Below are 114757 nucleotides of genomic sequence, written 5' to 3' on the forward strand. Positions count from 1 at the left end.
TTGACCACGAGTTCCCTTGCGAGGACCGGCAGTTCGGTGGCGTCGGCGGACACGAGCACATCCCCGCGGCCGACATCGATGTCGTCGGCGAGTTCGACGGACACCGACAGCGGTGCCACCGCGATGTCGCGGGTGTCGTCGAGGGTGTCCAGGGCGGTCACCGTGCTCTGCGTGCCCGCGGGCAGGACAGCGACGCGATCACCGACGGACAGTGTTCCGGCAGACAGTCGTCCGGTGTACCGCCGACGCTCCTCTGCGCTCGGACGCGAAACCCATTGGATGGGCAGACGCAGCTCGTCGACAGCGGCGTGCGGAGCCTTGAGGTCGATGTCCTCGAGGTGACCGAGCAGGGTCGGGCCGTCATACCACGGCGTCCGCGTCGAACGGTGCACGACGTTGTCGCCGTCGCGGGCTGCCACCGGGACCACGGTGAGGTCGGATACCCCGAGTCGGTGTGCCAGAGCGTGCAATTCGGATTCGAGCTCCCGGAAGCGCGCCTCGTCGTAGTCGACGAGATCGATCTTGTTCACCGCGGCGACGAGGTGCGGAACCCCGAGCAGGGAGGCGATTCGAGCATGCCTGCGGGTCTGGCGCAACACTCCGGCTCGCGCGTCCACGAGCAGGACGGCGACGTGGGCGTTGGATGCGCCGGTGAACATGTTGCGGGTGTAGCGCTCATGGCCCGGGGTGTCGGCGAGGATGTAGTTGCGCGACGGGGTGGAGAAGAAACGATAGGCGACATCGATCGTGATGCCCTGTTCCCGCTCGGCCCGCAAACCATCGGACAGTGCTGCGAGATCGACGCCGCCACCGACGTCGGTCACCGACTCGAGATGGTCGAGCGGCAGGCTGTCGGTGTCCAGGAGGAGCCGCCCGATCAGGGTGCTCTTGCCGTCGTCGACAGATCCGGCGGTGGCCAGCCGCAGTAGCTGGCGCGGGGGATGGTCGGTGAGATCTGCTGTGATCTCGGGTGTTTCACTCAGCTCGGTTGTCTCGCTCATCAGAAGTATCCCTCACGTTTGCGGTCTTCCATGGCTGCCTCGGAGGTACGGTCATCGGCCCGGGTCTCGCCGCGCTCGGACACCACCGCCGCGGAGATCTCGTCGATGACCTGACTGATCTCGGTCGCGGTGGATCGGACGGCACCGGTGATGGTGAGATCACCGACGGTGCGGTACCGGACCCACTCGGTCTTCGCTGCCTCGTGCTCGGCGGGCTGGGTGAACTCGGATGTCGCCAACAGGATCCCGTCGCGTTCGAACACCTCACGCTCGTGTGCGAAGTAGATCGACGGCAGGTCGAGTTCCTCGAGTTCGATGTATCGCCAGATGTCGAGTTCGGTCCAGTTGCTCAGGGGGAACACCCGCACCTGCTCACCGCGGCGGATGCGGCCGTTGTACAGCGACCACGGCTCGGGTCGCTGGGCTCGCGGATCCCACTGGCCGAACTCGTCGCGAAAGCTCAGGACCCGTTCCTTGGCGCGGGCGCGTTCTTCGTCGCGGCGGGCGCCGCCGAAGGCCGCATCGAAACGTCCGGCGTCGAGCGCGTCGAGAAGTGTTCTGGTCTGCAAGCGATTCCGGGAACCGCTGGACCCGCCGATCTCAGTACTCCGACCGCTGTCGATCGCTTCTTGCACCGATCCGACGATCAACCTGTGGCCGCCTTCGGCGAGCCTGCGGTCTCGGAACTCGATGACCTCTGGGAAGTTGTGGCCGGTGTCGACGTGGAGGATGGGGAACGGTACGGGACTCGGCCGAAAGGCTTTCTCCGCCAGTCGGAGCAAGACGATGGAGTCCTTGCCGGCCGAAAACAACAGGACGGGTCTCTCGAGTTCGGCGACCACCTCGCGGATGATGTGCACGGATTCGGCTTCGAGTGCGCGTAGTTCCTCGACCCTGCTGATGTGGGCGGGAAGAGTCTCGGTTGTGCTCACAGCGGCAGACCTCTCGTTGCGGCGTCGTGGCGATAGCGCTCCGCCCACTCGTTCGAGCGGGCGTCGCCCTGCTTTTCCAGATCAGGCGGCGGGGCCGCGGCCGGGTCCAGACCGAGAGCCTCCAGAATGGTTGCCACCACCTTGGTGGTGTCGGCGGTCAGCTCCTCGTAGCCGACCTCGAACGGGGTGATGTCGTTGTCGGCGAACCATGCCCGCCATCCGGCCTCTTGATTCCGCAATTCGGTCACCAGATGGGCGATCCCGTCGGCGTTGTACTGCGCGAGCGCATCGCGCTCTGGGTCGGCCTTGCCCCGCCACACCCGCGTTTGTACCGCACGCCAAAAGGACACGGCCTGATCGACGACGTTCTCCCGGGAGACCTTGATCAGCAGCACATCGCCGAGTACGTCGTCGATGGCCGAACGCAGGTCGGACCCGGAACGCTCGGGTAGTCCGGCAGCCCAGCCGACGAGCAGCGGGGTCTGGTTCCACATGAGTTTGCCGCCCCAGACACCGTTGTCGCTGCGTCCGGCCTGCAATATCCGCTCCCGCCACTCCTGTGAGGTCTCCACGGCGGGGGTGCCCGGATCCAAGGGATCAAGGAGCGCGAGCACCTCCGGATCGGTCACCTCCGCGAACCATTCGCGTGGCTGGGGAGCGGCACTCGTGGTCGGCAGGTACTGGAAGAACTCCTCCGGGTTACCGGCGATACCGGTGGCGCGGAGAGACTCGACGAGGAGCGTGCTGCCGCTGCGCTGAGACGCCAGCACGAGGTACGAGCCCCCCGGACCACTTTCGTGAGGGGTCGAGTTGTCGGGACGGGATGCCATGAACGTGACCTTAGCGGCCCCGAAAAGTCCGCGAACTCGATGAATCGGCCTGATCCAGATTATTGACCGACCGGCGATCCTGGGCTAGGAATCAGGTGTCCGGTCGGTCGTCGCGGTCCGCAGATCAGTCGTTCTGCCAGGTCGCCACGGCCCAGATCACGATGAGATCCAGCGCGATGATGACGATGGACCACAGCGGGTACTGGGGCAGCCAGAGGAAATTGATGACGATCGAGATGCCGGCCAGCACGATTGCGGTGGCCCGTGCCCACACGGCTCCGGTCATCAACCCTGCGGCGATCAGTACGCCGAGGATGCCCAGGATCAGATGAATCCAGCCCCACGCGGTCAAGTCGAACTCGTAGGTGTATTTCGGACCGACCACGAACAGGTCATCGTTCGCGATTGCGGCAATTCCTTGGAAAATCGCCAGAAACGAGCCGACGAGCAGAAGAATCGCGGCGGCGAAAGTCGTACCCCCGGCAATGCCTTGCTTGACCGGATGCCGCTCGATGTCAGATGAAGTACTCACAGCTGGGCCTTTCTCGATGAGACATTGTTTGCATCGAGTGTCAGTGGGGGAGTCGGTTATGTCCTCACCCGTCTCGGATGAACCCTCCTCGCCTGCTGTGATTCATCCGGGAAGGGTGAAGAAAAACCATCCTCACGTGCGATGATCGACGTCGTCACCGATGTACGGGGGCAGCTTCGAAGCAAGGAGTGGTCAGAAAATGTGGGATTCTTTCTGGGATTTCATCTGGTACACGCTGGTGATCTTCGCGTTCATCGCGTATTTGATGATTCTTTTCAATGTGCTCGCGGATCTCTTCCGTGATCACAAGACCTCGGGTTTCGTCAAGGCGGTCTGGATCATCTTCCTGATCCTGGTGCCCTACATCACGGTGTTCGTCTACTTGATCGCGCGTGGGCGCGGAATGGCGGAGCGGGCGCAGGCCTCGCAGGAAGCGGCCCGCCAGCAGGCCGACGCCTACATCAAGCAGGCTGCCGGAACGACGTCGCCGTCGGATCAGATCCACTCGGCGAAGGCGCTGCTCGACAACGGCACCATCACGCAGGAAGAGTTCGACAAGCTCAAGGCCAAAGCGTTGGCCTAGTCGCCGATCGCCGATCGCACGACACCTCGGGCGTCGACCGCACCGTTCGCCGGTGCGGTCGACGTTTGTCGTGTGTGCCGACCCGCTGACTGCGCGGTCACCCTCCGTAGTGATCGGCGCCACGATTGTTCCCTCACGCCGCGGGGTAATTCCCTGTGGTCCGCTCACGAACGTCATGCGCGTGTGCTCTTGCGGTCACCGTGAACACCAGGCGCTGCGAGTTCGCCGGTGGTGACCGACCGAGGTACGCATAGAACCAGGTGGTGACATGCACGTACTTGTTCTCGGGGCCACCGGCTACATCGGCTCCCGACTGATTCCTGCTCTCCTCGATGCAGGCCACGAGGTGGTGGCCGCATCCCGTAACGTCGCGTCGCTCGAGCGCTTCGGCTGGGCCGACGACGTCAAGACGATCGAGTTCAATGCTTCCGATCCCGAGTCGGTCCGGGCCGGTTTCGCCGCAGCGGGGGATGTTGACGTCGTCTACTACCTCGTCCATGGCATCGGTGAGAAGAACTTTCGCGACATCGATCGCCGCGCCGCCGAGAATGTCGCCGCCGGCGCTCGCGGTCGCAACGTCGGCCGCATCGTCTACCTCGGCGGATTCGTGCCGGATGACGCGGAACTGTCCGAACACCTCGAAAGCCGCGCCGAGGTCGGCAAGGCTCTCGGCCTCGATGGCGGAGCTGATCTCGTGTGGCTGAAGGCTGCCGTCGTGATCGGCGCCGGGTCGACATCGTTCGAGATGGTCCGGTACATCTCGGACCGCCTCGCCGTGATCCCGCTGCCCACCTGGGTGGACAACCCGATGGACCCGATCTCAGTCCGCGATGCCATCTACTACCTGGCCGCTGCGGCAACCGACCAGGTCCCACCGGGCAGCTACGACATCACCAGCGCGGACACCGCGTCGTACAGTGCACTCCTGTTCGCCTACCTGCGCGCGATCAAGGCACCCCGCGTCGGTGTCGTGATGCCGTCGGTGGACGTCCGCCTCGCCGGGTTCGTCGGTGGTTTGCTCGTACCGGTACCCACCGGGCTGGCGTCCGATCTGGTGCGGTCGCTGGACTACCCGATGAGCGCGTCCGAGCATACGATTCGTGACCATGTACCCGATCCCCCGGGAGGACTGTTGACCGTCCGGCAAGCCGTGGAGCTCTCGGTGGCCAGCGGTCTTCCCCGACCGGTGGACGAACTCCCCGATATCCACCATCTCGCGGACACCGATCCCTCGTGGGCGGGCGGCGATCTGATGCGCGTCAAGCGCGAGGTGCGCGATCGGACCGTCCAGGCGGTCGGTGCGGTGACGGGGTTGATCAACGCGGTGCGGGGGGCGACGTGATCACTGTTCCCGAGAAATTCCAATTCCTGCTGGACACCGTCGTCGACGATTCGGATGAACCGGTCGAGTCCAGGGCCTCGGTCCTGCGTCGACGGATCGTCGTGGCGGTGGTGCTGGTCGCCGGCAGTGTGACGCTGGGGTTGTCGCTGTCCATCGAACCCGGAGAGTCCTCGTTCTACCCGATGACCTTTGCGCTCGCCGCAATATGGCTGGTGGGCGCCTTCGCGTCGGGTCCGTTACGCATCGGGTGCTTCCCGCCGCCGCGTGGGGGGCATCTGCAGGCGGCCGGGATCGGCATCGCAGTCGGTGCGGCACTGGGTGCGGTCTTCGTGGTGGGCGGTCTGATCACCAGGGAGATCCCGCCGCTACGGGACCTGATCGCCGACGTGCTCGACCACGCCGACACCGGCGGGCTGGCGTTGGTGCTGGCGACGGCAATCGTCAACGGCGTCGCCGAAGAGCTGTTCTTCCGCGGCGCGGTCTACTCGGCCTTCAAAGGCCATGCACCAGTGATCTTCTCGACCCTGATCTACGTGATCGCGACGCTGGCCAGCGGCAACGCGATGCTGGGATTTTCGGCCATCTTGCTCGGCGTGGTGTGCGCGCTCGAACGCCGGGCCACTGCCGGAGTGCTCGCTCCGGCATTCACCCATATCGCGTGGACCATTGTCATGGTCCTCGTGCTCCCGCTGCTCTTCTAGGGAACCGCAGCGCAAACAAACTTGGAGGTAGAACCCGCATGGCTGGTGTGAACGTATCGGTGACAAGCGATCTGGAACCCGGGAAGGCGTGGCAGATGGCGTCTGATCTGAGTCGGTTCGACGAATGGATGACCATCTTCGCCGGCTGGAAGAGTCCGGTGCCGGACACCATCGCCGAGGGCACCAAGGTGTCGTCCCTGATCAAGGTCAAGGGTTTTCGAAACACCATTCACTGGGAGGTCACGCGCTACGACGAACCGAGACTGCTCGAGTTGTCGGGTAGCGGCCGTGGCGGCGTGAAGATCGCGATCGCGCTGAAGGTGACTCCGCAGGGCGATGGCTCGATCTTCGACCTCGATGCGACCTTGAGTGGCAGCGTCCTGAACGGGCCGATCGGAGACCTGGTCGCCCGGGTGATCGACTCCGATGTCCGCACATCGGTGGCAAATCTGGTTGCCCTGCGCTGAGAGGGCCGGAACCGGCGCGGGCCGCTTTCAGGTCCGAGGTTTCACCGACCCCATCTCTGGGGATTCCAAGTGGGCAGCGTGATCACGCATCCGTGACCAGCGAGCACCACCAACGTAAGGAAGCACTGTGAGTACCACTGCTCAAGCGGTCGAGGTTTTGGCCGAACGTTCCACCACCACGACCGCGGTCGGTTGGGTTGGCTACATCATCATCGGCGGTCTCGCCGGCTGGATCGCCAGCAAGTTCATGGGTACCGACAAGCAGATGGGTATCCTGCTCAACATCGTCGTCGGTGTGATCGGTGCCTTCCTGGGTGGATTCATCCTCAGCTTCTTCTTCGACACCGCGAGTGGTGGCTGGTGGTTCACCTTCTTCACCGCTCTACTCGGCGCGTGCATCCTGCTGTTCATCGTGAAGCGGCTCAGACGCTGACGCGGTAGTGCATTCACGCACCAACTGATACAGGAACCGGCGCGGGCTCATGGAGCCTGCGCCGGTTGTCGCGTTCTACAGGAAGTCCGATGAGCGAAAACATCGATGTCGCAAGCGGTTGGATCCCGGAGGCGACGACACCGAGACCGTCGCGGTGGCACAGGCCGCAACTGCCGGTCGACGATCCGTTTCACCGCCCGCCTGCAGGCTTCGAGACCCTACCCGCCGGCACGCTGTTGCGGAGTCGTGAGGTGGAGATCGCTCTGCTCGGTCTGGTACCGCAGAAAGTCCGCGCCTGGCAATTGCTGTACTGCACAGCGGATCTGAACGGGACGCCCGAGGCGTCTGTCACCACGGTGCTGTTGCCTGCAGACACCGATGAAGACGGGGATCCGGCGCAGGAGCGACCGCTGCTGGCCTATCAGTGCGCCATCGATGCGATCTCATCCCGGAGCTTCCCGTCGTACGCGTTGCAACGCGGATCGACGTCCCTCGGCAACGTCGCACCGTTCGAGCTCCTGATCATCGCCAACGCGGTGTCTCGGGGCTGGGCGGTGACGATCGCCGATCACGAGGGACTCGGTGGCTACTTCGGCGCCCCGCGTGAGCCCGGGTACCGAGTCCTTGATGGGATCAGGGCCGCGACCGACTTTGCACCCCTGCGTCTTTCGCCGTCGACTCCCGTGGGAGTATGGGGTTACTCCGGTGGCGGCATGGCGTCGTCGTGGGTCGCCGAGATGGCGCCGGAGTACGCTCCGGAACTCAACATCGTCGGAGCGGTTCTCGGTGCGCCGGTCGGTGATCCGGGTCAGACGTACATTCGCCTCAACGACACGTTCTTCGCAGGTCTGCCTGCGTTGGTGGTCGCAGGCCTTCGTCACCTGTACCCCGGGTTGGGGCGGGTGATCGACGCGCACGTCAACGACGAGGGCAGGACGCGCCTCGACGAGATCGAGTCGATGTCCACCGCGTGGGCGATCGCCCGATTCGCCGGCGACGATTTCGACAACTACACCGACATCCCGCTGGCCGACGTGCTCGCCTCGCCCGAGGTTCTCGACTTGTTCGATGACATCCGGCTGGGTTCCCGGAAGCCCGAGTGCCCGCTGCTCGTACTGCAGCCGGTTCACGATCAAATCATCGCCGTCGAGGACGTCGATGGACAGGTGGAGCGCTACAACGAATTCGGGGCCAACGTGACGTACATCCGCGACCGTGTCAGCGAACACCTGTCGTTGATGATTCTCTCGACGCCCACGGTGCTCGAATGGCTGACCGCCCGGTTCGACGGCGCGCCCGAGCCTGTCGGGTCGACCCGCACCGTGTGGTCGACCGCGCTCTCGTCGACGTCTTTGCGCGGATTACTGGGAAGCGGCCGTGGATTTCTGGGAATGGGCAAGGCTGCGCTGTTCACCGCGATCGGCGGCGCGTTGTGATCAGCCGATGACCTGGTCGCGCAGACCCTTCGTCGCCATCTCGAGGACGGTTTTCTGACCTCTCTTGACGAGTAGGCCCGGCACCGGGATCTTGAGGTCGATGGTCATCTCGAACTCGACATGGGTGCCGGTGTCCGTTTCGGTGAGGCGGTATTCGGCGCGCTGCATCTTCTGCTGCGAGCTCTCGAGCATCTCCCACACCACGGAGTTGTCGGCCCAGGTGTACTCGACGACCTGATCGTCGGTGATGCCCATCAGCTGGACACTCATGCGTGCCTGCCTGGGCCTGCCATCCTCGTGACGGTCGATCACGGCGGCGCTCTTGTGAATGGACGACCAGGACGGCATGCCCTCGATGTCCGCGATGGCGTCTAGCACCGCGGCTGGTGGCGCTTCGATGTCGATACTCTTGCTTCCGCTAACTGCCATGGTGTGAAGGTAACCCAACTGCCGTGATCGCCAAACGAAATCGTGGATCGTGTGTTTCTGCTGCGCACGATCGGGGAACATGTGACCATGACCGGACCTGTGGCCCGCCCGCGCGCAGGTGCTGTGGCCGTGATTGTCACCGCACTGCTCCTGGCGGCGTCGTGTTCGTCGTCCTCCGACGAGGCCGCGTCACCTGAGCGGGTGTGCGCTCTGCCCGAGTCGCCCAGTGCAGCGGTCGCCGCGCCGTCCGAGCCGGACGGTGCGACGGAAGACATCTCGACCAATCCTGAGGTGGCGACGGGGTACCGGCCGAACATGACCGTGGTGCACACGACGTCTTTCGCCGCGGCCACCGCGAACCCGCTGGCCACCCAGGCAGCCTGTGAGGTCTTGGCGGGCGATGGCGACGCCGCAGACGCTCTGGTGGCTGCCCAGATGGTCCTCGGCCTCGTCGAGCCGCAGAGTTCGGGCATCGGCGGCGGCGCATTCGCGCTGTACTACGACGCAGCCGACAAGTCGGTGCAGGCCTACGACGGCCGCGAGGTGGCACCGGCGGCAGCCACCGAGAACTACTTGCGCTGGGTCGACGACACCAATCGCACCGAGCCGGTGCCCAGCGCGCGCGAGAGCGGCCGATCGATCGGGGTACCCGGGGTGCTGCGACTTCTCGAAGATGTCCAGTCCGAGCACGGGACCAACGCCTGGCGCAGTCTGTTCGAACCTGCGACGAGCCTGGCCGACAGCGGATTCGCGATCAGTCCGAGGATGGCAGCAGCCATCGATGACTCCAGTGCCGAGCTCGCGGTCGATCCTGCCGCCAAGTCGTATTTCTTGCTGCCGGATGGGTCGGGCAAGCCGGCGGGGGAGGTCCTCACAAACCCTGCGTACTCGAAGACGTTGGGTGCCATCGCGTCCGAAGGAGCCGACGCGTTCTATTCCGGTGACATCGCCGAGGCCATCGTGGCGAAGGCGGCATCCACGGCCAACGGGATGACCCCGTCGGCAATGACGGTCACCGATCTGCAGCACTACGAGTCGAAGGTGCGTGAGCCGATCTGCGTCCCATACCGCGACGTGCGGGTCTGCGGGATGCCGAACCCGTCGTCGGGCGGGCTCGCCGTGGCGTCGACACTGGGGATCCTCTCGAACTTCCAGATGGACCAATACCGGCCGACCGCACCTGATCTCAACGGCGGGAAGCCGTCGGTGATGGGGGTGCACCTGATCTCCGAGGCCGAGCGGCTGGCCTACGCAGACCGCGACAAGTACATCGCCGATTCCGACTTCGTGCCTCTGCCCGGGGGGAGTCCTGCTGCCCTCCTGGATCCCGCCTACCTGAAGGGTCGGGCGGCACTCATCAATCCTGACCGCTCTATGGGTACGGCGACGGCGGGTCAATTCGATGCTGCCGCACCCGTCGGCTGGTACGCCGGTGTCGAGCACGGGACCAGCCACATCTCCGTCGTCGACAAGGAAGGCAACGCCGCGTCCATGACCACCACGGTGGAGTCCGCGTTCGGCTCCTTCCACATGGTCGACGGCTTCCTGCTGAACAACCAGCTCACCGACTTCTCCGTCGAGCCGACCGATCCGCAAGGTCTGCCGCTGGTCAACCGGGTGGAGCCGAACAAGCGGCCGCGCAGTTCTATGGCACCGACGCTGGTCTTCGGTGGACCTGCTGCCGGCGGTGAGTACGGCGACCTCGAGATGGTCGTCGGGTCACCCGGGGGCTCGGTGATCATCCAGTTCGTGGTGAAAACACTGATCGGACTGACTGATTGGGGTATGGATCCCCAGCAGGCGGTGTCGATGGTCGACTTCGGCGCGGCCAATACGCCGAGCACCAACGTCGGCGGCGAGCACCCCAACATCGACACCGAGAACAACGGGAACAACGACCCCCTGGTGCAGGGATTGCGCGCCAAGGGTCATGAGGTCGACCTCGACGACCAATCCAGTGGGCTGAGCGCTCTGTTGCGTACCGAGCAAGGTTGGTCCGGCGGCGCAGATCCGCGCCGCGAAGGGGTAGTTCTCGGGGATTCTCGTTGACCGTGCCGAAACTCGCGCCGACCGTGCCGAAACAGCCACCGACCGTGCCGAAACAGTTACCGACCGTGCCGAACCGGCCGTTGACCGTGCCCTTGTGACCGTCGATATCCCATGAGCCGTCAAGGAGTCGACGGCCAGATGAGGTCGGTGACCTGTTGCCGATGCGGCTTGCCCTGTTCGGTGGTCGGGATGTGGTCGACGATCACGATCGACCAAGGATGCCGCTTGGCGAGCTCGTCTCCTGAGCGGGTCGCGTCGGCGGTGAGCACCACTGCCGCACCGAAACCACCCTTGGGATCGGGGACCGCCACCGCGTAGGCGACTTCGGGATTCGAGCAGAGATCCTGCTGCACGTCGAGCGGAAACATCGAGTGCCCGTCGATGAATCGTTCGTCAGCGGCACGACCGCGGATGTGCAGGTATCCATCGGTATCGAGGAACCCGGCGTCGCCGGTGGTGAACGAGCCGTCGTCGTGGAATCCCGAGGACTCCGGCGCGACGGAATATCCCTGCGCCATCGCACGGGTGCGGATGTTGATCAGTCCGGTCTCGCCTGCGGACAGGATGTTTCCGGCGGAGTCAGTGATCCGAACCTGCACAGTAGGGATCGGTCTACCAGCCGAGCTCAGGAGTTCAGGATGCTCCAGGCTGTAGTCGGGGCCGGCAAGAGCGCTGACCACTCCGAATTCGCTTGCACCGTAGGGGTGCACGAGAAGGGGGCGTCCGGCGCGGGTCAGCAGCCTCCGACGCAGTGCGGGCGAGGCGTCGGCGCCGATATGGCTTATCGCGAGAAGGGACGACAGGTCGAACTCCGTCATCTCGATGCCGTCGAGCAGTTCGACGAGGAGCGGTTCGACGAGCGCGACATGGGTGACGCGCTGGTCGGCGATGGTGGTGGCGATCGAGACCGGTTCGAACGTTCTGCGGAGGATGAGTTGGCCGCCGCCGATCAGAACAGTGTCGACAAGGGTCTGAGCGATGTACGGGAGCGGAGTGCAGATCAATTGCCTACGGCCGGGGGTCGGTCCGAGATCGACGAGCCGGTCGTACGCGGCAACACTACGAACGCTGGCCTTCGACACGCCCGTGGTGCCGCCTGTCGCGACCAGGACGCACGGCTCGTCGGGGCCGAGATCGACGCGCAGCGGTGTCGTGGGTGCCGAGCCCACAGCGGTCAGTAGGTCGGGTACACCCTCGATCGGTCCGACCCCCAGCACCACCGAAACGGACCCGGAAGGGAACGCGGCTGCGGTGTCCGGGAAGACGATCGCGGCGTCCGCGCCGATCCGGGACAGGAAAACCGAGAGTCGCTGCGGTGTCCCGGCGTCCGGGCACAGAACCGTGACACACCCCAACCGGGTGGCGGCATACCGAATTGCGATCGCTTCGATCGCAATGGGGGCGAGGACGGCAACGGTGTCGCCGCGGCCGAGCCCGTGCGCCGCAAGGACGTGGGTGAGGCGCGTCGTCAGATCGAAGAACTCGGAAGCGGTGAAACTCCTGTTCTCGTCGCTGATCACGTCCTCATCGGGACGCGACGACAGCGAATCCATCACCTTGTCGGCGTGCGTGATGCCGGTACGCGTGGAGTGTGGTGAGGACGTCATGGCGGCTCCTTGTCCTGACTGGAAGTCCTGGTCCATTGTGCGCGGCGGCAGGACGACGGAGGAATCAATAGTGTGGGGGCCATGACTCGAATCGGCGACTCGACCCTGGACGTCTATCCACTCAACCTCGGCGGCAATACGTTCGGCTGGACCAGCGACGCCGACACCTCGTTCGCGGTGCTCGACGACTTCGTCGCGGCCGGCGGCAATTTCATCGACACCTCCGACAGCTACATGGCGTCGATTCCGGGCAATACGGGCGGGGAGTCCGAAACCATCCTCGGGCAATGGTTCAGCAAGGCGGGTAGACGCGAGGACGTCGTACTCGCCACCAAGGTCAGCAGGCATCCCGAGTTTCTCGGCCTGGCGCCGGACAACATCGCCCGCGCAGCAGAGGCCTCCCTGCGACGGCTGCAGACCGACCGCATCGACCTGTACTACGCGCACTACGACGATCCGGACGTCCCCCTCGGTGAGACGCTCGGTGCGTTCGACGCCCTGGTCAAGGCCGGGAAGGTGCGTTACCTCGGCATCTCGAACTACTCGCCGGAACGGATTGCAGAATGGATGGCAATCGCCGAGGCCAACGGCTTCGCGAAGCCTGTTGCGCTGCAGCCCCACTACAGCTTGGTCGCCCGTGAGCCGTTCGAGGCGCAATTGCGTCCGCTCGCCGAGAAACACAGCCTCGGAGTGATGCCGTACTGGGCGCTGGCGAGTGGTTTCCTGACCGGTAAGTACCGCACCCAGGAGGACGTCGACGCCGCCGCCCGCAGCAAGATCGTCGACCGATACTTCAGCACCGAAGGACTCGCGGTGGTCGACGTCCTCGCCGACATCGCCGAGGCGCATGAGGTTGCCATCGCCACGGTGGCCATCGCCTGGACCCGACAACAGCCGACCATTGTCGCCCCGATCGTCAGTGCGCGTATCCCGGATCAGCTCGGCGCGCTGCTGGCATCGGTGGATCTGACGCTTTCCGCCACCGAGCTCGAGCGACTGGACACGGTCTCGGCCGAAGTCACGGCCGTCGGCGGATGAAACACGTGGTCACCGGTATCGCCGACGACGGGTCGTCGTTCCTGGAGTCCGTCACGGTCCACGACGGCCCGATCGTGGAGTCAGGATCTGTCGGCGTCTACGAACACTCGTCCGTGCCCGACCTGACGCGACCGGCCTCGGGCATCCTGCTCGACCTCGCCCCGGAGCCGGGCACGGTGACGTGGCGACTCATCGAGTTCTGGCCGGGCCGAGACATTCCGTTCCATCACACCGACTCCGTCGACATCAGCGTTGTCGTCGACGGAACTGTCGATTTCGCGGTCGACTCCGAGACCATCGGACTGGACGTCGGTGACGTCGTGGTCGTCAACGGCGCCGGCCACAGCTGGAAGACCGAGGTCGGCTGCCGCCTTCTCGTAGGAATGGTCGGCGGTAGAACAGCGGCCGAGTAGGCGCAGCCCTAGATCCGCGAGCGCCGGATCGACTGGATGGCCTGCCGGGACATGGCGGCAGAGGCGTTGACCACCCGATCGCCGTAGCGGTCGAGAACCAGCGCCTGGGTCGCGGCCAGGTGGGCGCGCGCGAGCCGCTCCGCTTCTTCTGCCCGACCCGCTGAGATCTCGTCGACCAGTCTGCGATGCGCGCGGACGGCTTCCTCGGCCTCGATCTCGGACGGATATTCGCCGTGCCGGGTGCGGGCTTCGGCCCACGCCTCTTCCTGCGCCGACCAGAGGGCGACATAGCTGCCAACCGCGTACCGGATGGTCGCGTTCGGGGTGAACGAGACGACGAGGTCGTGGAAATCGCGGGCACTGTGGGTGAACTCGACGCCGTTGCCGACGAAACCGACCGAGGCATCGATGGCGGCTGTCAACGCCGGTACGACGACGTCGGCGCGGTCTTCGCGCCGGGCGCACTCGGCCGCGCACGTCGGTTCCAGCATTTGGAGCCCCGCGGCCAGATCTCGGAGCGTCACGCGGGCGGCTTGTAGGGACAATCCCAGGTGATATGCCGCCGAGGTCTCGTCCGGCCGGTGTACGTCCGCGCCGCCGACGTTCCCCCGTCGGACCGTGACCAGACCTTCGGTCTCCAGGATCCGCAAGGCCTCACGGATCGAGGGATAGCTGACACCGAAGTCCTTGACCAGCTGTTCCTGGGTGGGCAAGCGATAGTCTTCGACGTCGAGGATGGCGTCGCGGATCTCCGCGGCAACCGTTTCGGCGATCCGGCGCTGGGGAACCCGACCGTTCCTGATCGTCGTCACCTGGACCGCATTTCGTTCATTTCGAGGAGTCTAATCTAATCGGCAACGCCCGACCATTCAAGTATTCCAATCCTATCAATGATTGAAGTAATGTGGTTTGCATGGACTTCACGATGGGGGAGGCGGCGACCCGACTGCGCGAGGAATTGCGGGGGTTGCTATGGGAGCAGGTCCCCGCAGACTTCCGCGGCGCGTTTACCGATGACCCGGCCGATCTCGAGACCGCGCAGGAGTTCTGCCGATTCCTGGCTGAGCGCGGGTTGCTGTGTCTGGCCTGGCCCGAGCGGTTCGGCGGACGCGACGCGTCGGTGTGGGAGCAGACCGTGGTTCGCGAAGAGATGTGGGCGCATCACGAGCCGCGGGGCGCCCAGTACATGGGGGTGAACTGGGTGGGGCCGACCATCATGCGGCACGGAACCCCCGAACAGCAGCGCGAACACTTGCCGCCCATCTCGCGGGGCGACGTCATCTGGTGTCAGGGCTTCTCCGAACCGGGGTCGGGCTCCGACCTCGCCTCTCTTCGCACGGCGGCTCGGCGCAGCGGTGACGGATGGCGCATCTCGGGTCAGAAGATCTGGACCTCCTACGCGACGATGGCGCAGTGGTGCTTCTTGCTGGCTCGGACATCCACGGGCGAACGTAAACAACAGGGCCTCACCGTGTTCCTGGTTCCGATGTCGGACCCCGCGATCGAGGTGCGCCCCATCCGCGCGATGTTGGGACCTCACCATCTCAATGAGGTGTTCTTCAACGACCTCGAGGTCACGCAGGCGCATGTCCTGGGCACCGTCGGCGAGGGGTGGAAGGTGGTCCAGGAGGTGCTCGCCTTCGAGCGCGTGGGCATCGCCCGGTACGCCCGGTGTGAACGTCTCCTGCAACAAGCCCCGACCGTCCTCGGCGACGAGTGGGAGAACGTGCCTGCCGAGTTACACGGACGTTGGAGCCGGATGCTGGTCCATTGCCGACGCGCCCGGTTGCTCGCCTACCGGGTGGTGGCGATGCAGAGCGAGGGTCGGGTGCAGCCCGCCGACGCCGCCGTCTACCGCATAGCTGTGACCACCCTCGACCAGGACAGTGCCGAGGTTCTCACCGAGATCGCTGCGCATGCAACCTCATCAGACGACGACACCGAACGCTTTCGACGTGACGTCCGAGATCACTGGAGCTACTCCCAGGCCGCCACCGTGGCCTCGGGCAGCATCGAGATGCAACGGATCTTGTTGGCGCGAACCCTCCTGCCGGCGGCGTCATGAACATCGAGTTGAGTGCAGAGGCATCCGAGTACGGCGCGGCGGCGCTGCGGGCATTCGAGTCCGCGGGCGGCGACGCACTGGTCGAATCCGCCGAACGCGACCCCTGCGGACGCGACAGACTGGTCGCCCCGGTCTTCGAAGGGCTCGGCGCCTGGGATCTGGAGCCCCGCAAGAACAGCGACGAGCTGGAAGCTGCAGCGGCACTATGTCGCAGTGCCGGTCACTGGGCCGTGCCCTATCCGGTCGCCGAACGTCTTTCCCGGCCTACCGATCTCGACGTCGACGGTCTCCTGGTGATTGCAGATAGCAACCCGGCGGCAGCCGTGTCCGATCTGGATCTGCGGTGGGCGGCAGTCACCCTTGCCGGTCAGCGCGCTGTGGCGACAGTGCGCTCGACGAGCGAGTCGCCGCGCACAACCGCGTTCGTCGCACCCCTGGAACTCGAGTCACTCGACGCCGGTGGCGCCGCCGACGTCGCCCTCGGGCTGGTGCTGCCGTGTTGGACGCTGCTCGGAATGCTCGACCGTGCACTGGCCCTCACCCGCACCCACGTCCTGCTGCGGGAACAGTTCGGCCGTCCCCTCGCGCAGCTGCAGGGCGTGCAGTTCCAGCTCACCGATGCCGAGGTCGAACGCAGCGGCGTCGAAGTGCTCGCGAAGTATGCGTTGTGGAGTGTCGAGGCGGGACACGACGAAGCCGTCGACGACGCGCTCGCGCTACGGTTGGCGGCGATCGAGGCCGCGGACGTGGTCTTCCGCGTCGCCCACCAATTGCACGGAGCGACAGGATTTTGCGACGAGACCACCCTGTCGTGGCTTTCCCGGTACAGCCTTCCGTTGCGCCGGTTGCCGTTCGGTTTGTCGGCGACCAATGCGGCGCTGACCGCGCGCTTGGGGCGACGCGGGCTGACCGGATTGTTCACCGACGAGGTGGTGGCCCCGTGACGTACGACTTGCCACCCGAGCTGATCGTCGAGTCCGACGGGCCCATTCGTACCGTGGTGATCAACCGACCCGGCGACCTCAACGCCGTCAACAAGGACCTGCACTGGGCGCTCGCCAACGTCTGGCGCCAACTCGCCGCCGACCGGGATGCAGCCGTGGTCGTTCTCACCGGTGCCGGCCGGGCCTTCAGCGCAGGTGGTGACCTGAACTGGATCACCTCGTTCCTCGACGACCCCGTCGCGCGGGACGAGAGCGTACGTGAGGGCGCGGAGATCATCGACGAGATGTTGCGGTTCCCGTTGCCGGTGATCGCTGCGGTCAACGGTCCGGCGGTCGGATTGGGCTGCAGTATGGCGGTGCTGTGCGACGTGGTGTTGATGTCGGAGAAGGCGCATTTCGCCGATCCGCATGTGGCCGTGGGACTCGTCGCCGGTGACGGCGGAGCGGCCTTCTGGCCGCTGCTGACACCCATTCTCAGGTCGCGCGAATACCTGTACACCGGTGACAAGATTCCGGCGGCGGTGGCCGTCGAGATCGGGCTTGCCACCCGCACCACCGCCCCTGACGAGCTGTTGCCGACCGCCCACGCCCTGGCCGGACGGTTCGCCGCGCAACCGTCCGAGGCGCTGCGGAGCACCAAACGCATTGTCAACATGCATCTCTCGCAAGCGTTGTCGGGCCCCCTGCAAGCCGGGTTCGCCGCAGAGGTCGCCACCATGCAATCGGACGAGCACCGGGACAAGCTGCTGGCGCTGGGTGGCACGGCGGCCCGTCGATGACGGCGCCGGACCGCCAGGACTTCCGTACCGAGGTCCGCGACTGGTGCGCGGCGCACGTACCCACCACCTGGCGGAGCGAGCAGACCGGCGTCAGTGATGAGACGTTTGTGGCGTTTCAGAAGGCGTGGTTCGCCGAACTCCACGCGGCCGGTTACGCCGTACCGCATTGGCCCGCGGAGTGGGGCGGGGGTATGTCGGTCGCCGATCAAGTTGTGCTGTACCAGGAATTGGCAGCCCACGACGCACCCCGCCTGGTCCTGCCGTTCGTGTCGATCCACCACGCGGCGTCCACCCTGTTCGCTGCCGGCACCGACGAGCAGCGCCGCCGCCATCTGCCGGCGATCTGCGACGGCGAGATCTGGTGCCAGGGGTTCTCCGAGCCCGGTGCCGGCTCCGACATGGCAGCGCTCTCCACCACGGCCCGCAAGGTCGGTGACTCCTACGTGGTGAATGGTCAAAAGCTGTGGGCCAGTGGGGCAGCACATGCCGACTGGTGTCTGCTGCTCGCCCGCACAGACCCGGACGCCCCCAAGCGCCGCGGCATCTCGTACTTCCTGTTGGACATGCGTACCCCCGGCGTGGAGGTCCGGCCGATCCGGCAGGCCACCGGCGAATCCCACTTCTGCGAGATCTTCCTCAGCGATGTGGTGATCCCGGCCGAGAACCTGGTGGGACCGGAGAACGAAGGGTGGCGGGTCGCGCAGGAAACGCTCGGCGCCGAACGCGGGATGACCATGCTCGAGCTGGCGGAACGTCTGGGCCACGCGGGGTTTCCCTGGCTGGTCGACCTCTGTGGACGAGCCGGGGCTGACGGAACACGGCCGCTCGACGACGCGGTGGTCGCAGATCGACTTGCCTGCCTGGAGACCGAGCTCACCGGACTGCGTGCGCTGTGTGCAGCGTTCGTCGCCGACGACAATCCGGGCCCGGCCGATGCCTCGATCGTGAAGCTGTATTACAGCGAACTCCTCCAGCGCATGACCGACTTCGGCGCGGACGTGGCAGGCCTCGGCGGTCAAACCGCGCTGCGCAAGCCGATGTCGAGCGGATGGGAGTCGGGAAGCTGGGTGCTCGACTTCATCGGATCCTGGGAATGGACGATCCCCGGCGGGACCAGCGAGATCCAACGCACCATCATCGGGGAGCGAGGCCTCGGCCTTCCCCGCGAACCCCAGGCGGCGAAATGACAACGGCACAGTTCGAATTCGCCGAACTCCACGATGAGCTCGCCGCGGTCGCCCGTGAACTGCTCGGCTCCGCGCCGCGGGAGGTTGACGTCGATTGGAGCCTGATCATCCGATCCGGCTGGACCGGACTCGAGGTACCCGAGTCGCTCGGGGGCGCCGGCGCGACGTTCGCCGAGGTCGCGGTGATCCTGCGAGAGATCGGACGGGCGGCGGCGCGCGGACCCTATCCCGCCGTCACCGGGATCGCCGGCGGCGCACTCGGACTGCTCGAACCGACCGCCCGCCGCGACGACCTACTCGCTGCCACCGCATCCGGGGACCGGGCCCCGGTGCTGGCGATGGCCGGTGAAGGCCTGTTCTCGAACAGCTTTCGGCTGACCGAATCAACCCGCGGTCTGAAACTGAGTGGAGCCACAGACTTCGTGCTCGACGCTCCCCTGGCTGATCGGCTGCTCATTCCCGCGGTCGGCCGAGACGGAGCTGCCGTCATCGTCGATGTGGGTGCGCATTCGCCCGGCCTGCGCGTCGAAGAGCAACCGGTGGTCGACGAGACCCGATCTCTCGGCAGCGTGGCCGTCGACGACGTACTGGTACCGCCCGATTCGATCATGGGATTCAATCCGGACTCCGAGCACTCGTTGGCGCGCCTGTACCACCGGGCCGCCGTCGTTGTCGCTCTGGACAGTCTCGGACTGAGCGAAGCGATGCTGGACGCCACGGTCGCCTATGTCGGGGTGCGCGAGCAATTCGGGCGCAAGATCGGATCGTTCCAGGCGGTCAAGCACGCCTGCGCCGACATGCTCGTCCAGATCACGATCGCCCGGACACTTGTCGCGGCGGCTGTGGCGGCACTCGCCGATCCCGACGCCGAGGCCGGTGCCGCGGCCGCCATGGCGAAGTCGTTCACCACTGCCATGGCCGTCGACGTTGCGGGCAAAGCGATGCAACTCCACGGTGGCATGGGCTACACGTGGGAAAGTGGCATTCACGTCCACCTCAAGCGGGCCACCCTCAACCGCTCACTCTTCGGTTCGCCTGCAGTACATCGTAAGACGATCGCAACGAGGTACTGAGCGAGTCAGGCCAATCTGGTGGCGGCCAGGGCCTTGATGTCGCTGGTCCTGATCTTCGCGCTGCCGGTCAGGGTGATCTCTTCTTCGTCGAAGAAGACCACCTCGCGCGGGACCTTGTAGCTGGCGAGCTTCTGTTTGACGAAGGCGCGGATGCCGTCGGCGTCGAGATTCGCATCGGCGTGAGGCACGATGCAGGCGACCACGATCTCGCCCAGGGTTTCGTGTGGAAGGCCGACCGTGCGAGTCACTTTGACGCCCGGATGGGAGACGAGGACCTCGTCGACCTCAAGTGGTGAGACGTTGGCGCCTCCGGTCTTGATGATGTCGGTGAGGCGGCCTTCCCAGAAGAGCCGGCCCGCATCGTCGAGGTATCCACCGTCGCCGGTGGGGAAGAATCCCTCGTCGTCGACGGTCTCGCTCAGCGGGGTGCCGAGGTAGCCGAGCATCAGGGTGGGGCCTTTGACGCAGATCTCACCGCGCTCGCCCAAGGGGAGGGTGTCGCCGGTCAACGTGTCGACAATCTTGAATGTGACGCCGGGAAGGGGTGTGCCACTGCTGCCGCCGGCTTCTTCCTCGGTGGTGTTGGCGGGGAAAATCGATGAGATGGTGAAGGTCTCGGTGTTCCCGTACGCGTATCCGGGTTCGATCCAGTTCGCGGTGACGGACGGGTGGCGGGCCACCGGGGTGCGGTGGTCCACGAACCGCAGACTGCTCAGGTCTGCATTGCCCCAGTTGGGAGTGGATTCGAACTGGGCCCACTGATGCGGCCAGGCGAACGGGAAGTTGACCTTCTCGGTTTCGATGAGGTCGAGTGCCTCGACCGGGTCGAAGGTCTTCTGTAACACCAGGGAACCGCCGCTGGAGAGTGTATTGCCCAGCGCCATCGCGAAGTTGCCCGACCAGAAGAACCCGTTGGCGCTCCAGCAGCGGATGTTGTCATCGGGTCCGAAATGGTAGAGCTGCCGGAACCGCCACAGCTGGATGGCAACTCCGCGATGTGCGCTGAGAATGCCCTTCGGTCTGCTGGTGGATCCGGAGGAGAAGAAGAGCACGGCGGTGTCGCTGGGCTTGGTCGTCGCCGCAGTTGCCTCGATCAGCTCCCGCGGTTCGGCGTCGCCGCGGGCAAGGAACGTTTCCCAGGTCTCGATTGCGCTCGGCCCGTTCTCCCCATCGCCGACCATCGCTAGGTGGCGCAGGAACGGATAGTTGCGGGAGCGTAGCCCGCCGGGGGAGACCGACGCGAGCTGTGGTTCGAGCTCGGTCAGGACGGTGGCCACGTCGGTTTTCAGGATCTGGCGGTCGAACAGCAGCACCGAGATCTCGGATACCCCGATGAGGTGATCGAGTTCGACCGGTGTGGAAAAGGTGCTCAGGGTGACCGCGACCCCTCCGGCCAGTGACGTCCCGAATACTGCCGAGATCCATTCGGGGCGATTGGTCATCAGCACGCCCACCCGGCCGTCCTTACCGATTCCGGCCGCCCGGAGTGCCTGCGCGACCTCGACCGCCCGCTCCCACAGTTCGGCGTACGTCCAGCGGACGACACCGTCCTCGGTATGGAAGACCAGGGCTTCGCGCTCGCCGTAGAGCGCCGTCACCTCACGGAGAAAGCCGGGCATCGTCAATGTCCCGAGCCCGGACTCTTCGTCGAGCGGTGGACCCGAGACGATCGACAGCGGTCGCAGTGATGAATCAACGGTGGGGGTGCTCATGACTCGACCTCTCGGGTGCCGCACGATGGGTGGTGGTTAGACGGGCAGTTCGACCTCGGCGGTGCATGTCACCAGAGTGGTGCCGTCCTGACTGGTGAGTTTCAGCTTGATCTGGACGAGCGGTACGCCCCACTCGGAGTCGGCCTGCTTGTCGACGACCTCGGCGTCGAAATACGTGACGTCGCCTTCGAATGCGGGGCCGCGGAAGTCGGCCTTGGTGTGCCGGACCATGCCCTCGTGGCCCGCCCAGTTCGCGAGGTAGTCGGTGCACCAGGCGCCCATGGTCGCGCCGTAACCGTAGGCCCGGGCCATGCCCACCTCACCGGCCTTGTCGGCGTCGATGTGCCCGCGTGACGGCCCGACATACAGACCGTCGCGCAGGCGGGGGTCGATCATGGCGCCTTCCTCGTCGAAACCGAAACCCTCACTCCAGCCGGGATCCTGGTAGACCCAGGGGTCGTCGACGCCTTCGGGGGCGACCCATTCGAACGTGCCCCAGATGTTGAACAGGAACGCGCGGTACTCGGTGGTGAAGCTTGCGATGGTGTGGGGTCCGATGACGCGGCGATGCAGGGTGTCGCCGATCTTCACGTCGCCGAAACGCGGCGAGATCCCTAGCCGGTTCGACAGCAGCCACGCGTGACGTAGCTTGTCGACCTCGGCGAGTTCATCGGCGGTCCACCGCTTGGTGGCGCCGATCTGGTCGTCGTACATGCCGCGCTTGTTCGCCTCTGCGGAGAGGTACCGGATGGCGGTCGAGCGCTCTCGGGCGACGAGGGCTCCGTGCTGATTCTTGTGCGTCGTGTCGCCGCGCGAGAACATCGTGGGTCCGGCGAACTTGGTGTCCGCGACCTTGTAGTCGTGAAAGCGGCGCTCCTGGAACAGTTTGTCGCCCGGGCGGACAGGGGTGCCGTAGAACCACCACTCCTCGCCGCCGAAGATCAAGTGACTGTTCGGGATGTGTCCCACACACGCCGGTGCCGCGCCGTGTCCGTAATCCAGGGCCACTGCGATGGACTGCGGGGCGATGAGGCCGCCGAACTTGGACTCTCGGGCGAACCTCTCGTCCCAGTGCATGGGGTTCGGGTTGTCCATGGCCATCGCCCAGCGCCGGATGTCGGAGGTGCTGCACGGATCCCATAGTTGCCCGCCGCCGATCGGTTTGCCCACTCGATGATCGACATCGGAGAGGTCGAGTTCGACGGTGTCCGGTTCGGTTGCATGTGTCGTCATGTGTTCTCCCGCTTATCTGTTGACGTCGATGACGATGCGACCGCGCACCGTGCCTTCGATGAGCCTGGTGGCGGCATCGATGGACTCTGCCAGCGGGATCTCCTCGGCGATGGCCTCGATCGCACTCGGGTCGAGGTCTCGGGCGAGCCGCTCCCATGCTTTCTGGCGCTTGTCGAGCGGAGCCATCACGCTGTCGATGCCGAGCAGGGTGACCCCACGCAGGATGAAGGGGGCGACGGTTGCGGGGAAGTCCATTCCCTGGGCGAGACCGCAGGCCGCGACCGCGCCGCCGTACTTCGTCTGGGCGCAGGCGTTGGCCAGGGTATGACTGCCGACAGAATCGACGACGCCTGCCCAGCGCTCCTTCTGCATCGCCTTGCCCTTCTCTGCGAGTTCGGCGCGATCGACCACAGAACTCGCACCGAGCTGCTCGAGATAGTCTGACTCCGAGGTTTTTCCGGTGGACGCAGCGACCGTGAAGCCGGCCTTCGTCAGCAATGCGATGGCGACGCTGCCGACCCCGCCGGTTGCGCCGGTCACCAGGATCTCACCCTGGTCGGGTTGGATTCCGAAGTTCAGGAGGGCGTCGACGCAAAGGCCGGCGGTGTATCCGGCGGTGCCGATCGCCATGGCCTGGCGGGTGGTGAATTCCGGGGGCAGGGGAACGAGCCAGTCGCCCTTGAGTCGCGACTGTTGAGCAAAACCACCCCAATGGCTTTCGCCGACACCCCAGCCGTTGAGGACCACGCGATCACCTTCGGACCAGCCGGCGTGGGCGCTGCGGGTGATGGTGCCGGCGAGGTCGATGCCGGGAACCATCGGAAACTTCCGGACCACGGGGGAGGTCCCCGTGATGGCAAGTGCGTCCTTGTAGTTGAGCGAGGAGTAGTCGACGGTGATGTCGACCTCGCCCTCGGGTAAATCGGCCTCGTCGAGGCTTGCGAGCGCAACCGATTGGCCCGCTTCGCCTTTCTCGATGACAACAGCAGAGAACATCGTGAGAGTCATTCCTTTCTGGGCCCGAAACGCCGATCACGCAATGGGGCTGACATTACTTCAATCCTCACAAGGATTGCAATACTTGCTAGCGTGCGGTCCACCCGCCATCTACGACGATGGTCTGGCCGGTGGTGTAGCTCCCGGCATCGCCCGCCAGCCACAGCACGGCGCCCACGATGTCTTGTGCCGAACCCTCTTTGGGTAGGGGTGTGTTGCGCCGGAGGTATTCGGCAGCCTTGCTGCTCTCGTAGAGGGGGCCGGTGATCTCGCTCCGAAAGAATCCGGGTGCCACGGTGTTCACTCGGATCGAGTGCCGCGCCCACTGGACCGCGAGCTCGGCGGTGAGCCCCGACAGGCCGGCCTTGCTCGCCGCGTACGACGCCTGGGGGATGCCAGGGATTCCGACCCGACCGCTGATGGACGAGATGTTCACTATCGACCCGCGCCCGGCGTCCACCATGTGTGGAAATGCGCCTTGTGCGAGCAGAAATGGCGCGATCAGGTTGAGACCCACGGTCTGCGTGATGGCGCCGAGCGATTCGGTCTCGGCCCTCTCCTCCGTGAACATGCTGCCTGCGGTGTTGATGAGGATCTCTGGGGGGCCGAGGGCGTCGACGACCGCGGGTATCACCGAACCGACCTGTTCGAGATCGGACAGATCACGGGCGATGGCCACTCCGTCGATACGCTCGGCGACAGCGGCGAGTGTGTCGGCGCGGCGAGCGACCACTGCGACCCGCGCGCCCACCGACGCCAGTGCTTCCGCAATCGCCACTCCGAGACCCGACGAGGCGCCGGTGACCACGGCGACCCGGCCTTCGAGGTCGAACATGTGCGTACCGGTCATCTGGTGCCCCGCAGTGTCATGGTCGGGCTCCGCTCAGCTTCGCCTGGCGAGGACCGGTTACGCTGGGCATCAACGTATTCGGCGAGACCGGGTCGCTGTACCTTGCCCATCGCGTTGACGGGCAGTTCCGGCACCTGTGACCAGATCTCTGGGACTTTGTAGGGAGACAACTCGCGACGACACAGGTCTTCGAGGGCCGCCATGTCGAGCGGAACGGGGCTCTCGAGTGCCACCGCAACCCGTTGACCCAGCCGGTCGTCGGCGACGGGATACACCGCCGCGCGGGTCACATCGGGGTGTGCGGCGAGGACCCGTTCGACCTCGAGTGGGTAGACGTTGGCACCGCCTCGGATGATGACGAGCTTCTTGCGGTCCAGGACGGTGAGCCACCCGTCGGGGTCGACTGTCCCGACGTCGCCGGTGGCGAACGGGCCTGAGTCCCCTTGCCGGACAGTGCCGTTCTCCCAGTAGCCGAGCAGAGGTCGCCATGCGTCGGCCCATGGTCCGCCGGTGGCTCCGGTCAGCCCCAGTTCGCCCAGTTCGCCGGCCGGCAGCCGCTTGCCGTCGTCGTCGTAGGCCGCGACGTCGTACTGCGGCTGGACGCGGCCGCTGCTGCCTGCCCGCCAGTCCTGTCCCGGCGGATCGATCGACACGACGGTCGGGGCCTCGGTGAGTCCATAGGTCGACCTCGGGACCAGGCCGTGCGCTCGCGCGAACTCGTCGCGCAGCGCATCGGAGGTGTCGGCGCCGCCGCTCCACACCTCACGCAGGGACGACAAGTCGACGTTGCTGCGCCGGGCGAGGTCGTAGAGCTGCGCGGGCGCCCCGTTCCACACGGTGACCTTGCGGGTCGAGATCCACTCGGCGACGCCGTCGACATCGCGTCGATTCATGATCACGCTGCAGCCGCCGACCTGTGCGGTGAGCAGCGTGGACAGGACCATGAGGTTGAGGATGGTCAGCGGAAAGCTGTCGCCCTTGCGCAGGTCCGGACCCCAGCCGCGGGTGGCGCCGAGCACCGCACCCGGGAGCAGCAGGTTGCGCTGACTATGCACGACCGCCTTTGGCGTCCCCGATGTCCCACTGGTGAAAGCGATTCCGGCCGGTGCGTCGATGTCGATGTCGACAAGTGGCGCCGACTCGTCGCGGGCCAGGAGGTCTGCCCAGCGTTCAGGATCCACCGCGCTCGCGGAGTCGATCTGACACTTGGGCCCTGCGAGAACCACTTTCGGATCGCACAGCTCACGTACCTGCTCCTGTTCGCCGGCGGCCAGCGCTTCGCCGATCCCGGCCCAGATCGCCCCGATCCGCTGGGTGCCGTGAAAAGCCGCAACGATGCCGAGATCGTTGGGCAGGCAGGCCGCCACCCGATCGCCGGGCCGGACACCGAGCGACCACAGGGCGCCCGCAGCGCGTCGGGCCTGATCATCGAGCTCTGCATAAGACCAGATCCCGGATACGGCCTCGATGGCCGGGGCGTCCGGGCGCTCTGCGAGGGCGGTGTCGAGGATTTTGTCGATCGTCCGCATTGTGGTCACCCGTTACTAATACCACTATCCTTGTAAACATTGACCTGATAGCGTGAAATTATGAAGCACACGGGCCCACTCGCGGGGTTGCGCGTCGTGGACCTCACGGCCATGGTGATGGGTCCGTACTGCACCCAGATCATGGCCGACATGGGGGCCGAGGTCATCAAGGTCGAACCGCCGGCCGGTGACAACACCCGGTACATCTCCGTCGGGCCCGAACCGGGCATGAGCGGCGTGTTCGCCAACGTCAACCGCGGCAAACGCAGTGTGGTGCTGGACCTGCGGACCGAAGAAGGTGCGTCCGTGCTTCGCGAACTCATCGCGCAGAGCGATGTTTTCATCCACTCCATGCGCGCGACGGCGGTCGCGGCACTGGGATTTGCGTACGACGACGTCGCCGCCATCAATCCGTCGATCATCTACACGAACTGTTACGGCTACGGCCGAGGCGGACCGGATTCCGGGCTCACCGCCTACGACGACACCATCCAGGCCGAGTGCGGACTGCCGTATGTGCAGCAGCAATTGACCGGCGAGACCGGATACGTGGGCACCATCATCGCCGACAAGGTCGCCGGGATGACGGCGCTGTACGCCACCACCATGGCCCTCTACCACCGAGAACGCACCGGGGAAGGGCAGGAGGTCGAGGTCGCGATGTTCGAGACCATGGCCGCCTTCATGTTGGTCGAGCATGCGGGAGGCGCGATGTTCGACCCGCCGCTCGCGCCTGCCGGATATCCGCGCGCTGTGGCACCGAATCGAAAGCCGTACCGCACCAAAGACGGCCACATCTCGGCCTTGGTCTACAACGACAAACAGTGGGCGGAGTTCATCGACGCGGTGAACCCAGCGTGGGCGGGTGAGCACTACGCCACTCTGGAGCAACGGGCGCGTCAGATCGACATGGTCTACGGGCTGCTGGCCGAGACGTTTGCCGAACGGACGACGCAGGAATGGCTCGATCTGTTTCGCTCGCGGGACATTCCGGCCGCGCCAGTGCGCACACTGGACGAACTCTTCGACAATCCGCACCTCGAGGCGGTCGGATTCTTCGAGGAGGTCGATTCGCCCAACGGCCCGGTGAGATTCCCCGGACCGCCGACGTGGTTCTCCCGAACGCCGGGACGTGTGGCGGGACCGGCGCCGCGCTTGGGCGCCCACAACGATGATGTCCGCGACGAGTTGGACGAGAGCTGGAGAAGCACATGAGCCACAGCCTGTTCACTGCGCGATCGTGGCTGTTCGCGCCGGGCGACAGCGTCAAGAAGATGGAGAAGGCAACCGCAGGTCCCGCGGACGTCGTCATCTTCGATCTCGAAGACGCCGTGACCGAGGACGAGAAACCCGCGGCTCGTACTCTCATCGCAGATTTTCTCCGCGGGCGGTCGGAGGGGGACCGAACACGGCTGTGGGTGCGGGTGAACCCGCTCGACGGACCGCACACGCTGGCTGATCTCGCTGCGATCATCCCGGCGAAACCGGGCGGCATCATGTTGCCGAAGTCGCGCGGTCGCCAGGACGTCGAACTGCTCGACCACTATCTGTTGGCATTGGAGGTGGCGGCCGGCATCGAGCCGGGCGTGACCAAGGTGATCGTGCTGGTGACAGAGACCGCCGAGGCCATGTTCACCACGGGCACCTATCGCGGTGCGCCGCGGGTGGTCGCCTTGACCTGGGGTGCGGAAGACCTGGCCGACGCGGTGGGCGCCAGTGAGAACCGAAACGACGATGGCGGTTACGGATTCACGTACGAACTCGCGCGGAGCATGTGCTTGCTGGGGGCCGCGACCGCCGGGGTGATCGCCGTCGAGACCATCGCAGGAGACTTCAAGGATCTCGACGGACTACGCGCGCGGGCCGAGAAGGTCCGCCGCGACGGGTACCGGGGAATGTTGGCCATCCACCCCGCCCAGGTAGACATCATCAACGAGGCGTTCACCCCGTCGATCGACGAACTCGATGCCGCACAGGAGATCGTCGATCTGTTTGCGGCCAATCCGGGGGTCGGGGCCATCGGCCATCGCGGCGCGATGCTCGATCGGCCGCATCTAGCCCGGGCGAAGGCGTTGCTCAGCGCCGGTGGCCGGGCATGACAGTGGTGGCGGACGTTGCCGGACTTGATCTGGCCCAGTTCTTGTCACCCGGCGACCGCATCGTCGTCGGGCAGGCGTGCGGCGAGCCCACCACCCTGATCGAGGCATTGATCGAACAGGGCGGCGGCGTCGGCGGGTTGTCGGCATTCATCGCCACCAGTTTCTCCGGACTGTTCACCCCGAACTCGGCGAGGAGCTTCAAGTTGTCGAGCATGGGTGCGATGGGAGCGCTACGCTCCATGACCAAAGCTCATGAACTGCAGATCATCCCGTGCCATGTCAGCCAGGTCGGACCGATGATCGCCGCGGGTGCACTCGGCTGCGACGTCGCACTGATACAGGTCAGCCCCGCTGATGCCGACGGCAACCATAGTCTGGGACTGATCAGCGACTACGTCCAGGCCGCGGTCGCCAGGGCCAGGGTGGTCGTGGCCGAGATCAACGACCAGGTTCCGTTCACTCGCGGTGAACTGCTGCACCGCAGCAAGATCGACTACGCGGTGCACGTCTCTCGGCCGCCGGTGGAGGTGAGATCGGCATCGATCGGTGACACCGACCTCGCCATGGCCGAGCACGCCGCCACCTACATCGGTGACGGTTCGGTCATCCAGATGGGGATCGGAGCGGTCCCCGAGGCCATGCTGCGGTTGCTGCGTGACCGCACCGACCTCGGTGTTCACTCGGGAATGCTGGGAGACGGTCTCGTCGACCTGATCGAAGCCGGCGCGGTCACCAACGCGCGCAAGCGTATCGATCGCGGCGTGACGATCACGGGGGCGCTGATCGGCACCCGCCGGCTCTATGAGTACGCTCACCAGAATCCGGAGATCCGGATGTGCACCACGGATTACACCCATAACGCGGCCGTCATGGCCCAGCTCGACAAGCTGGTGACCATCAACTCCGCTCTGGAGGTCGACCTCACCGGCCAGGTCAATGCGGAGCAAAGTGGCTCGTCTTATCTGGGTGGGACCGGCGGCCAACTGGATTTCGTCCGGGCAGGATCCCGTTCCCCCGGCGGGCACGCCATCATCGCGCTGCCTGCCACCGCCAAAGGCGGCACGGTCAGCCGGATCACGACCGCGTTGTCGGGTCCGGTCACCACTCCGCGAAGCGATGTCGACATCATCGTCACCGAATTCGGCGCAGCGGAACTACGTGGACAGTCGCTCGGTGAGCGCACCAGACGGCTGATCGCCATCGCGCATCCGGACTTCCAGGAAGATCTGGCCCGCGATGCGCACACGATTCAGCAGAGGGGCTTCTAGATGGGTGATGCCGTGCTGTTCGATGCTCGCGACGACGGCATAGCCGTCATCACCCTGAACCGTCCCGAGACGCGGAACTGCTTGTCCTCGGACGTGCGCGACGGTTTGCGTGACGCCTGGTACAGATTCGAGGCCGACTCGTCGCTGCGCGTCGGGATCCTGACCGGCGCCGGCGACACATTCTGTGCGGGCGGCGATCTCAAAGAGATGGTCCGGACCGGCATGCAGGTTCCGCCCCGGGACATGTTCCCACTGCCCTACGACACCGTCGAACTCTCCAAGCCCACCATCGCGGCGGTCAACGGCGCAGCCTTCGCGGGAGGCTGGATGATCGCTCAGGCCTGTGATCTCTGCGTCGCGAGTACCGGTGCGAAGTTCGCGGTCACCGAGGTCAAGGTGGGCCGCAGCTCGCCCTGGGCCTCGCCGCTGATACACATGATCCCGCAACGGATAATGATGGAGATCCTGCTGACCGGTAAGCCGATCACCGCGGAGCGGGCCTACGAGATCGGTCTGGTCAATCGACTTGCTGAGCCGGAAACTCTGCTGGACAGGGCAATCGGCCTGGCGAAGGAGATCCTCGTCGGCGCACCGCTGTCGGTGAAAGCAGCACGCGAGACCGTCATGTTGGCGACAGAGATGGGCCGGTCAGCCGCGTTGCACGCTGCCCGCGCGGCATCGGAGCGCTGTTACACCAGCAACGACGCGCAAGAAGGCCCACGGGCGTTCGCTGAAAAGCGCACTCCCGAATGGACCAACACCTGACCGCCGACCGTGCCACAACGACGGTCGGCGGTCGGCTAACGACGTTGTGGGGCGGGGAGGAAGGGCACGAGCGCTTCCTCGGGTTGCACGCCGAAGCTGCGTAGTGCCATGGCGAGCATCGAGTAGCAGCCGACGGTGAACACGACGTCCATCAGCTTCTGCTCATCGAACTCACCGGCAAGGACGGCCCAGGCCTGGTCGCCGATGGCGCCGTCGTGGAGCAGATCGTCCACCGACTGCAGCAATGCGCGGTCGATTGCGGACCACCCTGGTGCTGCGGGACCGACGGCGACCGCGGCGATCTCGTCGGCGCTCACTCCGGCACGATCGGCGAGGACCACATGCTGGGCCCACTCGTAGTCGGATCGTTTGATTCGAGCGACCCGCAGGACCAGCAACTCACGCTGACGCACCGAGAGCGCCGACTCCGAGAGCAGATGCTTGTTGAAGGTGAGGAACGCCATCGACAGACCCGGGTAGCGAGCGAGGGTGCCGAGCAGGTTGTCGCCCGCCTGCCGACCCTCTTCCGGGCCGGCGCTCGCGACCGCCGATCGGAACCCGTCGACGAACGTGGTCATCTGCGGCGACCAATCCGCCCGCAGCGCAGGCGATATCCGAGCGGTCACGTGTTCCGTCCGCCGTTGACGCCGATGATCTGACCGGTGATGTAACCGGCCTCCTCGCTGATGAGGAACGCGCACGTCGCTGCAACGTCTTCGGGCTGTCCGATCCGGCCGACCGGTGTCTTGGCGACCTGGGCATCGACATCGACCATTCCCGAGTCGACGGTGGCGCGGAGCATCGGGGTGTCGATGAATCCGGGAGGAACGGTGTTGACTGTGATCCCACGCCTGCCGAATTCGAGCGCCAATACCTTGGTCAGTCCCACCACACCGGACTTCGCCGTCACGTAGCCGGCGAGCCCGGCGGAGCCGCTGTGCACACTCGACGACGAGATGTTCACGATGCGACCCCAGCCCTCCTCGAGCATCTCGGGGATGACGGCCTGGCAACAGTGAAATGTGCTCGAGAGGTTCAACGCCAGCACGCGATCCCAGGTCTCCCCGGTGATGTCGAGGAAGGGGCCGGCGAGGGTTCCGCCTGCACTGTTCACCAACACCGTGGGTCGCCCCAGGCGCGCTTTGACCTCGCCGACAGCGGTATCGATGCGGCTGCGGTCGGTGACATCGACTGACAGACCGATCGCCTTGCCGCCGGCGTCTTCGATGGAGGCGGCGGCCGATTCGGCGGCCGCGCCGTTGATGTCGAAAATCGCAACGAGGTCGCCGTCTGCCGCGAGTCGCCGACTGATGGCTTCCCCGATCCCGGATGCGCCACCGGTGACTATTGCCGTATGACCACTCATTTGATCTTTTCCTGACCCGCAACGGTGGACCGGTGCATGGTGCGCGGTTTACTACGATCGAAGTCACGCACGCGGTGGACCAGGCCGGTGTTGTCCCACAGCACCGTGTCGCCTTCGGTCCAGCTGTGCCGGCACACGAGCTCCGGTGCCGTGATCCGTTCTTGCAGCTGCCGCAACAGGGCGCGACCTTCGTCGATATCCATCCCGACGATGTGAGAAGCGGTGGCTCCCAACACCAGTGAACGCCGACCCGAATCGTGTTCCCATACCAGGGGATGTTCGCGAACCGAGCGAGAGGCCCACTCGGTCACCTGCTCCGGTGACGGATCGGGGTAGGTGAGCCGCTGGATGGCCTCGAAGGTATGCACCACCCGAAGATCGGCGAACCGTACCTTTTCGTCGTCGCTCAGTGCATCGTAGGCCGCGTAGGTGCTCGCGAACTCGGTCTCACCACCCTCCGCAGACGTAACCCGGGCGGTGAGCATCGACGTCTTCGGGGCGATCTCGTCGAGCAGTCCGTCGATGTGCCAGAAGCAGTTGCTGGCAAAGTATTCCGCATTCGGATTGCTAGGGTCGAAACTGATCTCCATCACCTCGGCGGTCGCCGGTGGTAGATGGGAGAAATTGATCAGTGTGCCCAGTTTCCTGCAGAACTCGACGAGGGTCTCATCGTCGGCATCGAGTTCGGGAAACAGCAGCACCGAATGGGTTTCGAGTGCCTCTGCCACCGCGTCCGCGAGGTCGGCGTCGTTCCGCAACCGGTCGGCATCGATGTCCAGCAGTTTCGCCCCGACGGTGTCGGTGAGCCGTTCGACGGCAAGTGCGCTCATGGTCGTCCTCCTCTCCCTCAGACCTCATCCGGTGCATAGCCGAGGATGCCCTTGATCTCCAGGTAGTCCTCGAAACCGAATGCTCCCCACTCGCGGCCGTTGCCGCTCTTCTTGTATCCGCCGAACGGTGCACCGAAGTCGAATCCACCATTGATGGCAACGGATCCCGAGCGGATCCGCCGGGCGACCGACCGGGCGAGTTCGAGGTCGGCACCTGCGACAGCGCCCGCGAGACCGTACTCGGTGTCGTTGGCGATCTCGATGGCGTGGTCGACACTGTCGTAGCCGAGGATTGTCAGCACGGGTCCGAAGATCTCCTCGCGGGCAATGGCCATGTCGTTCTTGACGTCGGCGAACACCGTCGGCTGGACGAAAAAGCCCTTGTCGATACCCGGTGGACGACCGGGACCGCCCGCGGCCAGGGTTGCGCCGTCCGCGATGCCCTGGGCGATCAGCTCCTGGATCTTGTCGAACTGGGATTTCGAGACCACCGGACCGATGGCGAAGTCGCCGTTCGGATCTCCGACGGTCACCGACGCCGCAGCTTCCTTCGCAACCCCGATCGCCTCCTCCATGCGTTCGCCCGGAACCAACATGCGCGATGGTGCGCTGCAGGTCTGTCCGGAGTTCAGCATCATCGTGACAACGCCCTTGCCGACGTTCTCGGCGAAGTCCTTGTCGTCGAGGACGATGTTGGGGCCCTTGCCGCCGAGTTCCTGGGTGACCCGCTTGACCCCGGACGCCGCGTTGGTCGCGATGTCGATGCCGGCACGCGTCGAGCCGGTGAACGAGATCATGTCCACGTCAGGATGGCTCGACAGAGGCACGCCGACACCGGGACCGTCGCCCTGCACGAGGTTGAACACACCGGCGGGAACGCCTGCGGCCTCGAGGATCTCGGCGAAGATCTGGCCGGTGAAGGGGGAGCGCTCCGACGGTTTGAGGACCATCGTGCAGCCGGTCGCCAGCGCTGGGAACACCTTGACGGCGATCTGGTTCAGCGGCCAGTTCCACGGGGTGATCAGGCCGCAGACGCCGATCGGCTCTTTGACGATCAGCGAACTGCCTTGCTGCTCCTCGAAGGTATAGGTCTTGAGCGCCTCGATGGCCGTCGCGAGATGTCCGGCGCCCAGATTGATCTGGAAACCGTTCGCCAATTCCTTCGGGGCGCCCATCTCCTCGGTCAATGCCGCGCCGAGATCGCTCGCACGGTTCTGGTATTCCGCGGCGATGCTCTCGAGGAGCGCCACGCGGTCGGCGACGGGAGTCGTCGACCACGTCGCGAAGGTGCGGCGCGCCGCCGCTACAGCCTTGTCGACATCGGCCGATGATCCGACGGCCACGGTGCCGGCGAGCTCTTCGGTTGCCGGGTTGATGACATCCAGGGTCGCGGGTTTGGCCGGATCGACCCATCGGCCGTCGATGAAGAGCTTCGTGTATTCACGCATGAGCAGTCCTAACTCTCTGTTGTGCAACGGGACGAGGCGTCACTGCTGGCCCTCGGCGTACCAGGTCCGGAACTCGTCGTAGCTCGGCATCTCTTCGGAGTTGGCCTTCGGGTCGACGGCGACGTGGATGACACCCGGTTTGCCACTGGCATAGGCGCGTTTGATGGCCGGCGCGATGTCCTCGTCGCGGTCGACGTATTCGCCGTAACAACCGAAGCCCTCGGCGACCTTGTCGAGGCGGGTGTCGCTACTCCAGTGGACGCCGGTCTCGAGTGACCCCTGGCCGTAGGTGCGCTTGTAGACACCGACCTCCAAGCCCCAGGCGTAGTCGACGGCGACAACGCAGACCAGCGGGAGATTCAGGCGCGCAGCCGTCTCGAGTTCGGCGATGTGGAACTGGAACGACGAATCGCCGGTGATCAGCATCATCGGGCGTTTGCCGCCGTCGGCGACACCGGCGCCGACCGCGTACGGCAGGCCGGTACCGAGGTGGCCGAAGTTCTGATTCCACAGGACGTCATGGGGTTTGGCCTGCGAGTACGTCCAGCCGAAAATGGTGGTGGCGCCGCCGTCGCGGACCATGATGCCGTCGGACGGGAAGTCCTTGGTGGCCTCGACGATGAGCCGGGCCGGATGCACGGGCGACATGCCGGACGGTGCCGTTTCGGCGAGTTCGGCCAGTTGCGCGGCGTCCTCTTTGATCCAGGCGGCCAGTTCAGGCGACGCCGTGCGTGGCGAGTCCTTCAGCGCGTCGACCAGCTGCGGGACGATCGCCCGCAGATCACCCACCAGGGGCACATCGATCGACCTGTTGACGCCGATGGCCGCCGGGTCCTGCTCGATGTAGATCCAGCTGCGATTGGCCTCGTTCGCCACCCAATGCCTGCCGCGCCCGAAGTGCACCGGTTCGCCGAGTTCGGTGCCGATCGCAAGGCAGAGGTCGGATGTGACGACCGCGTCGACCGCGGCCGTCGAGAAACCGTAAGGGAAGGTGCGGTCTTCGAGACCTTCGATGAACGACGTGCCACCGGAGGTCTGGATGACCGGGCAGGCGAGCAGATCGGCGAGTTCCTTCACCGAGGCTCCCGCACGCGTGGTGTGGACCCCGTGACCGACCAGGAGGATCGGTTGCTTCGCCGCACCGATCAGGCGAACGGCCTCATCGATCTGAGCCTGGCCCGCGGTCTGCCCGACCAGACGGTATGCCTTCGGAGGCAGGGCCGGCGGCACGTCGAGTTCTTCCTGGATGACGTGGGACGGGTATTCGATGTACACCGGGCCGGGAGTTCCCGAGAGCGCCTTCCGCAGTCCCTCACGGATGATCTCGTCGGTCTGGTCGGCATATTCGATGCTGGCGCTGTACTTCACAGACGCCTCGACCAAGGCCGACTGCTGCACGAACTGGATACGGCCACGGCGGACGCGCTGTTCGGTGATGCGGGCACGTTGTCCACCGAGGAAGATGACCGGAGAGTTCTCGACCTTGGCGCACATGATGGCGCCGGCCAGGTTGGCGATACCGGGACCGAGGGTGCCGATACACACCGCGGCCTTACCGGTCATGCGTGACACCGCCTCGGCCATGAAGCCCGCGGACTCCTCGTGGTGGGGCGCAACGACATTCCAACCGCGCTCTTCGGCGAGGTGGAAGAGGTGGACGAAGTTGGGATCGGGAATTCCGAAGATGGTGTTGATGCCTTCGGCCTCGAAGAGGTCGAGGATGCGTTCGTAGACTTTAACCGACATGTGCGCTGCCCTCCATGGCTATCGCGAAGCTCTTGGTGATGTGGTCGACGTGGGCCGACGGGACGACCGGCAGGATCCACGGGTCGCTGGTGTCGCGGATGGCGGCCATCTGCTCGCCGACCTCGTCGATGGTCCAGGACGGCCGGTAGACGCCGGGTGTCTCGGCGATGAAGGCCCGCGCCACCCTGCCGGCGATGGCCACCAGCATTTCCCCTGTGATCGAACAGCTCTCGTGTGCGAGCCACCCGACCGCAGGGGCGGTCAACTCAGGTCCCATCGGTGGGTACGCGGAGGTGTCGAGCCCCTCCGCGAGTCTGGTCAGGGCCGCGGGAACGATGACGTTCGACGTCACCCCGAACTCCTGGCCCTCGAGTGCCGCGACGTTGGACAAGCCGATGATCCCGGCTTTGGACGCGCCGTAGTTGGCGACGTTCTTGTTCCCGTAGATCCCGCCGATCGACGAGGTGAGCACGATACGTCCGTATCCGGCAGCGCACATCAGCGGAAACGCGGGTCGGACAACATGAAACGCGCCCCGCAGGTGGACATCGAGCACGGCGTCGAAGTCCTCATACGTCATCTCGGCCAGGGAGGCGTATCTGTTGTTGCCCGCGTTGTGGATGAGGATGTCGATCCGGCCGAAGTGCTCGATGGCGGTGTCGATGATCGCTTGGCCGCCCTCCGGGGTGGCCACAGATGCGGTGCTGGCCACGGCCTCGCCGCCGGCGGAACGGATCTCGGCGACAACCTCGTCGGCCGGACCGGAATCGACGCTCTCCCCACTGATCGCGGCTCCGGGATCGTTGACGACGACCTTGGCGCCCTTCGACGCGAGCAGCAGGGCGTAGGCGCGACCCAGACCCCTGCCTGCGCCGGTGATCACGGCAACCCGGCCGTCGAACCTGAGCCCGGGTTCTTGGTGACCGATCACTTCTCGAGTACCAACCCTTCGAGCTCGCCGGTATCGCGCCAAGCCTGCAGCAACTCGGTGAGCTCGTAGAACCCGCCCCAGAAGGGATCGCCGAGGAACGACCGCCCGTTCGGCTCTCCCTCGCTGTTGTAGTAACCGGGTGTGCACTCGGAGGTGAAGGTGCTGTTGTCGACCGAGTTCGCCCGGATCGTCGCGACCCATTCGTCTTCGGCCTCTGCGGTCGGCTCGACGTACGTGACCCCGCGGTCCTGGGCGGTCTTGATGATGTAGGCGATGTGGTCGGCCTGTTGCTCGAACATCAGAGTCGTCGATGCGGTGACGCCGCCTTGGACGAACCCGGTGGCGAAGTGGTTCGGGAACCCGTGCGCCATCACGCCGTGCAGCGTGCGGAACCCTTTGCCCCAGTGGTCGTACAGAGATGTCCCCTCGCGACCGGCGAACGGCTTGATGTCGAACTGTCGGTCAAGGGCTGTGGTGATCTCGAAGCCACTGGCGAAGACGATGCAGTCGAACTCGTGCTCGACACCGTCGACGATGATGCCCTTCTCGGTGATGCGTTCCACGCCCTTGGTCTCGGACACGTCGACAAGGGTGACGTTGGGCCGGTTGAAGGTCGGCAGATACTCGTCGTTGAAGACTGGTCGTTTGCACATGTTGCGGTAGTACGGCTTCAACAGCTCCGCGGTCGCAGGATCGTCGACGATCTGCTCGACGCGTTGCCGCAGGCGCTCCATCGCCCGGTAGTCCTCGATCTCTTTGAGTTCCATGAACTTCGCTGGATCGGCCAGGGCTGCCCAGCCCGAGAAATTTTCAGTTGCGTTGAGTTTCGCGGCCATGTTGCGCGAGACCTCGGTCCAGCCGTCACAGATGAGGTCGGGCTCGCCGGGGGAGTAGAACGAGAAGGCCGCGTTGTGGAAGTTGCGCTGCCGCGCCGCCCGCCACCCCGGCTCCAGGCTCGCCACCCACTCGGGGTCGGTCGGATAGTTGGCCCGCTCGAAGATGTAGGACGGGGTGCGCTGGAAGACGGTGAGGTGTTTTGCACCTTTGGCCAGGTGCGGGATGGCCTGGATGCCACTCGATCCCGTGCCGATGACCGCGATCGTCTTGTCGGCGATCTTGTCCAGTCCACCATGCAGGTCGCCGCCGGTGTAGTCGTAGTCCCACCGTGCGGTGTGGAAGGTGTGTCCCTTGAAGTCCCTGATGCCCGGGATGCCGGGGAGTTTCGGTCGGTTGTAGGGACCCTGGCACAGGATCACGTGCCGCGCACGGATTTCGTCTCCCCGGTTTGTACTGATCTGCCAGCGGTTGATGTCGCCATCCCATTCCAGGGAGCGGATCAGGGTGTGGAAGATCGCGTTGTCGTAGAGCCCGAAGTGCTTGCCGATGCGCTGGGCGTGTTCGAAGCATTCGTCGCCCTTGGAGAACTTCTCCTTCGGGATGTAACCGGTCTCCTCGAGTAGTGGGAGATAACAGTAGGCGTCGGAGTCGATCTGGATGCCGGGGTAGCGATTCCAGTACCAGACACCGCCGAAGTCGCCACCCAGTTCGATGATCTTGACGTCCGTGACCCCCGCCTGCTGCAGGCGATGCGCGGCGATCAGACCGCAGAACCCGCCGCCGAGGATCACCACCTCGATGTCGTCGGTGATCGGCTGCCGTGGCGCCACCGGTGTGTGGGGATCGCCTTCGTAGAACTCCGAGAAGTCGTCCTCGGCCTCGAGGTATTGCTGCTGCCCGTCGGGCCGGATGCGCTTGTCGCGTTCGTGGAGGTACTTCTCACGAAGGGCGGGGATGTCGACCTCGGGAGTCTGCGTAGGTGCGCAGGGCTGCATGGTGATTCCTTGACTCGGGGGTTCGGGCAGGTGGGGAGGTGGATGGTCAGTCGAGATCGGTGGGCGCGCCGGTGCCCATGTACATCGCCAGGTTGTGGTGCAGGTTGACGATGCTGCGTTCGCGATAGGGGTTGGGTTTGGGGCCGGTGAAACCGCGCGCCTTCATGCCCTTTTGCACCGCGGCCATGTTGGAGAAGTCTTGTGGCAGCACGGTCCGCCATCCGGGATCGTCCTCGGGTGTGTATTCCCACTTCGTCTCTGGCTCTTCGCCTTCGGGGAACAGTTCGTACACGGCGGCCTCGAAGATGCACTTGTCCGGATCGTCCCCGTACGGGCGGGCGCTGTAGCAGAGCATGTTGTTCAGCGCGTGCCCGATCTGGAAATTGGGGAAGATCTGCCACGCGGTGCCGCTTTTGGCGATCACCTCGGGATCGACTTCCGGCCAGACCACTCCGCGGTTGGCGTCGTCCTTCTTGGCCGAGGCGAGCCAGTGCCGCAGCACTTCGCCCGGCGGGGTTCCCTCGGGGAGTTCGTCGGTCAACCTCTCGGCCGCGTCGACGAGGGTCCGGGTGGTATTGGTGTTGGCGTTCTCCCAGGTGAAGTTCTGCAACTCGATGGTCGACAGGCGTGCGTCAGGTCCGTCAGCGATACGGAGCTTGGCCTGGTTCTCCTCCATGCCCTTCGGGGCGTCGTAGCCGATGTTGCTGTGCCGGCCCTGGTACCTCGACCAGCCCAGGAACGTGCCGAACTTCCGGAACTCGGGGTGGGTGTAGGGCACATGGTAGGTCTCCATGAACGCCTCGAGTGCCACCTTCCAGTTGCAGTCGAACACAAGCCATTTCCGCCAGCGGTACCGCATGTTCTGCAGCCCGAACGGGTCGAGGAGGGTGGCCGCCGGTTCGAGATACTGTCGCAGCGGTTCGGCGTCGGGATCCATGTTGATCCACACCCAGCCGCCCCAGGTGTCCACCTGGACGGGCGTGAGTCTGGTCCGCTTGTCGGTCAACCCCGTTGGCCAGTCCTCTTTCTCGGCGGCCCAGGTGTTGTTGCCCTCGAGGTCGTAGGTCCACCCGTGGAAGCCGCAGACAAAGGCGCGGCAGCTGCCGCGTGCTTCGTGCTCGCCCGGTGCCCTGTCGACCAGCCGGCGCCCTCGGTGTGAGCAGACGTTGTGGTAGGCGCGCAGACTTGCGGTGCCGTCGGCGCTGTCAGGCCCGGTACGAGTGATGATGATCGAGTCGTCCATGATCTCGTACGTGAGGTAGTCGCCGACCTTCGGGATCTCCTCGATCCGGCCGACCTGCTGCCACACCTTCGACCAGAGCAGATCGGCCTCTGCCCGTGCGTATTCCGGCGACAGGTAGGCGTCGACGCCGATGGTGAGCGGGGTCGTCGCCGGTGTCTCGGCGGCTGTTGTCTGGGCGTTCTCGACAGTGTCGGTCATGACCTTCTCCCGTTGAAAATTGTTGTTACGACCGCGTCATGGCTGCGCGGAACGACTCGTCTTTGAGGAAGAGCGACGTGTGATCGGCACCCATGTGGGTCCACTTGAGGTTGAGGCCGCCGTCGACCAGCATGGTTTGTCCGGTGATGTAGGTCGACAGGTCCGACAGCAGGAAGAGGATGGCCCCGGCCTGTTCCTCCGGGTTTCCGCGGCGACCCATGGCGATGGCTCGCTGGTCGCGATCGGGGTCGTCGTCGACGTACATGAGCGAGGCCGGGGTCGCGGTCACGCCTGGTGCGATGGCGTTCACCCGGATGCCATCGGTGGCCAATTCGACTGCCATCGTGCGGGTTGCGGCAACCAGTGCCGCTTTCGCGGTGCCGTATCCGATGTGGAACGGGGCCGTGTTCATCCCGCTGATGGACGAGATCGAGACGATGGAACCCGGTTTGTGCTGGGATTTGAGTTCGGCGGCTACGGCCTGACTCATGAAGAACATCGTCTCGAGGTTCTGGGTGAACAGATCTCGCCAGTCGGATCGGGTGACGCGGGTGGCGGGCATCCAGGTCGCCGGCCCCGCGCCGCCGGTGACGTTGACCAGACCGTGCAGTTCTCCCTCGGTCCGCCGGACCTCGTGGAGCACGGCCGCGATGCCGTCGTCGGTGGCGGCATCGGCGGCCACCGGTATCACCGAAAGGCCCTCGGCAGCCAATGGTTCGATGTGTTTGTTCAGGTTCTCTTCCGAGCGGCTGACCGCGATCACGGTGGCGCCGGCCTGGGCCACCAGGCGGGTCACCGACGTTCCGATGCCACCGCCTGCTGCTCCCGAGACGACAACGACCTTGCCGTCGAGCCCGATGAAATCCTGCGCCACGATCAGCTCCCCGCCCGCAGCGCCAGGACACTGCCTTCCGCATCGCCCGAGATGTACAGCGTCCCCTCGGCGTCGGCGGCGATTCCGGCGTAGGGCCCCTGGGGTCCGGAGAACGGCGCGAGGCCCACGAGCGGCTTGGGTTCGACACCCGGGGGTGCGCCGACGGGGAGGTTCTGTGCCAGGGTCTGCCTGGCCTTCGACTCGAGGTCGAACGCGACTAGAGTCTTGGCGTCGACGTCGACGATATAGAGCGTGCTGCCGACAACGACGATGCCCTGGGGGCGTTCCAGGCCGTCGACCAGGGTGTCGACGCCCGAACCGGTCACCGAGACGATGCGTCCCGCGCCGGCTTCGGAGACGAGCAGGGTGCCGTCGGCGGTGAACGCGACGCCGGTCGGGTCGGCCAGTCCGCCTGCGAGCTCGGTCGCGTTACCGGATTCGACGGAGTACACCTTGCCGGTGCCCAGGTCGGCGACCGCAATCGCGCCGGTGGCCGAGACCGCGACGCCGTAGAGCTGGTCGAGTCCCTCGACCAGCACTTCGCTCTCGCTGCTCGCCGGGTGGTACCGCGACACCGTGCCGTTGCCGGTCACGATGAACTCGCCGTCGCCGGTGGCGGTGAGGCCTCGGATGTAGCCCGGGTAGCCGGGACTGAAAAGCATGCCCAACGTGTGCAATTCACCGCCGCGCGGTTTCGCGAGCAGGAAGGTGCCGTCGGCGATGTAGAGGGTGCCGTCTCTTCCGACGGTGATGTCGAGGGGCCAGGTCAATCCGTCGGGCAGGGCGGTGCGGGTCTCGCCGCCACCGAGGATCTCGGTGATCTGACCGGTGAAGCTGGAGACGAAGAGCCGGTCGCCCACGAATGTGAGGTTGTCGAGCCCGGGGCTCAGACTCGCGAGCACCGTCTGATCACCGTTGCGCGGATTGATCCGCAGCACCTGCCCCGAGGCGACCTGGGTTGAGACGATGAAGCCCTCGGAGTCGAACTTCACGGCGTCAGGTACCCCGAGATCGCCTGCGACACGCTCGGGTTCGCCTCCTTCGGGGTCGATGCGCCAGATGTCGTTGGTTCCGAGAAGGGGGTAGTAGAGCTTGCCGTCGGGTCCGACCTCCATGCCGTTGGGCATCGGGAGTTCGTCCAGTAACACCCGCGGCGCGCCGCCCACCGGATCGATCTCCATCAGCCGTCCGCCGACGCGACACTCGTTCACGAAGAGCCTGCCCTGATGGATGGTGATGCCGTTGGCGCCGGGGAGGTCGTCGCGGACCAGGCGAGTCCCGCCGTCGGGACTGCGCACGCTGACCCGGCCGTCGTAGTACTCGGTGATGTACATGTCGCCCGACGGTGCGAAGGCGACGTCGTCAGGGGCGACGATGTCACCGCCCTTGGCGCTGATCGTCTCCAGCTGCCCGGTGTCGAGGTCGAGTGCGCTGATCTGACTGCCTGCCACCTGAGCGACGTAGATGCGACCGTCCGGGCCGGTCCGGATGCCGTTCGCGCCGAACAGCCGGCTCGGTGCGGTGACCCGCTCGAGGTTCCACCCTTCGGCGAGGGTGATCGATGTCGAGCCGGTGTAGCGGGCCGCCTGCGTCACGGTGGGCCTCCATTCGTCGAAGAAGCTGCACTACTTCAATCATTGCTATCCTTGTTAGGATTGGAGTGTAGCGCTCGAATGTGATCAACATCAATGTTTTGATTGAAGAATTGCGTTCTCGCAGCCCGTCGCTGTGGAGGCTGCCGAACGGTCGGGCCCGGCGGTATGGGCACGGTCGGCGGAATGGGGCGGGCACAAAGAAACCAGCGGCGACCGGCTTGTGCCGGTCGCCGCTGGTGGCGTTCGAAGATCGCGCCGAGTCGGCGCGGTCGATCAGTAGTCGTCGTCTCCGTAGATCACGACACCGCGGAGGTTCTTGCCTGCGGCCATGTCGCGGTAGCCCTGGTTGATGTCTTCGAGCTTGTAGGTGGTGGTCACCAGTTCATCGAGCTTGAGCGCCCCGCTGCGGTAGAGGTTCAGGAGCTTCGGGATCTGGGTGCGAGGTCCGACACCACCGAAGATCGCGCCCTGGACCCGCTTCTGCAGCAGCGTCAGCTCGAAGAGGTTGAGGTGCGCATCGACCTGGTCGTACGGTCCCATCGCGGTCACGATGACCTGGCCGCCCTTGCCGGCCAACGACAGACCCTGCTGTACGTACTCGCCCTTGACCACGCCCATCGTCAGGATGACGGTGTTGGCCATGGCGCCCCAGGTGAGATCGGGTAGCTCGGCTGCCGCCTCTTCGATCGTCGCGTAGGTGTGGGTTGCTCCGAAGTCGAGCGCCTTCTTCCTCTTGTCCTCGACGGGGTCGATCGCGATGACGTGGCGTGCGCCGGCGTGGGCCGCACCCTGGACCGAGTTGATCCCGACGCCGCCGATCCCCGCGATCACGACTGTGTCGCCGGGACGGGTGTTGCCGATGTCGACCGCGGAACCCCAACCCGTGGAGACGCCGCAGCCGAGCAGGGCCGCCTTGTCCAGGGGGATGTCCTTCTCGATCTTGACGACAGACGCCTGATGCACCGTGACGTACGGCGCGAAGGTGCCGAGCAGGCACATCTGGACGACGGGCGCACCATCCTTCGTGACACGGAACGTGCCATCCGAGATCGCCTGTCCGGTGAGTAGGCCCGCACCGAGATCGCAGATGTTCTGCAGGCCCTTGGCGCAGGACGGGCAGGTGCCGCAGGCGGGGATGAAGGCGAGCACGACGTGGTCGCCCTCTTCGAGGCCCGAGACGCCGGGTCCGACCTTGGTGATGACGCCCGCGCCCTCGTGTCCGCCGAGCACCGGAAGGATCGGGATCGGGCTCGACCCGTCGACGACATGCGCGTCCGAGTGGCAGAGGCCAGAGGCGGCCAGCTTGACCTGCACCTCTCCGGCGACCGGGTCGCCGAGGTCGATCTCGTCGATCTTCCAGTCGGTGTTCAGCTCGGTCAGGATTGCAGCCTTTGTTTTCATCGCGGTCGACTCTCTGCTCGCGGCCGTGGCTGTGATGCAGCACCCGACCATGCAACTACTGTGACTCATGCCACTGTACTCATGTGTCAAGCTGCGAGGCCGACATTCACCGAAGACTGAGAACGCGCTGACTCAGACCCTCAGCCGAGGTTGCTGAGAGCACCATGAAACATCTTGTTAGTCCCGGCGTGACCATCCAGAAATAATCCGCCCCTGTAATTGATGTCAGGCCGAACGCAGCACATCGAAGTGCCGAGTGCCTCCGTGGACGCTGCTGAAATGCCAAGTCCTGCACTGCCTTTGATCGTGCACCCACACCGCACCAGGAGTCCTGATGTCTGAGATCGACCAAGCCATTGCCGAGAATATCAAGAAGTCCCTCGCCGAGATCCCACACCCGTCGCTACCCAAGGGCAGCAACATCTACGGCAGCACCAAGCTGTTCCCCGACTACAAGGCCGAGGACGGCGAAACCTACTTCACCCTGGTCCACGGGATCGCTCACGAATCGTCGGTGAGCTTCGTCGCGGTCTTGCAGGCCACCCGCGCCCTGCGTAAAGGCTTCGAGTCGGCTCTGTACTTCTACGGACCGGGCGCAATCAACTGCCTGGCCACCCGCGGCTTCCCGACCACCGGAGACTCGGGCTTCCCGGGCGAGCAGAACATCAACGACTCGCTCGCCACGTTCATCGGCGAAGGCGGCACCGTTTACTGCTGCCGCTTCGGCCTGGCCCTGCACGGCGGCCGCGAAGAAGACCTGATCGAAGGCGTCATCCCCGCTCACCCGCTCGATGTGCAGGACGCACTCATCCATTACGCCCGCAAGGGCGCCATCGTCAACTCCACCTACATGGTCTGAGGACTCCGACATGACAACTCTTGCAGCGGTTTCGGCCAATTTCACCCGAGACCTCGACCAGAACTACGCACTCATCGAGTCGCTCGTCGACGAAGCCCGGGAACGCGGGGTCGACTTCTTGGCCCTACCCGAGGCCGCCATCGGTGGCTACCTCTCCTCACTCGGCAATCACGGTGACACCGTCAAGACCACCGAGCGGTCACTGCCCCCGGCGATCTCTACCGACGGCCCAGAGCTCAGACGGGTGCAGAGTATCGTCGGCGACATCGTCACCGCCATTGGCTTCTGCGAACTCGCCGAGGACGGCGAGACCCGTTACAACGCAGCAGCATTGCTCGACGGCAGCCAGATCTACGGGACATACCGGAAGGTGCACCAGCCGCTCGGTGAGCACATGTCGTACTCAGCCGGATCGGCCTACCCGGTCTTCGAGACGCCGGTGGGACGCATCGGTCTGCAGATCTGCTACGACAAGGCTTTTCCCGAGGCTGCGCGACTGATGGCGCTCGACGGCGCCGAGATCATCGCGAGCCTGTCGGCATGGCCGGCTGCTCGCACCGCGACCGCCGAGAATCTGCAGGAGGACCGCTGGACCTACCGTTTCAACCAGTTCGACATCGCACGTGCTCTCGACAACCAGGTGTTCTGGGTGGCTGCCAACCAGTCCGGCACGTTCGGATCGTTGAAATACGTTGGTAACGCCAAGGTTGTCGATCCGGGAGGCAACATCCTGGCCACCACGCTGCTCGGCAGCGGCATGGCGGTCGCCGAGGTGGACATCGCCGCCAAGTTCTCCGAGATGCGCGGCGGCATGTTCCACCTGCGTGATCGTCGGCCCGACGTGTACGGCAAAGTCACCGAACTCGACGAAGCAGGCACTGCCACCTGGCGGGGGCTGGCTCATGCCTGAGCACGCACACGTCCCCGTCGCGATCATCGGTGGCGGGCAGGCCGGTCTCTCGGTCAGCTGGTATCTCGGCCGCCAGGGCATCGAGCACCTCGTCATCGAGGCCGAGACGCCCGTCCACGCCTGGGCCGACACCCGCTGGGACAACTTCACGCTCGTCACCCCGAACTGGCACTGCCGTCTCCCCGGATACAGCTACGCCGGCGACGATCCCGACGGTTTCATGAAGCGTGACGAAGTGGTTGCCTGGCTCGAGGGTTGGCTCGACACCTTCGAACCGCCTCTGCGGGAGCACACCCGCGTCACCAGGCTGCGTCAGGGCGCCGGGGGCGGCTTCGAGTTGACCCTGCAGTCGGGTGGCAACGAAGAGATCCTCACCGCCGACGACGTGGTGATCGCGACCGGCGGGTACCCGCTGCCAGTGATCCCGACCTTTGCGCGCACTCTCGATCCGGCTGTGACACAAATACATTCCGAGGAGTACAAGAACGCAGACCAGCTGCCGGACGGCGCTGTGATGGTCGTCGGTACCGGACAATCCGGCGCACAGATCGCCGAGGACCTCCATCTCGCCGGTCGCACGGTCCACCTGGCGATGGGCAAGGCTCCGCGGGTCGGGCGCTTCTACCGTGGCCGCGACTGTATGACGTGGCTCGCCGACATGGGGCTCTATGACGTCGGGGTGCAGGAGTATCCCGGTGGCCAGGCCGCGAGGGAGAAGACGAACCACTATGTGACCGGCCGTGATGGTGGTCGCGACATCGATCTGCGCGAGTTCGCGACGCAGGGCATGCACCTCTACGGTCTGCTCGAGGACGGCCGCGACAGCCGTCTCGAGTTCGCCCCGACGCTGCGTGAGTCACTCGACTCGGCGGATGCAACGTACAACTCGATCTGCGGTGACATCGATCGTCACATCGAGCGGGAAGGTATCGATGCACCGCCGGCCACCCGCTATGAGCCGGTGTGGGAGCCCACCGAGGAGCCGACCTCGCTGGACCTGGCGGCGGCCGGGGTCACCAGTATCGTCTGGGCAATCGGTTATCGACCCGACTACCGGTGGATCGAGGCAAGTGTCTTCGACGGCGGCGGGCGTCCCATGCAGACCAGGGGAGTCACCTCGGTGCCGGGCCTGGCGTTCATCGGGCTGCCGTGGATGTACACCTGGGGTTCGGGTCGCTTCCACGGGATCGACCGAGACGCAGCACATATCGCTGCATCGATCATCGATCGGGTGGCTCCGGGTTCGGCCGACCGCGAGCCGACCGATGGCGCCACACTCGCGACCACTCCCTGACCGTGGCCGAACAGTCCCTCGTGCGCGTGGTGCACTCGCTTTCGGCGTTCCTGACGAGCATCTCGGATGTGTGGTCGAAGCGGTCGTGGACGTCGCAGGTGTCGCGGTCGATGCTCTCTCGCTCCGCGACTTCGCTGCGCAACGACTGGATGCACTGCGCGTACCCAGACACATCCGGCTGCAGGACGAGCCGGTGCGCTCCGACGCCGGGAAGGTCCGACGACCTCGTAACCTTGCTGTATGACCATGAAGGTACGCATCGGGGTCGGGTTGATACCGACCGACGGGCCACAGCAGGGGGCCGGTCTCGCAGAGCTGGTCGACGACCTCGAGTCACTCGGCATCGATTCGGTGTGGCTCTCCGATCAGGTGTCATCGCCGGATCACGCCGACCCGCTGATCGGTCTCGCATACGCGGCGGGCCGGACCGAGAAACTCAAGTTGGGCACCGGCGTCCTGGTGTTGCCGGGGCGCAATCCCGCGCTGGTCGCAGCGCAACTCGCCGGACTGGCCGCGCTGGCACCTGGCCGGGTGTTGCCCGCGTTCGGGGTTCAGCCCGCGACGCGCGGGGACCGCACGATGTACCCGGCGCCGGCGGGGCGGCGAGGTGAGCTGTTCGAAGAGGCGATCAGAGTGGTCAGGGCGCTGCTGACCGAACCTGTTGTCACCCATCACGGCGAGTTCTTCCACCTACAGGAGGCCTCGGTCGGACCTTTACCCACGAAGCCTCTCGACCTGTGGCTCGGGGGCAGACTGCCGGTGAGCATGGACCGGATCGGGCGTCTGGGGGACGGCTGGCTCGGTAGCTTCATCACCCCCGCCGAAGCTCAGCGGTGCCGCGAGCAGATCGAGGTGGCCGCCGCCGAGGCGGGGCGCGAGGTCGAGGCCGATCACTACGGCACCAACATCATCGTCGCGCCGGACGGCACGGACGAGGCGGTCATCGACGCCCTCGTGGACAGAGCGGCCGGCAGACGCGAGGACCTCATCGACCCGAACGTGCTCATCTGTCGCGGATGGGAGCAGGCCCGCACCCAGGTTCGCGCCTTCGTCGATGTCGGGCTCACCAAGTTCGTGGTGCGCCCGATTGCGCCGGTATCTTCTCGTCTCGAGTTTCTCGAACAATTCGCCCAGGAATTGCTTCCGCTGGAAGATCGTCGATGATGCGAATTGATTCGCATTAGACTTCGAGCTGTATCGAGATTTGACGTCGGCGCACGCGAGAGGCTGCGACACAATGCTGGTGCTACCCGTTGTGGTTCTCGGCTATGGGGCGGTTGCGCGCGCCTATATCGGTCAGATCATTTCTCATCGCGCTGAATATCGTTCCCGATTCGGCGTCGATATGACGGTGGCCGCGGTGCGTACTCATCGTGCGCAGACGGAGATCGGCGGTGACACGATCCAGCCGCGGGCGGAGTGGAGCGCACCGACTGCACTGGACGAGCTGATCGCCAGGGTCGACGCACGGGTTGTGGTGCAGGCGGTGCCGTCGGACGATGCCGGTGCGGCAGAAGCGGTCGCGGATGGTGTCTGTGCCGTCCGGAGCGGCGCGCACCTCGTGACGGCCACCAAGACGACGCTGCTGCACGGCTGGCGTGCCCTGGATGCGGCGTCTCAGGAGACCGGGTGCGCGGTGAAACTCTCCGGGGCCACCGGCGCGATGCTGCCCGCCGCCGATGTGGCGCGGTCACTGAGCAACGGTATCCACGTGACGTCGGTGAGCGGATGTGTCAACGGAACGGCCACTTTCGTCCTCGATCGATTGTCAGACGGCGACTCTCTGGGCGATGCGGTGGATGCGGCCCGGCGCGCCGGGATCGCCGAAGGTGACCCCTCCGCCGATCTCTCGGGACGGGACGTGGCGACGAAGATCCAGATTCTGACCGGCCTGCTCTGGTCGCGGGATCCGGGTGCTGCCGAGACGATTCTCGAGCCCATCACCCCCGCCATCAGGTCGGCCGCTGTGCGGGCGAAAGGACGTGGTCAGCGGCTACGACAGGTGGCCGTCGCCGACCTCGACATCCCCGATCTGGTGACGGTGTCGATCCGGGCGGTGCCCCGCGAGAGCCCGCTCGGAGCGCTCAACGGACCCGAGAAAGCGGTGATCTTCGATTGCGGCGAGTTCGGTCCGGTGACCGTCACCGGTGGTCAGAGCAGCCCGACCGGTGCCGCGATGGCGATGATCAAGGACACTCTGTCCCTCGCTCTCGAGAAGGTCCCGGGTCTGCGCTGAGCGGACCGCGGCCTGGTTCGCGGCCGCCATCGAGAACGGTGTGTAGTCCGATTTGTCCGTAATGTGGAATCCGTGTCGAAGTCCAGGTCTCTGTCGATGTTGCTCGGGTGCTGTTTGCTCGCCGGCATTCTCCTAGCCGGTGTGTTGTTCCCTCTGGTCGGAGGAGTGGGCTTTGTGTCGAGCCGCGCCGCGAGCGCCGTCGACAACGTCGAATCGGAATTGGTTGGGGGACAAGTCCCCGAGGTCTCCACGATGACCGACGTCAACGGAGATCCGATCGCATTTCTGTACGACCAGAGGCGCTTTCAGGTCGGGTACAACGACATTTCTCCGGAGATGATCCGCGCCATCATCTCCGTCGAAGATCGACGATTCCTCGAACACGACGGGGTGGACTGGCGCGGGACGATTCGCGCGCTGGTGACCAACCAGGCGTCCGGAGAAGTACAGCAGGGCGCCTCGACCCTTGATCAGCAATACGTGAAGAACTATCAACTGCTCGTCCTCGCGCGCACCGACGCCGAACGTCGAGCCGCCACGGAGACGACCGCGGCCCGCAAACTGCGAGAGATCCGGATGGCCCGGACGCTGGAGCAGACGTTGACCGCCCAGGCGATGACAGAGAAGAACCTCGACGCGGAGTCGGCGAAGCAAGAGGCCAAGAAGGCCATCGTCACCCGCTACCTGAACCTGGTGCCATTCGGCAACGGTGCCTACGGCATCGAAGCCGCTGCCGGTACCTACTTCGGCAAGCCCGCGAAGAACCTCACGGTCCCCGAAGCGGCGATGCTCTCCGGCATGGTGCAGTCCAGCTCGGCGCTGAACCCCTACACGAACCCCGAGGGGGTGCTGGAGCGCCGAAATGTCGTACTCGACACCATGATTGCGAACTTCCCCGAGCGAGCCGGTGAATACATCGCGGCCAAGGACACCCCGCTCGGCGTGCTGCCGTCACCACGTTCGCTGGACCAGGGCTGTATCTCCGCCGGCGATGCCGGCTTCTTCTGTGACTACGCCCTGCAGTTTCTGGCGGAGAACGGGATCAGTCGAGATCAGATCGCACGCGGTGGCTACCTGATCCGGACCACCCTCGATCCGCAGGTGCAGGATGCCACCCACAACGCGGTCCGGACGTACGCATCGCCCGACCTGACCGGAGTTGCGAACGTGATGAACGTGATTCGGCCCGGCACCGAATCGCACGACATCCTCGCGATGACGTCGAGCCGCGACTACGGGCTCAACCGCGACATCGGGCAGACGATGCAACCGCAGCCCTATTCGATGGTCGGCAACGGCGCCGGATCGGTGTTCAAGATCTTCACCGTCGCCGCCGCGATGGAGCGCGGTCTCGGGGCGGGTTCGTCGCTGCAGGTGCCGTCGACGTTCCAAGCCAGGGGGATGGGCAGCAGCGGTGGCGTCAACGGATGCCCGGCGAACACGTACTGCGTGCGCAACGACGGCAATTACCCGGGCAGCATGTCCGTCACGAATGCCCTGGCGCAGTCGCCCAACACGGCGTTCGTGAAGTTGTTGCAGGACGTCGGGGTCGGGCCGACGGTCGACATGGCGGTCCGGTTGGGGCTGCGGTCGTACACCAACCCGGGGACGTCGGGATTTGGTGAGCAGAGCCTCGCCGACTACATCAAAGAGAACAATCTCGGGTCGTTCACGCTCGGGCCGACGGCGGTCGACGCCCTGGAGTTGTCCAACGTTGCAGCGACATTGGCCTCGGGCGGGGTCTGGTGTCCGCCGAATCCGATTGCGTCGATCACCCAGCCGAAACGGGACAGCAACGGCAACCGGGTGCTCGAGGCCGACGGCAGGCCTGGCGTGGTGGAGGTGGCGCTGGAACGGCCCGCCTGCGAGCGGGTGGTGGAGCCGGGCCTGGCCAACACCCTCGCGAACGCGATGAGTGAAGACGATCGCGGTGCAGGCACGGCTGCCGGTGCCGCCGGCTCCACGGGGTGGAGCCTGCCGATGTCGGGCAAGACCGGCACCACTGAGGCCAACCGCTCGTCGGCGTTCCTCGGGTTCACCAACAACATCGCCGGTGCGACCTACGTCTACAACGATTCGCCGACGATCTCCGAACTGTGCTCGGGACCGCTGCGCCAGTGCGGGTACGGAAACCTCTACGGTGGCAATGAGCCGGCTCGAACATGGTTCACGGCCATGCTGCCGATCGCCGACAAGTTCGGCCCGACGGCGCTTCCGCCGCGTGACCCCGCGTACGTGGCCGGAGTCGGTGGCAAGGCGGTCCCGTCGGTGGTCGGGCTGGCCGCAGGTGAGGCGACAGCGCGGCTCGAAGCCGAGGGTTTCAGGGTGAATCAGGTGAGTGTCGGCAGCGGGCAAGCATCGGGGACGGTCGTCTCGTCCACACCGAACGGTTCGGCGATACCGGGCAGTACGATCACGATCTCCGTCAGCAACGGACAGGCACCACTACCGCCACGACGGGCCGCGCCGCCGCCCGCGACGATCACCGTTCCGGGCGTCGGGCCGATCGTGATCCCGCTACCGGGGTGATTCTCGCGCGGCTGGCATAGGCTCAGGCAATCGGGCATCGACAACTTGCCGTCAGGAGGAGCTCGTGAAGTCTGCTGAGCCGGATCCGCAGTCGCTGCTCGAACGCGCGTTCACCGATGCTGTGGAACGCGCCGACGACAACGATCAGACCCGCACCCGGCTTCTCGATGCGGCGTACGAGCAGTTCTGCCGGATGGGTATCCAGCGATCGTCGATGGAGGACGTGGCCAAGCGTGCCGGGATGTCCCGGATCACGGTCTACCGGCGCTTCGCGACCAAGGACGCGTTGGTCGAGCAGGTGATCCTGCGGGAATTCCGTCGCTACTTCGACCGGTTCCTGGCGGACATCCGGGATGCGAGGTCGGCGGCCGACCGGGTGGTGCTGGGTTTCGTGAGTTCTCTGCGCGCATTCCGTGGCAATCCGCTCATCGGCGGGCTGATGTACGCGGAACCGACCCTGCTCGCGGGCTCCATGATCGGTGACGAAGGCCGAATGCTCGGTGCCGTCTCACAGTTCGTCGCGGGTCAGCTCAGGCGTGAGCAGCAGGCGGGCACCGTCGCAGCCACCCTCGACACCGACCTCGTCGGCGAGATGATGGTGCGAGTCGCGGCGTCGTTCCTGACGATCCCCAGCCGGGCTGTGGATCTCGACGACGACAGCGTGCTCGAATCGGTGGCAAGGCAATTCTTGGTTCCGATGCTCACGCCGAACTGATCCGCTCTATGAGCAGGTGTTGAGGGTCCCTCCGGACGCGAGGGTGAGTCGACGATATGCCTGTACGCCGTAACAGTCGCCGAGGTCCGTCGCGGTCAACTGGGTCGGTCCGCCGCTGGTCGGATCACCTGCAGGTGCGCACACAGTCCCCGTACCCGTGGCGGTCTCTCCGCCCCACGACGTCCACGTGATATCGGAAATCGTGTTGCTGCACAGAGAGTTCAACGACAACAGCTCCGGACGCTCGGTGCCGTAGCCGATGGCGTACTGATTGTCGGCACGGCCGAGCACGACCGGCCCGCTGACGGCCGGGGCCGTCGTGGTGAACGTCGGGATGGCGGTGTTTGCATCCGCCGTCGCCGCGGCACTGCGTGACCAGTTGAACTCGCCTGGATCGCCGTTCCCGCCACCGCACCCGGACACCGAAGCTGCGACGGCCACAGCCACCGAGACCGCCACAACCGATCGCCGCACGAATCGCATGAAGAACTTTATCCACGAAGCACATGGCCACGGCCTGCCCCGGCGGAAGTTCACATCAACGAACTACACCGGATCGGCCTGCGCGCGAAGCCCCGCGATGAGGACCTCGACCAGACGGCGCGCGTCGTAACCGGGGTTGTCGGCGCCGATACAGAGGTTGCCGACGCCGCGCATCAGTTGGATGGCCTCGAGGTCGGAGCGGATCTCGCCCGAGGCGACGCAGGCGTCGAGCAGAGTGGCGCACACGGGTACCAGTCGGTCGAGGAAATAGGCGTGCAAGGTCTCGAAGCCGGTGTCCGACGACTGCATGGCCTCGGCGAGGCCGTGCTTGGTGACCAGGAAGTCGACGAAGAGGTCGATCCACGCCCGTAGCGCGGTATGAGGGGTGGTGCTGTTCGTCAAGAGGGCCGGTCCCGCCTCCGCGCAGGCTTCGACCTGGTGGCGATACACGGCGACGATGAGATCGGCGCGGGTCGGGAAATGTCTGTAGATCGTTCCGACACCCACTCCTGCCCTGGTGGCGATATCTCGCACGGGGGCGTCGACCCCTGACTCGACGAAGGCTGCCGCCGCAGCGTCCAGCAGTGTCGCCTGATTACGGCGGGCATCGGCACGCTTGCGCGGCGCCGGCGGCACCGACTCGTCTTCTGCCATTGTCGAAGTCCCTGATCACTTTCACTTGGCAAGCGGAACATTGTTCCGTATGTTGGTTATCGGAACACGGTTCCGCTTGCCCAGGATGCCAGACCTCGTGCGTCGGCACCAGTGGGGCATCCGATCATCTGTCAGGAGGACCAGCATGAAATTTCGAACTCTGGGACGTACGGGCGTTCAGGTCAGCACGCTTGCGCTCGGCGCCATGAACTTCGGCGCCATCGGCCGCACCACGCAGGATGATGCGACGGCCATCGTCGATGCCGCCCTCGATGCAGGCATCAACGTCATCGACACGGCTGACATGTACAGCCAGGGGGAGTCAGAGGTGATGGTCGGCAAGGCCATCGCCGGCCGCCGCGATGATGTGGTGCTTGCCACCAAGGTGTTCAACCCGATGGGTGATGAGCGCAATCACCGGGGCAGTTCGCGGCGGTGGATTGTCGCGGAACTGGAGAACAGCCTGCGACGGCTCGACGTCGACCACGTGGATCTCTACCAGATCCATCGCTGGGATCCGAACACGAGTGACGAAGAGACCTTGTCGGCGCTCACCGATCTGCAGCGGGCGGGAAAGATTCGCTACTTCGGTTCCTCGACCTACCCGGCTTACCGCATCGTGGAGGGCCAGTGGGCTGCCCGGGAACATCGCCTGAGCAGGTACGTGACCGAGCAACCGCCTTACTCGATCCTGCAGCGCGGCATCGAATCCCATGTCCTGCCGGTGACGGAGCAATACGGGTTGGGTGTATTGGTGTGGAGTCCGTTGGCGTCGGGTTGGCTCTCGGGTGCGATCCGCGAAGGGCGGGAGATGACCACCAGCCGTTCAGGATTCATGCCGCAGCGCTTCGACACCGCCATTGCGTCCAACCGTGCGAAGATGGACGCCGTCGAGAAGCTGGTTGCTGTCGCCGAAGGCGCCGGCCTCACCTTGATCCAGCTCGCACTCGGATTCGTCACCGCGCATCCTGGCGTCACCAGCGCCATCATCGGACCGCGAACCGTCGATCACCTGCACTCGCAACTCGCCGCCGCCGACACGGTGCTGTCCGCCGATGTGCTCGATGCGATCGATGAGATCGTCGCTCCAGGAGTTGATCTCGCGCCGGACGAAAAGTTCGACACGCCTCCGGCGCTCCTCGATTCGTCGCTGCGTCGACGCTGAACCCACCACTCGTTCAAAGGACCACCCGCATGCCGCACAATGTTCGACCCAGCTTCGGAATCATGACCGCACCCATGAACGTCGACTACCACGACATCCTCCGCGTCTGGCGCGAGGCCGACGCGATCGAAGAGATCGAGCACGCCTGGCTCTTCGACCACCTGATGCCCATCGGCGGCGACCCGAACGGGCCGATCTTCGAGGGGTGGACCCTGCTTTCCGCCCTCGCTGCGCAGACTGAACGGATACGTCTCGGACTTCTGGTGACCAGCAACCGTTTTCGGCCACCGGCGATGCTTGCGAAGATCGCCACCACCGTGGACGTCGTGTCGGGAGGCAGGCTCGACTTCGGTATCGGCGCAGGCTCGCGTCCGAACCCGCCGATGGCCTGGCGTGAATACCCCGCGCACGGCCTGCCGTTCTACGATGTGCCGCACGCCGTCGGCAGCCTTGCGGAGGCGGCCGTCGTGATCAAGCGGTTGTGGACCGAGGACCAGCCGTTCGATTTCGACGGTGAATACGTGAAGCTCACCGGTGCGCTCGGCAATCCCAAACCTGTTCAGCGCCCCGGCCCGCCGATGCTCATCGGCGGACGTTCGGCCGCTGTGCTGCGAGTGGTTGCCGAGCACGCCGACCTGTGGAATGTGCCAGGCGGCGACATCGCTGATGTGATCAGCCGGAGTGCTCTCCTCGACCGCTACTGCACCGAGATCGGCCGAGACCCCGCCGCGATCACCAGGTCGATCCACCTGTCGGTGGATTACGTCCGCCCGCAGCACACCCGCGACGCCATCGGTCAGGCACTCGACGCGGGCTTTCGCCACTTCGTCCTGGGCTTGGGCGCGCCGTACCCCGACGGGGTCGCCCGTTGGGTGGCCGACGAGTTGATCACCCCGTCCGTCCAAGGGCGGAGCCACGATCCTGCTGCGAGCGTTGGCCGCCCTTAGGATGGTCACCATGGTTATGGCTGATCGTCCCGAGGTGCAGACCGCATCCGCGCCGGTGACCGCGCTGACCGTGTTCGGTTTGGCAGAGAGCATGCTCAACGGACTCGCGAGGGTGCCCTTCCGCCGACCGTGGCAGGGCCCGGCAGGTCTGCTGGACAACGTCGGGCAGTCGGTCACCCGTCAGACCATCCGCTCCTTCATGGGGTACTCGATGGGACTCCCGATCGAAGAGTTCCGGTCGATGGAACGCATTCTCGACGACGTCTGCCGGGTGGTGATGCCTCCGTTCATCGGATTGACCGACGATGTGGAGATCACCGACGACACAATCGGGGGTGTCGAAGGGATTTGGTGCCGGGCGAAGGCCAGCTCCGATGCCCACGTCGAGGACTGCGACGACAAACAGACGATCGGCGCGACGATCCTGTACCTGCACGGCGGCGGTTACATCGGAACGTCGCCGATCATGTACTCCGCATTCGCGGCCAAGCTCGTGAAGATCACCGGGTACGAGGTTTTCATTGCCGATTATCGGATGGCCCCCGAGTTCCCGTTCCCCGCGGGTGTCCACGACGCCGCGGACGTGTACCGGGGTCTGCTCGACCGCGACGTCGACGCGGACCACCTCGTGGTGGCCGGTGACTCGGGTGGGGGCGGTCTCGCGACGTCGCTGATCAAATACCTGCACGATCACGACCTGCCGAAGCCCGCTGCCGTTGCGCTGTTCTCGCCGGAGGTGGACCTCGACTTCAACCACCCGTCGATCACCTTGAACGCACAGTCCGACATCCTGCCCTGGAGCCTGCCTGCCGCACCGTATCTCGCGGGTGTCCAGCCCAACGATGAGCGGGTGTCGGCGGTCCACTCGATGGCAGATCCGGAATGGTTCCCGCCCACCTTTGTGTGCTGGGGTGCCGATGAGATGTTCCGTGACGGGATCCGGGAATTCGCGGAAAACCTTGGCAAGGCCGGGGTGCCCGTGCACGCCATGGAAGAGGCCGGGATGTTCCACGTCTTTCCGATCTTGATGCCGTGGGCGGAATCGTCGAAGCGAGTCTTCCGAGAGCTACACGACCTGGCCGGGCGCCACGTCACCCCCGACCCGGATGCAGAGCCCACTCACTGACGTACATATCGGCATTCCGCTCGACCATTGCGATATGTGCTCCATTTTCAGCGATCTGCTCCGCGTCCAGAGCGCTGGAAACGGAGCAGATCGACAGAACCGGAGCAGATTTCGCCGGCGCTTCCGTTCGTGACCATAAGTGGTGTGATTGTTTTGGCCGGTAACTCGATTTCCGCTATTTATTGCGCTGCCAACCCTGCTCAAGGTTAAATATCGCTACTACCGGACAGAACCAGAGGACTCAATGAACGCCAAATCAATGTTGCTCGGTTTTGCCCCCTGGATCGTCTTCTCGGTGGTCGCCGAGCGTTTCGGAGCCGACCACGTTGCACTCGCAGCAATTCTCGCGTTCGTGATCGCTTTGGGTCTGACCGTGTACGAAACCATGCGCAGCGGCTGGAAGATCCTGGATGTCGCCGGCGTCGTGACGTTCGGAATCATCGCTGCGATCGGTCTCGTCGGAGACCACGCGGTCGATGAGAACCTGGTCAACTTCGGCCGTGGTGGTTCGACATTCGTCCTCGCCGCGATCATGGCAATTTCGGCATTCACGATTCCGTTCACGGAGCAGTACGCCCGCGAGAGCGTCGACAAAAGCCTTTGGGACTCACCGATTTTCCGCGCGAAGAACAAGCAGATCAGCCTGATGTGGGCCGGTGTCATCTTCGCCATCGCCGTCTCGCACATCATCGCCGGCGCGATCACCTCATCGCAGGATCTCGCCGGATCGCACCCAGCCAACCTCGTACTGAACTGGGTCGTCCCGATCGCATTGATCGTCTTCGCCATCAAGCGCACTCGGGCCATCGCCGACTCGCGGCCGGCCGGCGCGGGCACCCAGCCCGCTCAATAGTCACCCCGCTGTGAACAGGCGTAGGAACATCCGTCATCTGACGGAGGTTCCTACGCCTTTTCGGGCACAGACTCGGCTCATCGTCCACAGCCCATTCGATGAAGGAGTTTTCCGATGACCGTCACCGCCGACCCCAATCGACCCGCCCCGATCGACCCCGGCAATGTCCATCTGACCGGGGTGTTCGCCCCGCAGCGCGACGAGACGGATGCGATAGATCTGCCGGTCGTCGGCGAGATCCCAGCAGATCTGAGCGGCAGCTACCTGCGTAACGGCCCGAATCCACGATTCGACCCCATCGGGTCGTTCGTGTTCCCGCTCGACGGCGACGGCATGGTGCACAGGGTCACGCTGGAGGGAGGTCGTGCCTCCTACAGCAACCGATTCGTGCGGACTCCCATGGTGGAGCTGGAAGAGGAACGCGGCGAAGCGATCTGGTCGGGCATCACCGACGGCTACACCCCACCGGCGAGCGTCGTCGGAGAGGAACTCGCCGGAACCACCCGGGCACTGCCCGACATCAACATCGTCCGGCACGCCGGTCGCCTGATGGCAATGGCCGAGTCGGACAAGCCCTATCTGCTCGACCCCCGCACGCTGGCGACGCTCGGCGCGGAGGACTGCGACGGCGCGATGCGGGTGGGCAGCACCGCGCATCCGAAGATCGATCCACGCACCGGCGAGATGGTGTTGTTCAACTACATTCTCGAGGCGCCCTACCTCACCTGGTCGGTCGTCGCGGCGGACGGTTCGTCGCTGCGTCCGCCCACCGCCATCGACGGTCTCGACGCCCCGGTGATGATCCACGACATGGCGCTGACCGAGAAGTATGTGGTGCTGTTCGTGTGTCCACTGATCTTCGACATCGCGGCCGTCATGGCCGGGGGATCGCTGTTGTCGTGGCGGCCCGACGACGGCACTCGGATCGCCCTGATCCCGCGCGACGGGGGACCGGTGCGTTGGGTCCAGGCGGAGCCGTTCTGGGTGTGGCACTTCGCCAATGCCTTCGACAATGCGGACGGAACGGTCACGGTCGATTACGTCGAGTGGACGTTCCCCGGCGGGTTCGCCGAATCAGCCGTCCCGAACAAGTCCGGATTGATGCGCGCGGCGACCAACCCGGCCACCGGCACCATCAGCCGCACCCGGGTCAGCGAGCGTACGGACATCGAGTTCCCACGGGTCGACGACCGGTTGCTGACGCTCGACCACCAGCGGGTCGCCACGGTCGGCAAGTCCGAGTCAGACACCGGTTTCCAGGAGAGCCTGTGGTTCCACGATGTCGCGAAGAGCTCTGAGGTCTCGTGGAGCCCCGGTGTGGCCATCGGTGAGCCGATCTACATCCCTGGCGCCGATCACGATTACTGGGGCGCCATCGGAACCGACCCCGAAGACCTACGGTCGCGGTTCTATCTCCTGACCGCGGCCAGCCCAGAAGACGGGCCCATCGCAACCATCGATCTGCCGATCCGGGTACCAGCGGGATTGCACGGGGCGTGGCTCGAGAAGTGACCGGCTCTTTCGGCGGCGTCGTCGCGGCAACGGTGGCGCACCACTAAGGTCGATGCAATGGCAGTGCGTGCGGGTGTGGTGGTCACGGGAACCGAAGTTCTCAGCGGTCGGGTCACCGATCAGAACGGTCCGTGGGTTGCCCGGCAGCTTCTCGAGATGGGTGTCGACGTCGCGCACATCACCGTGTGCGGCGATCGACCGGACGACCTGACCGCCCAGTTGCAGTTCCTGGCCGATCAGCGGGTAGACCTCATCGTCACGACGGGAGGCCTGGGCCCGACTGCCGACGACCTCACCGTGGCCACCGTTGCTGCCTTCTGCGGACGTGAACTGCAGCTCGACGTCGAACTCGAGCAACGAATCGACGCGATCGTGCAGCGATGGCGCAGCCGGATGAGCACCGCGGTCGATTCGGAGCCATTGAACGCCGGCATCCGTAAACAGGCGCTGGTCCCTGACGGTGCCCAATCAATCGCGCCCACGGGCACCGCACCGGGCGTTGCGATACCGGCTACCGGCCCGCTGCCGGCGATCCTGATCCTGCCGGGGCCGCCTCGGGAGCTTCAGGAGATGTGGCCGGAAGCTCTCGAATCCTCCGCTGTGGCAATTGCCTTGGCAGGGCGGTCGATCGTCAGGCAGTCGACGATCCGTGCCTACGGTCTGTCCGAAGCCGATCTCGCCGCGACGTTGCGGACCGCAGAGGTCGAGGTTCCGGGATTCGGCGATCTCGAGATCACGACGTGCCTGCGCCTCGGCGAACTCGAGATGGTGACCCGCTATCCCGACTCCGCCGACGCCGCGTACGCGAAGCTGGCAGCGCAGGTCGCCGAATATCATGGCAAGCAGGTCTTTTCGACCGACGGATCGACCATCGACGACATCGTGGCAACGCGCCTGTCCGGTCGCCGGATCGCCACCGCCGAATCGTGCACCGGCGGTCTGATCGCCGCCCGCCTCACCGACCGGGCCGGTTCGTCGGCGTACGTCATCGGCGGAGTGGTGTCGTACTCCAACGAGGTCAAATCCGACCTCCTCGGCGTGCCCGCGGAGATGATCTCCGAACACGGTGCGGTCAGCGAACAGGTCGCAGCTTCTATGGCCGAGGGGGTGCGCAAGCGCGTGGGCGTGGATATCGCGGTATCCACCACGGGCGTTGCCGGACCCGGCGGTGGCACCGAGCTCAAACCGGTCGGCACCGTCTGTTTCGGGATCGCAACGTCCGGCCGGCCGACTGTCACGCGCACCTTGCGGCTCCCTGGCGACCGCGCCAGTGTGCGGGCACTGTCGACCACGGCTGCGATGCACATGCTGGCGGCGGCCTTAGCCTAGGCGGCCTGACAGCCAGGAGCCGATGTCTTCCCGCGCGGTCGCGGCGATCGCGGTGGGGTGGTTCGTGAACCCATGCGGCGACGCCGGGTAGATGCGCAGGTCGACGTCCACGCCGGCCGCTGCCAGCCGCGACGCCATGGCCACGTTGTCCTCAAGCAGGATGTCCCCCGCCCCCACCACCAGTAAGAGCGGCGGCAGATCGCGTAGGTCCCCGTAGATGGGGGAGACGTCGGGAAGCGTGCGGTCGGCCACGTGACCGGCATACGCCTCGAGAAAGTACTCGTCGCTGATCAGGCGTCCTGCCGGCGTCCGGCCACTCAGGTCGTAGGTTCCGAACTGAAGAGCCGCGCCGGCAAGGCTGCGAATCCCTTGGTCCCGCAGTCGCATCAGGGTGGTCATCGCCAACGTTGCCCCTGCCGAGAACCCACCGATCGTCAACCGTGAAGTACCGAAGGTGCCCGCGGCATGGTCGGTGAGCCACCGCGCCGCGGTCTCACAATCGTCCGGCGCTGCAGGCCAGGGGTGTTCAGGGGCAAGCCGATAGTCGACACTGACCACCGCGACACCGAGCGCATCTGCCAGCTCCTGGTTTCGGATGTCGCCGCGTGCTGCGGAATCCATGTAGAACCCGCCGCCGTGGATGTCCAGGTGGACGCCGCGCGCCGGCACCTCGCTCGGGGTGATGATGCGCACCGGCACCTGTCGGCCGGCCGCCTCGACTGTCTCTTCGACAACCGCCGAATCGGTGGCGTGGACCACGCGCTGAGCGCGAGCCTCGCGGAGCTCATCGAGATTGCCCGGACCGCGGCCGGAAGGTCTCGCTGCGTAGAACGCTACGGCCTCGTCGATGTGTTCGGCAGGAACTGTTCGCAAGAGGTCGGTCGATCCGAACTGCATGAAACCCCTGTTCTCGAGTGAGCGTGCACCACAATCGGCCCCGAGAGGGACGCCCGAGGGGAATGCGCCCTCAACTGCTCGCTACGGGGACGAATGTGGTGGATTGAACACGATAGCGGGCTGGCGATGACTTCTGGGCAGTGCCGCGGTCTGAATCTGCAGGTACCAGCCGACTGAGAGGAAGCAGATGATCGACTTCAGAGCGGCATCCGACGCATTGGCCGATCTCATCGAGCAGCTGGACGACGACGATCTGGCGCGCGCCACACCCTGCGAGAGCTACACGGTGTCCGATCTGCTGATGCACATCGATGAAGGCGCCACCGGGTTCACCGCGGCGGCGTGTGGTGAGATCTCGAGTCCTGCGGTGACAGCGGTCAACGATGACGCGTCGCGCGGCAAGCTTGCCGATCACGTCCGTGACCTGGCCAAAGCGTGGGCAGAACCCCGGGCCTGGGATGGCGATTCGGACTTGGCCGGCCTCGAGTTGCCGAACGAGACGTGGGGGAAGATCGCGATGACCGAGGTGATCGTGCACGGCTGGGACCTCGCAGTCGCGACCCATCGAGGGTTCGTCCCGCCGGAATCAGTGGTGCTCGCCTGCCACGATCATGTGCAGGGCTTCCTGACCGAGGCGCCGCTGCCAGAACTCTGGGGCGAGCCGGTCCCAGTAGACGCGACGCTGTCACTATTGGACCGGACCGTGGCCATCGCCGGACGCGATCCGCGATCGTGGCGCCTGGCCCCGCCTGCGTGATCACGAAGGAGCAGGCAGGCTTCGGGCGAAGTGGCGGGTCCAGAACTCGCGGATGGCGACGGTCGGCGTCACTGATGTCAACTCGTGTTCTGGCTCACTTATGCGTGCAACTCCCGTGCTGTGGCCCGTCTCAATTCATGTAAGGCGCGACCGGGCAATGGGGTTCGGCGCGAGGAACAGGAGGAGAGAACACATGGCTGACTTCATCGACAAGGCAAAGCACAAGGCCGAAGAGGTTGCAGGCAAGGCGAAAGAGAAGATCGGCGAAGCGACCGGCAATGACGACCTCCGGGCTGAGGGCGCAGCCGACCAGGGCAAGGGTAAGACCAAGCAGGTCGGCGACAACGTTTCCGACGCAGCGTCGAACATCAAGAGCAAGCTGACCGACTGAGTTCGGCTGCCACAACAGTTGCGAGGGGTGAGGTGGTGGCCGATGTCGGCCACCACCTCCGTCTCGACTGTGGGTTTCGATCGATTCCCTATGGGTACGTCCGCGTCACCATCCACGATGAGCACCAGGAGAACCATGATCCCGCTGTTGGCACGAAAATACCTGTACCGCTACCTGATTCTGGCAATCGTCCTGCCGCTGGTCGCGAAGATCCTACTGACGGCAGGACATCGGATAGAGCGGCGAAACGACAATCCGACGGCCGTATCAAAACTGCTGATCAAAATCGGCTCGTACAGTCGGCGCAAGGCGCGCACTGCAGACGCCGATGACGAACAGAAGAAGACGCCTCGGTCGATCATCGGGCGCCGCAAGAAGTAACCCGCAGACTATGGCTGTCGCAGGATTGCGCTGATGCGCTCGACGACGTCGCCGGCCACGTCAATGGTGGCCGAATCATCTGCAGCGCAATATCTGTCGGCGTCCGCGTCGTAGGTGGTGCCGGCGATCGAGCCGTGGTCGGCATCGACAGTGATCAGCTCGAGCGGCCAGTCGTCGAGCGCGGCTGCGAAATCTTCACTCGCAGTGAGCGGAACCACGTCGTCGGACATGCCGTGTAACAGTGTGATCGGTATCCGAGCTCCGGTCGGCAGATCACCGGTGGGGAGGCTTTCGCCCGTCAGCGGATTGGTTGCGCCGAACGCACCGGCCAAGGTGATCACCCGTAACACGGGACTGGCGTAGTGGTCGGCGTGTAGAGCCACCCCTGCGGCCGCTGTCCCGCCCAGCGACCAGCCGATCAGCGCGAATGCACCGGCGGCTGCGGCGTGACGCAAGGATCCCAACAGGTCGTCGCGCCCACGGTCGGCGGCATGAGAATCCCAGTCGGGAACGATCACGTGGAAACCATGATCGGCGAGCAGTGTCGCGAATGGTCGCAACGCGGCCCGGGCATCGGTCTGGGTGCCGTGCCACAACAGGACAACAGGGTCCGTCGCGTCTCCGAACACATCGACAAGCCGGCCCGGGGCGTATTCCTTGGTCTCCATCAGTCCAGTGTGCCCAGCGACGGAACCCGAGACACATCGCGTGGACTGCGGCAGAATGACCGCCGTGACGAAATCCTGCGGTACCGGCAGCACGGTCGTCGACTCGGCGGCCACGGCGGATTCGACCGCGGTGGCGGGGTCGATGGCCACCTCGTCGAGCGCCGCTGTGGCGGGATCGATCGGGACCGTGGCGAGTGCAGGTGTCGCGGGTTCGGCAGGGACTGTGGCGAGCGCGGGGGTCGGTACCTCCGTCGCGACGGTGGCCAGTGCTGTGGTCGCGGGTTCTGCGGGCACCGCGACCAGCGCAGTGGTCGCCGGAAGTGCGGGCACTGCATTTTCTTTCGGTGTCGCAGGGTGTCTCGCAGTCGTGGCGAGCGCACTGTGCCAGCGGTGTATAGCCTGCGTCGGGTGCGTCGGATGCACCGACTGCGTTGGGTGTGTCGGTTGCTTCAACTGCTCAGGCCTACGGGGTGCGGTCGGTCTGCGCGACGTGCACGTCTGAGCGCGTTCGTGCCTGACTCATCCGGGGTCGGATGCGAGAAGTGCGTCGCGGCACGACGTGAGCAGCGCGATGAGTTTCGTTACGTCAGGCGCCGCGAGTTGGCTGGTCATCGTGTTCGCGACCGCAGCGACTTCGGCTTGCGCACGTTCGAGTAGGGATGCTGCTGCGGGTGTGAGAACGGTGGCGCGTTCGCGTCGTGGTCCGGGCTCCTCAGAACGCTCGATGAGTCCGCGCTTCTCCAGCCCCTGCAACAGGACATTCATGGATTGGCGCGACACAAAGGCGTGCCGGGCGAGTTCGGAACTCGTACTGGCGGGTGTGTGATCCAGAGCCTGCAGGCATGCGTATTGCGGCACGCTCAGTTCGAGATGGCGTAGGCGCTCGGCCATGCGCAGATGGAGGATCGCCTGGGTCTCCTTTACCAGAAGCCCCAACGCCTCGGAGGCTGTGTCGTCACGATATGTCGTCATGTCAACATTTTGACACGGCCGAAATTGAGTGTCAGTATTTTGACACAAAAAGCCCGACGACAGCAGGAGCTCGACATGACGAACAGCATCAGCACGACCACCAGCGGACCCGACTTCGTGTCGTTCCAGGTGCGCGACCTGGCGACGTCCGCGGCGTTCTACGCGGACACGATCGGCCTCAACCGGCTACCGGCGGCCAATCCCGCTGCCGTGGTGTTCTCTTCGGGCGGAACCGCTTTCGCGGTTCGCGAACCGTTCCCCGGAATGGATCTCGACGCCGTCGGTCAACTCGGTGCGGGCATCGGCGTGTGGTTCGGTAGCGCGGATCCGGCCGGGTTGCACGCACGCCTCGTGGAGCGGGGAGTGCCGATCGCGCAGGAGCCGTTCGAGGGTCCGTTCGGGCTGCAGTTCTCGCTGCGGGACCCAGACGGCTACATCGTCACCATTCATACCGCGGGTTGAGGGCCGGCCGACGAGGCGAGCTGCCGGTCAGCTCGGAGTGATCGAGCCGTCGACGTACACCCAGCGGCCGTCGTATCGTTCGAATCGACTGTGCTCTCTCAGAGTTCCGGCCTGGCCGGCTCTGACACGGTAGAACGCGGTGAACGCGACCTCGCCGGTCGAGTCGAATGGTGAACCGCCACGGGTCGATTCGATGTCCAGGCGATACCAACGCATTGCGGTATCGAGGTCGAGTTCGGCCGGTCTCGTCCGCGGGTGCCAGCTGTGGATCAGGTAGTTGCGGTCGCCGGTCGCGAAGGCGGTGAAGCGCGACCGCATCAGTGCCTCGGCGGTTGGCGCCGGGCGGGCGCCGGCCACGACCGGTCCGCAGCAGTCGTGGAAGGGGAGTCCGCTGGTGCATGGGCAGCGTCGATCGGAGGTGGCCACCCACACAGCCTAGGTGGGTGCGGCTACGTGGCCAGGCCGACCTTCGTGCGGTGGGTACTGGGGTTGATTCCTTTCGTGCGTTTGAACGCCGTGCTGAAGGTGAACGGATCGGCGTACCCCACGGACTGTGCGACGTCCGCGATGCTCAGGTCCGGGCGGTCGGTGAGCCGATCTGCGGCGATGGTCATCCGCCACTGGGTCAGGTAGGTCAGCGGAGGTTCGCCGACGAGGTCGGTGAACCGTTTGGCGAGGGTGGCACGGGACACCCCTGCCCGGCGAGCCAGCGCGGCGACGGTCCACGGGGCGTCGACCTCGGCGTGCATCAGTTGGAGCACCGGTCCGACGATCGGGTCGTGCAAGGCTGAATACCATTGCGGCGCTGCCTGTTCTTGGTCGTCGAACCAGGTGCGCAGTGAGCAGACGAGCAACCAGTCGAGAAGCCGGTCGAGCACGATCTGCTGCCCGGGCCGGTCGGCGGCGACCTCCGTCGCGAGATAACGCGCGACCGGATCGGCATCGGTGTCGGGTGGGATGCGGATGATCGGTGGCAACACCTGCAACAGCCGGTCGCCGATCTCGCCGTGCACCGGATAGGCGCCGACAACGATGGAGGTCGAAGCGTCGGGGTCCCCGCAATCGGCCCACCCCAGGCGATGCCGGGCTCCGCCGTTCTCGGGAATGGAGCAATGGTCGCCGCAGGCCACAGGCTCGGCGAGGGTGTCCACGTCGTCGCGAAAGGAGAACGGCTCCGGTCCGCGGAGCACGACCGTGTCCCCGCCCGAGATTCGCAACGGCTCATGATCATCGCGGACGATCCACCCCGCACCGTCGACGACCACGCACAACGTCAGCGGGGCGCCGTCGATGAAGTCGAGGGCCCAGGGGGCCGACAGGGTCGAATAGCCGAAGACAGAGCCGTGGGACCGCACGCCCCGGAGAAGGTCACCAAACGCGTCCATGAACCCCACCTTAGACGAATCAACAGGCAAACCAGTGTCTGAGCTATGGAATGCTCTGCGAATGGTGGCTTAACTGGTCTCATGAACCACAACACAATCCTTGTCATCGGTGCCACCGGCAAGACCGGACGCCGGGTGACAGCCCGTCTCCGGCTCCTCGGCGCACCGGTGCGACCGGCTTCTCGATCCAGCGCCATCCCGTTCGACTGGTCACGCCCGGACACCTGGGACGCTGCGCTCGACGGTGCGTCGTCGGCCTATCTTGTTCCACCGGCCGAGGTCGGGCCGGTCGACCACTTCATCGACCGGGCGCAATCGGCGGGCCTCCGTCGTGTGACCTTGCTGTCCGGCAGGGCTGCCGACAGCTGGGGCGACTCCACCTTCGGACTCGACATGCGCGCGGCAGAGCGGGCCGTGCGCGCGTCTGCTCTGGACTGGACCATCGTCCGTTCGTCGAACTTCAACCAGAACTTCTCCGAAGAGGTGTTCCTCGAGCCCCTGCTGCAGGGGGAACTCGCTGCGCCACCGGGGGAAATGCCCGAACCTTTCGTCGACATCGAAGACGTGGCCTCGGTCGCGGCCGAGGTGCTGACGAATCCGGGGCACGAGGGAAAGACGTACGAGCTGACCGGACCACGCGGCATCACGTTCGGTGAGGTGGTGGGTTTGATCGCCGCAGCCTCGGGCCGAACGATCACCTACCGGCAGATCACCCCTGGGCAGTACGCCGACACGCTCACCGAGCAAGGGTTGTCCCGCGCCGAAGCTGACACCATCGCCGCGATGTATGTGCTCATGGAGCGGGGGCTGATCTCGGAGACCACCGATGACATCCAACGCGTATTGGGCAGGGCGCCGGCGACATTCGAAGACTACGTCGTTCGCACTGCTGCCGACGGGAGGTGGCGGGCATGAGGGTTCTGGTGCTGGGAGCGACAGGAAAGACGGGCCGGCAGGTGGTGCGTGCGCTCAACTCGGTGGACGGAGTCGACGTCCGGGCGGTGTCGAGGTCTGGCGGCCCCATCGAGGACGGCACATTGGTGCGGTTCGACTGGGACGACCGGACCAGCTGGGCGCCCGTGGTCGACGGCGTCGATGCGGTATATCTGGTCGACTCGCAGCAATCGGATGCTGCGCAGTCGATGTCAGACTTCGCTCGCACAGCAAAGTGTGCCGGGGTGAGCCACGCGGTGCTGCTGTCGTCGCGCGACGCCGTGGTGTCCCACCGGCCGGGCGACGCTGCGGTGGTGTCTGCAGTGCAGTCATCCGGGATGACGTGGACGGTGCTCCGGCCGACGTGGTTCATGCAGGTGTTCAGCGAATGGGATCTGTTCCGCGACAGTATTGTCGAAGGACGTCTCGTCGGCACGTCAGGTGACGGTCGCGAGCCGTTCATCGATACCCGCGACATCGGTGATGTCGCAGCTGCGTCGCTGCTGGACCCAGAACGCCACGCAGGCAAGGATTATCAGCTTTCCGGACCTGACCTCCTGACGTTCGCAGACGCGGCCGGTTCGATAGCGCAGGCGGCCGGCACCGAAGTCGACTACGAGCAGATGACCGATCAGGACTTCGTTGCGTACCTGGTCGAGCGGAGAGGGGTCGGCGGCCCGTTGGCAGCTGACCTGACACAGGTCTTCGGTTGGATCCGCGAAGGCCGCAACGCACATGTCTCTGACGGTGTCCGAGAAGTGCTCGGACGGGCGCCGCGCAGATTCACCGACTTCATCCAAGAGGCTGCGGCGCAGGGGGTGTGGGCTGGGTGACTGTCGGGGGTTTCAGGCCGACAGACTCAGTGCTGTCGGTGTCCAGGCAGGCCACGAGATCGCGCCGACAGGCGAACCCCCGGCGAACCGGGCCACGATTGTTGGGGTGCCACCTGCGGTGTCGTACACCGTGGCCTGCTCTGAGGAGCTGATGGCTGTGGCGACCAGCGGCCACAATCTGGCGTAGCGCTCGCGGATCTTCGCTTCCGGAACCGAATGCCCGCCCGCCGCAACACGATGCGAGACACGCAAGACCGCAAGCGATTCAGGAACCAGCAGCACGTGAACGACGACCACGAAGCCCTTGGACTGCGCCCGGGATATCAGGTCGAGCTTCGACGGGTGCGAGAACACTGTTTCGGCGATAAAGGATCGGCCCGCGACGATGAGAGCATCACGGGTCGCTGCGGCCGCCTGCGCTGCCTCGTACGACTTTGCCTCGGCATCGTCGGGCCACTTCTGACGTGCGATCACGTCAGCGTTGACGAAGACGCTGCCCGGCAAAATGGGGGCGAGTCCGCGTTCGACGAAGGTGGATTTGCCCGAACCGTTCGGTCCGATAACCAGGTCGAGGCGCTTCACTCGCTGTCGAGCACGCGGCTGGTGCCGTCAGGGCTCTGCTCGACAAGCCGTCCCTGATCGTCGAGGACGACGGTCGTGATGCCGCTGGCAGCGAGTTCGGCCCGGTAGTCGGTGCGGGCGAGGCTGTCGGCGATCCGGACGTCGACTTCGGCGTTGAACAGGCGGCCTTCGGCGTCGGTGAGTTCAGCGGTCGGCAGGGTGCCCGCCAACGCCTGTTGCACCCGATTCAGCGCCGAGGTCTCGTGGGCTGTCATGGCCTGTCCGATCCGGGCCCAGTACTCGAGTTGCTGGCGACCGGTTCGGTTCTGGCGTCGCCCTTCGGCGATGGCCGAGTCGACGAGCGCGGAGTCGAATCGGGTCACCTTGTCGGCAGTCTGGGTCATCACAGCTCCCTCGTAGCATTATGCAACCGATTGTAGCAGTCTGCTACAAGATACGACCCGGATGCATTGAGACCCGTTCGGATCAGCGATATGGGTCTGCAGCGGCAACGAACTCGTCGAGTGTGGCCAGCGTTTCTGCTTCCGGACGCGTCGGCAGCAGGAAGGTGACGCGCTCGACGTTCGCCGCGGCGTATCCGTCGAGTTCCTCGGCCTTACGTCCCGCGCCGAAGATGGTGAAGGGAATGTCGGATCGTCCGCGTTCGGCCAACTCCGTGCGTACGCGGACCAGGTCGTCGGCGCTCGTGTGCGCCCGGGGGAGCCATGCATCGGCGTACTTCACCAGGCGATCGATGGCCGCGGGACTCTCGCCGCCGATGTAGATCGGGGGATGCGGCTTCTGGACCGGTTTCGGCCAGGCGAAGATCGGATCAAAGTTGACATGCTCGCCGTGGAACTCGGCCTCGTCTTCGGTCCAGATGTGTTTCAGCGCGGCCAACTGCTCGTTGATGAGGGCGCCCCGGGTCTTGGGGTCGGTGCCGTGATTGCTCATCTCTTCGCGGTTCCATCCGACGCCCACCCCGAAGGCGACCCGTCCGTTGGAGAGCAGGTCGAGGGTTGCGACTTCTTTGGCGGTGTGGAGGAGGTCACGCTGGGGCAGTAGCGCTATCCCGGTGCCGAGGATCAATCGTTCGGTGGCTGCGGCGGCAGCGGTGAGCGCGAGGAAGGGATCGAGAGTGCGGTAGTACACCCGCGGCAGATCGCCGCCGCCCGGGTAGGGAGACTCGCGGCTGACCGGGATGTGCGAATGTTCGGCGAGAAACAACGAATCAAAGCCGCGCTCCTCCAGCGCCCTGGCGAGCACGTCGGGGCGAATGCCTTCGTCGGTCACAAATGTAGAGACTCCGAAATCCATACTTTCCATCGAAGCACAGTGTGTGGAGCTGAAGGGGCGCCCGCCACGAGGTGTGGATGGCGGTCGAGGTCATTCCGCGCTGTACAGCGGCCTCTCGGGCAACATGTCGCGGTCGGGAGTGGGTCCGGTCACCGCGTGCGCCTCGCGACAGGCATCTTCGGCAATCTCCAGGGCGACAACGACACGTCCGAGCGCCACCCGGGCGTGATCGGCAACGCCATGCAGGGTCGCGGCACGCTGGGCCTGCACGGCTCGCAGTCGCGCCTCGTGCAGGGACTCGAACAACTCGCTGGTCTCCTGGAAGGCGTTCATGACCGCATCCCGGTTGCCACCGTGCTCGGTGCCCCAGGACTTGGATGCGCAGTGCGTGCTGACATATGACCCCCGACTGTCTCACCGCGTCTCGGCTGGTCGAAACTAGACACCTTGACCTGTCAGTGTCAAACTTTATAGCAGCCGGTTGGCTTCGCCGACCGTGCCTTGCCCGGTGCCCGAATACGATCACTGAGTGCTTGAATGTGCAGATGGGGCCACGGGAGGATCTCAAGGTCGGTATAGGAGTGCCGGCTTCGGTCGGCCTCGGGGTCGGGATCTTGGTCGGTCTCGGCTGGAGATACACCGCCCCTAGGCTGGCGGTGGATGCCGATCCACCGCCGCTTCCGCCGGGTGCGACCAGCTACTGGATTCGGCTCAACTTCTACGAGTACGCGGGCGGGCCGTCGTGGTGGCCGACACTGCTCCTTGCGGTTATCGGATTGATGCTCGGAGTTTCCGCCGGTATGGCGGGTGCCGCAATCGGTCCGGGCGCGAAGCAAGCCCCCCTGCGTTCAGACGGGGTGGTGGTCGTGTTGGCTGCCGGAACCGCAGGATTTTTGACCGGGTTGTGGGGCGCTGCGATTGCACACTGGTCGCCTCCGTTGATCGGGGTCATCAACGCCGACGGCCCGCGCCCCGATGGTTACGACGAGGGTGCCGGCTACTCGGGTTTGTCTGGGGCACCGCCCTTCTGGGAGATCGGCCCGACCTGGCTGTGGTTTCCGCTGATCGGGGCGGTGATCGGTCTTGTGGCAAGCGCCGCCGTCATCGTGAGGTGTTCAGCGGCGCGGAAGTGACCCGATCCGTACTCATCCGCCTGACGTTCGTGTCACCGACAGACAGGCACGCGCACTGAGCCAGATAACAAGAGCTCCGGGACGCAACTAGCGACGGGTATCTGGTTTGTCGAATTGCGCGCGCTTCCAGTCGCCGTTGATCTCGTCACGTTCCCGCACGGCTTCTCGGAATCCCACGGTGGCTGAAAGATTCTGGAACTCATAGCCCTCGCGGGTGTGGCGGGAGATGCCGTCGAACACCGTGCTGATCATCCCGGAGTTGGCGACACCCTGCGCCAGCAGCGCACTGTTGAGCGCCAACTTGCTCATGATCAGCTGGTTGATCGGTGTGCGGGAAATGCGCTGCAGGAGATCCTCTGTGCGGTCGTCGAGCTCGTCGGCAGGAGGTGCGTCGACCGCGAGACCCCACTCGTACGCTTGCTTGCCGGACAGGCAATCTCCGGTGAAGAGCAGTCGCTTGGCTCGCTGATCGCCGAGTCGATGCGCCCACATGCCGGCTGCGGGGATGCCCCACACGCGCGTCGGTGGATACCCGATCTTGGTGTCGTCGGCGCAGATGATCTGATCGGCGTACAGCGCGATGTCGGTTCCACCCGCCACGGCGAATCCGTGCAATTTGGCCACCGTCGGTTTGTTGGCATGGAGCAGGCTGGCGAAACCGCGGTTGAAGCGGCTCATCATCGCGTAGTCGATCATGGGTTCCCATGTGCGCGAGGGGTCGTGATTGCGCGCCTGCACCACCGGGTCGATGGCGGTGCCTTCGCTGGGGTCCGGTCCGGCAGCCGGATTGCCCCCGTTCTCGGCGAAGATCGACAGGTCGTAGCCACCGCAGAAGCCCTTGCCTCGTCCCGATACGACCATGACATGAACGCGGGATCGAGATCTGCTCGTTCCACAACACGGGCGAGTTCGACGGGGGTGTCGGCGGTGATCGCGTTGCCCTGCTTCGGGCGATTGAAGGTGATCCGTGCGATGCGACCGGTCACTTCATACGTCAGCGTGCGGTAGGTTTCCGCGTTGGTGGGTGGGGTTCGGCTGGCGAACAGCGAGTCCTCGCCTGCGGTGAGGTCGTCGCGCCACCCGGCAGGCTGTGACCCAGATCGTATGCTGTGTTCGGACACGTTGTCCCCTAGCGGGTTTCGAGTTTGGGAGTCACTCGTTCGACGATCGCGGCGGTGTCGACGCCGGTGGGTAGCGTGCCGAACACGTCGCCGTGGTCGCGCCCGAGCCGGCTGACGGTGAACGCGTCTGCAACCGCCGGGTGACCGTAGCGGACGAGCAATGAACCCTGAAGTACTTGCGCCATCTGGCCGACGACCCGCCGTGCCCGGTGCTGCAGGCTGTCGATGTCGAGGAACTGGTTCTCCAGATCGGAGATCGCGCGATCGAGGTGAGCGTCGGCTCCCGCGGCGAGCTTCACCTCATCCAGAAACGCAGTGAGCGTCTCGGGCTGCTTCGCCATCGCCCGCAGGGCGTCGAGAGCGGCGACGTTGCCCGACCCCTCCCAGATCGACATCAGCGGAGCCTCTCGATACAGGCGCGGCATGCGCGACTCCTCGACGTACCCGTTGCCGCCAAGGCATTCCAGGGCCTCCGCGGCGTGGATGGGTGCGCGTTTGCAGACGTAGTACTTGCTCACAGCCAGGGAGATCCGGCGCAGCGAATCTGCGAACGCGTCGCCCGCAGCGGCCTTGTCGGTGATGTCGGCAAGCCACAGAGCAACGGAGGTCGCCGCTTCGGCCTCGATGGCGAGGTCGGCGATCACGTTGCGCATCAACGGTTGACCGATGAGAGTGGCACCGAATGCTGTGCGGTAGTTGGCGTGGTGCGCGGCTTGTGTCACACCGTTGCGCATACTCGACGCCGAGCCGAGCGTGCAGTCGAGACGGGTCATGTTGACCATCTCGATGATGGTCGGCACCCCACGACCCTCATCGCCGACCAACCAGCCCACCGTGTTGTCGTACTCGACCTCACTGCTGGCGTTGGATCGATTGCCCAGCTTGTCTTTCAGGCGCTGTAGCGCGAAGGTGTTGCGGGTTCCGTCCGGCAGGATTCGCGGGACCAGGAAGCAGGACAACCCGCCGGGCGCTTGCGCCAGGACGAGGAACACATCGCACATCGGCGCCGACGTGAACCATTTGTGACCCGTGATGCGGTAGGTGCCATCAGAAGTGATGGTTGCCGTCGTCGTATTGGCGCGAACGTCGGAGCCGCCCTGCTTCTCCGTCATGGACATGCCCGCCAGCAACCCTGCCTTCGATTGCGGCGTACGCAAGCCCGGGTCGTAGACGGTCGACGTCAGTCCGGGTTCGTACAACGCTGCCAGGTCGGGATTGGCGCGCAGCGCGGGGACGGCGCCGTAGGTCATCGAGATCGGGCAACTGTGGCCGGCGTCGACCTGGCTCCACACACTCATCGTCACCGCCCGGACGAAATGCGGGTTGGGTGTTGACCGCGTCCACGGCGTGCCGGCGAGTCCGAGTCCGACCGCCTCCTTCATCAGGCGGTGATAGGCGGGGTCGTAGTCCACCTCGTCGATCCGATTGCCGTATCGATCGTGGGTCCTGAGCGTCGGGGGATGAGCCTCGGCGCGGTCGCCCCAGTCGATGGCTTCGGCGCTGCCGGCCAGCCGCCCGACCCGGTGAAGCTCGTCGAGGACGTGATCAGCGTCGGCGCGGTGCACTGCCTCGAGAATCGACGGGGTGTCGGCGGCGTCGTGACCGACCAGCTCAGGGACCTGATTTGTGACGAGATGAGTGGACATCTCTCGACTGTATTACAAAACAGTCGACGATCGCCGCAAATCTGTAATATCCGTTTGAGCGGGATAGCATCGGACGATGACTACCGGCGTGGTGGGTGTTCGGAGGCTGACAGCGCGCTCGGTGGTCCTCAGCGCACTCCTCGGATTTCACTCCTCGCAAGCCCAGGTCCGCGGGGTCCTCGCGTTGGCCACCGAGCTGGGACTGCAAGAGTCTGCCGTCCGCGTGGCCCTGACCCGGATGGTTGCGGCCGGCGACCTCGAACGCCATGACGGCATGTATCGGCTGTCGGCTCGCCTGATCGAGCGTCAGCGCCGGCAAGACGAGGCCCTGCACCCTGAGGCGGGGCCCTGGGACGGCCGCTGGCGCATGGCTGTCGTCACCACCGGCGCGTCCGGATCTTCAGATCGGGCCGCAGTACGAGACTCCCTGCGCGCCGCTCGATGTGGTGAATTGCGCGAGGGGGTGTGGGCCAGGCCTGCCAACGTCGAGGTCGTGGTGAATGCGGAGGTCCGCGCTCGTCTCACCTTGTTCTCCGCCGTGCCCGAGGGGTCGCAGGCCGAGTTGGTCTCACGCTTGTTCGCGCTGGAGCTGTGGGCCGACAAGGCCGAGGGGCTGCTGGTCGCCATGGACGGCGCCACGTCTGTGTCCGAGCGGTTCGAGGTCGCAGCTGCCATGGTGCGCCACACGCTCGACGATCCGTTGCTGCCTGCGGAGCTGCTGCCCGAGGACTGGCCGGGGGAGCGCTTGCGCGAAGGCTACGAAGAGTTTCGGAAGGAACTTACGGCGCTCGCGGAAAGGCTTTTTGCCGAGCATTCGCGGTGACCTGTCTTCCCCAGGTCGACAGCAGCACCCGTTCCAGTCATATGCGCACGTTGCAACGTGTGCATATGACTGGACGGTGTGCATCTGTTTGCGAGCGACGTGCGCCGGGGTGTCTCAAGAATTATTTAGTTGAGCGGAACAGACTCAACTCTTTGTGCGTTACACCTTCTGAACGGGCACAATGAGGCCCGTACCTACTTGTTAGAAGACCAGAAGGAAGGTGCACGAGTGGACAGTTTCAACCCCACCACCAAGTCGCAGGCGGCTTTGTCGTCGGCGATCCAAGCGGCGGCCGCGGCCGGTAACCCCGACGTTCGGCCTGCTCACGTACTCGTCGCGCTGCTTGATCAATCTGACGGGATCGCTTCGCCGCTGCTCAAGGCGGTAGGCGTTGATCCTGCTCAGACCCGTGCAGCAGCGCAACAGCTCGTCGATCGGATGCCCAAGGCCTCCGGTGCGAGCTCGACCCCGCAGCTCAGTCGGGAGTCGATTACGGCGATCTCCGCAGCACAGCAACTGGCCGGTGAACTCGACGACGAGTTCGTCTCGACCGAGCATCTCGTTGTCGGTCTGGCAACCGGCGACTCCGACGTCGCGAAGTTGCTGGCTGATGTCGGTGCCACTCCGCAGGCCCTGCGGGAGGCGTTCGTCGCCGTCCGCGGCAGTGCTCGAGTGACCTCGGCCGACCCGGAGAACACCTATCAGGCGTTGGAGAAGTACTCCACTGACCTGACCGCTGCTGCCCGCGAAGGCAAGCTCGATCCGGTCATCGGTCGCGACACCGAGATCCGTCGCGTCGTCCAGGTGCTGAGCCGTCGTACCAAGAACAACCCGGTCCTGATCGGTGAACCCGGGGTCGGCAAGACCGCGATCGTCGAAGGGCTGGCCCAGCGGATAATCGCCGGTGACGTTCCCGAGAGCCTGCGCGGCAAGACCGTCGTCTCTCTCGACATGGGTTCGATGGTCGCCGGTGCGAAGTATCGCGGTGAGTTCGAAGAGCGACTGAAGGCCGTCCTCGAAGAGATCAAGGGCTCAGCCGGTCAGGTCATCACCTTCATCGATGAACTGCACACCATCGTGGGTGCAGGTGCGACCGGTGACTCGGCGATGGACGCCGGCAATATGATCAAGCCGATGCTCGCCCGCGGTGAACTACGGCTGGTCGGAGCCACGACCCTCAGTGAGTATCGTCAGTACATCGAGAAGGATGCGGCGCTCGAACGTCGGTTCCAGCAGGTGTACGTCGGTGAACCCTCGGTCGAAGATGCGGTCGGCATCCTGCGTGGCCTCAAAGATCGTTACGAGGTCCATCACGGTGTCCGCATCACGGACTCCGCGCTGGTGGCAGCCGCGACCCTGAGTGACCGCTACATCACGTCTCGGTTCCTGCCGGACAAGGCCATCGACCTGGTCGACGAGGCCGCGTCGCGGCTCCGCATGGAGATCGACTCGCGCCCAGTCGAAGTCGACGAGGTCGAACGTATCGTTCGTCGACTCGAGGTCGAAGAGGTCGCCTTGGAGAAGGAGACCGACGAGGCATCGAAGGTCCGCCTCGACAAGCTCCGCTCAGAGCTCGCCGACCAACGCGAGGAGCTGAACGAGCTCTCGGCCCGCTGGCAGTCCGAGAAGAACGCCATCAACTCGGTGCGCGATCTCAAGGAACGTCTGGAACACCTCCGTGGTGAGTCCGAACGCGCAGAACGCGACGGTGATCTCGGTCGTGCCGCCGAGTTGCGTTACGGTCAGATCCCCACGCTGGAAAAGGAACTCGAGGCCGCTGCGGCGAAGTCGGGTGCCACCGGTGGCGGCGATGTGATGCTGCAGGAAGAGGTCGGACCCGATGATGTGGCCCAGGTGGTCTCGTCGTGGACCGGTATTCCGTCAGGACGCATGCTCGAGGGTGAAACCGCGAAGCTGCTCCGGATGGAAGACGAACTCGGCTCCCGCGTCATCGGTCAGAAGCTGGCCGTCGAAGCGGTGTCGGATGCGGTGCGTCGTGCCCGGGCCGGTGTCGCCGACCCGAACCGGCCACTGGGATCGTTCCTGTTCCTCGGCCCGACCGGTGTCGGTAAGACGGAGCTGGCCAAGGCTCTTGCGGAGTTCCTGTTCGACGACGAGCATGCGATGGTTCGCATCGACATGAGCGAGTACGGCGAGAAGCACAGCGTCGCACGGCTCGTGGGTGCGCCCCCGGGCTATGTCGGCTACGAATCCGGCGGTCAACTGACCGAGGCCGTACGGCGTCGCCCCTACACGGTGGTGCTGTTCGACGAGGTCGAGAAGGCTCACCCCGACGTGTTCGACATCCTGCTGCAGGTCCTCGACGAAGGTCGGCTGACCGACGGCCAGGGTCGAACGGTGGACTTCCGTAACACCATCCTGATCCTCACCTCCAACCTCGGTGCCGGAGGTGACAAGGACCAGGTCATGAACGCGGTCCGGATGGCCTTCAAGCCGGAGTTCATCAACCGCCTCGACGACGTCGTGGTGTTCGATGCGCTCACCCCGGACGAGCTGGTGTCGATCGTCGACATCCAGATCGGTCAGCTCGGCAAGCGGCTCGCGCAGCGTCGGCTCACGCTGCAGGTGTCGGAAGACGCCAAGAAGTGGCTCGCCACTCGCGGTTTCGATGCGCTGTACGGCGCCCGGCCGCTGCGGCGCCTCGTCCAGCAGGCCATCGGCGATCAGCTCGCCCGCGCTCTGCTGGCGGGCAAGATCACCGACGGCGACACGGTGTCGGTGACCACAAGCGATGACGGCGAGACCCTCGTCGTCGGATAGCTGACAGATGAGAACCCCGACACCACATCGGTGCCGGGGTTCTTGCTGTCTGCAGATGTTGCAGCACCTGCAGATTCACGACAGCCGGTATTCAGCGCACGAAGTCGACCTGCACCTCGGTGACCCAGTCCGCCGGATCGTCGGACATCTCCAGATAGATCTCCCGGGCCTGGCCGTTCAAGGCGAAACCTTGCTCGGACACCCAGCGGTTGAGCTCCTGATACGTCGAGTCGATGGAGTCCATCGAACCCCGATGGATCATCGATGCGACCTCACCGCCGGGGATGTCGAAGGTGTCGAGCCCGGTCACTGGGCCGGACGCCACGGGGAAGGTGGCATGCACCCAGACCGCGTCCTCGGATTGCTCGGGTGCGGGGGAGTAGAAGGCCACGCTGGGGCCGACCGGGGTGACTGCGGTGGCCCCGAAGGCGGACATGATCTGCGGGTAGAGCGACCGGATGACGGGTCCGATGTCGTCGCTGGTCTGGCTGGAAGCGAGGGCTCGTAGCCCGACGTTCTTGATCGGGTCGACGGTTTTGGTCAGAACGGTGGGTGCGGACATGTCTGTCTCCATTTCGATGAGTCGGAGTCTCGCTTCCACCTGGGCGAGCCGGTACTGGTCGTGGCGGATCTGGGACTGGATCTCCGCGTGGCGCAGGCGCAACATCGCTCGCAGATCTGACCCGGTGAGTTCGTCGTCGACGATCCGCCGCACCTCTTCGAGGCGCAGGCCCAGGTCTTTGAGTGCGACGACGCGGTTGAGTCGCTGCAGCTGGGACACCTCGTAGTACCGGTAACCCGTATGAGGGTCCGTGCGCTGGGGTATCAACAGTCCGATCGAGTCATAGTGCCGCAACATTCGGACCGATACCCGGCCCAGCTTGGCGAAATCTCCGATGGTGATCATTGCGCTCTCCACGTTGCGGTCTCACACAGTGTCAGGGTCAAGGGTGCCGCATCCGAATGTGGTCGACAAGGGCACGCTCAATCGAAACAAAGGCCCGTTCAACGGCTTTAAAGGCCCGCTCGGCGTCTGGAAGGGCACGGTCGGCGGGGTAGGGCCGGGAGCACCAAAAACCGGGCCGCACCGTCCACGGTGCGACCCGGTTCTCCGGCCGAAATGATCAGGCAGCTACATGAGCTGCGTTCTGGGTTTCGTCACCGAGTGCGTGACGATTCATCCGGATCATGAACACGGTGACCGCCAGGGCCAGGGCCATGAACCCGGCGCCCCAGTAGAACGCCACGTCGTAGCTGTGGATACTGGCTGCCATGAACGCCGCGGGATCAGCCGGCACCGGCTCGCCGTCTGCTCCTGCGGTCATCGCACTACCCGAGCTGTTCGAGAAGACCTGCGCGACAATCGTGCTCAGCAGCGCAACACCCACCGAGCCGCCGACCTGCTGTGCGGTGTTGACCAGCGCGCTGGCGACTCCGGAGTCCTTCTCGTCGATCTGGTGCAGAGCGACTGCCTGCATGGAGACGAACACCAGACCCATGCCGAGGGCGATCAGGAGTTCACTGGGCAAGACGTGGGCGAGCCACGTCGAATCCGAATCCAGTTGTGCGAGGTACAGATATCCGAGGACGCCAGAAATGGTGCCGGCAATCATCAGGGGTCGCGGACCGAAGCGCGGGAGGAGTGAACTGGCCGACGCGGCTGAGACGATCAGCGCAATGGGGAACGGCAGGAACAGGATTCCGGCCCGTAGCGGCGTCTCGCCCAGGGTGTTCTGGAAGTAGTAGCTCAGGAACAGGAACATCGCGAACATGGCGGTCGGGATGATGAAGGCCACCAGGTAGGCGCCACCGCGGTTCAGCTCACCGGGTATCCGCAATGGGAGAAGTGGGTGCGTGGTTCGCAGCTCGATCGCGACGAATGCTGCCAGTAGTGCTGCGCCGGCAACGAACAGCATGATGGTCGATGCCGCGCCCCAACCTGATTCGGCGGCTTTGGTGAAGGCATAGACAATGCTGATCAGGCCCAGCGTGACGGTGACGGCGCCGGGGATGTCGTAACCGCCGGTTCGTTTGGTCGGTATGTCCTTGATCACGAGCCACAGGCCACCGATGGCAGCGATGATCGCGATCGGGGTGTTGACCAGCAGGGTCCAACGCCATGACATGTACTCGGTGAGTGCGCCGCCGGCGATCAATCCGATCGCCGCGCCGCCACCCGAAACTGCTGCGTAGACGGCAAAGGCGCGCGCCCGCTCACGATGTTCGGTGAACGTGACGGTGATCAGGGAGAGCGCGGCAGGCGCGAGCATCGCTGCGAACACGCCTTGGAGAGCGCGACCTGCGAAGAACGACATCTGGTCCCAGGCGAACCCGGCCATGGCGGAGGACGCCGCGAAGCCGGCGAGGCCGATCAGGAACATGCGGCGCCGGCCCAGGTAGTCGGCCATGCGTCCACCGAGAAGCAGTAGCCCGCCGAACAGCAGCGTGTAGGCGGTGAGCGCCCACTGCCTGTTGGCGTCGGAGATGTCCAGGTCGACCTGGGCGTAAGGAAGGGCGATGGTGATGATGCTGGCGTCGAGAACCACCATGAGCTGGGCGAGGGCGATGATCCCCAGTGCCCACCAACGGCGTGAGTCGCCGGTCGATGTCGGTGCGGTGTCGCGATCAGGTGAGTCCTGCGCGATGACGGTTTGGGGTGAAGCCACGAGATCCTCAAATCTGGAAGAGGGTGGATAACGAATCGATCTGTCACCGATAGTGGCAGAGTCAGACAGAAGTCGTCAAGCGACAAAATGCTGATCCGGACATTTGGCGCAGAGGGCAGCTATTTGGTCGAAGCGGAGTTATCATGTGGACGTGAGCATCGCGGAAATCGGAACAGGCCAGGTCAAGGCAGGTCTCCGTGAACGGAAGAAGCTTCAGACGCGCGACCGGCTGATCGCCGCCGCGCTGGAGCTGTGTGACCAGCAAGGCTTCGACGCAACGACCGTCGAGCAGATCTCGGATGCCGCCGACATCTCTCCGCGAACGTTCAATCGCTACTTCGCCACCAAAGAGGACGTCGTTCTCGCCCCGATCGAGGACATGATCGCCTCGATGGCGAACTCCCTCGAGGCGCAGCCGCACACCGACAACCACATCGAGGCGCTGGTCAATGCCCAAGTCCAGATCTTCGGTGGCCGGTGTCCGACCGGAAGTGTCGATCTCACCCGATTCGAGACGATGAATCGCATCATCCAGAATGCCCCGTCGGTGAATGCCCGCAGTATCGAATTGGGCGACAAGAAAATGCGGAGCATCACCGACCTGGTAGCCAAGCGGATGGGCGAGTCCGCAGACGACCCGGCGGTGCGGGTGACGGTCTCGGTCTACATGGCCCTGATGCACATCTCGATGGATACGTGGCGATGTGACCAGGACGGGTCGGTCCCCGCCGACACCGCCGTTGCCGCCGACACCCTCAGGGCGACGTACGAGACATTCCGCGAGATCGCCAAGACCGTCTGAGGTCGCCGCAGGTCAGTTGTTGTCGTCGTACTTGTTCTTGGAGTTCGTCCGCCAGTCGGAAAACTTGCGGTTGACGGTCTCCGCCACATCCGAGGCCGCCTGACCGACGCCGTCGACCACCCCTCCGAGTCCGTCGCGAATCCCCTTGATCAACGGGTCTTCGGACTCATCGAAGTTGTCGCGGTACGCCTTTCGCGCCGCGCCGATATCGTCGGCCACCTTGGCGTTGTCGTCGTCCTCGCGCCGCGGGTAGAGGCCGGCCACGATTTTGCCGTAACCACCGCGATCGACCCAGCGGTTGAGCTCAGCGGCTCGCAGCACCGAGAACGGGTGCGATTGCATCTCCAGGTTGAGCAATTTGAGGACGCCGTCGCGGAGGTCGCCGGTCCGCTCGTACTCTTTCGCCTGGGCGATGAAGGCCTGGGTGTCCATCTGATCGAGATGCTTGCCGCCCGCCAGTTTCAGTTCCACGCGTAGCGCCACATCGAGGTCTTGGCTGCAGAGCAGACCGGCGCGGTCGCCGGACAGCTCGGACTTGCGTTGCCATTCCATCAGTGCGGCGACGATCGCCCGCAGCGCCCATCCACCGAGCGGGATGAACCCGATCGACGCGGCAATCCGGGTCAGGTGCATCAACATCGTTCGGTACACCGCGTGTCCGGACAGCGCATGCCCGAGTTCGTGGCCGATGACAAACCGGAGCTCGTCGTGGTCCATCAGTTCGTACATGCCTGAGGTGACCACGATGAAAGGCTTGTCCATCCCGATGCAGACGGCGTTCACCAGTGGCGATTGGGAGATGTAGAGCTCTGGTTTGACCGGCGAATCCAGCGTTGTCACGCAATCGTCGAGCAGCGCGTCTAGGTCGGCGAACTGCCGAGGTCCTACCCGGGCCGAACTCGCGAGGTACAGCAGCCGGTGCTGACGCTCGCGGAGCAGACCCGACAGCGTCTTGAGGACCTGGTCGAAACCCTTGAGCCTGCGCAAGGCGGTCAGCGCGGTGCGGTCGGCGGGATGCTCCCACGCCCGCGAACTTATGCCCGGAAATGGGGTGCGCACGGGTACGGGTACCTGGGTCATCGTCGCTGGTCCTCCCTGTGCCGGATGAGATGGTGCCCGGCAACCCGATCAACCGTAGCGAAACATGCCTTCACCGACTGCGAATGTAGTTCTTTCAGACGACTGGGCTGACGCCGCAGACAGGCTCGCCCGGCCGGTGGGAGGTGTCGGTTCCCTGGGTTAGTTTAGGACCGTGGGGACACAGCGATGGCGGGCCGATCAGGTGCTGGCGTTGGCCCCTGATGCGGGGTCTCAGGCAGCTGGTCGGAAGCTGGCCATCCCGACGCCGTGGTCGTCGACGGGCGCCGTCGACAACGTGGTGTGGGGACTGTGTACGGGCAGTGGCAGGAATCCGTATCAGACAATCGTCGATCTCAGCGGCCCGGCGTACCGGTGTTCGTGTCCTTCCCGGAAGTTCCCGTGCAAGCACGCACTCGGTCTACTTCTGCTCTGGGCGGCCGGCGGCGTACCGGACGCACCGGCAGTCGCCGACTTCGCGAGGCCGTGGATCGACGAGCGCGCCGCGAAGGCTGCGGCTGCCCCGGTGCGCACTGAACGCGCCGAACCCAAGGACCCCGAGCGTGCGGCCCGCACCGCGGAGCAACGGGCGGTTCGCATGGCGGGCGGTCTCGAAGAGTTCGAGATGTGGCTCTCCGATCAGGTGCGCGGCGGACTCGCAGGCGCGGAGGCCGACCCGTATCGCCGGTTCGACCCGGTGGCCGCACGACTCGTCGACGCTCAGGTGCCGGGGCTGGCCCGCCGGGTTCGGGAACTGCCCGCGCTGGTCACCGGAGCCCGGTGGCCAGAACGGCTCCTCCGCGAACTGGCGATGCTGAGGCTGCTCGCGCGCGCACATCGGCGCATCGACGAACTCGACCCGGCGATGGCCGCCAACGTCCGCAGGCACCTCGGGTACCCCGTGGCGAAGGCCGACGTGCTGGCCACCGAGCCGGTGATCGACACCTGGCAGATCGTCGCCGTTCGCGACCGCGACGACGAACAGCTGATCACCCGCCGGGTCTGGTTGTGGGGGCACACCACGGGCAGGTGTGCGGTGGTGTTGTCGTTCTCACCCACTGCTGCGGGCCTCGACGGTCGCTTCATCGCCGGGATGTCGTTTGCCGGGCCACTGCACTTCTACCCGGGAACGCCTCCGCTGCGGGCACTCGTACCCGACGGCGATCTGCGGCTGACAGCGCTGACCTCGGGAACCATCGTAGGGACAACGGTGCAGACTGCTCTGGGCCGGCGTGCTGACGCGATAGCCGAAGATCCTTGGCTGCAGAGCTTCCCGGTTGTCATCGCCGGCAGGCCGGCGCTGGCGGAAGGGCGCCGCCTGCTCGTCGACGACGACGGTGTGTCGATCGACCTCGATACCACCGACGACCGCTGGTTCGCACTACTGGCCGTGTCGGGCGGACATCCGGTGCGGGTCTTCGGTGAGCTCGGAACCGAGGGGCTGGACCCGGTTGCCACCGAGGCTCTCGAGGCTCCCCAGGCGCAACGGATCGGCGCGGCATGAGCGGTTGGGACGAGCTGGTGTCCGCGGCGACGGTCGGAGTCGGGGGAAAGGCCCTCGATGTGCGTGACCTCGATCCTGCGATCGCCGCTGCGGCCGCCCGGGTCGACCGCAGAGACCCGGTGGCTGCGGTTCTTTCGATCGCTGCGCTGGACACCGTTGCCGCACGCGCGGGCCTGTTGGCTGGTCCGCCGGCCAAGGTTCTGCCTCCCGCACCTGACGACCATGGCCGGGTCATGAACGACCGCCTCGCCGGGTTACTGGGACAGGCGCTCGACTCAGGCGACGAGATGGCCACGTGGGCGATCGAGGCGATGGCGGCCCGAGACCTACGAGTTCCGTCGGAGCTGATTCCGATGCTGTTGCACCGCACCAAACGTCAGGTCAGGATCCGGCCGGCGGTCGCGGTTCTGGTGGGAACCCGGGGGCGGTGGCTCGTCGAGATCAGCGACATCGCGGCAGTGTTGCCGCCCAAGGATCTCAGCACGCAACCCGAGGACGTCGATGCCGAAGAGATCTGGTCGTACGGCAGCACGCCCGCCCGGGTGCGGGTGCTTCGTCGCCGACGATCTGAGGACGCCGTCGGAGCTCTGCAACGCCTGCAAGCGGTCTGGGCGACCGAACCCGGTGACGTGCGGGCCGCCCTGCTCGGGGCACTGGAGGTCGGCTTGTCCCTCACCGACGAGGCATTCCTCGACCGAGCCCTCGACGATCGCAAAGGGTCGGTACGCGCCGCGGCAGCGCGACTGCTGAACGGCATCCCGGACTCCGGACTGCAGCAACGGATGATCGAACGGGCGCGGCATGTCCTCGTCGCATCTGGTCGTGGGCGGCGTCTTCGCTTGTCGCTGGTGTTGCCGGAGCGGGCTGACGAATCCGCTCGGCGCGACGGCATCGATCCGAATCCACCGCGGGGCACCGGGTCGGGTGCGTGGCTCGCCCGCCAGATCCTGCAGAACACGCCTTTGGCACTGTGGGAGAACACGTTCGGCAAGCCCGCGCAGGTGCTGGTCGAGGCGGTGTCCGATGATGACGCGGACACCGTGCTCGGCGCCTGGGGCGATGCTGCCGTCGCGCAGCGCAACGCGACGTGGGCAGGCGCCCTGTATCGGGCGCCGGGCGCCGATCCCGCGCTGATCGGAATCCTGGCTGATCCGAAGAGGAGCGAGGCGACGGTGTGGTGGCTCCGCAACCGTCGACCGCCCGGGAACGTGCTGGCCCATGTTCCGGCGCCCTGGACCGACGAGGTGGCCGCAACCGCCCTGAATTCGGCTTTGCGCGAGTCGATCTCACCGTCATCGACCCCGCTGTGGCATTGGCGTGGCCTCGTCGATCAGCTGCGCCTCGGGCTGCCCGTCGGGCCCGCCTATCGCTGGATCGAACAGATCGACGCGGTGCGCGACCGGATGAAGGGTGGCTGGCCGCAGTTGCTCGAACCACTCAAGTGGGCGCTGATCCTGCGCACCGCGATCACCGAGGAGATGCATGACGAATCCTGAACCGGACATCCTGCGCCCGCATGCCGAGCAGCTCTACGCAGGTGAACTGGCGGCGCTTGCCGCCGCAGACGACCGGTCCCGACCGCAGCAGTGGAACCTGTCTCCGTCGGCGGTGGTGACGTACCTCCTCGGCGGGACGTTGAGCGATGGAACGGTCATCTCTCCCAAGTACATCGGTCCGCGGCGCCTGATGGAGGTCGCGGTCGCGACTCTCGCCACGGATCGGGCGCTGCTGCTTCTCGGTGTGCCGGGTACCGCGAAAACCTGGGTGTCCGAACACCTCAGCGCGGCGATCAGCGGCCGGTCGACCCTGTTGATCCAGGGCACCGCGGGTACTCCTGAAGAGGCGATTCGCTATGGCTGGAACTACGCCCGGCTCCTCGCCGAGGGTCCGAGCGAGCAGGCGCTGGTCCCCTCACCGGTGATGATCGCGATGCGCGAGGGCAAGATCGCGCGGATCGAAGAACTCACGCGCATCCCCTCCGACGTCCAGGATGCGCTGATCACGGTGCTGTCGGAGAAATCGCTGCCGATCCCCGAACTCGGCACCGAAGTGCAGGCCACCAAAGGCTTTTCGGTGATCGCGACGGCGAACAATCGCGACCGCGGTGTGAACGAACTGTCGTCGGCATTGCGCCGACGGTTCAACACCGTGGTGCTGCCGTTGCCGGCGACCGCCGACGAGGAGGTCTCCATCGTGACCCAGCGGGTGCAGGCACTCGGACAGACGCTGCATTTGCCCGAGATTCCGAGTGCGTCCGAGGAGATCCGCCGCGTCGTCACGGTGTTCCGCGAACTGCGGTCGGGACTCACCGCCGACGGTCGCACCCGCGTCAAACAACCCTCGGGTACGTTGTCGACCGCCGAGGCGATCTCTGTGGTCACGCACGGAGTGGTGATGTCGGCGCACTTCGGCGACGGAGTCCTTCGGCCGTCCGACACCGCGGCGGGCATCCTCGGTGCGGTGGTCAAGGATCCGGTTGCGGACGCCGTGGTGTGGACCGAATACCTGGAAGCCGTTGTGCGCGAGCGCAAGGATTGGGCCGACTTCTACCGGGCGTGCCGCGAGGTCGAACATTGACCTCGGTGTCCGACGACACCAGCACGGCCCCCGATCCCGATGCGACCGAGCCTGTCGCCCCCGGAACATACGTCTTGGGAGTACGGCATCATGGTCCGGGTTCGGCCCGCGGCGTCCTCGCCGAACTGGACCGGATCGACCCCGACATCATCCTGATCGAGGGACCGGCGGACGCCGACCCGCTCGTCGGATTCGTAGGGGCCGATGACATGACGCCGCCGGTCGCGATCCTGGCGTACGCCGTCGATCGTCCCGCTGTCGCAGCATTCTGGCCGTTCGCGGCCTTCTCTCCGGAGTGGCAGGCCATGCGATGGGCAAACGAGTCGAACGTACCGGTGCGTTTCTGCGATCTACCCGCCGCCATGGTGCTCGCCCATGGTCGTCGCGGCGATCAGGACGCAACGGAGACCGCGGACGAGGAACCGACCCTCGACCTCGCCGAGCCTGACGGCCTCGACGCGGGCGCACCTGTGCGGACCGATCCCATCGGCGTGCTCGCCGATGCCGCCGGATATGACGATCCCGAACGCTGGTGGGATGACGTCATCGAAACCCGTTCCGACGGGGGAGGGTTCGAGGCCGTCGCGGAGGCCATGGCCGCCCTGCGCGACGAGTTGCCGCCGGTGGGTGATCAGGGCGATCGGCTTCACGAACAGCGCCGCGAAGCCCAGATGCGGCAGGTACTCCGCAAGGCGTCCAAGGAACCCGGTGTGCAGCGGGTGGTGGTGGTCTGCGGGGCCTGGCATGCGCCGGCACTGATGGGCAAGCTGCCGCCTGCGACCGGTGACGCCAAGCTTCTGCGCGGCACACCCAAGGTCCGGGTGAAGCTGGCCTGGGTGCCGTGGACCCATTCGCGGCTGGCGTTCGCATCCGGATACGGCGCAGGGGTGGTCTCGCCCGGCTGGTACCACCACCTGTTCACCCAGCCGCAGGAGGTCATCACCCGTTGGCTCATCAAGGTTGCGCGCCTGTTGCGGGGCAAAGATATTGCGATCTCCTCGGCGCACGTCATCGAGAGCGCCCGGTTGGCCGAAGCGCTCGCGACACTGCGGCGCCGTCCCCTCCCCGGGCTCGCCGAGGTCACCGAGGCCACCGAGGCGGTGATGTGCGACGGCGACGACTCCGTCATGGCGCTGATCAACGACGAACTGGTGATCGGCGAACTACTCGGGTCCACCCCCGCCGATGCCCCGACAGTTCCACTCGAGGCAGATCTTCGGGCACGTGCCCGTTCGGCGCGGCTGAAGATCGACCCCATGGCCCGGCAACTCGTCCTGGATCTCCGCAAGCCGACGGATCTGTCGAAATCGGTGCTGCTGCACCGCCTCGCGTCCCTCGACATCGACTGGGGTGTGCCGGAAGAAGTCGCCGGATCGGGCACCTTCAAGGAGGGCTGGCGTCTCGCGTGGAAGCCGGACTTCGCGATCGACATCGTCGTCGCGGCGGTGTGGGGCACCACCGTCGACGCCGCTGCCACGAGCAGACTGATCGACCGCGCGACGACGGCAACGCGGCTGGCCCAGGTCACCGCGGTCCTGGAGCAGGCGCTGCTGGCCGATCTTCCGGACGCCGTCAGCCGGGTGCTCGGTGCTGTGCACGACCGCGCGGCCATCGACCGCGACGTCGAGCATCTGATGAACGCGCTGCCCGCACTGTCGCGGGCTCTGCGCTACGGCGATGTTCGCGGCACCGACACCCGGGCGCTGGCCGAGGTCACCACGTCCCTGCTCGTCCGCGTGTGCGCCGGACTGCCCGCTGCCGTCACCGGGTTGGGCGCTGAGGCGGCCGCTGAGTTCCGGAAGATGATCGATCAGGTGCAGGAGGTGACCGACCTCCTCGAGCAGGTCGGGATCGCCGGGGAGGAAGCAGCGACCTGGCGCGACGTGCTACGCGCACTGGCCGACCGGCGAGACCTGCACGGCGCCTTGGTGGGTCGAATCGTGCGCATCATGTTGGACTCCCGGGAGATCGACGCCGATGAGGCTGCCACCAGGTTGCACCGCGCTCTGTCGGTCGGCGCGGTCCCCGCAGACAAGGCGGCGTGGATCGACGGCTTCATCGGCGGGGGTGGGCTGCTGCTGGTGCACGACCGAACACTGCTCGCCGTCATCGACCACTGGCTCGCAGGTCTGCCCGACGAGCAGTTCACCGAGTTGGTCCCGCTGCTGCGCCGCACCTTCAGCTTGTTCGAGGCGGGCATCCGCCGCAATATCGCGGAGTCGGTGAAGGGGATCGGGGGCGGGGTGATCGCGGTGGCAGCGCCTTCACAGATCGATGGAGAACGTGCCGCGCCTGCCGTCGCCGTGGTCGCGGGACTGCTCGGACTGCTGCCCGCAGCGGAGGAGAGCGCCGATGCCTGATCAGCCCGGACTCGACCCGGCCGAGGACGCGCGCCTGCGACGGTGGCGGATGGTGGTCGGAACACAGGCCGACGATGCGCTCGGCAGACCCGGCGGTGGGCAGATGCAGGAGATGGACCGTTCACTCGCCGCGCTGTACGAGGCCCCCGGTGGTCGTCGGGGCGGGCTGGGCGGTTCGGCCCCGTCGGTGGCCCGATGGCTCGGCGACATCCGGAAGTACTTCCCGTCCAACGTCGTCCAGGTGATGCAACGCGACGCCGTGGACCGGTTGGGGATCGCCGCACTGCTCGCCGAACCCGAACTGATGGACACCGTCGAGGCGAACATCGACATGGTCAGCACCCTGATCAGTCTGGGCAAGGCGATCCCCGAGACCTCACGAGCATCCGCCCGAGCCCTCGTTCGCAAGGTGGTCGACGACGTAGAACGCCGGATCGCCGATCAGACCAGGGCGGCAATCACGGGCGCCCTCAATCGCGCTGCGACGACCCATCGGCCCAGACCTGCCGACATCGACTGGAATCGGACGATCGCCAAGAATCTCAAACACTATCTGCCGGAATACCGTACGGTCATCCCGCACCAGCTGGTGGGACACGGACGTCGTTCGGCGCAGCTCGGTCGCGACGTCGTGGTCGCGATCGACCAGTCCGGGTCGATGGCTGCGTCGATCGTCTATGCGTCGATCTTCGGCGCTGTCCTCGCGTCGATGCGATCCATCCGGACCTCCCTGGTGCTTTTCGACACCGAAGTCGTTGATCTCACAGACGAATTGGACGATCCGGTGGAGGTCCTGTTCGGTGCCACGCTCGGTGGGGGCACGGACATCAACCAGGCGATCGCCTACTGCCAAGGCCTGATCACCCGGCCGACAGAGTCGATCTTCGTCCTGATCTCGGACCTCTACGAGGGTGGTCTCCGCGACACGATGCTGGCGCGGGTCGCCGCGATGTCGGCCGCCGGTATCACCGTCGTGGTGCTGCTGGCCCTGTCCGACGAGGGAGCGCCCGCCTTCGACCGTGATATCGCACTGGCGTTGGCGGACATGGGTATACCGGCGTTCGCGTGTACGCCTGACGCCTTCCCTGAACTGTTGGCGGTGGCGATCGGGCGCGGCGACATCACGGCCTGGGCAGCCTCGAAAGAACTCGAACAGCGCGGGATGTGACAACCCAGTTGTTCCAGGCAAACCCAGCAGCTGTGCAGTAGCTGGACTTGCCTGGAACGCCTGGGTTCGGGATGTCAGGCGGGGATCTTCTCGGCCGCCGGCGCGATGAGGTCCAGCGCGAAGGGCACCGACAGGACCGTCGGGTTACTCAGGGCGGAGGCGTTGTTGTTGTTCACGAACACTGTGGCGCCACTCTTGACGGCAGTACGGTTCGCCCAGCCTGGCAGCTTGTCGAAAGCCGCCGGATCGCCGCCGAGTGGCCACAGCACCAACAGATCCGAGTCCAGCAGATCGGTACGCTCAGCTGAGACCAGAACTCGACTCTGTCCTTCCGCCACCTCACTGATCTTGGGATCGAGCACAAACCCCATGGAAGTCATCAGCTTGGTGGTCGGGTCGTTCTCGTCCGCGATCAGGCCGATCTGTCCTTCCGCGTTCAACTGCCCGAACGAGAAGGTTTTTCCCTGCGCGTTCGGGTGAGCAGCCTTGAAGTCGGTGACCTGCTGCTCTGCGTCGTCGACGAGGGACTGTGCCTGGTCCTGCTTTCCGAAGATCTGTCCTGCCGTCAGCGTCACGTCCTGCCACGAATCCATGACCGCGTCCTTCTGCATCACCGGGATCACCGGCGCAACCTGGCTCAGGCGCTTGTATTCGTCTTCACTGCCCAGATATCCGGCCAGGATGATGTCCGGCCCGATGGCCGCGAGCTGGGGAACACTGATCGATTCGGCGCCGAGGTACGGGATGATCTCGGACTCGTGAGCAGGTGTCCACTCGAACCTGTTGTTCTCACCCGAGTAACCCTCGGTGACATATTCGGCTCTGATCGGCACATCCAGCGCGACCAGCGCATCGGTCCAGCTGCCCAGCATGGTGACAACCACCTGCGGTTCGGAGTCGATGGTGGTGGAACCGAATTCGTGCTCGATGGTGATCGACTCGAAGCCGCTGCTGCTGGACTTGTCGTCGTCCGGGGAGCTGCAGCCTGCGACCACGAGCGCCATCGTCACCAACGCGGTTCCTGCCGCACCGACCCGACGTGAAAACTTTCCCAATGCCCTACCCTTCGTGCGTACCGCTTCGTTGCGATTAGGGCAGCCTAACCAATCTTGGCGACGGGGTAAAGCCGGGGCTTCACTTCTTAGCTGGTGGCGCTTCTCTTCGAGCCGGCCGGCGAGGCGTCGGTGTTCCCGTATTTTTTCTGGCGCCAGACACCGATACCGACGATGACCACAGCGGAGATCGTCGACAGCAGAATCGCGTCTTGCTGATTCGAATCGAAGGCCATCAGGACCAGGACCGCGATGATGAAGACGATCACCGCAACAGTGAGGAACGGGAACAGCCACATCGTGACCGCAGGCGTCTCCTTGCGCGCTCGCATCGACCGGCCGAGGACGAATTGGCTCACAGCGATCGAGAGGTAGACGAACAGCGCGACGGCGCCGCTGGTCGCGAGTAGGTAGCCAAAAATCTTGTCCGGCAGGACGTAATTGCCGATGACAGCCAGGAATCCGAGCGCCATCGACGCGATGACCGACACCCAGGGCACACCGTTGGCAGTGAGTTTCTTGACTGCAGCCGGCGCCTCACCGCGGTCGCCGAGCGAAAACAGCATCCGCGACGCGGTGTACAGGGCGGAGTTCAGGCACGATGCCACTGCGGTGAGCACCACGATGTCCATGATCTGAGCCGAAGCCGGAATGCCGATGGCCTCCAGCACTGTTTGATACGAGCCATCATCGAGCTGGTTGTACGGAACCAGGGCCACGATGACGAAGATCGAACCGATGTAGAAGATGCTGATACGCCAGATCACCGAATTGACCGCCTTGCGAATCCCTTTCTCGGGGTCGGGTGACTCCGCTGCGGCGATGGTGACGATCTCGGTGCCCATGAACGAGAACATCGTCACCAGCATGGCGGAGATGATCGCGGCGTACCCGTTGGCGAAGAATCCGTCGGGTTCCCAGAGGTGACTGACACCGCTGGTCTCCGACCCCGGGAACAAGCCGAGTATGGCGACCACGCCGATCGCGATGAAGGCGACGATGGCGACAACTTTGATGAGGGCGAACCAGAACTCGAACTCGCCGTAGTTCCCGACGCTGATGAGATTGGTGGCGGTCAGGAGCAAGGTCACCGCGAGGGCCCAGATCCATTGGTCGCCGCCGATCAGTTTGCTGAAGATCTCTGCGGCCGCCGTGGCCTCCACCGGAATCACGAGGACCCAGAACCACCAGTAGAGCCAGCCGACCGAGAATCCGGCCCAGCGTCCGAGCGCGCGGTGCGAATAGACCGAGAACGATCCGGTGTCCGGATTGGCCGTCGCCATCTCGCCGAGCATGCGCATCACCAGGATCACCAGCGTGCCCGCGAGCGCGTACGAGATGAGGACGGCGGGGCCGGCTTCCTCGATGGCGTTGGCGGAACCGACGAACAGCCCGGCGCCGATCACCCCGGCGATGGAGATCATGGTGATGTGCCGCGGTTTGAGCGATGTTCCCAGCTGGCTCGACGCTGCGGCCTCGCTGCCGGTCGCATGTTGATCTTCGGTTGTCATGCCCGACCTCCGGTTTCGTCCCTGCAAGCTTGTCCCCGCGGACGCGGCGAATCAAACAACGGACATCAGCTCACCTAGAACAAACTGTTGCGCTATGCGAACATCAATGCATGGACAGCAACATCCTGTCTTTGGTTCCGGAGCCCGAGACCCCTGGTGCATCGATCGGCATCGGTATGGTCTGCCCCTTCGACATGGCTCTGGACAGAGAACTCTGGCGCTGGATGCCGTGGTCGGTGTCGCTCTACTTCACCCGCACCCCGATGCCGGCGTCGTCGTTGGTGGACGTCGACATGGTCAGTGCGCTCGGGGAACACTCGCAGATCCGGGAGGCCGTCCGCAGCGTCCTCGGGGTACGGCCTGCCGCCGTGGGGTATGCCTGCTCATCGGGAAGTTTCGTGCACGGTCTCGCTGGTGCGACGGCGCTGTCGGAATGCATGCGCGATGCGGGCGCCCCGGCGGCGATCACGACGTCCGAGGCGCTGGTGCGGGCCCTGGACATGCTGGATCTCGGGCGGATCGCCGTCGCGACCCCGTACGTGGCGTCGCTGACGAATCTGCTCTGCGACTTCCTCGCCGAAGCGGGCCGCACGGTGGTCTCGCAGGCCGGTCTGGGCTACGACCACGACATCTGGACGATCCCCTACAGCGCCACCGCGGACCTGATCCGCGCCTCTGACAGCCCGGACGCCGACGCCATCTTCGTCTCCTGTACCAACCTGGCGACCTACGACATCCTCTCCACGCTCGAGGTCGAACTCGGTAAGCCGGTGCTGTCGGCAAACCAGGTGACCGCGTGGGCGACGTTGCAGGAGGCCGGCGTGGTCGACCATGGCGCCGAACCTTGCGCGGTGCAGTCGCTGTTCGGTCGCGTCGCGTGAGTAGTGTTCAGCTCATGACCGCACCGTTTGGGCAGGCCGGAACTGCGAAGTACGTGCAACTCACCACCTTCCGAAAGGACGGCACCCCGGTCGCGACACCGCTGTGGGCCGTGTCGGACGGCGACAAGTTGCTGATGTGGACGGTGACCGACTCGTGGAAGGTCAAGCGGATTCGGCGCAATCCAGAGGTGTTGGTGCAGGCGTGTGATGCGCGTGGCAGGAAGGTGTTCGGGGACATCATCAAGGGCACTGCCGAGGTTCAGGACGCAGAGGGCACAGCGCACACGCGAGAGGCGATTGCAAAGAAGTACGGCATCCTGGGGTGGATCACCGTCAAGGGCAGTCAACTGCGACGCGGCGATGGTGGCACCGTCGGGCTGGCGATCACGGCAACCGGATAGTCAGCCCCGGAAGACGCTGCCCAGGATGTCGCTCTGGACGGTAGTACCGGCGAGTTTCAGTCCGTACCAGGCCGTCACCTGATTGGCGGTCAGCACCGGCTTGCCCACGGCCTCCTCGAGCTCGGGAAGCCAGGCGACGGTGTGCAGAGCCGTGTCGGGGATCAGGACGGCCTGCGCGTCGGGTGAGTCGTTGCTCTTGGTCAGCGCCAGTACGGCCTCATGGTCGAGCCGGCCGGCCATCGCTGCCGTCGGGATGTCGTGGGACACCAGTTCGGTGACGGTGATCCCTGCTCTGCCGAGGAAGGCCGCGAAGTGCGACGAGACTTCCTCCGGATAGGTTGCGGCGATCGCCACCCGATCCAGGCCCAGCTCGCGGCACGCGGCGGCGAACGCGATCGACGTCGAAGCGGCCGGTACACCCACTTCTTCGCTGATCTCGGCGACCTGCTGATGGGCACCGTCCCAACCGAAGACGAAACTGCCGGAAGTACAGGCCCACATCACGGCGTCCGGCGAAAACGCGGCGACTTCACGGGCGCCTTCGATCAGCCGGTCGCTGCTGCCCAGATCGAGCAGGGCGCCCACCTCGTGCGCATCGACGCCGACGGTCGTGAGGATGACGGGCAGCGAAACCTCCTGGCCCAGTATCCGTTCCACCAGCGGGTAATCGTCTTCGGCCGCGCTGCCCGGGTACAGGATCCCAATGGTGACCGACATCGTCGTCCTCTCTGCTCGGCCCTCGACCTGCCGTCGGATAAGGACAGGGCTGGTCTGTCCACTTCGAGACCGGTACATTGCGGTAAATCGTCAACAATCTACCAAGAGGTTCGCCGAATGCGGAGGTGAGTACGGACGTGGAATCGCGACAGAACTGGGGCATCCGCAGCCACGGCGTCGTCGAACTCACCACCCTTTACCGAAGCGGTGAGCTCTCGCCCGTGACCGTTGTCGAGGAAACCCTGGACGCGATCGCCCGGTACAACCCGGACCTGAATGCATTCACGCAGGTCCACGGCGATTCGGCGCGCCGCGAGGCCCTTCAGTCCGAAGACCGCTACCGGCAGGGTTCGCCACTCGGTGTGCTCGACGGCGTGCCGGTCACCATCAAGGATCTCCTGCTCACGGCGGGCAGGCCGACACTGCGCGGATCCGAATTGATCGATCCGGATCAGCCCTGGCCGGAGGATTCGCCTGCCGTCGCGCGCCTGAAGGAAGCGGGCGCGGTGACGCTCGGGAAGGTCACCACCCCGGAGTTCGGCTGGAAAGGCGTCACCGACAGCCCGGCCTTCGGCGTGACCCGCAACCCCTGGAACACCGCGCGGACCTCGGGAGGCTCGAGCGGCGGCAGCGCTGCAGCCGTCGCCGCGGGCCTCGGGGTGTTGTCCGTCGGCACCGATGGCGGGGGGTCCATTCGTATCCCCGCCGCTTTCTGCGGAATCGTGGGCTTCAAGCCGACTTATGGACGCGTGCCGATCTATCCGGCCAGCCCGTTCGGGACGCTCGCGCACGTGGGGCCGATGGGACGCAGCGTCGCCGACGTCGCAGCGCTGCTCGACGTGATCAGCGGATTCGACGCCAGGGACTGGTCAGCGCTCCCGCCGGCACCGCAGGTGGACCTCGGCACCGGATCGTTGAACGGCCTGCGGATCGCCTTCAGTCCGGACCTCGGGTACGGCACCAACAATCCAGCAGTGGAGCGCAAGGTCAGGGACACGCTCGAGGTGTTCACGGGACTCGGCGCGCACGTCGAGGAGATCGACCTGGCACTGAATGACCCGGTCTGGGCCTACCACGTGCTGTGGTTCGCCGGGGCGGCCGTGGTCGTCGCAGCACATGGTCCGGGGGCCGCAGCAAAAGTCGATCCCGGACTCATCCTGTCGCTGGACCGGCACAGCAACTTCTCGGCCGGTGAGTTCATAGACGCCACCACCCTGCGTATGGACCTCGGGCGGCGAATGGGCTTGCTGCACCAGGAGTACGACCTGCTCATCACACCGGCGATGCCTGATGTCGCGTTCGAGGCGGGCGTCGACGTGCCTGCGGGCTCTGCCGATCCGGACTGGACGAGTTGGACCCCGTACAGCTATCCCTTCAACCTGACCCAACAGCCGGCGATCACTGTGCCCTGCGGATTCGTCGACGGGTTACCGGTCGGCGTCCAGATCGTCGGACCGCGGCACGCCGACGAGCGAGTCCTGCAGGCAGCACATGCGTTTGAACGTCACGTCGCTGTGAACTCGAGTGCACCGAAAGGTGGGGGGCATGAGTAGATATCTGCGGATCACCCTGGAGAAGCGTTCGGTGAGCGCGGTGGCCCGATTGCTCGATGACGAGGCACCGCGTACCGCAGAGGCGGTGTGGCAGGCGTTGCCGAAAGGTGGGCAGGTGTACCACGGGAAGTTCGCGCGCAACGAGATCTACACACTGGTACCGGCTTTCGCCGGCACCGAGCCGGGACCGGAGAACACCACCGTCACCCCGATCCCGGGCGACCTGTGCTACTTCACGTTCGACGGGACTCTCGAAAACGCCGCCTATGGGTACGAAAATGACAGTGCGGCGCGCGATCACACGCTGTTGATCGACCTTGCTGTGTTCTACGGCCGGAACAATCTACTCATCAACGGTGACGTGGGGTGGGTGCCGGGCAACGTCTTCGCGACCATCGAGGAGGGCCTCGGGGAGTTCGCCGCTGCCTGCAACGACGTGTGGATGGGCGGGGCGCGCGGTGAAACGCTCACGTATCAAAGGGTGGAGTGAGCAGTGACCGAACCGATGAAGGCTCCCGATACCGCACGAAAACGCGCGGCGAGGTCCAGGGTCCTCGAACCACTCGTGCAGGAGTCGACGCCCGCGATCATCGCGAGGCAGCTCCGCGCGGCCATCGCCGGAGGAGACTTCGCTCCGGGGTCGCAGCTCACCGAATCTGGACTGGCGGCCGATCTCGGGGTCAGTCGGGGCCCCCTGCGTGAGGCCATGCAGCGCCTGACCCAGGAAGGATTGCTGGTCAGCTACCGGAATCGCGGGCTGTTCGTCATCACGATGGACGACGACGACATCCGGGACATGTATGTCGCTCGAACAGCAATCGAGCGCGCGGCACTCGAGCAGGTGATCCTGCGGAGTCCGGACGAGGCGGTGGATGTGCTCGGTGTGTGTGTCGAAGAGATGGAACGGTACGCCGATGAACCGAACGGACCACAGATAGCCGACGCTGACATGGGCTTTCATCACGCGCTCGTCGAATTGGCGGGAAGTCCGCGTCTGTCGCGGCTGCACGAGACGATCCTGGTGGAGACCCGCATGTGCCTCGGCGCGATGCGCGGGACGTATGCTTCCTCGGAGGAACGCATCTCCGAACATCGTCGACTGGTCGAAGCGATCGCAGCACGCGACATCAAAGCCGCGGATGAGATCATGATCGACCACATGCGCGATGGCTTGCGCCGCATCATCGCCGAACCGGGGGCGGTATCGCAATTCGCCGGTGCGGCGATGGCTCCAAGTTCTAACGTACCCATGAACCGTCCGGCAGCGGACTCGAAGCGCACCGGACCGCGAACCTGACCTGCAGCATCCGCGGGCCGCGTACCACCTAGGAGGCAGCCACACAGAACCGTATGGGAACGCCTGCTCTCGAGCACCCGGGGGCAGTTGTAATTTGTGGGCCTCGAAGACACCGAGATCGATTGAATGTCTTCAGTTCTGAGGAGGTATCGATGAGCCCAGACATACAGAAGTCAAGTTCCGCAGTTCCACCGGGATTCCCGGATCCGGAATCCCCGGAGGGCAAGAAGCTACTACGCAAGGCGATCGGCGCATCTGCCATCGGCAACGCGACGGAGTGGTACGACTATGGCGTCTACGCCGCCACCACCACCTATCTGACCCAGGCATTCTTCCCTGGCGACCTCGGCACCATCGGCACCATGCTCGGCTTCGCGATCTCGTTCGTCCTTCGGCCGATCGGAGGCATGGTCTGGGGTCCGATTGGCGACCGCATCGGTCGAAAAGCCGTGCTGGCCATGACGATCTTGCTGATCTCAGGTGCCACTGCGCTCATCGGCGTGCTACCGACAGAGGCCGTGGTCGGGGTCTGGGCACCGGTTCTGCTGATCACGTTGCGCGTGGTCCAGGGCTTTTCCACCGGCGGGGAGTACGGTGGCGCGGCCACATTCATGGCGGAGTACGCACCGGATCACAAGCGTGGCAAGTACGGTAGCTTCCTCGAGTTCGGAACTCTGGCCGGCTTCGTCATGGGCACGGCATTCGTGCTGGTGCTGGAGCTGTTCCTGACCGATGACCAGATGCAGCAATGGGGTTGGCGTATCCCGTTCCTGTTCGCGCTGCCTCTCGGCCTGATCGGTCTCTATCTGCGAAATCAGATGAACGACACACCGGTTTTCACCGAGATGGAGCAGAAGGACGAGATCGAGGGATCGGCCTGGCAGGCGTTCAAGAGCCTGCTGACCACCTACTGGCAGCCGATTCTGGTGATGTTCGGACTCGTTATTGCGCTCAACGTCGCCAACTACACGTTGTTGGCGTACCAACCGACGTATCTCAAGACCACCATCGGAATGACCGAAACCACCGGCACGATGGTGATCCTGATCGGTGAGCTCGCAATGATGGCCTGCATCCCGTTCTTCGGGGCGTGGTCGGACAAGATCGGGCGAAAACCCATGTGGTGGGGGTCGTTGATCGGACTGTTCGTGTTCGCGTTGCCGATGTACTGGCTGATGGGTCAGGGATTGGCGTGGGCGATCGTCGGCTTCGTGGTGCTGGGCCTGCTGTACATCCCACAGCTGTCCACGATCTCGGCGACGTTCCCGGCCATGTTCCCCACGCAGGTGCGGTATGCGGGCTTCGCGATCTCGTACAACGTCGCGACAGCTGCTTTCGGTGGTACCGCGCCACTGATCAACGATGCAGTGACGGCGAACGAAGGATGGGAACTCTTCCCAGCCGGTTACATGATGCTCGCGTGTGCGATCGGCATGATCGCGCTGCCGTTCTTGCGTGAGACGGCGGGCTGTTCGATCCGCGGGACCGAGATCCCCGGTGAAGAGACAGACGCCGAGAAGAAGTTGGTCAACAACTGACTTCTTGTCGACGCGTTCGGCCCGGCCACCTCAGGTGGCCGGGCCTCGCCGTCGACCGGGCCAATAAGGCCGTCGAGCGTGCCATAACTCGCGTCGAGCGTGCCGTCCGGCAAGATCGAGAAGAATGCGTTGCGCCGCAGCGTCTAGTCAACCGATCGAGCGGGAGAACCAATGGAGCCGGCCGTCACCTACGAGTCCCTTGATGATGGGCGAATCGCCCGTGTGTCGTTGAATCGCCCCCAAACGCGCAACGCCCAGAATCGACGATTGCTCGTCGAACTCGATGAGGCGTTGCGAAAGGCCGAGGCCGACGACACCGTGCGCGTGATCATCCTGGCGGCCAACGGTCCGAGCTTTTCTGCCGGTCACGACATGGGGTCAGAAGAGGCGATCACCGAGGTTGCGCCCGGTCCGAATCAGCACGCGACATTTCGAATGGACGGTGGGACGAGGGAAGGTGTCGTCGAAAACAGGGCCCTCCAGGAGTGGCACTACTACTTCGAGAACACCAAGCGCTGGCGGGAACTGCGCAAGATAACGATCGCGCAGGTACACGGGAACGTGATCTCCGCTGGTCTGATGCTCATGTGGTCCTGCGACCTCATCGTCGCGGCTGACGATGCGGTCTTCTCTGACGTGGTCGCAGCACGTCTTGGTATGCCTGGTGTCGAGTATGTAGCGCACCCGTGGGAGTTCGGACCGCGGAAAGCCAAAGAGCTGCTCTTGACGGGTGATTCGATTGACGCAGAGGAAGGTTACCGGCTCGGGATGGTGTCGAAGATCTTCCCCCGAGACGAACTGCCCGACAAAACGCTCGAGTTCGCGAGGCGTATCGCGTCACGACCCACATTCGCCGCGCTGTTGGTCAAAGACACGATCAACGGCGCCGTCGATGCGATGGGATTCCAAGAGTCCCTGAAGCACTCGTACTACATTCATCAACTTGGCCATGCGCACTGGTCGGCCTTACACGACGATCGTCTCCCGGTTGCGAAACCAGGCCCTGACATCGACGACTGGCGAACTGCCGGACCGCCGCAGTCGTCGGACAAGTACACGCCCTGAGCATTTTTGGCACGGTCGAAGGGAACTTTGGCCCGCGTCGATCGTGCCTTTGTCGACGTCGACCGTGCCCTGATGTGTAGCACCGTTTGTCAAGTCTCCGCGTCGAAATCCGCCCGATAGTGGTGTAGGGCGGTGTGGGAAGTGGGTATGGTCACCCGCCGGGATAGGGCTGGGGTGGTCGTTACTCACGGCGGTGGTGTCGGCCTGACATACGCGGGTTGGGTGCCGCAGGACGATGTTCGGCTCCAGAACGCGTGCCTCTCTTCACAGCAACACGATCGGTTAATGTTGTTGCTACACAATGGGCAAGCGTGGATTCGTTCTGTCCTCACCCCGTGTCAGATCCCGACGTGTGACCAAGTCATTGCGGCGCCAGTTAGGTCTCCAAGGTAGCCAGCGACCAGCACCAGCCGGCCAATTCTTGGGCGACGGCCCCGTTGGCCACGCAGCTGTTTTTGTGGCGTTCATCGAAGTCCACTGCGTGCGCAGTCACCGAACACGCATGAACACTTAACCCAACACTTGTGCCCTTAGTGGTCACCGGAGGCCTCCTGTCGTCTGCAATGTGGCTCTGCCAGTCTGTGCTGGCACCCCACGTCCGTTTGCAGCTTGAGGCCTGACCTTCACGCGGTCGTGCGAGTCATGCAACAGCGCAACCAGTTACCCGTGCGAACAACCGGTTTCACTGTCGGAGGTCGCTGATAACCTTCAATCGAAGGCACTGTGCCCGAGTCGAGTCGGTGTGTGGTGTCCCAGATTCTGTTGACTGCCAGTGGTATTCATCCGTTCGGACCACTTGCGAACATCTGTTCGAACAGTTAGATTGGTGTTAGTCGATCGACCTGGGGAGGGGTTCGATGAACATCTGCACCACTACTGAAGACATGATCGGGCTGGTGGTACCAGACGATCCCGGTGACCTGGCGTCACTGACGAAAGACCTGATCACCCTGCGCAATGCCACCGAGTCGAAGCTGTCGGTCTGCGCGGCGATGATCGACCGACTGGGGTTCGCGAAGAAAGCCGGCACCACACCGTCGAAGTGGCTGCAAGACAACGGCGCCGCCCCAGCATCAGCATCACGCTGGCTACGCATCGGCGCCGGCGTCGCGACGCTCGATCGCACCGCCGGGTACTTCCGGGACGGATTCCTCTCCACCGAGCATGTCGACGCCGTGGTCAAAGGGATCAAGCAGATCAACGACAGGTCGGACGTCGCGATCACCGACGAGGAACGAGTCGTCTTCGAAAGAAAATTGTTGACTCACGCCATCTCCGGAGCGCGGCCCACCGAGATCGAGAAGATCGCCCAGGGTCTGGGAAACCAGGTCGCCCACGACACCGGCGGACCCACCCCGGCTGAGGATCCCGCACTGAACAAGCTCGATTACGCGTTCAGTGAGGGACGGTTGGTGGGTCGGTTCGATGTGGATGCGCAGATCGGGGAGAAGCTGTACGCCGCGCTGGACCTGTGGAGCCGGCCACGCCCAGAGCCTGATGGATCTGATGATGCCCGCAGCGACACCCAGCGCCGCGCCGATGCACTGCATCGACTGCTCGACAGTGGCGGTGGCGGTGCTAGTGGTGGCGGCGACGGGCTGATCTCGGCGCCGCGGACCGAGGTGAACGTGTCTGTCCCCGCCGACCACCCCGAGCGTGCGACGCTGCAGTGGATGGGCCCGATCACCGAGGACCTCGCAAAAGTGCTGGCGTGTGATTCCTCGATGGCATCGGTCATCCTCGACCAGCATGGGGTGCCGATCGACATGGGACCCTCCACACGCCTGTTCACCGGCGCTGTCCGCAAGGCGATCATCATCCGCGACCAATGCTGCATCAAATGCGGCGGATCAGCGTCCTGGTCCGATTGCCACCACATCATCTACTGGTCCGACGGTGGCACCACAACACTGGGAAACGGGTGCCTACTGTGCCGGACCTGCCACCGCGCAATCCACAACACCGGATGGGAAATCACCATGGGCTCTGATGGGCACCCGTGGCTGATCCCGCCCGCCGAGATGGATCGGCAACGAAGACCCTTACCCGCCTACAACAGGCGAACCATGACACTCGCAGCCTGACCTACTTACTCACAACAACTTCCAGACCGCTCGACCCCCGCGCACCCGAGAACGCATCGGGACCGCGCACGCAAATTGACAACTCCACAGTGTGAAACGCACGGTGCTGCCGCCCGGATGGGCCGGACGGCAGCACCACGGTCTCCGCCGGATTGGCACGGTCGGCGGCATCTTTGGCAGTCAGAGCAGGCGTAAGGCCAGGAGGGCGTATGCCTTCGCTGCGGTGACCAACTCGGCGATCGAGACGGACTCGTCGGGACGATGGGCCTGATCGTTCAGACCGCCAGGGCCGAGGACGATGGCGGGGATTCCCAGGTCCCGGTTGATGAACCCGCCGTCGCAGGCCGCTGTCCACCCGGTGATGGTGGTCTCTCCACCGGCATCGACCACCGCAGAGGCGGCCCGCGCGGCAAGTGGGTGGTCGCGATCTGTTTCGAAGCCGGGCATGGCCATCGTGACCTCGACATCGACGGTGATGCCGTCGGAGTCGATACCTGCCTCGCTGATCGCGCCGCGCAGCCACGTGGCGACCTCGAATGCGTCCTCACCGGGCATGAGCCGACGATCGAAACTGACGGTGGCGCTGGGTGCTACGACCGAAACACCCTGACCGCCTTCGATGAGGCCGGTGTTCCAGGTCCCGGTGCCCAGCAGGGGATCGGGCGAGGAGAGCATGCTGCGCTGGTCCGCGCGGACCAGGTCGATGATCGCCGCCGCCGCATCGATGGCATTGCGACCGTCGGCGGGACGACCCGAGTGAGCAGCGCGCCCGGTGATCCGGACCTCGATGTACGACGCACCGCGGCAGGCGATGACTGTCTCGAGGTCGGTGGGCTCGGCGACCACGCAGCCGGCGAACCGGTGCGACGACGAGCGCGTCACGAAGTCCCGGATGCCGATCCCGAGATCTTCTTCGTCGACCGTGCAGGCGAGTTGCACGGGCCCGGGCAACTGCACCCCGGACCGCGACAACGCGGCCATCGCGATCACAGCCGACGCCAGGCCGCCCTTCATGTCGGTGGCGCCGCGACCGTAGATCCGTCCGGCTGACACACTCGCCTCGAACGGGCGCCGGCTCCAGCCGTCACCGGCCGGCACCACGTCGGAGTGTCCGAGGACCATCAGCCCCGGAGCGTCGCCGGTGCCCGGCAGTGTGGCCGTCAGATTCGGCCGACCCGGAGCGACGTCCCACGTTTCGACGGTGAACCCCAACGCCTGGCACGCCCGTTCGAGTACGGCGACGGTCTGTCCCTCGGTGCCACCCGGATTCTCGCCGCCGGCATCGATGAGGGACCGCGTCAGCGAGACCAGCTCAGCCTCGTCGATCAGGTCGAGCACGGCAGCTTCGTCCACGACCGTCTCGGTCACGAGGTAGCCAGCGCCAGATCCAGAGCACTCTTGAGGCGGCGGACACCCTCGTCGATCCGTTCCGGGGTGCTCGAGGCGAAACACAGACGCAGGGCATTGCGGAAGTGGCCGCCGGGTGACAGCGCCGGGCCCGGGATGAACGCGACGCCCTGCGCGAGTGCGATCTCGAAGAGCTCGCGGGTGTCGAGCTCGGCGTACTTGCCCTGCAGCGTGACCCAAAGGAAGAAGCCGCCATCGGGATTGGTGCTCGTGACGTCGTCACCGAGGTGGGTCTGCAGCGACGTGAGCATGGCGTCGCGCCGGATTCGGTACAGCTCGCGGATCGACACCAGGTGATCGTCCAGGCCGCCCCGGGAGATGTACTCGGCCACGATGTGCTGGTTCGGCACATTGGTGCAGGTGTCCATGGCCTGCTTGCCGTTGATCAGCAGTTGGCGCAGAGCTGGGTCGGCATCGATCCAACCGACGCGCCAACCGGGCGCCAGAATCTTGGAGAAGGTGCGCACCGAGAAAAGCAGGGGATCGTCGGGGCTCAGCGTCCTGAACGTCGGGATCTCTTCACCGGAGAAGCGCAGCAACGCGTAGGGATCGTCGTCGATGATCACCGCGCCCCACTTGTGGGCCAACTCCAACAACGCTTTCCGGCGCTCCAGGGACAGCGTCACACCGGACGGGTTCTGGAAATTGGGAATCGTGTAGATCGCCTTGGGGGTGCGATGGGTACGCGCTACCAGGTCGGGCAGCAGGTCTACCACCATGCCCTCGTCGTCGACGGGGACTTCGAGAAGCTGCGCACCATAAGACAGCGCCGTGGCGCTGCCGTTGGTGTACGTGGGGGACTCGGTGATCACCAGGTCGCCCGGGTCGACGAAGAGTTTGCACGCGAGGTCGAGGCCCTGCATGCCGCCGGTGGTGATGACGAGGCGGTCTTCGCCGGCCGGGTCAGGCGTGCCGGCAAGGTATTTGACCAGTAGATCAAGTAGACGCGGCTCACCCTCGGATGCACCGTAGGTGAAGGATGTGTGGTCGAGGATGCTGCCGGCGATCTCTCGGAACTCGTCGGCGGGCACGGCCTCGTCGGCAGGCGAACCCATTGCGAAGCGCACGATGTCGTGTTTCTGGGCTGCCAGTAACGAGGTCGACGAATCGATCATCGAGCCCACGAGATCCTTGGCCCGCCCGGCGAGCGGGAAGGTCCGGGCGTGGTGGGAGAGTTCGGTTGCGGTCATACGTCTCTCACTTTCTGATCAGGTCGCGGGGAAAGCTGGTGAAGGTCTCGACTCCGGTGGCACTCACCCGAACCGACTCTGACAACTCGAAGCCGTAGCCGTCCATCCACATGCCGCAGACGATGTGGAACGTCATGTTCTCCTCGAGGATCGACTCGTCCTCGGTGCGGATGCTGATGGTGCGCTCGCCCCAGTCCGGCGGATAACCGATTCCGATCGAATAGCCGAGACGAGAATGCTTTTCGAGTCCGTACTTGGCCAGGGTCCAGTTCCAGGTGGACGCGAGTTCGCGGGTCGGGACACCGGGTGCGATGGCCTCGAGCACGTTGTTGAGGCCCTCGGCGGTCGCGCCGGCGACGTAATCGACATCCTTGTTCACCGGGCCCAGCGCTACGGTGCGGGCGAGGGGACAGTGGTAGCGGTTGTGGGCGCCCGTCAGCTCGACGACCACAGCCTCGCCGCTGATGAAGGTGCCCTGATGCCACGTGAGATGCGGTGTGTCGGCGGCGGCGCCGGTAGGCATCATCGGGACGATGGCCGGATAGTCACCACCGAACTTGTCGGTGCCGGTGATCTGCGCCTGCGAAATCGCCGCTGCCGCATCACACTGCCGGACCCCGATGTCGATGGTGTCGATGGCTGCCCGCATGGCTTCTGAACACACCATGCCGGCCTGTCGCATCAGCTGGATCTCGGCGTCGGACTTCACCGATCGCACCCAGTTGACCAGCTCGAAGCAGTCGACCAACTTCCACTCGGGGATGGCGTTGAACAGCGCCCGGTAGGCCTTGGGGGAGAAGAAGTGTGAGTCCATCTCCATCCCGACCGAACCGCCGCGCGACGCCGGTGCGATGAGGTGGCGCTGGCGCAAGGCGAATGCCACCCAGTCGAATGGGTGTACGTGCGGGCGGTGCACGTAGCTCTCCGGATAGCCGACGATCTGCTCGGCGGGAAGCCACGTGGTGCGGTGAGCGCCGTGGGCGTCCATCTCCCGTGCGAAGAACACCATCTCGCCGTCCATCGGGACGAACAGCATCTGCGGGGTGTAGAACGACCAAGCGTTGTAACCGATGAGGTAGAAGATGTTCGCCGGGTCGGTCACGATGATCGCCGACAGGCCCTGCCGATCCATCATGGTCCGGACGTCCGCCAGACGGCGTTCGTATTCGGCGTCGGTGAACAGCTGTGATCCGAGGTACATCGTTTCGTCACACCTCCTTTGGTCGTATTCGTCTCTGGTACCCGATATCTACGTGCGCGGGATGGCCAGATACTTGATCTCGAGGAACTCATCGATCCCGATCTTGCCGCCCTCTCGACCGAGGCCGGATTGCTTGACACCACCGAACGGTGCCGCCGGATTGGAGACCAGGCCGGTGTTGAGTCCGACCATGCCCACCTCGAGCGCCGACGAGACACGGAGTCCGCGATCGATGTCCTGGGTGAAGAGGTAACCCACCAGGCCCCAGGGGGTGTCGTTTGCCAGAGCGATCACCTCGTCTTCATCGTCGAACGGGATGATCGGAGCAACCGGTCCGAAGATCTCGGTGCCCATCAGGTCTGAGTTCGGATCGACCCCCGACAACACCGTCGGCTGATAGAAGTATCCGTTCCCATCAGGGGTTCCGCCACCGCAGATCACCGTGGCCCCACGATCGACCGCATCGGCCACCAGAGACTTCACCTTGTCGACGGCCTTCTGCTCGACGAGGGGTCCGACATCGGTGCCGTCGACGGCGCCGTCACCGACGTTGAGGGCCTTCATCTTCTCGGCGAGCTTGGTGCCGAACTCGCCTGCGACACTGCGGTGTACGAAGATCCGGTTCGCCGCGGTGCATGCTTCGCCCATGTTGCGCATCTTCGCGACCATGGCGCCATCGACGGCCTTGTCGATGTCGGCGTCGCCGAAAACGAGGAACGGGGCGTTGCCGCCGAGTTCCATCGAGGTGCGCATCACCGACCGGGATGCCTGCTCCAGCAGAAGTTTACCGACCTGGGTCGAGCCGGTGAAGCTGACCTTGCGCGCGAGACCGCTGTCCATCCAGGTCTCCACGACCGAGCCGGGATCGTCGGTGGTGACGATGTTGAGGACACCGCGCGGGAGGCCGGCCTCCGTGAGGATCTCCGTCAACGCGAGAATGGTGAGCGGCGTGAGCTCGGCCGGCTTGAACACCATCGTGCATCCGGCTGCGATGGCGGGCCCGATCTTGCGGGTACCCATCGCCAGTGGGAAGTTCCACGGTGTGATGAGGATGCAGGGCCCGACAGGCTCTTTGGTGACGAGGATGCGGTTCTTGCCGTCGCCGGTGGTGGTGTGGTCGCCACCGATCCGCACCGCCTCTTCGGAGAACCAGCGGAAGAACTCTGCGGCGTACGCGACCTCGCCCTTGGCCTCGGCCAGTGGCTTGCCCATCTCGGTGGTCATGATGAGCGCCAGGTCGTCCTGGCGATCGAGGATGAGTTCGTAGGCGCGGCGCAGGATCTCGCTTCGTTCGCGAGGCGCGGTCGCTGCCCAGCTCTTCTGGTGTGCCGCTGCGGCTTCGATGGCGGCGGTGGCGTCTGCTTGCCCGCCCTTGGCGACGGTGGCGATCACCTCGCCCGTGGCGGGGTTCTCGACGTCGAACGTCGCGCCGTCTGCTGCCGGGGCCCATTCCCCGTTGATGTAGAGCCCGGTGGGCAGCGCACCGACGAGGTCGGCGGCCCGGCCCTTGCGGTCGGTGACGGTTGACGCTGTCATATCGAACCTCCTTGTTCGGCGACCTGAGCCGCAGGTGTCTGCGCGGTCGTCTGTGAGATGACCGAAGCGGGGTCGAGCAGTTCGGCCAGATGGACGGACTGCACATCGGGAATGGTGTTGTCGGTGGCGGCGAGGTGTTGTACGGCCATGGCGCAGCTGAAGCCGTCGGTGAGGACGGGTGTGTCGCCCCCATGCTGTCGCAATGCGGGGGCCAACGCCTGTTCGGAGACGTCCATGCTGACGTCGTAGTGGCCCTTTTCAAAACCGAAGTTGCCCGCGACACCGCAGCATCCGTCCGCCTGGTGCACGGTGGTGGCACCGAGTCGCCTCAGGACCGCCGGTTGCGTGGTTGGCCCGAACGAGGCGTATTCGTGGCAGTGGGTCTGCACCGTGACCTCGGCAGGCAACGGTACCGGTGGTTGCCAGCCGCCGTCGAGGAGATGTCCCACCTCGACGGCGAAGCTACGAACCCGTGCCGCGACCCGCCGGGCGGCGTCGGTGTGGACGAGCTCGGGCAGGTCCTTGCGCAGAGCGGCCGCGCAACTCGGCTCGGGCACCACGATCGGCCGGTCGGTGCCGTCGTCGAGGGCAGCAGCCGTACGGGCCAAGACTTTTCGGGCATGCCCGAGTTGTCCCGTGGAGATCCAGGTGAGTCCACAGCACTGATCGGCCTCGCAACTGACCGTGCGCCCCGCGCTGCCGAGGACGTTGGCGGTGGCGGCCGCGACGTGCGGACGAAACGCCTTGGTGAACGAATCGACGAAGAGCACGGTGTCAGCGGACGGGTCGGCACGCAGTCCGGCCATCCCGGCACGGACCTGTTTACGACGGGCGAACGCGGGCATGGTGCGCCGCGGGTCGATCCCGCCGGCCTTGGCGGCCAGCGTCGACAGTCTGCTGGACAACGTCTTGTTGATCAGCGGGGCCAGCGTGCCTGCGACGCTGAGCCAGGCCGGCATCCAGCCCAGCGAGTAGTGCGAGAGCGGGCGGACCCGCCCGCGGTAGTAGTTGGAGAAGAACTCCGATTTGTAGGTGGCCATGTCGACGCCCACCGGGCAATCGGTCGAGCAGGCCTTGCACGACAGACACAGGTCGAGGGCTTCGCGCGAATCCTCATCACGCCAGCCGGATTTGATGTCGGGTGCGGTGCGGACCATCTCCTGCAGCACGCGTGCCCGTCCGCGAGTGGAGTCCTTTTCGTCCCGCGTTGCGCGATAGCTCGGGCACATGACTCCGCCCGAGTCGGAACGGCAGCGGCCGACGCCGATACAGCCCTGCACGGCATGGACGAACGGATCGAGGCCCGGTTGTCCGTCGACGCCTATCCCGGGGGTTCCGAGATCGAAGCTCGTCTGCCACCGTCGATTCGGCACGTTGGCGAGCACCAGGTTCTCGTCGAGTGGATCAGGGTCGACGATGCTGCCCGGGTTGAGGATGCCGGTCGGATCCCAGATCCTCTTGAAATCGCCGAAGGCCGAGATCATCTGGGGTGAGTACATGATCGGCAGCAGCTCTGACCGTGCGCGACCGTCACCGTGCTCGCCGGACAGCGAACCGCCGTGTTTGACCACCAGCGCGGCGGCGTCGGTGCAGAACCGGCGCATCACCGCCCGACCCTCTGCGCTGCGCAGGTCGAATGTGATGCGCACGTGCATGCAGCCGGCGCCGAAGTGGCCGTACATGACTCCGGTCAAGCCGTGGTGATCGAGCAGTTCGGTGAAGCCTTCGAGGTAGTCGGCGAGGTTCTCGGGCGCGACCGCCGAGTCCTCCCAGCCGGGCCACGACTCGTAGGTGCCGCCGTGCCCGCCTTCTTCGGGGTTGATCTCTTCCGGGCTCACCAGCCGCGACGACAATCCGGCGCCGTCTTCGCGGACCCGCCAGAGCGACACCCGCTGCGCGGGATCGGGCACGGTGCGCCCGTCGACCAGACGGCCGTTGGCCTGCAATTTATCCAGCAGGTCGGCCGCCGCCTGAGGAACATCGTCTGCGCTTTCCTCATCGAGGTCGATGTAGAGCCAGGCGTTGCCCTCGGGCAGTCCCGCGACAGAATCATCGCCACGCCGGGCCCGCATGGTCTGCACGATCCGTTCGTCGATGCCCTCGATGGCGGACGGGGCGAACTCCAGCAGGGTCGGGACGTCGCGAGCGGCGTCGACCACGTTGCGATACCCGAGACACAGCAGCAAGGCGCGAGTGGGAGCGGTGACGAGCCGGACCTTGGCGGAGACCACGATCGCGCAGGTGCCTTCGGTGCCCACCAGCGCACGGGCGACGTCGAAGCCGTTTTCGGGCAACAGCTTTCCGAGATGATATCCGGATACCTGGCGCGGGATCTGCTCCATCTCGGTGCGTAGGCCGCTCAAGTTCGCCGACGTTAGCTCGCGCATCGCCGCGGTCAGCTCCTCGGCCCGCGCGACCGCAGGACCGTCGGACGGATCGGTGGCCACGAGCCCGTTGCGAAGAGCGGTCAACCGCAGTCCTTCGGCGGTGACGAGATCGAGCGCCTCGATGTGATCGGTGGTGCGGCCGTAGCGCACCGAGTGGTTACCGCACGCGTCGTTGCCGATGGCGCCACCGAGGGTGGCGCGCGACTGACTCGAGGGGTCGGGTGCGAAGGTGAGCGTCCCGCCGGTGGCGCCGCGCACCTCGCGCTGCAGCGTCGTCAAGACGATGCCCGCCTGGGCCACCGCAGTTCTGCTCTCGGCATCGACCGCGAGCACGTTGTCCATATACCGCGAGAAGTCCAGCACGACGCCGTTACCGATCGCGTTGCCGCCCATGCCGGTACCGCCGCCGCGAGCGGTCACGGTGAGACCGTTGCGGTGACAGTAGGCGGCAACCGATGCCACGTCTTCGTCGGTACGCGGGAACACCACGACCAGCGGTGACAGTCGGTAATTCGATGCGTCGTACGAATATTCGGTGAGGCGGCGCGTCGAGGCGTCGGCGCTCAGTCCGAGCGCTTGGAGATCTGCGCTGATGCGAGTCCCGGTAGGTGCGGGGTCCATGACCCTCGCTATCCGAGGGCCGCGGTCAGCGCTGCTTCAAACCTGTTCAGTCCGGTGGCCATTTCCTCTTCGGTGACAACCAACGCGGGGATGAGTCGCACGACGTTACCCATCGGACCACACGTGAGAGTGAGCAGCTTCTCGGGAATGGCGGCCTGCTGGACTGCGGCGGCGGCCACTGCGTCGGGCTTGCCGTCGCCGTCGATGAACTCGATGCCGGCCATGAGGCCCAAGCCACGGACGTCGCCGACCTGTGGGAACTTCGGTGCCAGCTCGGACAGGCCGCGCAGCATCTGATCACCGCGTACCCGGGCGTTCTCGACCAGGTTCTCCTCCGCGATCACCTGCAGTGTGGCGACTCCGGCGGCTGCTGCCACCGCGTTGCCGCCGTAGGTCCCACCCTGAGATCCCGGCCAGGCCTTGGCCATCAGCGACGTCGGAGCCGCGATGGCCGAGATCGGAAAGCCCGAGGCAATTCCCTTGGCGGTGATGAGGATGTCGGGGATCAGGCCTTCGCTGTGCTGGTGTCCCCAGAACTTGCCGGTGCGGCCGACACCGGCCTGCACCTCGTCGAGGATCAGGATGATGCCGTGCTTGTCGGCACGCTCGCGCAGACCGGCCAGGAACGCGGGTGGGGTCGGGAGGTAGCCGCCGTCGCCGAGCACCGGCTCGATCAGGAACGCGGCGGTGTCGTTCGGCGCGACGCGAGAGGCGAACAGGTAATCGAGCTCGCGCAGCGCGAACTCGACGGCGGTCACCTCGTCCCAACCGTAGCGGTACGCGTAGGGGAACGGCGCCATGTGGACGCCGCCCATGAGCGGCGAGAAGCCTGCCGAGAACCTGGTTCCTGCGGTCGTCAGGGTCGCCGCGGCGACGGTTCGGCCGTGGAACCCGCCCTGGAAGACAACGATGTTCGGTCGTTCGGTGGCCATCCGGGCGAGACGAACCGACGCCTCGACGGCCTCGGACCCGGAGTTCGCGTAGAACACGGAGTCCAGGCCGGCCGGGAGGTGCTCGCCGAGCTTGTCCGTGAGTTCCAGCAGCGGCTTGTGCATCACCGTCGTGTACTGCGCATGGATAATTTTTCCGCACTGCTCCTGCGCGGCGGCGACGACCTTGGGATGGCAGTGGCCGGTGCTGGTGACACCGATACCGGTGGTGAAGTCGAGGTAGTCGACACCGTCGGTGCCGTGGATCCACGACCCCTTGGCGTGATCGACCACCACCGGGGTGGCTTGTTTGAGGGCAGGGCTGAGGGTGGCGGAGCTCATGGGTACACCGTGACTGCCGATTGCACGATTGTCAACAATTAGACAGTCCCTGCTGGGTGGCCAGGGTGGCTGCCTTACCGTGGGCGCATGGGAACTGCGAACACGAAGCCGAATGTCGTGATCCTGGGACGCGACGGACTGGAGAAACCGGGCAATCTGGAGCAGATCACTGAGGTCGCACATGTGCGGCTCGCCACCACGGCCGACCTCGGTGAAGCGCTGGTCGCCGACGGCGGAGCCGACGTCCTGATGCTGTGGGACTTCTTCTCCGCGGCACTGAAGGACAACTGGGAACAGGCGCAGGCGCTGAAGTGGGTGCATGTGTGTGCAGCGGGGGTCGACGCGATGTTGTTCGACGAACTGCGGGCGTCACCGATCACGATCACCAACGCCCATGGAGTCTTCGACGGGCCGATTGCCGAGTTCGTCCTCGGCTCGATCATCGCCCAGGACAAACAGTTCCACCTGTCCAAGAGATATCAGCAGCTCAAACACTGGGAGCGGCGTGACACGATCCGTACCGCCGGTCGCAGCGCCCTGGTGATCGGTACCGGCGGGATCGGCAGGGCCGTCGCGCGTTTGCTCAGAGCCGCAGGGCTGCAGGTCACCGGAGCCGGCCGGACCGCGCGGACCGAGGACCCCGACTTCGGCACAGTGCTGCGGACCGATGAGTTGGCGGGTTACGCGGGTGACTTCGACAACATAGTGACCATCGCGCCGCTGACCGAGCTGACCGTCCGGATGATCGATGCCGAGGTGCTGTCGGCCATGAAGCCGTCAGCACATCTGATCAATGTCGGGCGTGGGCAACTTGTCGACGAATCGGCCCTCATCGAGGCATTACGAGATGGCCAGATCGCCGCGGCCAGTCTCGACGTTTTCGAGACAGAGCCGCTCCCCGTCGACAACCCCCTGTGGGATATGGAGAACGTGCACATCTCCGCACACATGAGCGGCGACGTCGTGGGCTGGCGGGAAGAACTCGCGCGGTTGTTCCTGGCGAACCTGCAGCGCTACGCGAGCGGCGAATCCCTGGTGAACATCGTGGACAAAGATGCGGGGTACGTACGGGCGGTCCCGGCCCGGAATTGAACGGCTGCGCCGACCCAGCGGTGGGCGCAGTCAAGATATTGAGGTCGTGTTGCGGCTATTCACAGATGGATCTCAGGCTTGGCTTCTATGTTCGGACTCGTGTCTGAATCCCAACCGCGTTCGACGAGGGTCGTGACGTTGTTGTGTGTCGCCGGGCTGGCCGTGGCCGGCGTGGCTCTCGGTTACTGCATTCATCTGGGGGCGCAGCGCAGCGACTCCGACCGGGCGTCGACCCAGATCCAGTATGTGAGTCCGACCGAGGTGGCACCGAACAAGGCGGGCCTGTCCGCGGTCGAACCGTCCGCAGAGGCAGTGCCGGACGACCTCGACACCGAGCGTTCGAAGGTGGTGCTGTGCACCATCGACCGGATCGACGCCGGTTCGCTGTCGGTGCACACCGCCGACGGCCGCAAACACCATCTGATCCTGAGCCCGGACGCTCACGTCCAGTCGACGCGCGGTGACAGCGTCGATGTTCTCGACGTCGGTGACCTGGTGGTCGTGAGAGTGATCAAATCGAACGGCGAAACAACCGCTGACCTCATCGTCGACGGCCGCGTGTCGGGCTCGATCCCGGAGAATTAGCTCCTCTGCCAGCGACACTTTCGGACTGAGCGCATGTCGCCCCAACAGGTGAAGCGTCAGCCGACCGACTCCGATTCGGGCGCCCCACGGTAAGCTGACCGGTGATGACTGCCGTCTACTTCCTGATCGCCGCTGTTGCGTTGGCCGGCGCCGTGGCGCTGCTCCTGCTCGATCGCAGGCGCACCACCGGCGTGCGCCGTGAGCGCGCCGTCTGGGGAGATCAACACGGGTTCAAATATCGCGAGACCGACCCCGAACTCAAGTCGGAGTTCGGACGCGCGGCGATGGACGTACCGGACCATGTTGCCGTGCAGGATTTGGCGTACGGCTCGTACTACGGCGAAGAGACCCTGGTCTTCGACCTCGCCGACACCGCGACCGTCGTCGCCATCCGCCGCACCACGGAGTCGAACGTGACGATCGACGTGCGACACGAGAAGACACTCGCCCCTTCCGAGGACGACGTCGAACTGCTCGGCGCGATGGGCAGGCGCGTGATGTTCTCCAGTCATCTCGACGTCGCGCGGCGGGTGTGCGATCGACGCATGGTGGCGCTCGCGACGAATGCCCCCGACTACATCCAGATCCTGTGGAACGAGGGCGCCTGGTCGCTGGGGTCGATGCCGATCACGAATGATCCCGAACGCCTCGACACCGCACTCGAAACCGTTCGGCGCTTCACCGACCTGCTGCGCGTCCTACCGCCTGTCGTCGACCCTCAGGGCGCTCCGGATCCCCGCGATCCGTCCAGCCCGACAGGTCGCTCCCGGCGGGGTCTCGCCGAGCCCCGCACCGAGAACATTCGTCGCGAGGACCTGCCGCAGCGGGCGGCACGGCCTGCGCCGCGGGACTCCGGTGCACACACTCGCAATTCTGGTCCGATCCAGCGCAGCCCGGTGCCGCCGGTCGGTGGCTCCGCACCGATTCCACGCCAGCCCGGCCCCATATCGCCCCAAGCTGGGCAGCCGGGATCACGCCGAGCAGGAGGCCCTCAGTGAGCGATCGTGACCGGTTGTCGGACTTGGTCAAAGAGCTCGCAGTGGTCCACGGCAAAGTCACCCTGTCCTCGGGCGCCGAGGCCGACTATTACGTCGACCTGCGTCGTGCCACCCTGCACCATGAGGCGTCACCGCTGATCGGTCGGCTGCTGCGCGAGCTCACCGCCGACTGGGACTTCGACGCGGTCGGTGGATTGACGTTGGGGGCCGATCCTGTGGCGACGGCGATCATGCATTCGCCCGGACGCCCGATCAATGCGTTCGTCGTGCGCAAGACGGCCAAAGCCCATGGGATGCAACGCCAGATCGAGGGCCCCGACATAGTGGGCAAACGAGTGCTGGTCGTCGAGGACACCACCACGACCGGCAACTCACCGTTGACCGCTGTCCGCGCGCTGCGCGAGGCCGGCGCCATCGTGGTCGGGGTGGCGACCGTCGTGGACCGGGCCACCGGTGCGGATGCCGTCATCGCTGCAGAGGGTGTCGAGTACCGGTCGCTCTTGGGGCTGAGCGACATCGGCCTGAGCTGAGTGAGCGACGACGCCGGTCCCACCGAATGGGGTGAGCCGCTGGTCGGCGTCGGTCCGTGGACCGAAGAGCACACCGGTGAGATCCCCGAGGACTCGCGTTACGATCCGCACTTACTGGCCGAGGGTGATCGTCGCAACGTGGTCGACCCGTACCGCTATTGGACGCGAGAAGCGATTGTCGCCGACCTCGACACCCGGCGGCATCCGTTCCACGTCGCCATCGAGAACTTCGGTCACGACGGCAACATCGGCACGGTGGTCCGCACCGCCAACGCCT

The 114757-nt window shown here is 65.2% G+C and carries 107 protein-coding genes and 1 pseudogene (2 of these 108 running past the window's edge); 60 read left to right on the forward strand and 48 right to left on the reverse strand.

Annotated features, from left to right (window positions below; translation table 11 throughout):
- From cysC to J3S28_RS02500, 4 genes are all read right to left on the reverse strand, one after another.
- Window positions 1–1001, reverse strand: partial view of an adenylyl-sulfate kinase gene (gene cysC / locus J3S28_RS02485; protein WP_207837165.1) — the 5' portion only. It extends 928 nt beyond the left edge of the window; only the first 1001 of its 1929 coding nucleotides appear in the window; its start codon is at window positions 999–1001; its stop codon lies beyond the left edge, outside the window.
- Window positions 1001–1933, reverse strand: a complete 933-nt coding sequence (cysD, locus tag J3S28_RS02490; RefSeq protein WP_207837168.1) for a sulfate adenylyltransferase subunit CysD — start codon at window positions 1931–1933, stop codon at window positions 1001–1003. Before cysD ends, cysC begins: the two co-directional genes overlap by 1 nt.
- Window positions 1930–2763 carry a trehalose 2-sulfotransferase gene (gene stf0, locus J3S28_RS02495; protein WP_207837171.1) on the reverse strand — a complete coding sequence of 278 codons (834 nt, stop codon included), beginning with the start codon at window positions 2761–2763 and terminating at the stop codon, window positions 1930–1932. The genes cysD and stf0 overlap by 4 nt, the downstream gene beginning before the upstream one ends.
- 124 nt (window positions 2764–2887) lie before the next feature.
- The gene (locus tag J3S28_RS02500) at window positions 2888–3295 is read right to left on the reverse strand and encodes a DUF7144 family membrane protein (protein WP_207837172.1); all 408 of its coding nucleotides are present in this window, start codon (window positions 3293–3295) and stop codon (window positions 2888–2890) included.
- 199 nt (window positions 3296–3494) lie between these two features.
- Between J3S28_RS02500 and J3S28_RS02505 the strand changes: the two genes are divergently transcribed.
- The 6 genes from J3S28_RS02505 (at window position 3495) to J3S28_RS02530 (ending at window position 8257) form a co-directional block, all read left to right on the forward strand.
- On the forward strand, window positions 3495–3878 hold the full coding sequence (locus J3S28_RS02505; protein WP_084893191.1) for an SHOCT domain-containing protein: 384 nt from the start codon (window positions 3495–3497) through the stop codon (window positions 3876–3878).
- 268 nt (window positions 3879–4146) lie between these two features.
- Window positions 4147–5220 (forward strand): NAD(P)H-binding protein, encoded by a 1074-nt coding sequence (locus J3S28_RS02510; protein ID WP_207837173.1) that lies wholly within the window; start codon window positions 4147–4149, stop codon window positions 5218–5220.
- Complete coding sequence (locus J3S28_RS02515; protein WP_207837179.1) at window positions 5217–5921, forward strand: CPBP family intramembrane glutamic endopeptidase; 705 nt, start codon at window positions 5217–5219, stop codon at window positions 5919–5921. Before J3S28_RS02510 ends, J3S28_RS02515 begins: the two co-directional genes overlap by 4 nt.
- A gap of 38 nt (window positions 5922–5959) precedes the next feature.
- A complete protein-coding gene (locus tag J3S28_RS02520; RefSeq protein WP_207837183.1) occupies window positions 5960–6388 on the forward strand; it encodes a type II toxin-antitoxin system Rv0910 family toxin in 429 nt (142 codons plus the stop codon).
- A gap of 127 nt (window positions 6389–6515) precedes the next feature.
- Window positions 6516–6821 carry a GlsB/YeaQ/YmgE family stress response membrane protein gene (locus J3S28_RS02525; protein ID WP_084835001.1) on the forward strand — a complete coding sequence of 102 codons (306 nt, stop codon included), beginning with the start codon at window positions 6516–6518 and terminating at the stop codon, window positions 6819–6821.
- Window positions 6822–6910: 89 nt separating this feature from the next.
- Window positions 6911–8257 (forward strand): lipase family protein, encoded by a 1347-nt coding sequence (locus tag J3S28_RS02530; RefSeq protein WP_207837184.1) that lies wholly within the window; start codon window positions 6911–6913, stop codon window positions 8255–8257.
- On the opposite strand, the gene J3S28_RS02535 is transcribed toward J3S28_RS02530, so the two are convergent.
- Window positions 8258–8686: an SRPBCC family protein gene (locus J3S28_RS02535; protein ID WP_207837186.1), complete on the reverse strand. Its 429-nt coding sequence runs from the start codon at window positions 8684–8686 to the stop codon at window positions 8258–8260.
- 87 nt (window positions 8687–8773) lie between these two features.
- On the opposite strand from J3S28_RS02535, the gene ggt reads away from it, so the two are divergent.
- A complete protein-coding gene (gene ggt, locus J3S28_RS02540) occupies window positions 8774–10735 on the forward strand; it encodes a gamma-glutamyltransferase (protein ID WP_207837190.1) in 1962 nt (653 codons plus the stop codon).
- A gap of 119 nt (window positions 10736–10854) precedes the next feature.
- Here the strand turns inward: ggt and J3S28_RS02545 are convergent, their stop codons facing one another.
- Window positions 10855–12342, reverse strand: coding sequence for a class I adenylate-forming enzyme family protein (locus J3S28_RS02545; protein WP_207837193.1), 1488 nt, complete (start codon window positions 12340–12342; stop codon window positions 10855–10857).
- An 81-nt stretch (window positions 12343–12423) separates the two neighbouring features.
- Between J3S28_RS02545 and J3S28_RS02550 the strand changes: the two genes are divergently transcribed.
- Window positions 12424–13380, forward strand: a complete 957-nt coding sequence (locus J3S28_RS02550) for an aldo/keto reductase (protein ID WP_207837195.1) — start codon at window positions 12424–12426, stop codon at window positions 13378–13380.
- On the forward strand, window positions 13377–13793 hold the full coding sequence (locus tag J3S28_RS02555) for a cupin domain-containing protein (protein ID WP_207837197.1): 417 nt from the start codon (window positions 13377–13379) through the stop codon (window positions 13791–13793). The genes J3S28_RS02550 and J3S28_RS02555 overlap by 4 nt, the downstream gene beginning before the upstream one ends.
- 8 nt (window positions 13794–13801) lie before the next feature.
- On the opposite strand, the gene J3S28_RS28685 is transcribed toward J3S28_RS02555, so the two are convergent.
- Window positions 13802–14605 carry a FadR/GntR family transcriptional regulator gene (locus tag J3S28_RS28685; RefSeq protein ID WP_207837198.1) on the reverse strand — a complete coding sequence of 268 codons (804 nt, stop codon included), beginning with the start codon at window positions 14603–14605 and terminating at the stop codon, window positions 13802–13804.
- A gap of 101 nt (window positions 14606–14706) precedes the next feature.
- Between J3S28_RS28685 and J3S28_RS02565 the strand changes: the two genes are divergently transcribed.
- Genes J3S28_RS02565 through J3S28_RS02585 form a run of 5 tightly spaced genes read left to right on the forward strand, consistent with a single transcriptional unit; the run spans window position 14707 to window position 19841 of the window.
- Window positions 14707–15858 carry an acyl-CoA dehydrogenase family protein gene (locus tag J3S28_RS02565; RefSeq protein ID WP_207837202.1) on the forward strand — a complete coding sequence of 384 codons (1152 nt, stop codon included), beginning with the start codon at window positions 14707–14709 and terminating at the stop codon, window positions 15856–15858.
- A complete protein-coding gene (locus tag J3S28_RS02570) occupies window positions 15855–16802 on the forward strand; it encodes an acyl-CoA dehydrogenase family protein (RefSeq protein ID WP_207837204.1) in 948 nt (315 codons plus the stop codon). The genes J3S28_RS02565 and J3S28_RS02570 overlap by 4 nt, the downstream gene beginning before the upstream one ends.
- On the forward strand, window positions 16799–17581 hold the full coding sequence (locus J3S28_RS02575; protein ID WP_207837207.1) for an enoyl-CoA hydratase/isomerase family protein: 783 nt from the start codon (window positions 16799–16801) through the stop codon (window positions 17579–17581). The genes J3S28_RS02570 and J3S28_RS02575 overlap by 4 nt, the downstream gene beginning before the upstream one ends.
- On the forward strand, window positions 17578–18768 hold the full coding sequence (locus tag J3S28_RS02580; RefSeq protein WP_207837213.1) for an acyl-CoA dehydrogenase family protein: 1191 nt from the start codon (window positions 17578–17580) through the stop codon (window positions 18766–18768). Before J3S28_RS02575 ends, J3S28_RS02580 begins: the two co-directional genes overlap by 4 nt.
- Window positions 18765–19841: an acyl-CoA dehydrogenase family protein gene (locus J3S28_RS02585; RefSeq protein ID WP_207837217.1), complete on the forward strand. Its 1077-nt coding sequence runs from the start codon at window positions 18765–18767 to the stop codon at window positions 19839–19841. The genes J3S28_RS02580 and J3S28_RS02585 overlap by 4 nt, the downstream gene beginning before the upstream one ends.
- A 5-nt stretch (window positions 19842–19846) precedes the next feature.
- On the opposite strand, the gene J3S28_RS02590 is transcribed toward J3S28_RS02585, so the two are convergent.
- The 5 genes from J3S28_RS02590 to J3S28_RS02610 form a co-directional block, all read right to left on the reverse strand.
- Window positions 19847–21553 carry a class I adenylate-forming enzyme family protein gene (locus tag J3S28_RS02590; protein WP_207837220.1) on the reverse strand — a complete coding sequence of 569 codons (1707 nt, stop codon included), beginning with the start codon at window positions 21551–21553 and terminating at the stop codon, window positions 19847–19849.
- Between the two features lie 36 nt (window positions 21554–21589).
- On the reverse strand, window positions 21590–22786 hold the full coding sequence (locus J3S28_RS02595) for an FAS1-like dehydratase domain-containing protein (protein WP_207837223.1): 1197 nt from the start codon (window positions 22784–22786) through the stop codon (window positions 21590–21592).
- Between the two features lie 12 nt (window positions 22787–22798).
- Window positions 22799–23782 (reverse strand): acrylyl-CoA reductase (NADPH), encoded by a 984-nt coding sequence (acuI, locus tag J3S28_RS02600; RefSeq protein WP_237340928.1) that lies wholly within the window; start codon window positions 23780–23782, stop codon window positions 22799–22801.
- An 88-nt stretch (window positions 23783–23870) separates the two neighbouring features.
- Window positions 23871–24632 carry an SDR family NAD(P)-dependent oxidoreductase gene (locus J3S28_RS02605; protein ID WP_207837230.1) on the reverse strand — a complete coding sequence of 254 codons (762 nt, stop codon included), beginning with the start codon at window positions 24630–24632 and terminating at the stop codon, window positions 23871–23873.
- A complete protein-coding gene (locus J3S28_RS02610; protein WP_207837233.1) occupies window positions 24629–26161 on the reverse strand; it encodes a class I adenylate-forming enzyme family protein in 1533 nt (510 codons plus the stop codon). Before J3S28_RS02610 ends, J3S28_RS02605 begins: the two co-directional genes overlap by 4 nt.
- A gap of 60 nt (window positions 26162–26221) precedes the next feature.
- Between J3S28_RS02610 and J3S28_RS02615 the strand changes: the two genes are divergently transcribed.
- From J3S28_RS02615 to J3S28_RS02630, 4 genes are read left to right on the forward strand one after another with little or no spacing between them, the layout of a single operon-like run.
- Window positions 26222–27376, forward strand: coding sequence for a CaiB/BaiF CoA transferase family protein (locus J3S28_RS02615; RefSeq protein ID WP_207837236.1), 1155 nt, complete (start codon window positions 26222–26224; stop codon window positions 27374–27376).
- A complete protein-coding gene (locus J3S28_RS02620) occupies window positions 27373–28260 on the forward strand; it encodes an HpcH/HpaI aldolase/citrate lyase family protein (protein ID WP_207837239.1) in 888 nt (295 codons plus the stop codon). Before J3S28_RS02615 ends, J3S28_RS02620 begins: the two co-directional genes overlap by 4 nt.
- Window positions 28257–29528 carry an acetyl-CoA hydrolase/transferase family protein gene (locus tag J3S28_RS02625; RefSeq protein WP_207837242.1) on the forward strand — a complete coding sequence of 424 codons (1272 nt, stop codon included), beginning with the start codon at window positions 28257–28259 and terminating at the stop codon, window positions 29526–29528. Before J3S28_RS02620 ends, J3S28_RS02625 begins: the two co-directional genes overlap by 4 nt.
- Window positions 29529–30293: an enoyl-CoA hydratase/isomerase family protein gene (locus tag J3S28_RS02630; protein ID WP_207837245.1), complete on the forward strand. Its 765-nt coding sequence runs from the start codon at window positions 29529–29531 to the stop codon at window positions 30291–30293.
- A 35-nt stretch (window positions 30294–30328) separates the two neighbouring features.
- Here J3S28_RS02630 and J3S28_RS02635 read toward each other — a convergent pair whose 3' ends face one another.
- From J3S28_RS02635 to J3S28_RS02685, 11 genes are all read right to left on the reverse strand, one after another.
- Window positions 30329–30919 (reverse strand): carboxymuconolactone decarboxylase family protein, encoded by a 591-nt coding sequence (locus J3S28_RS02635; RefSeq protein WP_307796776.1) that lies wholly within the window; start codon window positions 30917–30919, stop codon window positions 30329–30331.
- Entirely contained in the window at window positions 30916–31659 is a 744-nt protein-coding gene (locus J3S28_RS02640; protein WP_207837247.1) for an SDR family NAD(P)-dependent oxidoreductase, read from the reverse strand. The genes J3S28_RS02635 and J3S28_RS02640 overlap by 4 nt, the downstream gene beginning before the upstream one ends.
- Window positions 31656–32489 (reverse strand): TauD/TfdA dioxygenase family protein, encoded by an 834-nt coding sequence (locus J3S28_RS02645; protein WP_207837248.1) that lies wholly within the window; start codon window positions 32487–32489, stop codon window positions 31656–31658. The genes J3S28_RS02640 and J3S28_RS02645 overlap by 4 nt, the downstream gene beginning before the upstream one ends.
- Window positions 32490–32506: 17 nt before the next feature.
- Window positions 32507–33937: an aldehyde dehydrogenase family protein gene (locus J3S28_RS02650; RefSeq protein WP_207837251.1), complete on the reverse strand. Its 1431-nt coding sequence runs from the start codon at window positions 33935–33937 to the stop codon at window positions 32507–32509.
- 39 nt (window positions 33938–33976) lie between these two features.
- Window positions 33977–35683 (reverse strand): thiamine pyrophosphate-binding protein, encoded by a 1707-nt coding sequence (locus tag J3S28_RS02655; protein WP_207837253.1) that lies wholly within the window; start codon window positions 35681–35683, stop codon window positions 33977–33979.
- Window positions 35673–36614: an SDR family NAD(P)-dependent oxidoreductase gene (locus J3S28_RS02660; protein WP_207837256.1), complete on the reverse strand. Its 942-nt coding sequence runs from the start codon at window positions 36612–36614 to the stop codon at window positions 35673–35675. Before J3S28_RS02660 ends, J3S28_RS02655 begins: the two co-directional genes overlap by 11 nt.
- On the reverse strand, window positions 36611–38446 hold the full coding sequence (locus J3S28_RS02665; RefSeq protein WP_207837259.1) for a flavin-containing monooxygenase: 1836 nt from the start codon (window positions 38444–38446) through the stop codon (window positions 36611–36613). Before J3S28_RS02665 ends, J3S28_RS02660 begins: the two co-directional genes overlap by 4 nt.
- Window positions 38447–38492: 46 nt before the next feature.
- Window positions 38493–39887 carry an aromatic ring-hydroxylating oxygenase subunit alpha gene (locus tag J3S28_RS02670; RefSeq protein WP_207837262.1) on the reverse strand — a complete coding sequence of 465 codons (1395 nt, stop codon included), beginning with the start codon at window positions 39885–39887 and terminating at the stop codon, window positions 38493–38495.
- Window positions 39888–39912: 25 nt separating this feature from the next.
- Window positions 39913–40761 (reverse strand): SDR family NAD(P)-dependent oxidoreductase, encoded by an 849-nt coding sequence (locus tag J3S28_RS02675; RefSeq protein ID WP_372435927.1) that lies wholly within the window; start codon window positions 40759–40761, stop codon window positions 39913–39915.
- 2 nt (window positions 40762–40763) lie between these two features.
- Window positions 40764–42356 carry an SMP-30/gluconolactonase/LRE family protein gene (locus J3S28_RS02680; RefSeq protein ID WP_207837264.1) on the reverse strand — a complete coding sequence of 531 codons (1593 nt, stop codon included), beginning with the start codon at window positions 42354–42356 and terminating at the stop codon, window positions 40764–40766.
- Between the two features lie 273 nt (window positions 42357–42629).
- Window positions 42630–43757 carry an NDMA-dependent alcohol dehydrogenase gene (locus J3S28_RS02685; RefSeq protein ID WP_207837266.1) on the reverse strand — a complete coding sequence of 376 codons (1128 nt, stop codon included), beginning with the start codon at window positions 43755–43757 and terminating at the stop codon, window positions 42630–42632.
- Window positions 43758–44091: 334 nt separating this feature from the next.
- Between J3S28_RS02685 and J3S28_RS02690 the strand changes: the two genes are divergently transcribed.
- From J3S28_RS02690 to J3S28_RS02725, 8 genes are all read left to right on the forward strand, one after another.
- Window positions 44092–44616 (forward strand): MSMEG_0572/Sll0783 family nitrogen starvation response protein, encoded by a 525-nt coding sequence (locus J3S28_RS02690; protein ID WP_207837267.1) that lies wholly within the window; start codon window positions 44092–44094, stop codon window positions 44614–44616.
- A 10-nt stretch (window positions 44617–44626) separates the two neighbouring features.
- Window positions 44627–45526: a carbon-nitrogen hydrolase family protein gene (locus J3S28_RS02695; protein ID WP_207837268.1), complete on the forward strand. Its 900-nt coding sequence runs from the start codon at window positions 44627–44629 to the stop codon at window positions 45524–45526.
- On the forward strand, window positions 45519–46820 hold the full coding sequence (locus tag J3S28_RS02700; protein WP_207837269.1) for an MSMEG_0569 family flavin-dependent oxidoreductase: 1302 nt from the start codon (window positions 45519–45521) through the stop codon (window positions 46818–46820). Before J3S28_RS02695 ends, J3S28_RS02700 begins: the two co-directional genes overlap by 8 nt.
- A gap of 70 nt (window positions 46821–46890) precedes the next feature.
- Window positions 46891–47064, forward strand: a complete 174-nt coding sequence (locus J3S28_RS02705) for a hypothetical protein (RefSeq protein WP_207837270.1) — start codon at window positions 46891–46893, stop codon at window positions 47062–47064.
- Window positions 47065–47066: 2 nt separating this feature from the next.
- Window positions 47067–47984, forward strand: a complete 918-nt coding sequence (locus tag J3S28_RS02710) for a TIGR03854 family LLM class F420-dependent oxidoreductase (protein WP_207838128.1) — start codon at window positions 47067–47069, stop codon at window positions 47982–47984.
- A 73-nt stretch (window positions 47985–48057) separates the two neighbouring features.
- Entirely contained in the window at window positions 48058–49056 is a 999-nt protein-coding gene (locus tag J3S28_RS02715; RefSeq protein WP_207837271.1) for a hypothetical protein, read from the forward strand.
- A gap of 96 nt (window positions 49057–49152) precedes the next feature.
- Window positions 49153–51585, forward strand: a complete 2433-nt coding sequence (locus tag J3S28_RS02720) for a penicillin-binding protein (RefSeq protein ID WP_207838131.1) — start codon at window positions 49153–49155, stop codon at window positions 51583–51585.
- Between the two features lie 64 nt (window positions 51586–51649).
- Window positions 51650–52300: a TetR/AcrR family transcriptional regulator gene (locus J3S28_RS02725; RefSeq protein ID WP_307796778.1), complete on the forward strand. Its 651-nt coding sequence runs from the start codon at window positions 51650–51652 to the stop codon at window positions 52298–52300.
- 6 nt (window positions 52301–52306) lie between these two features.
- Here the strand turns inward: J3S28_RS02725 and J3S28_RS02730 are convergent, their stop codons facing one another.
- Together J3S28_RS02730 and J3S28_RS02735 are read right to left on the reverse strand one after the other, a co-directional pair.
- Window positions 52307–52783: a hypothetical protein gene (locus J3S28_RS02730; RefSeq protein ID WP_207837272.1), complete on the reverse strand. Its 477-nt coding sequence runs from the start codon at window positions 52781–52783 to the stop codon at window positions 52307–52309.
- Window positions 52784–52846: 63 nt separating this feature from the next.
- Complete coding sequence (locus tag J3S28_RS02735; protein ID WP_207837274.1) at window positions 52847–53437, reverse strand: TetR/AcrR family transcriptional regulator; 591 nt, start codon at window positions 53435–53437, stop codon at window positions 52847–52849.
- A 145-nt stretch (window positions 53438–53582) separates the two neighbouring features.
- Here J3S28_RS02735 and J3S28_RS02740 point away from each other — a divergent pair, with 145 nt between their 5' ends.
- From J3S28_RS02740 to J3S28_RS02765, 6 genes are all read left to right on the forward strand, one after another.
- Window positions 53583–54602, forward strand: a complete 1020-nt coding sequence (locus J3S28_RS02740; protein WP_207837276.1) for an aldo/keto reductase — start codon at window positions 53583–53585, stop codon at window positions 54600–54602.
- A 62-nt stretch (window positions 54603–54664) separates the two neighbouring features.
- Window positions 54665–55549: an LLM class flavin-dependent oxidoreductase gene (locus tag J3S28_RS02745; RefSeq protein WP_237340929.1), complete on the forward strand. Its 885-nt coding sequence runs from the start codon at window positions 54665–54667 to the stop codon at window positions 55547–55549.
- Window positions 55550–55559: 10 nt separating this feature from the next.
- Window positions 55560–56675 (forward strand): alpha/beta hydrolase, encoded by a 1116-nt coding sequence (locus J3S28_RS02750; protein WP_207837280.1) that lies wholly within the window; start codon window positions 55560–55562, stop codon window positions 56673–56675.
- Between the two features lie 244 nt (window positions 56676–56919).
- The gene (locus tag J3S28_RS02755) at window positions 56920–57528 is read left to right on the forward strand and encodes a hypothetical protein (RefSeq protein ID WP_207837282.1); all 609 of its coding nucleotides are present in this window, start codon (window positions 56920–56922) and stop codon (window positions 57526–57528) included.
- 114 nt (window positions 57529–57642) lie between these two features.
- On the forward strand, window positions 57643–59040 hold the full coding sequence (locus J3S28_RS02760) for a carotenoid oxygenase family protein (RefSeq protein WP_207837285.1): 1398 nt from the start codon (window positions 57643–57645) through the stop codon (window positions 59038–59040).
- A gap of 57 nt (window positions 59041–59097) precedes the next feature.
- Window positions 59098–60369, forward strand: coding sequence for a competence/damage-inducible protein A (locus tag J3S28_RS02765; RefSeq protein ID WP_207837287.1), 1272 nt, complete (start codon window positions 59098–59100; stop codon window positions 60367–60369).
- Here the strand turns inward: J3S28_RS02765 and J3S28_RS02770 are convergent.
- Window positions 60361–61266, reverse strand: a complete 906-nt coding sequence (locus J3S28_RS02770) for an alpha/beta hydrolase (protein WP_207837290.1) — start codon at window positions 61264–61266, stop codon at window positions 60361–60363. The genes J3S28_RS02765 and J3S28_RS02770 overlap by 9 nt on opposite strands.
- A gap of 187 nt (window positions 61267–61453) precedes the next feature.
- Between J3S28_RS02770 and J3S28_RS02775 the strand changes: the two genes are divergently transcribed.
- The 3 genes from J3S28_RS02775 to J3S28_RS02785 all read left to right on the forward strand — a co-directional run bounded on the left by J3S28_RS02775 (window position 61454) and on the right by J3S28_RS02785 (window position 62795).
- Window positions 61454–62023 carry a TIGR03086 family metal-binding protein gene (locus tag J3S28_RS02775; protein ID WP_207837291.1) on the forward strand — a complete coding sequence of 190 codons (570 nt, stop codon included), beginning with the start codon at window positions 61454–61456 and terminating at the stop codon, window positions 62021–62023.
- Window positions 62024–62216: 193 nt separating this feature from the next.
- Window positions 62217–62414 (forward strand): CsbD family protein, encoded by a 198-nt coding sequence (locus J3S28_RS02780; RefSeq protein WP_207837292.1) that lies wholly within the window; start codon window positions 62217–62219, stop codon window positions 62412–62414.
- A gap of 42 nt (window positions 62415–62456) precedes the next feature.
- Window positions 62457–62795 carry a hypothetical protein gene (locus J3S28_RS02785; protein WP_207837295.1) on the forward strand — a complete coding sequence of 113 codons (339 nt, stop codon included), beginning with the start codon at window positions 62457–62459 and terminating at the stop codon, window positions 62793–62795.
- A gap of 8 nt (window positions 62796–62803) precedes the next feature.
- Here J3S28_RS02785 and J3S28_RS02790 read toward each other — a convergent pair whose 3' ends face one another.
- The gene (locus tag J3S28_RS02790; protein WP_207838138.1) at window positions 62804–63463 is read right to left on the reverse strand and encodes an alpha/beta hydrolase family protein; all 660 of its coding nucleotides are present in this window, start codon (window positions 63461–63463) and stop codon (window positions 62804–62806) included.
- A gap of 519 nt (window positions 63464–63982) precedes the next feature.
- Window positions 63983–64435, reverse strand: coding sequence for a MarR family winged helix-turn-helix transcriptional regulator (locus J3S28_RS02795; RefSeq protein WP_207837297.1), 453 nt, complete (start codon window positions 64433–64435; stop codon window positions 63983–63985).
- A 75-nt stretch (window positions 64436–64510) separates the two neighbouring features.
- Here J3S28_RS02795 and J3S28_RS02800 point away from each other — a divergent pair, with 75 nt between their 5' ends.
- Window positions 64511–64897 carry a VOC family protein gene (locus J3S28_RS02800; protein ID WP_207837299.1) on the forward strand — a complete coding sequence of 129 codons (387 nt, stop codon included), beginning with the start codon at window positions 64511–64513 and terminating at the stop codon, window positions 64895–64897.
- Between the two features lie 27 nt (window positions 64898–64924).
- Here J3S28_RS02800 and J3S28_RS02805 read toward each other — a convergent pair whose 3' ends face one another.
- Window positions 64925–65329, reverse strand: coding sequence for a YchJ family protein (locus tag J3S28_RS02805; protein WP_207837303.1), 405 nt, complete (start codon window positions 65327–65329; stop codon window positions 64925–64927).
- Window positions 65330–65346: 17 nt separating this feature from the next.
- Window positions 65347–66282, reverse strand: a complete 936-nt coding sequence (locus J3S28_RS02810) for an AraC family transcriptional regulator (RefSeq protein WP_207837306.1) — start codon at window positions 66280–66282, stop codon at window positions 65347–65349.
- 81 nt (window positions 66283–66363) lie between these two features.
- Between J3S28_RS02810 and J3S28_RS02815 the strand changes: the two genes are divergently transcribed.
- Together J3S28_RS02815 and J3S28_RS02820 are read left to right on the forward strand one after the other, a co-directional pair.
- The gene (locus J3S28_RS02815) at window positions 66364–67197 is read left to right on the forward strand and encodes an NmrA family NAD(P)-binding protein (RefSeq protein ID WP_207837309.1); all 834 of its coding nucleotides are present in this window, start codon (window positions 66364–66366) and stop codon (window positions 67195–67197) included.
- Window positions 67194–68048: an NmrA family NAD(P)-binding protein gene (locus J3S28_RS02820; protein WP_207837311.1), complete on the forward strand. Its 855-nt coding sequence runs from the start codon at window positions 67194–67196 to the stop codon at window positions 68046–68048. The genes J3S28_RS02815 and J3S28_RS02820 overlap by 4 nt, the downstream gene beginning before the upstream one ends.
- 12 nt (window positions 68049–68060) lie before the next feature.
- Here J3S28_RS02820 and J3S28_RS02825 read toward each other — a convergent pair whose 3' ends face one another.
- From J3S28_RS02825 to J3S28_RS02840, 4 genes are all read right to left on the reverse strand, one after another.
- On the reverse strand, window positions 68061–68630 hold the full coding sequence (locus J3S28_RS02825; RefSeq protein ID WP_207837312.1) for an ATPase: 570 nt from the start codon (window positions 68628–68630) through the stop codon (window positions 68061–68063).
- Window positions 68627–69013, reverse strand: coding sequence for a TA system antitoxin ParD family protein (locus J3S28_RS02830; RefSeq protein WP_207837314.1), 387 nt, complete (start codon window positions 69011–69013; stop codon window positions 68627–68629). The genes J3S28_RS02825 and J3S28_RS02830 overlap by 4 nt, the downstream gene beginning before the upstream one ends.
- A gap of 82 nt (window positions 69014–69095) precedes the next feature.
- Window positions 69096–69926, reverse strand: a complete 831-nt coding sequence (locus J3S28_RS02835) for an LLM class F420-dependent oxidoreductase (protein WP_207838141.1) — start codon at window positions 69924–69926, stop codon at window positions 69096–69098.
- 69 nt (window positions 69927–69995) lie between these two features.
- Window positions 69996–70238 (reverse strand): hypothetical protein, encoded by a 243-nt coding sequence (locus J3S28_RS02840; protein ID WP_207837317.1) that lies wholly within the window; start codon window positions 70236–70238, stop codon window positions 69996–69998.
- Window positions 70239–70450: 212 nt separating this feature from the next.
- On the opposite strand from J3S28_RS02840, the gene J3S28_RS02845 reads away from it, so the two are divergent.
- On the forward strand, window positions 70451–71038 hold the full coding sequence (locus J3S28_RS02845) for a hypothetical protein (protein WP_207837320.1): 588 nt from the start codon (window positions 70451–70453) through the stop codon (window positions 71036–71038).
- A gap of 87 nt (window positions 71039–71125) precedes the next feature.
- Here J3S28_RS02845 and J3S28_RS02850 read toward each other — a convergent pair.
- Both J3S28_RS02850 and J3S28_RS02855 read right to left on the reverse strand, forming a co-directional pair.
- Window positions 71126–72144: pseudogene (locus J3S28_RS02850) on the reverse strand (crotonase/enoyl-CoA hydratase family protein).
- Window positions 72145–72167: 23 nt separating this feature from the next.
- Window positions 72168–73805 carry an acyl-CoA dehydrogenase family protein gene (locus tag J3S28_RS02855; RefSeq protein WP_207837323.1) on the reverse strand — a complete coding sequence of 546 codons (1638 nt, stop codon included), beginning with the start codon at window positions 73803–73805 and terminating at the stop codon, window positions 72168–72170.
- 76 nt (window positions 73806–73881) lie between these two features.
- On the opposite strand from J3S28_RS02855, the gene J3S28_RS02860 reads away from it, so the two are divergent.
- On the forward strand, window positions 73882–74628 hold the full coding sequence (locus J3S28_RS02860; protein ID WP_207837327.1) for a PaaX family transcriptional regulator C-terminal domain-containing protein: 747 nt from the start codon (window positions 73882–73884) through the stop codon (window positions 74626–74628).
- A 228-nt stretch (window positions 74629–74856) separates the two neighbouring features.
- Window positions 74857–77409, forward strand: coding sequence for an ATP-dependent chaperone ClpB (gene clpB / locus J3S28_RS02865; protein ID WP_207837330.1), 2553 nt, complete (start codon window positions 74857–74859; stop codon window positions 77407–77409).
- A 91-nt stretch (window positions 77410–77500) separates the two neighbouring features.
- Here clpB and J3S28_RS02870 read toward each other — a convergent pair whose 3' ends face one another.
- Entirely contained in the window at window positions 77501–78316 is an 816-nt protein-coding gene (locus tag J3S28_RS02870; RefSeq protein WP_237340931.1) for a MerR family transcriptional regulator, read from the reverse strand.
- 217 nt (window positions 78317–78533) lie between these two features.
- On the reverse strand, window positions 78534–80075 hold the full coding sequence (locus J3S28_RS02875) for an MFS transporter (protein ID WP_307796780.1): 1542 nt from the start codon (window positions 80073–80075) through the stop codon (window positions 78534–78536).
- Between the two features lie 151 nt (window positions 80076–80226).
- On the opposite strand from J3S28_RS02875, the gene J3S28_RS02880 reads away from it, so the two are divergent.
- A complete protein-coding gene (locus J3S28_RS02880) occupies window positions 80227–80877 on the forward strand; it encodes a TetR family transcriptional regulator (RefSeq protein WP_307796781.1) in 651 nt (216 codons plus the stop codon).
- A gap of 12 nt (window positions 80878–80889) precedes the next feature.
- Here the strand turns inward: J3S28_RS02880 and J3S28_RS02885 are convergent, their stop codons facing one another.
- Window positions 80890–81957, reverse strand: a complete 1068-nt coding sequence (locus tag J3S28_RS02885; protein WP_207837336.1) for a M48 family metallopeptidase — start codon at window positions 81955–81957, stop codon at window positions 80890–80892.
- A 172-nt stretch (window positions 81958–82129) separates the two neighbouring features.
- On the opposite strand from J3S28_RS02885, the gene J3S28_RS02890 reads away from it, so the two are divergent.
- Genes J3S28_RS02890 through J3S28_RS02910 form a run of 5 tightly spaced genes read left to right on the forward strand, consistent with a single transcriptional unit; the run spans window position 82130 to window position 89563 of the window.
- Window positions 82130–83458 (forward strand): SWIM zinc finger family protein, encoded by a 1329-nt coding sequence (locus tag J3S28_RS02890; protein ID WP_207837339.1) that lies wholly within the window; start codon window positions 82130–82132, stop codon window positions 83456–83458.
- The gene (locus J3S28_RS02895) at window positions 83455–84954 is read left to right on the forward strand and encodes a DUF5691 domain-containing protein (protein WP_207837342.1); all 1500 of its coding nucleotides are present in this window, start codon (window positions 83455–83457) and stop codon (window positions 84952–84954) included. Before J3S28_RS02890 ends, J3S28_RS02895 begins: the two co-directional genes overlap by 4 nt.
- A complete protein-coding gene (locus tag J3S28_RS02900; RefSeq protein ID WP_207837345.1) occupies window positions 84941–86035 on the forward strand; it encodes an ATP-binding protein in 1095 nt (364 codons plus the stop codon). The genes J3S28_RS02895 and J3S28_RS02900 overlap by 14 nt, the downstream gene beginning before the upstream one ends.
- Before the next feature lie 5 nt (window positions 86036–86040).
- Window positions 86041–88395, forward strand: coding sequence for a DUF5682 family protein (locus J3S28_RS02905; protein ID WP_307796782.1), 2355 nt, complete (start codon window positions 86041–86043; stop codon window positions 88393–88395).
- On the forward strand, window positions 88388–89563 hold the full coding sequence (locus J3S28_RS02910) for a VWA domain-containing protein (RefSeq protein ID WP_207837348.1): 1176 nt from the start codon (window positions 88388–88390) through the stop codon (window positions 89561–89563). Before J3S28_RS02905 ends, J3S28_RS02910 begins: the two co-directional genes overlap by 8 nt.
- Before the next feature lie 74 nt (window positions 89564–89637).
- Here the strand turns inward: J3S28_RS02910 and J3S28_RS02915 are convergent, their stop codons facing one another.
- Window positions 89638–90618, reverse strand: coding sequence for an ABC transporter substrate-binding protein (locus tag J3S28_RS02915; protein WP_237340933.1), 981 nt, complete (start codon window positions 90616–90618; stop codon window positions 89638–89640).
- A gap of 86 nt (window positions 90619–90704) precedes the next feature.
- Window positions 90705–92126, reverse strand: coding sequence for an amino acid permease (locus tag J3S28_RS02920; RefSeq protein WP_207837351.1), 1422 nt, complete (start codon window positions 92124–92126; stop codon window positions 90705–90707).
- A gap of 110 nt (window positions 92127–92236) precedes the next feature.
- Between J3S28_RS02920 and J3S28_RS02925 the strand changes: the two genes are divergently transcribed.
- Together J3S28_RS02925 and J3S28_RS02930 are read left to right on the forward strand one after the other, a co-directional pair.
- Complete coding sequence (locus J3S28_RS02925) at window positions 92237–93007, forward strand: maleate cis-trans isomerase family protein (RefSeq protein WP_207837354.1); 771 nt, start codon at window positions 92237–92239, stop codon at window positions 93005–93007.
- 14 nt (window positions 93008–93021) lie between these two features.
- On the forward strand, window positions 93022–93408 hold the full coding sequence (locus J3S28_RS02930; RefSeq protein ID WP_207837357.1) for a PPOX class F420-dependent oxidoreductase: 387 nt from the start codon (window positions 93022–93024) through the stop codon (window positions 93406–93408).
- Here J3S28_RS02930 and J3S28_RS02935 read toward each other — a convergent pair whose 3' ends face one another.
- Window positions 93409–94125 carry a maleate cis-trans isomerase family protein gene (locus tag J3S28_RS02935; protein ID WP_207837360.1) on the reverse strand — a complete coding sequence of 239 codons (717 nt, stop codon included), beginning with the start codon at window positions 94123–94125 and terminating at the stop codon, window positions 93409–93411.
- Between the two features lie 137 nt (window positions 94126–94262).
- Between J3S28_RS02935 and J3S28_RS02940 the strand changes: the two genes are divergently transcribed.
- The 6 genes from J3S28_RS02940 to J3S28_RS02965 all read left to right on the forward strand — a co-directional run bounded on the left by J3S28_RS02940 (window position 94263) and on the right by J3S28_RS02965 (window position 101662).
- Window positions 94263–95678: an amidase gene (locus tag J3S28_RS02940; protein ID WP_207837363.1), complete on the forward strand. Its 1416-nt coding sequence runs from the start codon at window positions 94263–94265 to the stop codon at window positions 95676–95678.
- Window positions 95671–96168 (forward strand): DUF3830 family protein, encoded by a 498-nt coding sequence (locus J3S28_RS02945; protein ID WP_207837366.1) that lies wholly within the window; start codon window positions 95671–95673, stop codon window positions 96166–96168. Before J3S28_RS02940 ends, J3S28_RS02945 begins: the two co-directional genes overlap by 8 nt.
- Before the next feature lie 15 nt (window positions 96169–96183).
- Window positions 96184–96975, forward strand: a complete 792-nt coding sequence (locus tag J3S28_RS02950) for a GntR family transcriptional regulator (RefSeq protein WP_207838152.1) — start codon at window positions 96184–96186, stop codon at window positions 96973–96975.
- Window positions 96976–97127: 152 nt separating this feature from the next.
- Complete coding sequence (locus J3S28_RS02955; RefSeq protein ID WP_207837369.1) at window positions 97128–98513, forward strand: MFS transporter; 1386 nt, start codon at window positions 97128–97130, stop codon at window positions 98511–98513.
- A 171-nt stretch (window positions 98514–98684) separates the two neighbouring features.
- Complete coding sequence (locus J3S28_RS02960; RefSeq protein ID WP_207837372.1) at window positions 98685–99578, forward strand: enoyl-CoA hydratase; 894 nt, start codon at window positions 98685–98687, stop codon at window positions 99576–99578.
- Between the two features lie 857 nt (window positions 99579–100435).
- Window positions 100436–101662, forward strand: coding sequence for an HNH endonuclease (locus tag J3S28_RS02965; RefSeq protein ID WP_207837375.1), 1227 nt, complete (start codon window positions 100436–100438; stop codon window positions 101660–101662).
- A gap of 180 nt (window positions 101663–101842) precedes the next feature.
- On the opposite strand, the gene J3S28_RS02970 is transcribed toward J3S28_RS02965, so the two are convergent.
- From J3S28_RS02970 to J3S28_RS02995, 6 genes are read right to left on the reverse strand one after another with little or no spacing between them, the layout of a single operon-like run.
- On the reverse strand, window positions 101843–103030 hold the full coding sequence (locus tag J3S28_RS02970) for a M20 family metallopeptidase (protein ID WP_307796784.1): 1188 nt from the start codon (window positions 103028–103030) through the stop codon (window positions 101843–101845).
- Window positions 103027–104259, reverse strand: coding sequence for an aminotransferase-like domain-containing protein (locus J3S28_RS02975; RefSeq protein ID WP_207837378.1), 1233 nt, complete (start codon window positions 104257–104259; stop codon window positions 103027–103029). Before J3S28_RS02975 ends, J3S28_RS02970 begins: the two co-directional genes overlap by 4 nt.
- Window positions 104260–104266: 7 nt before the next feature.
- Window positions 104267–105460, reverse strand: a complete 1194-nt coding sequence (locus J3S28_RS02980) for a M24 family metallopeptidase (protein WP_207837380.1) — start codon at window positions 105458–105460, stop codon at window positions 104267–104269.
- Between the two features lie 48 nt (window positions 105461–105508).
- Complete coding sequence (locus tag J3S28_RS02985; RefSeq protein WP_207837382.1) at window positions 105509–106996, reverse strand: NAD-dependent succinate-semialdehyde dehydrogenase; 1488 nt, start codon at window positions 106994–106996, stop codon at window positions 105509–105511.
- The gene (locus J3S28_RS02990; RefSeq protein WP_207837384.1) at window positions 106993–110004 is read right to left on the reverse strand and encodes an FAD-binding and (Fe-S)-binding domain-containing protein; all 3012 of its coding nucleotides are present in this window, start codon (window positions 110002–110004) and stop codon (window positions 106993–106995) included. Before J3S28_RS02990 ends, J3S28_RS02985 begins: the two co-directional genes overlap by 4 nt.
- A gap of 8 nt (window positions 110005–110012) precedes the next feature.
- Complete coding sequence (locus J3S28_RS02995; RefSeq protein ID WP_207837386.1) at window positions 110013–111275, reverse strand: aspartate aminotransferase family protein; 1263 nt, start codon at window positions 111273–111275, stop codon at window positions 110013–110015.
- Between the two features lie 87 nt (window positions 111276–111362).
- Between J3S28_RS02995 and J3S28_RS03000 the strand changes: the two genes are divergently transcribed.
- From J3S28_RS03000 to J3S28_RS03020, 5 genes are all read left to right on the forward strand, one after another.
- Window positions 111363–112367 (forward strand): D-2-hydroxyacid dehydrogenase, encoded by a 1005-nt coding sequence (locus tag J3S28_RS03000; protein ID WP_207837389.1) that lies wholly within the window; start codon window positions 111363–111365, stop codon window positions 112365–112367.
- Between the two features lie 99 nt (window positions 112368–112466).
- Window positions 112467–112952, forward strand: a complete 486-nt coding sequence (locus tag J3S28_RS03005; protein ID WP_207837391.1) for a hypothetical protein — start codon at window positions 112467–112469, stop codon at window positions 112950–112952.
- A gap of 104 nt (window positions 112953–113056) precedes the next feature.
- The gene (locus tag J3S28_RS03010) at window positions 113057–113950 is read left to right on the forward strand and encodes a TtfA family protein (protein WP_207837392.1); all 894 of its coding nucleotides are present in this window, start codon (window positions 113057–113059) and stop codon (window positions 113948–113950) included.
- Complete coding sequence (gene pyrE, locus J3S28_RS03015) at window positions 113947–114480, forward strand: orotate phosphoribosyltransferase (protein ID WP_207837394.1); 534 nt, start codon at window positions 113947–113949, stop codon at window positions 114478–114480. Before J3S28_RS03010 ends, pyrE begins: the two co-directional genes overlap by 4 nt.
- A protein-coding gene (locus tag J3S28_RS03020; protein WP_207837395.1) for a TrmH family RNA methyltransferase crosses the window boundary here: on the forward strand, window positions 114481–114757 show its start. The gene runs 383 nt beyond the window's last position; 277 of the gene's 660 nt are visible here — the first part of the coding sequence; the start codon lies at window positions 114481–114483; its stop codon lies off the right edge, out of view.

Origin of the sequence: Williamsia soli (assembly GCF_017377795.1) — a bacterium.
In the GTDB taxonomy this organism is placed as follows: domain Bacteria; phylum Actinomycetota; class Actinomycetes; order Mycobacteriales; family Mycobacteriaceae; genus Williamsia; species Williamsia soli.

Bases quoted from the DNA above. Each gene is read 5' to 3' on its own strand.
- J3S28_RS02535 (WP_207837186.1), bottom strand. From the start codon at position 8,686: ATGGCAGTTAGCGGAAGCAAGAGTATCGACATCGAAGCGCCACCAGCC.
- J3S28_RS02955 (WP_207837369.1), top strand. From the start codon at position 97,128: ATGAGCCCAGACATACAGAAGTCAAGTTCCGCAGTTCCACCGGGATTC.
- J3S28_RS02965 (WP_207837375.1), top strand. From the start codon at position 100,436: ATGAACATCTGCACCACTACTGAAGACATGATCGGGCTGGTGGTACCA.
- J3S28_RS02930 (WP_207837357.1), top strand. From the start codon at position 93,022: ATGACCGCACCGTTTGGGCAGGCCGGAACTGCGAAGTACGTGCAACTC.
- J3S28_RS02610 (WP_207837233.1), bottom strand. From the start codon at position 26,161: ATGCGGACGATCGACAAAATCCTCGACACCGCCCTCGCAGAGCGCCCG.
- J3S28_RS02950 (WP_207838152.1), top strand. From the start codon at position 96,184: ATGAAGGCTCCCGATACCGCACGAAAACGCGCGGCGAGGTCCAGGGTC.
- J3S28_RS02645 (WP_207837248.1), bottom strand. From the start codon at position 32,489: ATGAGCGCACTTGCCGTCGAACGGCTCACCGACACCGTCGGGGCGAAA.
- J3S28_RS02990 (WP_207837384.1), bottom strand. From the start codon at position 110,004: ATGGACCCCGCACCTACCGGGACTCGCATCAGCGCAGATCTCCAAGCG.
- J3S28_RS02650 (WP_207837251.1), bottom strand. From the start codon at position 33,937: ATGCGTGAATACACGAAGCTCTTCATCGACGGCCGATGGGTCGATCCG.
- J3S28_RS02700 (WP_207837269.1), top strand. From the start codon at position 45,519: ATGCCTGAGCACGCACACGTCCCCGTCGCGATCATCGGTGGCGGGCAG.
- J3S28_RS02740 (WP_207837276.1), top strand. From the start codon at position 53,583: ATGAAATTTCGAACTCTGGGACGTACGGGCGTTCAGGTCAGCACGCTT.
- J3S28_RS02830 (WP_207837314.1), bottom strand. From the start codon at position 69,013: ATGACCCAGACTGCCGACAAGGTGACCCGATTCGACTCCGCGCTCGTC.
- J3S28_RS02555 (WP_207837197.1), top strand. From the start codon at position 13,377: ATGAAACACGTGGTCACCGGTATCGCCGACGACGGGTCGTCGTTCCTG.
- J3S28_RS02810 (WP_207837306.1), bottom strand. From the start codon at position 66,282: ATGGACGCGTTTGGTGACCTTCTCCGGGGCGTGCGGTCCCACGGCTCT.
- J3S28_RS02665 (WP_207837259.1), bottom strand. From the start codon at position 38,446: ATGCAGCCCTGCGCACCTACGCAGACTCCCGAGGTCGACATCCCCGCC.
- J3S28_RS02945 (WP_207837366.1), top strand. From the start codon at position 95,671: ATGAGTAGATATCTGCGGATCACCCTGGAGAAGCGTTCGGTGAGCGCG.
- J3S28_RS02885 (WP_207837336.1), bottom strand. From the start codon at position 81,957: ATGACCCAGGTACCCGTACCCGTGCGCACCCCATTTCCGGGCATAAGT.
- ggt (WP_207837190.1), top strand. From the start codon at position 8,774: ATGACCGGACCTGTGGCCCGCCCGCGCGCAGGTGCTGTGGCCGTGATT.
- J3S28_RS03000 (WP_207837389.1), top strand. From the start codon at position 111,363: ATGGGAACTGCGAACACGAAGCCGAATGTCGTGATCCTGGGACGCGAC.
- J3S28_RS02590 (WP_207837220.1), bottom strand. From the start codon at position 21,553: ATGAGCACCCCCACCGTTGATTCATCACTGCGACCGCTGTCGATCGTC.
- J3S28_RS02985 (WP_207837382.1), bottom strand. From the start codon at position 106,996: ATGACAGCGTCAACCGTCACCGACCGCAAGGGCCGGGCCGCCGACCTC.
- J3S28_RS02925 (WP_207837354.1), top strand. From the start codon at position 92,237: ATGGACAGCAACATCCTGTCTTTGGTTCCGGAGCCCGAGACCCCTGGT.
- J3S28_RS02695 (WP_207837268.1), top strand. From the start codon at position 44,627: ATGACAACTCTTGCAGCGGTTTCGGCCAATTTCACCCGAGACCTCGAC.
- J3S28_RS02670 (WP_207837262.1), bottom strand. From the start codon at position 39,887: ATGACCGACACTGTCGAGAACGCCCAGACAACAGCCGCCGAGACACCG.
- J3S28_RS02800 (WP_207837299.1), top strand. From the start codon at position 64,511: ATGACGAACAGCATCAGCACGACCACCAGCGGACCCGACTTCGTGTCG.
- J3S28_RS02710 (WP_207838128.1), top strand. From the start codon at position 47,067: ATGAAGGTACGCATCGGGGTCGGGTTGATACCGACCGACGGGCCACAG.
- J3S28_RS02755 (WP_207837282.1), top strand. From the start codon at position 56,920: ATGAACGCCAAATCAATGTTGCTCGGTTTTGCCCCCTGGATCGTCTTC.
- J3S28_RS02545 (WP_207837193.1), bottom strand. From the start codon at position 12,342: ATGACGTCCTCACCACACTCCACGCGTACCGGCATCACGCACGCCGAC.
- J3S28_RS02795 (WP_207837297.1), bottom strand. From the start codon at position 64,435: ATGACGACATATCGTGACGACACAGCCTCCGAGGCGTTGGGGCTTCTG.
- J3S28_RS02770 (WP_207837290.1), bottom strand. From the start codon at position 61,266: ATGCAGTTCGGATCGACCGACCTCTTGCGAACAGTTCCTGCCGAACAC.
- J3S28_RS02860 (WP_207837327.1), top strand. From the start codon at position 73,882: ATGACTACCGGCGTGGTGGGTGTTCGGAGGCTGACAGCGCGCTCGGTG.
- J3S28_RS02530 (WP_207837184.1), top strand. From the start codon at position 6,911: ATGAGCGAAAACATCGATGTCGCAAGCGGTTGGATCCCGGAGGCGACG.
- J3S28_RS02510 (WP_207837173.1), top strand. From the start codon at position 4,147: ATGCACGTACTTGTTCTCGGGGCCACCGGCTACATCGGCTCCCGACTG.
- J3S28_RS02565 (WP_207837202.1), top strand. From the start codon at position 14,707: ATGGACTTCACGATGGGGGAGGCGGCGACCCGACTGCGCGAGGAATTG.
- J3S28_RS02765 (WP_207837287.1), top strand. From the start codon at position 59,098: ATGGCAGTGCGTGCGGGTGTGGTGGTCACGGGAACCGAAGTTCTCAGC.
- J3S28_RS02775 (WP_207837291.1), top strand. From the start codon at position 61,454: ATGATCGACTTCAGAGCGGCATCCGACGCATTGGCCGATCTCATCGAG.
- J3S28_RS02910 (WP_207837348.1), top strand. From the start codon at position 88,388: ATGCCTGATCAGCCCGGACTCGACCCGGCCGAGGACGCGCGCCTGCGA.
- J3S28_RS02720 (WP_207838131.1), top strand. From the start codon at position 49,153: ATGTTGCTCGGGTGCTGTTTGCTCGCCGGCATTCTCCTAGCCGGTGTG.
- J3S28_RS02975 (WP_207837378.1), bottom strand. From the start codon at position 104,259: ATGACCGCAACCGAACTCTCCCACCACGCCCGGACCTTCCCGCTCGCC.
- J3S28_RS02815 (WP_207837309.1), top strand. From the start codon at position 66,364: ATGAACCACAACACAATCCTTGTCATCGGTGCCACCGGCAAGACCGGA.
- J3S28_RS02870 (WP_237340931.1), bottom strand. From the start codon at position 78,316: ATGATCACCATCGGAGATTTCGCCAAGCTGGGCCGGGTATCGGTCCGA.
- J3S28_RS02655 (WP_207837253.1), bottom strand. From the start codon at position 35,683: ATGTCGGTTAAAGTCTACGAACGCATCCTCGACCTCTTCGAGGCCGAA.
- J3S28_RS02750 (WP_207837280.1), top strand. From the start codon at position 55,560: ATGGTTATGGCTGATCGTCCCGAGGTGCAGACCGCATCCGCGCCGGTG.
- J3S28_RS02845 (WP_207837320.1), top strand. From the start codon at position 70,451: ATGGGGCCACGGGAGGATCTCAAGGTCGGTATAGGAGTGCCGGCTTCG.
- J3S28_RS02620 (WP_207837239.1), top strand. From the start codon at position 27,373: ATGAGCCACAGCCTGTTCACTGCGCGATCGTGGCTGTTCGCGCCGGGC.
- J3S28_RS02715 (WP_207837271.1), top strand. From the start codon at position 48,058: ATGCTGGTGCTACCCGTTGTGGTTCTCGGCTATGGGGCGGTTGCGCGC.
- J3S28_RS02780 (WP_207837292.1), top strand. From the start codon at position 62,217: ATGGCTGACTTCATCGACAAGGCAAAGCACAAGGCCGAAGAGGTTGCA.
- J3S28_RS02505 (WP_084893191.1), top strand. From the start codon at position 3,495: ATGTGGGATTCTTTCTGGGATTTCATCTGGTACACGCTGGTGATCTTC.
- J3S28_RS02895 (WP_207837342.1), top strand. From the start codon at position 83,455: ATGAGCGGTTGGGACGAGCTGGTGTCCGCGGCGACGGTCGGAGTCGGG.
- J3S28_RS02550 (WP_207837195.1), top strand. From the start codon at position 12,424: ATGACTCGAATCGGCGACTCGACCCTGGACGTCTATCCACTCAACCTC.
- J3S28_RS02735 (WP_207837274.1), bottom strand. From the start codon at position 53,437: ATGGCAGAAGACGAGTCGGTGCCGCCGGCGCCGCGCAAGCGTGCCGAT.
- J3S28_RS02625 (WP_207837242.1), top strand. From the start codon at position 28,257: ATGACAGTGGTGGCGGACGTTGCCGGACTTGATCTGGCCCAGTTCTTG.
- J3S28_RS02935 (WP_207837360.1), bottom strand. From the start codon at position 94,125: ATGTCGGTCACCATTGGGATCCTGTACCCGGGCAGCGCGGCCGAAGAC.
- J3S28_RS03010 (WP_207837392.1), top strand. From the start codon at position 113,057: ATGACTGCCGTCTACTTCCTGATCGCCGCTGTTGCGTTGGCCGGCGCC.
- J3S28_RS02685 (WP_207837266.1), bottom strand. From the start codon at position 43,757: ATGAAAACAAAGGCTGCAATCCTGACCGAGCTGAACACCGACTGGAAG.
- J3S28_RS02820 (WP_207837311.1), top strand. From the start codon at position 67,194: ATGAGGGTTCTGGTGCTGGGAGCGACAGGAAAGACGGGCCGGCAGGTG.
- J3S28_RS02920 (WP_207837351.1), bottom strand. From the start codon at position 92,126: ATGACAACCGAAGATCAACATGCGACCGGCAGCGAGGCCGCAGCGTCG.
- J3S28_RS02595 (WP_207837223.1), bottom strand. From the start codon at position 22,786: ATGACGACACATGCAACCGAACCGGACACCGTCGAACTCGACCTCTCC.
- J3S28_RS02900 (WP_207837345.1), top strand. From the start codon at position 84,941: ATGACGAATCCTGAACCGGACATCCTGCGCCCGCATGCCGAGCAGCTC.
- J3S28_RS02855 (WP_207837323.1), bottom strand. From the start codon at position 73,805: ATGTCCACTCATCTCGTCACAAATCAGGTCCCTGAGCTGGTCGGTCAC.
- acuI (WP_237340928.1), bottom strand. From the start codon at position 23,782: ATGTTCTCTGCTGTTGTCATCGAGAAAGGCGAAGCGGGCCAATCGGTT.
- J3S28_RS02580 (WP_207837213.1), top strand. From the start codon at position 17,578: ATGACGGCGCCGGACCGCCAGGACTTCCGTACCGAGGTCCGCGACTGG.
- J3S28_RS02980 (WP_207837380.1), bottom strand. From the start codon at position 105,460: ATGTACCTCGGATCACAGCTGTTCACCGACGCCGAATACGAACGCCGT.
- J3S28_RS02785 (WP_207837295.1), top strand. From the start codon at position 62,457: ATGTCGGCCACCACCTCCGTCTCGACTGTGGGTTTCGATCGATTCCCT.
- J3S28_RS02640 (WP_207837247.1), bottom strand. From the start codon at position 31,659: ATGAGTGGTCATACGGCAATAGTCACCGGTGGCGCATCCGGGATCGGG.
- J3S28_RS02760 (WP_207837285.1), top strand. From the start codon at position 57,643: ATGACCGTCACCGCCGACCCCAATCGACCCGCCCCGATCGACCCCGGC.
- J3S28_RS02790 (WP_207838138.1), bottom strand. From the start codon at position 63,463: ATGGAGACCAAGGAATACGCCCCGGGCCGGCTTGTCGATGTGTTCGGA.
- J3S28_RS02730 (WP_207837272.1), bottom strand. From the start codon at position 52,783: ATGCGATTCGTGCGGCGATCGGTTGTGGCGGTCTCGGTGGCTGTGGCC.
- J3S28_RS02835 (WP_207838141.1), bottom strand. From the start codon at position 69,926: ATGGATTTCGGAGTCTCTACATTTGTGACCGACGAAGGCATTCGCCCC.
- J3S28_RS02630 (WP_207837245.1), top strand. From the start codon at position 29,529: ATGGGTGATGCCGTGCTGTTCGATGCTCGCGACGACGGCATAGCCGTC.
- J3S28_RS02690 (WP_207837267.1), top strand. From the start codon at position 44,092: ATGTCTGAGATCGACCAAGCCATTGCCGAGAATATCAAGAAGTCCCTC.
- J3S28_RS02745 (WP_237340929.1), top strand. From the start codon at position 54,665: ATGACCGCACCCATGAACGTCGACTACCACGACATCCTCCGCGTCTGG.
- J3S28_RS02615 (WP_207837236.1), top strand. From the start codon at position 26,222: ATGAAGCACACGGGCCCACTCGCGGGGTTGCGCGTCGTGGACCTCACG.
- J3S28_RS02605 (WP_207837230.1), bottom strand. From the start codon at position 24,632: ATGACCGGTACGCACATGTTCGACCTCGAAGGCCGGGTCGCCGTGGTC.
- J3S28_RS02520 (WP_207837183.1), top strand. From the start codon at position 5,960: ATGGCTGGTGTGAACGTATCGGTGACAAGCGATCTGGAACCCGGGAAG.
- J3S28_RS02570 (WP_207837204.1), top strand. From the start codon at position 15,855: ATGAACATCGAGTTGAGTGCAGAGGCATCCGAGTACGGCGCGGCGGCG.
- stf0 (WP_207837171.1), bottom strand. From the start codon at position 2,763: ATGGCATCCCGTCCCGACAACTCGACCCCTCACGAAAGTGGTCCGGGG.
- J3S28_RS02840 (WP_207837317.1), bottom strand. From the start codon at position 70,238: ATGAACGCCTTCCAGGAGACCAGCGAGTTGTTCGAGTCCCTGCACGAG.
- J3S28_RS02995 (WP_207837386.1), bottom strand. From the start codon at position 111,275: ATGAGCTCCGCCACCCTCAGCCCTGCCCTCAAACAAGCCACCCCGGTG.
- J3S28_RS02960 (WP_207837372.1), top strand. From the start codon at position 98,685: ATGGAGCCGGCCGTCACCTACGAGTCCCTTGATGATGGGCGAATCGCC.
- J3S28_RS02585 (WP_207837217.1), top strand. From the start codon at position 18,765: ATGACAACGGCACAGTTCGAATTCGCCGAACTCCACGATGAGCTCGCC.